Genomic DNA, 115,343 nt, shown 5'->3' on the forward strand with positions numbered 1-115,343 from the left:
GGTGTGGCGGCTGCGCAAGGAGCTGGCCGGCTCAGGGGCGTTGGGTGACATCGGCGCGCACATCATCGATACCGCGCAGTTCATCACCGGGCAGCGTTTGACGCAGGTCTCAGGGCTGACCGAGACGTTCGTCACCCAGCGGCCGCTGGCCGAGGCCTCGGCCGGCCTGTCGGCCGCGGCGGGTGGCGGTTCGGGGGTGGAGATGGGTGACGTCGACGTCGACGACGCGGCGTTGTTCATCGGCCGTCTCAGCGGTGGCGCGCTGGCGTCGTTCGAGGCCAGCCGCTTCGCGACCGGGCGTAAGAACGCGTTGCGGATCGAGGTGAACGGTTCCGCGGCGAGTTTGGCGTTCGATTTCGAGGCGATGAACGAGCTGTGGTTCCACGATCACGCGTTGCCGGCCGAGGAGGCGGGTTTCCGCCGGGTGCTGGTCACCGAGGCCGGGCACCCGTACGCGGGAGCGTGGTGGCCCCCGGGCCACGGCCTGGGGTATGAGCACACCTTCACCCACGAGGTGAAGGACTTCGTCGAGGCGATCACCTCCGGTGTCGCCCCGGCTCCGTCGTTCGACGACGGGTTGAACGTCCAGCGCGTGCTGGCCGCGGTCGAGCGCAGCGCCGCCGACCAGAGCCGGATGACGGCGATCGAGGAGGTATGACGGAGCCTGCCACCCATCGGGTGCACACCCGGTGAGCGGGCCCCGTCACCCGCGTGACGGGCGCGCGAACCGAGTTCGCCCGCCCGTCACGCGGCCGACGACGGTTCTCAGTCCAGGACGACGATCTGGCGCAGGACCTCGCCGCCCCTGAGCGCCGCCACGGCGTCGTTGAGGTCGGCCAGCCTGATGCGGGAGCTGATCATGCTCTCCAGGTCGAGCTTGCCCGCCTTGTAGAGCCCGGCGAAGAACGGGAAGTCGCGCCGGACGTCCGAGCCGCCGTACAGCGAGCTGAGGATGTTCTTGCCCTCGAACAGCAGGTTGAAGGCGCTCAGCGGGACGTTGTCGTCCATCGCGCCCGCGCCCACCACGATCGTGTCGCCACCCCGGCGGGTCGCCTGCCAGGCCGTCATGATGGCGGCGGACTTGCCGACGGCCTCGAAACCGTAGTCGAACCCGGCGCCGCCGGTGAGCGTGCCGACCGCGTCCATGAGCTGGTCGGGTGTGATGGCGTGGGTCGCGCCGACCTTCTTGGCGAGGGCGTGCTTGGACTCCAGGGGGTCGATCGCGAGGATCGTGGTGGCGCCGGAGATGCGGGCGCCCTGGATCACCGACAGGCCGATACCGCCCGCGCCGACCACGGCGACGGTCGAGCCCGCCCTCACCTTGGCCGTGTTCAGCGCCGCGCCGACGCCGGTGGTGATCCCGCAGCCGATCAGGGCCGCGGCCTCGAACGGCACGTCGGAATCGACCTTGATCGCCCCCTGCCAGGGCACGACGATCTCCTCGGACCAGGTGCCGCACCCGGCCATGCCGAACGCCGGGGTGTCGCCGCCGTAACGGAAGCGGGCGTTGACGAAGCTGTCCATCACGTACGTCATGCACAGGAAAGGCTGGTTCACCAGGCAGTTCGCACAGCTGCCGCAGGCCGGGGTCCAGTTGACGATGACGTGGTCGCCGGGTTGTACCGAGGTCACGTGGTCACCGACCTCGACGACCTCTCCCGCCCCCTCGTGGCCGGGGACGACCGGCAACGGCATGGGCAGCACGCCGCTGATCACCGACAGGTCCGAATGGCAGACGCCGGTGGCCCTGATCTTGACGCGGACATCCGTCGGGCCCATCGGCGCGAGGGTGAGGTCATCGCGGATGTCGAGCTTGTCGTCGCCGACGGCATGCAGAAGCGCACCACGCATGGGGGGTCCTCCTAGTTCTCCTCAAGGGAGAGTGCGGCTTTGGGACAGGACCGGACCGCGTGCCGGACGCGGTCCAGCATCTCCGGCGGCGGCTCAGGCAGCAGCACGTGCAGCTGGTCGTCGTCGTCGAGCTCGAAGACCTCCGGGGCGAGTCCCATGCAGATCGCATTGGCCTCACAGACCAGATAGTCGACTTTGATTTTCATACGGGCCTCCTAACCGGGAATGGCGAGCTTACGGTGATCCCAGGAGATCACTCGACTCGGCTCGACCACGAAGGCGACCCTTTTACGGCCGGTGTAGGCCACGTACTCGGTGAGTGACTCCTCCGCGTCGGGCATCCCGGCCATCCGTCTGGTCACGTCCATGCCGATGCCGAGGACGCCCTCAAGGTCGTCGATCCTGCGCGCCACCCCGTAGACGAGGACACCGCGCAGGTCGGAGTATTCGTCTCCGGCCTCGATCAGGCAGCTCACCCGGGCGTCGCGCTGGATGTTGAGCGTCTTCTGCGCCTTGCCGTAGGTCCAGAACGAGATCTTGCCCTCGGCCAGCCCGTAGAACATGGTCACCATGTGCGGTGTTCCGTCGGGGTTGATCGTGCCGAGTTGCAGCTTCCGAGACTCGGCGATGAAAGCCGTCACCTCGTCGTCGGTCATCACGATGCGGGCGCGCTGGTTCACGGTGCAAAGTAGAACATGTTCCACAAGGTCGGGCAAGGGCGGTCGGAATGTTGTTCGGTCTCGGTAGTCTGCTGCGATGAGCATCGCCACCATGCCGGCCGACCTGCTGTACGTCGCCCAGCGCGCCAAGGGTTTCATGCCACCCGAGGAAGGAGTCGCGCTGTTCGAGACCGCCGCCGAGTACGGCCCGCGGGGTCCGATCTGCGAGATCGGCAGCTACTGCGGGAAGTCCGCCGTCTACCTCGGGGCGGGGGCCCGGCAGGCGGGGTCCGTCGTCTTCACCGTGGACCACCACCGGGGTTCCGAGGAGATCCAGCCGGGCTGGGCCCACCACGACCCCACGCTGATGGACCTCCGCTTCGGCAAGATGGACTCGCTGCCCACCTTCCGCACCACCATCGCCTCCGCGGGGCTGGAGGACGAGGTCGTCGCGATCGTCGGCAGCTCCGAGCGCGTCGCCGCGCTGTGGAACACACCGCTCGCGATGCTCTTCATCGACGGCGGCCACTCCGAGGATCCGGTGACCAAGGACTACGAGGGGTGGGCCCCGCACGTCATGCCGGGCGGCGCCCTGGTCTTTCACGACATCTACCCCGACCCGGCCCAGGGCGGGCAGGCTCCGTACCGCGTCCACCAGCGGGCCCTCGCCTCCGGTGCGTTCAGGGAGGTCCGGCAGGAGGGCTCGCTGCGGGTGCTCGAACGGGTCGGATCCGGCATCGGCTGACGGAAAGCGTCGCGTGGAGGCGTGCCGCGAGCGTGCGGCGGAGGTGGGGGGGTAGGGCCGCGTGCAGACCCCGGCCCGCGCCGACGATCACCAGGGCGAAGAACAGCCCGGAGACGACATGAAACTGGAGCAGCAGCCCGTAGACCGTCGCCGTGGCGAGGCCGAACACGACCTGCTCACGCGGCCTGGCGGGGGAGGTGCCCGGCTCGACGATCACGTATCCGGCGTAGAGGGCGAAGGCCGTCCCGGTCATCGGCAGCAGCGCGCTCACCGTCGACACGTCGGTCAGCGCGCCCCTGACCAGCGCCTGCAGGGCGAAACCGCCCGTCCAGCCCACGAGCAGCGGCAGCCTCCCCGCGAGCCTGGCGTTCACCGCCGTGCCCCAGGCGAGTACGGCGAGTGGCACGACCAGGTCGAACGGCCCCGAGACCCACGCGGTGAACTGGTACGCCGGAGCGAGGCCGACCCACGGGAACAACAGCAGCACGGCGACGATCCCGAAGGCCGCCGGGTTCAGGAACGGGCTCCCCGGCACGTCCTCGGTCCTTCGCCCCTGCTCCGGGGTCTCCGGTGCTTTCACGCGGGAGACGTCCGGTGCCTTCATGCGGAAGACGTACGTGCCGCCAACGCCGATGAGGACGGCGAGTGCGATCGGCATCAGGTGCCCGTTGCCGTACAGCAGCATCGCGCAGAGCAGGCCGCACACGTAGGACGGCAGGAGGAGGCCGACGACCCGGGCGCGGGGCACGCCGAGATAGCGGGGCGGGCGTCGCCACGACCACGCCTCCACCGTCTCCAGCACGAGTTCGGCGGTCACGCCGGTGAGCACGCCGACCACCGGTGCCAGGCAGGACTGTTCGAACCCGAGCACGGTGTGCCCGAGCACAGTGATCAGGGTGAGGGACGCCGCCAGCCGCCGGAACGCCCTCTCTCGCCTCGGGTCGGCGTTCATGGCCGCCGGATTTTCGAGGCGTGGCCGTCGGGATTCGATGCCGGCTCTCGCCTCGGGTCGGCGTTCATGGCCGCCGGATCTCCGAGGCGCGGTCGTCGGCGAGCAGGATCTGATGCCAGCCGGGCTCCAGGGACACGGACGTGGTCCGTGTGCCGCCGCAGGCGTTTCTCCAGGAGATCTCGACGGGGACGACGGGGTCCGGCAGGTCGTCGCCGAGGCCGAAGAGCAACTCGGGTGCGGAGACGCCGTTGTGGCCGTTGGCGGGGTAGAGCTGCCTGCTACGCGTGACCCCGCCGGGCAGGCGCACCGTGGCGACGGCGCCGATGGCGGGCCGCGTCGGCCCGGGGTGTGCCGCTCCGGCCCATGCCTGTCCGGGATGTTCCGGTTGGGATGGCACTCGGGCTCGCGCCTCGCCGAGCGTCTCTTGCCCGGGCCGCACGTGTCCGGGCCGCGGCCGCCCCTCTGGGTGTGCCGCTCCGGCCATACCGGCCATGCCGCAGGCACCGGCGGGGAGGCGGAGCCGCAGGCCCACGAACGGGGCCGTCGGCCCGTGGTTGCTGTAGAGCACCGACGCGGACCACTGGTTGGCGACCGCGAAGTCCAGCCGCCCGTCGTCGTCGACGTCGCCCACGGCGAAGGCCCGGCTGACCGCACCCTCACCGTCCCCGCCGTCCCCGCCGGCGCCGTCGACCCCGGCTCGCCGCGCCACGTCCACGTAGCGGCCGTCCGGTCCCCTGATGAAGAAGGTGTTGGTCTCGCGTCCCGACAGGTCGTCCCCGACCTTCAGATCCGGCCACAGCGAAGGGCGGGAGAGGAACAGGTCGTTGGCCGACTCCGCCTCCCGCAGCCGCGCCCACCGGTCGACCTCACCCCTGGCGAACCCGGTCGCGTGCATGATCTCGTCGATGCCGTCGTTGTCGAAATCGGCGGCCTTGACGTCCCAGGACCAGCCGCTGCGGCTCAGTCCCAGTTCCTCGCCGAGGTCGTCGTACGGCGCGTGACCCTCGTGGAGCCCTCCTCGCCGTGACACGAAGGCGAAGTCGCCCTCGCGCGGCGCGGGGTCCCCGCTGAGGTTGCTCACCAGGATGTCCGGCCTGCCGTCGGCGTTGAGGTCGGTGAAGGCCACCCCCATCCCCCGGAAGGAGTCGCGGCCGAGGACCCGCGAGGAGGGAGTGGCCAGGTGTCGGGTGCCCCTCGCCTCGGTGAACCGGACCCTGCCGGGCGCAGACTCGTTGACCAGCAGGTGGTCGGGACCGAAGTCGTTGGCCACGTACAGTTCGGGCCGTCCGTCGCCGTCCAGGTCCTGGGTGCCCAGCGCGAGGGTCCAGCCCCGGCCCTCGCCCGCGACCTCGTCGAACACCCCCTTCGCCTCGGTGAACAGCGCGGGTCCCGTCGCCCGGTAGAGCCGGTCGCCGCCCCCGTTGGCCGCGGCGGACGGCGAGTCGGGCATCACGGCGTCGTCGCTGTCGCCTTGGTCGTCGCTGTCGTCGCTGTCGTCGCGGTCGGCCTGGTCGCCGCTGTCGCCGCCCAGCACCCTGACGCCGTCGGGGAAGTAGTTGCCGAAGACGAGGTCGAGACGGCCGTCCCCGTCGAAGTCTCCGGCCGTGGCGGCGCTGGTGTTCCAGATCTCCGGCTCGGCGGTGAGCGAACGGTGGCGGAAGGCCGCACCGGACGGGGGCTCGCCGGGGACGCGCAGGAACAGGGAGGGGGAGCGGCCCCAGTAGTAGACGACCAGGTCCTCCCAGCCGTCCTGGTCGAGATCGGCGGGCAGGCATCCCGTCGGTGCCTCGTGCCGTCCGCGCTCGGGGGGGACCAGCGTGAACGGCCGGTAACGGCGCGAGGTCCCCGGCGCGGGCCTCACGGTCACCGTGTCGCGGCGGGGATCGACCAGGCACAGGTCGTCGGCGACGACTCCGCCGTCCACGTCGAACAGGGCCACCCCGGCGCCCAGCGACGACGCCGGGCTTCCGAGGCGCGCGTACCCCGGCGCGACCGGCCGCAGGAGACGGTCACCGGCCCGCGAGGGAGGGCTCAGCGGTCTCGCATGGAAGGAGAAGGTGGCGGACGCCTCCACCGCCGAGGTGTCCGGCAGGGCGGTCAGCCTCCACCCGGCGGTCGCGGACACCAGGGCGAGGAATCCCGCCGCGCATCTGCGAACCCCACCGCCCCTCCGAGTCACGGACCCGAACGTAGTGAGCCGCATTCAGCCCTTCAAGCACCGCGTTTCTGGTTCCGTGCAAAGAAACCGCCGGGGGTTCAGCTCCTGGAGCGGGCGTGGCTGCAGCCGCACGCGGCGGTGGGACGGTCGGTCACGTACCCGCCCGCGTCGCGGAAGATGCCCGAGGCGGGGGTGTGCCCGTCCAGCGCGTCGGCGGCGAGCACGACCGCGGCCGCGGTGTAGGCCGAGCGCTCGTGCGGGAAGTGCTTGCCGTTCACGAACTGCCAGCCGGTCCAGTACGAGCCGTCCTCGTGCCGCAGGTGCTGCATGTCGGAGAAGAGCCGCAGCGCCCGTCCCCGGTCGCCCAGGGCGTCGAGGGCGAGCACCAGCTCGCACGTCTCCGCGCCGGTCACCCACGGCTGGTCGGAGACGCAGCGGATGCCGAGACCCGCCTCCACGAACGTGTCCCACTCCTCGGCGAGCCGTGTCTCCGCGGCCTGGCCGCGCACCGCGCCGCCCAGGATCGGGTAGTACCAGTCCATCGAGAAGCGGCTCTTGTCGGCGAACGCCTCGGGGTGGGCGGCCAGCACGTGGCCGAGCTGGTCGGCGGCGAGCTCCCAGTCGGGCTGTGGGTCACCCAGGTGCTCGCCGAGCAGCACACCGCAGCGCAGACTCTGGTGGATGGAGGCGCAACCGGTCAGCAGGGCGTACGCGGCGGGCCTGCCGTCGGCCGCGCGCTCCCAGACGATCTCACCTCGGGTGGTCTGCAGGCCGACCACGAAGTCCAGCGCCGTCCGGACGACCGGCCACATCCGCCGGGCGAAGTCCTCGTCTCCGGTCACCAGGAGTTCGTGCCAGACGCCGACCGCGACGTACGCGGCGTGGTTGGACTCCCCGCCCTGCTCGACGGCCTCGCCGCCGACGAGTTTCATCGGCCAGGAACCGTCGGCCCGCTGTGTGCGGACGAGCCAGTCGTACCCTCGGCGGACCGGGCCGGTCAGCCCCGCCACGCTCATCGCCATCAGGCACTCGATGTGGTTCCAGGCGTCCACGTGTCCCTCGGGCCACGGGACGCCGCCGTCGGCCTCCTGCACCGCCGCGATGCTCCGGGCGGTGAGGACGACCTCTTCCCACTCCATGCAGCCGCTCACTGCCTCTCCTTCGGAGGTCACGCGGGCTTGCGGACGTAGAGCACCACGCTTTTGCCGATGAGCGGGTTGAGCACGGCCTCGGCGATCCTGGTGGCGGCGGGGCGCTTCATGATGTCCCAGACCAGCAGCTCGTGGTACGCCTTGGCCAGCGGGTGGTCGTTGTTGTCGACGCCGACCGCGCACTTGATCCACCAGTAGGGCGCGTGCAGGCCGTGGGCGTGGTGGTGCGGGCCGATGACGAAGCCCGTCGACTTGAGCTTCGCGCTCAGCTCGGCGAGCGTGTAGATGCGGACGTGCCCGCCGGGAGCGGTGTGGTACGCCTCGTCGAGTGCCCAGCAGATGCGTTCGGGCAGGAAGCTCGGCACGGTGACGGCCGCCTGGCCGCCCGGCTTGAGCACCCGGAAGATCTCGCGCATCGCGGCCATGTCGTCGGGGATGTGCTCCAGCACCTCCGCGGCGATCACCCGGTCGAAGCCGCCGTCCTCGAACGGCATGTCGAGCGCGTCGCCGGTCACGGTCTCCGCCGTCGCCCCCGGCGGCACCTCCCCGGCCTTGTCCATCGCGGAGAACATGCTCGCCACGTCCTCCAGCTCCTTGGCGTCCATGTCGAAGGCCACCACGTCGGCGCCGCGCCGCAGCACTTCGAAGGCGTGCCGTCCGCCGCCACAGCCCAGGTCCAGGACTCGGGTCCCCGGGCCCACGGGCAACCGGTCGAAGTCGACAGTCAGCACTCGCCGCTCCTTGTGAGAGGTGGTCGTTTCAGGGTGTCGCTCACTTCGGTTGTTTCAGGGTGTCGCTCACTTCGCCCGGCGGGCCTGGATGGCCTCGTGGTAGGCCTCCACGGTCCGTTGGGCGACGACGTTCCAGGTGAAGCGCTCCATGACCCGGTCGTAGCCCTTCTTGCCGACCGCGGCACGCTCCTCGGGGGAGTCGTGCAGGCGGCGCAGCACCGCGGCGAGCTCCTCGGGGTCGCCGGGGGCCACCTGTATGGCGGCGTCGCCGACGACCTCGGGCAGCGCCCCGGTGCGGCTCGCGACGAGCGGGGTGCCGCAGGCCATGTGCTCGACGGCCGGCAGCGAGAAGCCCTCGTACAGGGAGGGGACGACCGAGATCTCCGAGGTGGCGATCAGCTCGCCCAGCTCGGCGTCGGAGATGCCGTGCACGAATTTGACCCGGTCCTGCAGCGCCAGCTCGCCGACGAGCTTCTCGGTCGGGCCGCCGGGGGTGGGCCTGCTCACCACGGTCAGGTTGACGTCGCGTTCGGTGGCGAGCTTCGCCACGGCTCTCAGCAGGGTCGCGACGCCCTTCATCGGGGAGTCGGCGCTCGCGACCGCGACGATGGACCCGGGTCGCTTGGGAATCTCCGGGCGCGGGTGGAAGTAGCGGGTGTCGACGCCCAGCGGGATGAGCCGCATGTTCTTCTGCGGCACGTTGAAGTCGCGGTGGATGTCGGCGAGGGACGACTCGCTCACGGTGAGGATCGGGCTGAGCCGGGGCGCGACCTTGGCCTGCATCCGCACGAAGCCGTACCAGCGCCGCATCGGGAGCTTCTTGCGCAGCGTCGCGGCCTTGATCTCGATGCGCCGGTCCACGCTGATCGGGTGGTGGATGGTCCCGACCACGGGGAACAGCTTCTGGATGCCGAGCACGCCGTAGCCGAGGGTCTGGTTGTCCTGCACGACGTCGAAGTCGCCGACGCGCTTCTTCAGCTCGCGGTACGCCCGCAGGCTGAAGGTGAGCGGCTCGGGGAACCCGGCGGTCCACATGGTGCCGACTTCGAGCAGGTCGATCCAGTCGCGGTACTCGCTCAGCCCGGGGGTGCGAAAGGGGTCCTCGTCGCGGTACAGGTCAAGGCTGGGGATCTTGGTGAGGACGACGCCCTCGTCGAGCTCCGGGTAGGGCTGGCCGGAGAAGACCTCCACACTGTGCCCGAGTGCGACCAGCTCGCGACTGAGATGACGCAGGTAGACGCCCTGCCCACCGCAGGTCGGTTTGCTGCGGTACGACAGCAGCGCGACCCGCAGTGATTCAGCACCCGGCACGGCAACCCCCTTCTCAACCTGTCCGAAAAGGGGACAGGTACCGTGAAAGATGACCTTTGTCCTCGGACCCTACCATTCACGAACCCTGTTGTACCTGATGTGGAATTGTCCCTAGATCGCGCTTCACGGCGTGCGAACTGGGAAGTTAGCCTTATCGAGCGTGATTCGGTGTAACGCGTTCTAGGTGTGTTGTGCCTCAGGGGGATGGTGCCTGCCGGGTGCTCTGCGGGTACATTCGCCATCAAACGGCACAAGACCCGGCATAGGTTGCCGCCCCCGCAAGCGAGGAGGACGCGTTGGCCAGGCGCGCGCTGATCACCGGTATCACCGGGCAGGACGGTTCCTATCTGGCAGAGTGCCTGCTCGGTCAGGGCTACGAGGTCTCCGGTCTTGTCCGCGGGCAGGCCAACCCCCGGGTCCCACGTTTCCGCAAGCTCCTGCAGGACGTCCAGCTCGTCCGGGGAGACCTGCTTGACCAGGGTTCGCTGATCTCCGTTGTCGAGAAGGTCCAGCCCGACGAGGTCTACAACCTGGGCGCGATCTCGTTCGTCCCCATGTCGTGGGAGCAGGCCGAACTCACCGCCGAGGTGACCGGCATGGGCGTGCTGCGCATGCTTGAGGCGATCCGGGTCTGCTCGGGCATCTCCTCCTCGCGCACGGCGGCGGGATCGGGCCAGATCCGCTTCTATCAGGCGTCCTCCTCGGAGATGTTCGGCCAGGTCCGCGAGACCCCGCAGACCGAGATCACCCCCTTCCACCCCCGCTCGCCGTACGGTGTGGCCAAGGCGTACGGGCACTTCCTGACGCAGAACTACCGCGAGTCGTACGGCATGTACGCGGTGTCGGGGATCCTGTTCAACCACGAGTCCCCGCGCAGGGGGGCCGAGTTCGTCACCAGGAAGGTGTCGCTCGGCGTGGCCAGGATCAAACTCGGCCTCGCCTCCGAGCTGCGCCTGGGCAACATGGAGGCGCGCCGCGACTGGGGATTCGCCGGAGACTACGTCCGCGCGATGCACCTGATGCTCCAGGCGGACACGCCCGAGGACTATGTGATCGGCACCGGCCGCACCCAGACCGTCCGCGACCTCGTGCAGGCGGCCTTCACCGCCGCCGGGCTCGACTGGGAGCGGTACGTCGTCACCGACCAGACCCTGCACCGCCCGGCCGAGGTCGACCTGCTGTGCGCGGACCCGAAGAAGGCCCGCGTCCAGCTCGGCTGGGAGCCCACGGTCGGCTTCGAGGAACTCGTGGCGATGATGGTCGAGTCGGACATCAAGCTGCTCTCCGAGGGCGGCGACCCCGACCAGGACTCCTCCTGGCCCTGACCTTCACCTCTCTCGGCGGTCCGAACGCACCTCCCTGATCGGTCCGAACTGCCCCGATCCTCACCCCTGGGCGGTCCGAACGCACTTCCCCGCGAGGTCCGAGCGGTCCGAGCCTCACCCCGAGCGGTCCGAACGATCCCGAGCCGGCCTTGCCGGGGCCGGTGACTCTTTCCGGCCTCCCGGTCCTGAGTCGGTCCGGGCATTCAATAGACGAGTCGTAGCGTCTCGTCTTGACAGCGTGTGCGACAGGGGGAATGCTGTGTCATAAGCGAGACGATACGTCTCGTCGCATGTGGCGATTCCACCGATCCCACGCCAAAGGTCTCGACGGACCCCCCGACGGCATCCCGGCAGAATTCCAACAGAGGAGAAACCATGCCCCGACGCGCGCACATCGCGATGGTCAGCATCCCCGCGCCGGGCCACGTGAACCCGAGCATCGCAGTGATCAGGGAGCTGGTGGCGCGGGGGCACCGGGTGACCTACGCCAACGACCCCTCCTTCGCCGACGTGATCACCGGTGCCGGGGCCGAACTCGTCCCGTACACCTCGACCCTGCCCATGGGAGACAGCGCCGAGTGGCCGGAGGACACGGTCGCGCAGCTCGACGTCTTCCTCGGCGACGCGATCTCGATGCTGCCGCAGCTCCGCGCCGCGTACGACAACGACCGGCCCGACCTGTTCCTCTACGACATCGGTGGCTACACCGCCCGGGTGCTCGCGGAGAACTGGGACATCCCCCTGATGCAGCTCTCGCCGACCTACGTGGCCTGGGAGGGCTACCGGGAGGAGATGGCGCCGATGGTCGAGGAGCTGAAGAAGGCTCCGGGCGGGGCCGAGCACTACCGGCGGTTCGACGAGTGGCTGCACGACAACGGCATCCGCGACACCGACTCCCACGACTTCGGGGGCCGTCCGCCACGGGCGCTCGCGCTCATCCCGAAGGTCATGCAGCCCAACGCCGACCGGGTCGACCCCGCCAGGATCACCTTCACCGGGCCCTGCTTCGCCACCCGTGCCCACCAGGAGCCCTGGGTCCGGCCCGAGGAGGCGGAGAAGGTGCTGCTCGTCTCCCTGGGTTCGGCCTTCACCAACCTGCCGGACTTCTACCGCTCCTGCCTGGCCGCTTTCGGGGACCTGCCCGGCTGGCACGTCGTCCTGCAGGTCGGGAGGTTCGTGGACCGGGCGGAACTCGGTGCGATCCCCGCCAACGTCGAGGTGCACTCCTGGGTCTCGCAGCTCTCGATCCTGGAGCGGGCCGACGCGTTCGTCACCCACGCGGGCATGGGCGGCAGCCAGGAGGGCCTGTACTGCGGCGTCCCGATGATCGCCGTCCCGCAGGCCGCCGACCAGTTCGGCAACGCCGACAGGCTCGTGGAACTCGGGGTCGGCCGCCGGATCGACACCGAGGACGCCACCCCGGAGGCGTTGCGCGCCGCCCTGCTCGACCTCACCTCCGACCCGGAGGTGGCGGCTCGGCTGGCGAAGCTCAGGAACGAGGTCCGGGGCGAGGGCGGCACCGTCCGCGCGGCCGACCTGATAGAGGAAATGCTTTGACCTCCTCCTCGGCCTGAAGGGCCGGGGATTCTCCCGCCGCGTCGCGGTTGAGCGGCGCGGGGTTTGACGCGTAGCCCCTCAGGCCGGCGGAGCGGCGGTGCGGTCCGCGAGGCGTTCGTGGCGTTGCTTGGCCGCCTGAGGGGTGGCGAGGCCGAGACCGAACGCGATCTCCTGCCAGGTGAGGCCGCAGCCCCGCGCCATGAGGAGGAGCGAGGCCTCAAGCTCGTCCATCTCCGCGCGGGCCCTGGGCAGAAGGGTGAGGGCGGCGGTGATGTCGGCGTGGTCCACCTCCGGCTCGCCCTCCTCGCGGTGGGCACTGCCGCTCAGCAGGAACGTAACGAGCCTGACGGCCTCGTGGGCTCCGAGGACCGTGGGGTGGACCTGCCGGAGGCGCTGGGATTCGTCGGTCGCGTGGCGCTCGGCGATGCGCGAGAGGGAGGCGTACTCGCGGTGCGTCCGGGTCAGGGCCGGATCGGGAGCGGTGAAGGGGTCGGATGATCCGTCGTGATGAGCGGGCATGCGACCAGGATGATCCAGTGCACAGCCTGTTGTCAACAATTTGAATTCAACAGAATGTTTAAAGGATGGGGGTGACGCCGCTACGGCGACCCGTCGACCGGCGCGGAAAGGCGCACGGGAGACATGGGCGGTAGACACAGGAGGACGCGCTGGGAAACGGTGGGACACGGGGAGATTCGCCCGGTTTTTAGTGGCCCCACCGCGAGTCGGATGCATCGGTGGCACCACCGTGAGTCACTGGTGTGAGCCGGATTCTCCGGTGCCTCCGACATGGGAGGGCGCCCCTCCCATGTCGTGTCCGGTGTCGCCCGACCTCAGCCGACGGTGACCGGCAGGTCCTTGATGCCGTTGATGAAGTTGGACCGCAGGCGACGGGCCTCGCCCGCCTGCTCCAGGTTGGGCAGCCGCTCGGCCAGCACCTCGAACAGGACCCGCAGCTCCAGCTTGGCGAGATGGTTGCCCAGGCAGAAGTGCGCGCCGCCGCCGCCGAAGCCGATGTGCGGGTTGGGGTCGCGGCCGATGTCGAAGACGCCGGGGTCGGCGAACACCTCCTCGTCCCGGTTGGCGGAGCTGTAGAAGATCACGACCTTGTCGTCCTCCTTCACCTCCTGCCCGCCGATCATCGTGTCGGCGGTGGCCGTACGGCGGAAGAGGTTCACCGGGGCGACCCAGCGGACGATCTCGTCGGCCGCGGTGCGGGCGAGGGAGCGGTCGGCGACGAGGCGCCGCCACTGCTCGGGGTTCTCGAAGAAGGCGAGCATGCCGCCCGAGGCGGCGTTGCGGGTGGTCTCGTTGCCCGCCACCACGAGCAGCAGCACGAACAGGTCGAACTCCTCCTCGGTGAGGGTCTCCCCGGCGGCGTCGGGCATGATCAGCTTGGTGACGATGTCCTCGCGGGGCTGGGCGCGTCGCTCGGCGGCGAGGGTGTTGGCGTAGGCGTAGACCTCCATCGCCGCGTTCGTGCCCTCTTCGGGGTCGGCCGCGTAGTCGGGGTCCTCGGCCCCGATCATCTGGTTGGACCAGTTGAAGATCTTGTCGCGATCCGCGACGGGGGCGCCGAGCAGCTCGCAGATCACGTACAGCGGGAGCGGGGCGGCGATGTCCCTGACGAAGTCGACCGAGCCGCGCCCCTTGGCCTCGTCCACCAGTTCGTGGCAGATGTCGCGGATGTGCCCCTCCAGGGCGTTCATCATGCGCGGGGTGAAGCCCCGGTTGACCAGGGAGCGCCGCCGGGTGTGCTCCGGTGGGTCCTGGTTGAGCATCATCAGCCGCTGGAGGGCCCTCTGGTCCTCGGGGATCTCGTTGAAGAGCGCGAGCTTCCTGCTCGACGAGAACAGGTCGGAGCGGCGGGAGACGTGCACCACGTCGGTGTGCTTGGTGACCGCCCAGAAGCCCGGCCAGCCTCGCTCGGCGTCGCCGGGGTGCGCGTAGACCGGCGCGTTCGCCCGCAGCCAGGCCAGCTGTTCGTAAGGCGCGCCGTTCTGCCAGTAGAAATCCTGGTCGACCAGATCGATATCCAATGGTCCTCCTGCGAACCGGTCGGCGCTTTCGTGACACGGTTCATATCGGCGCGATTTCGGGGGTGCGGTCAGCGGCGTACCCTCACGCGTTCGCCGAGAATCCATCGCGAACGTGGCGATCGCGGGACTTTTTGGAGCTCCCGCCTTTCGCTCCGGGCACGCCGAGTTACCGAGTGCCTGAGCGGGCGCTCGGCGATTCTTCTTTCTGGAACGTGTTCTATTACGGTAAGGGGGCCCCGTCAAGTCGGGGCCCGTACGGCGACCGCGATCAGGGGGCGGCGAGCTTGACGATCGTGTAGGACCCGCCGGCTTCGGCGTCGACGGTGACGACGTCACCGTCGCGACGCGGGGTGACGATCCCGCCGCGCTCGTCCTCGACGTGGTGGCGGCCATCGATCATGGCGGCGCGGACCCTGAGGGGACCGGATTTCCCGGCGTGCACGGTGACCCTGTCGGCGTCGCCGTCCCTCCACGAGACGTCCACGGTCACGTCGCCCCGGGCGCGCAGGCCGGTGACCGAACCGGTGGGCCAGGCGGACGGCAGCGCGGGCAGTACGTGGATCGTGCCGTGCACGCTCTGCAGCAGCATCTCGGCCATGCCGGAGGTGGCGCCGAGGTTGCCGTCGATCTGGAACGGCGGGTGGGTGTCCCACAGGTTGTCCAGAGTGGAGCCCCTGAGCTGCTCGCCGAGCATCCTGTGCGCATGGTCGCCGTCCAGCAGGCGAGCCCAGAAATTGATCTTCCACGCCTTGCTCCAGCCGGTGCCGCCGTCGCCCCGCGCGGTGAGCGAGATCCTGGCCGCCTCGGCCTCCGGGGTGCCGGCGATGATCTGCCGTCCGGGATGCAGCGCGAACAGGTGGGAGACGTGCCGATGGGTGTTACCCGGATCGTCGAGGTCCTCCTTCCACTCCTGGAGCTGTCCCCAGGACCCGATCCGGATCCCCGGGTCGAGCATGGCCAGCGCGGCCGTCACCTCGGCCTGGAAGGCCGTGTCGGCCCCGAGCGTCCTCGCCGCCTCCAGGGTGTCGGTCAGCAGTTGAAAGACGATCTGCTGGGACATCGAGGCGCCCGCCGTGAAGTCGCCCTGCTCAGGAGAGTAGCTGGGGGAGACCACCAGCCCGCCGTCACGCGGGTCGGCGTGGAGGGTGTCCAGCCAGAACTCGGCCGCGCCCTTCATCACCGGGTACGCGGTCTCGCGCAGGTAGTCGATGTCGCCGCAGAAACGGTAGTGGTCGTACATCCGCAGGGTGAGCCACGCCGCCGCCTCGGGGAACCAGAACGCGGTGGCCCAGTCGTGCACGCCGGTGAAGCCGAACGGGTTGGTCTCGTTGTGCACCACCCAGCCGCGCGCCCCGAACATCTCCCGCGCGGTCCTCGCGCCGGGGGCGACCAGCGACCGGATGTAGCGGTCGTACGGCTCGGTCGTCTCGGCGAGGTTGGTCTGCTCGGCGAGCCAGTAGTTCATCTGCAGGTTGATGTTGACGTGGTAGTCGGCCGCCCAGGGGGGATCGGTGGAGTCGTTCCACACGCCCTGCAGGTTCGCCGGGAGCGCCCCTGCCCTGGAGGAGGCGATCAGCAGGTAGCGGCCGTAGGCGAAGAACATCGCCTCCAGCGCCCGGTCGTCGGCCGAGGTGCCGCCGGTGTAGGCCGCGCGCAACCTGTCGGTCGGGACGGCCGGGGTCCTCTGCCCGAGGTCGAGCCCGACCCGGTCGAACAGCCTGCGGTGGTCGGCCCGGTGCTCGGCCCTGAGCTCCTCGTACGATCTGCGGGAGGCCTCGTCGACCGCCCCGGTCACCCTGGCGTGCGGGTCGGCGCTCCGGTAGGCGGGGTGGACGTCGGAGTAGTCGGTGCCCGCCGACAGGACGAACACCGCGCTGTCCGCGCCCGTGACGGTGATCTCGTCGACGCCGTCGACGCGGGTGCCGCCCCGCGTGACCACCTGTACCTGCGCCTCGAACCTCATGCCGTTGTCGGCGAGTACGCCCCTGACGGTGAGGCGACCCTCGGAGACCGAGACCTGTCTGTCGTCCCTGTCGTCGCGGGGCGAGGAGGTACGCAGCGTGAAGAAGACCTCGCCGCCCCTGTCGGCGGAGAGCCGGCCGACGACGACGTCGCCGGGGTGGCTGGCGAAGTACTCGCGGGAGTGGGTCACCCCGCTCGCGGTGTAGCCGACCCTGGCGACCGCCTCACGCAGGTCCAACTCCCTGCGATAACCGGTGACGGTGTCCTCGGGCGTCTCGGTGTCCGGGGGGATCCCGGGGCCGCCGTGCATGTCCAGCCAGAGGTCCCCGAAGGTCTGGTAGGCGCCGAAGCCGCTCCTGGGTTGCCCGAGCCTGGCCGCCACCGCCTCGGGGGACATCGCGCCGTCGCGGTCGATCCGTGCCCTGACCTCGGCGATCGCGTTCGGCCTGGGGGAGGCCCAGTTGCCGAAGTCGTAGCCGTTCGCCCCGGGGCCGCCGGTCCACAGTGACTTCTCGTTGAACTGGATCCGCTCGCGGCCGACGCCGCCGAACACCATGGCACCCAGCGCGCCGTTACCGATCGGTAACGCCTGGGTCTCCCAGTCGGCGGCCGGCCTGTCGTACCAGAGCGTCAAGTCATCGGGTGTATCCGAGGACGTCATGTTCGAACCCTTCCATCTGCGGTTACCTCTCGATGGTGGAGGAGACGTTTCGATCTGTGAGGGGTTGACATCGAGGTTCGGTGTCGTTCAACATCACGAGACAAGACATCCGATGTATCGATAAAGGACGCGGCGTGAAGCTACTGCGAGTGGGACCGGTGGGCCAGGAGCGACCGGCCATTCTGGACGAGGCCGGTAACCTCCGTGCAATCTCGGAAGCCGAGATCGACGGGGCTTTCTTCGCTTCGGGGGGCGTGGCTCGGGTCCGCGAGGCGCTGGAGCGGGACGAGCTTCCCGTGCTGGACGCCGAAGGACTGCGGATCGGCGCCCCGATCGCGCGGCCCGGGAAGATCGTGTGCATCGGCCTCAACTACATCGACCACGCGACGGAGACGAACGCCGCCACCCCGGCCGAGCCGATCGTCTTCATGAAGGCGCCCAACACGATCGTCGGGCCCAACGACGAGGTGCTCATCCCCAGGGACAGTGTGAAGACCGACTGGGAGGTCGAGCTGGCCGTCGTCATCGGCGAGACGGCCCGCTACGTCGAGACGCACGAGGAGGCGCTGTCCAAGGTCGCGGGCTACGCCATCTCCAACGACGTCTCCGAGCGCGAGTTCCAGCTGGAGCGCGGCGGCCAGTGGGACAAGGGCAAGTCCTGCGAGACCTTCAACCCGCTCGGTCCCTGGCTGGTCACCCCCGACGAGATCCCCGACCCGCAGGCCCTGGGGCTGCGCCTGTGGGTGGACGGGGAGCGGTTCCAGAACGGCGACACCAAGAACATGATCTTCACCGTGGCGGAGGTGATCCGCTACCTCAGCCGGTTCATGGTCCTCGAACCCGGTGACCTGATCAACACCGGCACCCCGGCGGGCGTCGCGCTCGGCCTGCCCGGCACGCCGTACCTGCGCGCGGGACAGGTCGTGGAGCTGGAGGTCGACGGACTCGGGCGCCAGCGGCAGACCATGGGACAGGCGTGAGCGACGAAACGGTACGGAGGTCTCTCAATGGGTGAGTTCGACGGCATGCGCGCCCTGGTCACCGGCGGCGGATCCGGCATCGGGCTGGCCACCGCCACCCTGCTGGCCGAACGGGGGGCGAGGGTGGCCTCCCTCGACATCAACGCCTCCGGTGGCCCGTTCGTCGAGGTGAGGGCCGACGTCACCGACGAGGAGGCGGTCCGTGCGGCCGTCGCCGAGGCCGTCGAACGACTCGGTGGCCTGGACATCCTGGTGAACAACGCCGGGATCGGCGCCGCCGGGACGATCGAGGACAACCCCTACGAGGAGTGGGCCAGGGTCATGGACGTCAACGTCCTGGGCATCGTCCGGGTCACCCGGGCGAGCCTGCCGCACCTGCGCCGCTCGGAGCACGCCGTGATCGTCAACACCTGCTCGATCGCGGCGACGGCGGGACTTCCCCAGCGGGCGCTCTACAGCGCCTCCAAGGGGGCGATCCAGTCGTTGACGCTGGCGATGGCGGCCGACCACGTGCGCGAGGGCATCCGGGTCAACTGCGTCAACCCGGGCACCGCCGACACCCCCTGGGTGCAGCGCCTGCTGGATGCGGCGCAGGACCCGGAGGCCGAGCGGGCGGCGCTGGAGGCCCGCCAGCCGATGGGCCGCCTGGTGAGCGCTCCGGAGGTCGCCGCGGCGATCGCCTACCTCGCGAGCCCGCTCGCGGCGGCCACCACCGGCACGATCCTGGCCGTGGACGGCGGGATGCAGGGGCTCAGGCTCCGGCCGAAGTCGTGACCGGGATCCCGGCTGGATCGCAGAAACGGAACGGAGCAGGCGGTGCGGGTTAGCAGGTACGGCTTCGGTGCGGCCCCGATCGGGAACCTGTTCTCGGAGGTCGGTGAGGACGTGGCGCGCGCGGCGGTGGACGCGGCCTACGAGGCGGGGGTCCGCCTGTTCGACACCGCGCCCCACTACGGGCTCGGCCTGTCGGAACGACGGCTCGGCGCCGCCCTGGCGGAAAGGCCCCGCGACTCCTACACCCTGTCCACCAAGGTCGGACGTCTGATCGTGCCGGCTGTCGGCGAAGGCCCCTTCGGCCGGGACGACCAGGGCTTCGACGTCCCCGGGGACATGCGCCGGGTGTGGGACTTCTCCCGCGACGGGATCCTGCGGTCGCTGGAGGAGAGCCTGGAGCGACTCGGCCTCGACGCGGTCGACATCGCCCTGATCCACGACCCGGACGACCACTGGGAGCAGGCGGTCTCCGAGGCGTACCCGGCCCTCGCCGAACTACGTGACCAGGGCGTCGTGAAGGCCGTCGGGGTCGGCATGAACCAGACGGGGATGCTCGCCGCGTTCGTCCGCGAGACCGGCGTCGACACGGTCATGCTCGCCGGGCGCTACACCCTCCTCGACCAGTCGGGGGAGGAGGAGCTGCTGCCCCTGTGCGTCGAGCGCGGCGTCTCGGTGCTCGCCGCCGGGGTCTTCAACAGCGGACTGCTCGCCACCCACGACCCGTCGGGCACCTACGACTACGCCCCCGCCCCCGGACCGCTCCTGGAGCGGGCCCGCCGCATCGCCGCCGTCTGCGAACGTCATGACGTCACCCTCCCCCAGGCGGCCCTCGCCTTCCCTCTGCGCCACCCGGCCGTCGCGAGCGTCGTGATCGGCGTCCGCTCCGCCGCCGAGGTCACCCGCAACGCGGAACTGGCCGCCGCCCCCGTCCCCGAAGCCCTCTGGACCGACCTCGCCGCCGAAGGTCTCATCTCCTGAGCCGCCCGGTCTCCGTTGAATTTCGCGGGACCGTCGCGCCCGGTGTCGATTTCGTCGGACGCCGTTCGTGTGAAGGGTAGGAAGGCGGCCATAGTGCCGCACCGATCCAGGAGGCGCGATGAAACAGTATCTGCTCAGCATCTATCAGCCCGACGGAGACGTTCCCGCGCCCGACGTGATGGAACCGATCGTACGGAACCTGGGCGCACTGGAAGAGGAGATGCGGGCCGCCGGCGTCTGGGTCTTCTCCGCCGGACTGCACCCCCCGGACACGGCGACCGTGATCCGCGTCAAGGACGGTGACACGCTCATGACCGACGGCCCGTACACCGAGGGCAAGGAACACCTCGGCGGGTTCACGATCATCAGGGCGCCGGACCTCGACGAGGCGCTCGAATGGGGACGCAGGCTCGCCCTGGCGATCGGCCTTCTCCCCGTCGAGGTGCGGCCGTTCCAGGGTGGGGCGGGCGGCTGACGTCCAGGATGGAGGGCGTTCCCGCCTCGAAGATCGACCGTGTGTTCCGTGCGGAGTACGGGCGCGCGGTCGCGGTCCTGGTCCGCCTCCTCGGTGACATCGACCTCGCCGAGGAGGCGGTCCAGGACGCCTTCACCGTGGCGGTACGGCTGTGGCCCTCCACCGGCCTGCCGCCGAACCCGGCGGGGTGGATCATCACGACCGCCCGCAACAGGGCGATCGACCGGTTCCGGCGGGAGACGACCCGCCAGGACCGCCATGCCCAGGCGGCCCTGCTGTACGCCGGCGACGAGCCATTGGAGGAGGGCGCGGTGCGCGACGACCGGCTCCGTCTGATCTTCACCTGCTGTCATCCCGCGCTCTCGGCCAACGCCAGGGTCGCGCTGACGCTGCGGCTCCTGGGCGGGCTCACCACCGCCGAGATCGCCCGGTCCTTCCTGGTCCCCGAGGCGACCATGGCCCAGCGGATCGTCCGGGCGAAGAACAAGATCCGCGACGCGGGGATCCCGTACCGGGTCCCGGCCGAGGCCGATCTCCCGGACCGGCTCAGGTCCGTCCTGGCCGTGATCTACCTCATCTTCAACGAGGGGCACACGGCGAGCTCGGGCGAGCGGCTGGTGCGCGAGGAGCTCTGCGCGGAGGCCGTCCGGCTGGGAAGGCTCCTGGCCGAGCTCATGCCCGACGAACCCGAGGTCATGGGGCTGCTCGGGCTCATGCTGCTCGTCGAGTCCCGCCGGGCCGCCCGCACCACGCCGGACGGCGACCTGGTGCTGCTGGCGGACCAGGACCGGAGCCGGTGGGATCGCGACCTGATCACCGAGGGCCAGGCCATCGTCCGCCGCTGCCTGCGGCGCGACCGGCCGGGCCCGTACCAGATCCAGGCCGCGATCAACGCCGTGCACAGCGACGCGCCGACCGCGGCCCTCACCGACTGGTGGCAGATCCTGGCGCTGTACGACCGGCTTCTGGCTCTCGTCCCCAACCCGGTCGTGGCACTCAACCGCGCCGTCGCGGTGGCCGAGGTCGACGGGCCGCAGGCGGCGCTCACCCTGGTCGAGGGCCTCGACCTTGATGACTACCACCCGTTCCACGCCGTCCGCGCCGACCTGCTCAGGCGTCTGGGCCGCACCACCGAGGCGGCGCGGGCCTACGAAGCGGCGATCGCCCTCACCCACAACGAGACCGAGCGCGATTTCCTGCGGCGCAGCCGCGAGGCACTCGCCTGAGTCCGGCGCCTGTTCGTGCTCGTCCAGGTTTGTGCTTGTCCAGGTTCGTGCCTGTCCGAGTCAGGCGTTTGTCGTGCTTCGCCTGCTCTGCCTGTCCCGGTCAACCTGTACCGGTGCGATGGGGGGCCACCGAAGCGCGCGAGACGGCCGCGGGGATCGTCAGGTGAGGGTCTTGCGGAGCCACTCCTCGACCCCGGCGATGTGGACCGTGGCCCAGGCCCGCGCCACCTCCGGCTGGCGGGTGGCGATGGCGTCGCAGATCGCGGCGTGCTGCTCCAGGGTTTTCTCCTGGGCGTTCTCCTGGGTGAGGCCCCGCCAGATCCTGGCCTTGGTGGTGGGGCCGGAGAGACTCTCGATGAGGGAGCACAGCACCGTGTTGCCGGAGCCCGCCGCGATGCGCTGGTGGAACTCCAGGTCGTTGGACACCATCTGCTCGACGCTCGGATTGGGAGGCAGCCCGTCGAGGATCTTGCGCAGCTCGGTGACGTCGGACTCGGACATGTGCTCCGCGGCCATCGCGGTCGCCGCGGGCTCCAGGATCCGCCGCACCTGGAAGAACTGCAGCACGGTGTCGTCCTGGTGGAAGTCGACCACGAACGACATCGCGTCGAGCAGGAGCCTGGGCTCCAGGCTGGTCACGTACGTGCCGTCGCCCTGGCGCACGTCCAGCACCTTGATCAGGGCCAGGGCCCTGACGGCCTCGCGCAGGGAGTTGCGTGACAGGCCGAGCCGATCGGCGAGGTCGGACTCCTTGGGCAGTTTGCTGCCCGGGGCGAGATCGCCAGACAGGATCATCTCTTTGATCTTGTCGATAGCGGCGTCGGTGACCGCCACTCCGCACCGTCCTCAGGTCGTGCCAGACATCCGATGTCTATGAGTGTATGGCGAACCGCACCGGATCCACCCCCGTCACGCGGCTGACGATTCCGCGTACCTCCAGCGTGCGCAGGTGGGCCGCGGCCTCCCCGGCGGCCATCCCGCGCAGTACGGCGGGGAAGTCCTTCCAGGGGCGGTTCCAGGTCATGCGTTCGGCGATCTCCCAGATGGTCAGGGGCTCCTTCTCCTCGGCGAGCAGGGCGGCGAGCCGTCGGAGCTTCTCCTCGTGGTGGATGTGGATCTCCGTCGCCCGAGCCGCCGTGTCCTGAAATATCCATTCATGGGCGGGCAGGGCCTCAAGCTGTCCCATCCCCTTCACCTTCTCCAGCGACTCCAGGAAGTCGCTGAGCGGATCCACGTCCGCACGGTCGTACGGGTAGATCCCGATGTGCGGCGTGATCGCCGGCAGTACGTGGTCCCCGGTGAAGATCCGGTCGGCGTCCTCCAGGTGCAGGCAGATGTGGCCGGGAGTGTGGCCGGGCGTCCAGATCGTCCGGAGCCTGCGCCCCGGCAGGTCGATCAGGTCGCCGTCGGTGAGAACGCGGTCGGGGAGCGCGGGCGGCTGCGGCCGGTTCCCCCTCACCTCCTCCACCTCGACGGCTCCCGCTCCCGCCCGGCGCAGCATGTCGGCCTGGAAGTCGCGCTGCGCGTCGCCCTCGAACTGCCGCATGAAGCCGATCAACGCGGCGTCGGCCTCGTGCATCGCGATCCACGCGCCGGATTCCTCCCTCACCTGGCCGGCCAGCCCGGCGTGGTCGGGGTGGAAGTGGGTCACGACCACCCCGCGCACGTCGCGGACGTCGATGCCGACCGCCCCCAGCCCGTCGCGCAGCGCCAGCCACGCCTCGGGGGCGTTCCAGCCCGCGTCGACCAGGACGGGACCCGCCGGGGACTCGATCGCGTAGACCAGCGTGTAGCCGAGCGGGTTGCCGGGGATCGGGACGGGCACGCTCCACACCCCGCCACCGGTGTCGAACGGACGCTGCTCGCTGTACGGCCTGCGGCGGGATTTCAACGCTGGTGCTCCTTGTACGACCTGCGGGGGCAACGGGGGTGCTCCCCACCGGCGCCACGCGGGGCGCCTCGGGTTGGCGGCGCCTCTCAGGGACGCCTCGGGTGAGTGGCGCCATGGGGAGACGCCTCAGGGTATCGGCGCCGCTCAGAGGCGCTCCAGGATGGTCGCGGTCGCGAGCGCCCCGCCCGCGCACATCGACACCAGCGCGGTCGAGGAGTCGGACCGCTCAAGCTCGTGCAGGGCGGTGGTGATCAGTCGGGAACCGGTCGCTCCGACCGGATGGCCGAGCGCTATGGCGCCGCCGTTGACATTGACCCGTTCCATGTCTGGCTTGTGCACCGATGACCAGGATAAGACCACCGAGGCGAAAGCCTCGTTCACCTCGAACCTGTCGATGTCAGCCGTGCTCATCCCGGTCGAGGACAGGACCTTGGCGGTCGCGTCCACGGGTCCGTCCAGGTGGTAGTACGGCTCGGAGCCGACGAGCGCCTGGGCGAGGACGCGGGCCCGGGGCCGCAGGCCGTGCCGGGCGGCGGCCTCCTCGCTCATGAGCAGCACCGCCGCCGCGCCGTCGGAGATCTGCGAGGAGGTGCCCGCCGTGTGCAGGCCGCCCTCGCCCATGACGGGCCTGAGCCCGGCGAGCCCTTCGACGGTGGTCTCACGCAGCCCCTGGTCCCTGTCGACGACGCGGGTCTCACCGGTGGGCGCACCTTCACGGTCGAGGACCGGCGCGGTCACCGCGACGACCTCCCGGTCGAAGCGGCCCCGGGCCCACGCCTCCGCGGCGAGGCGCTGGGACCTGGCGCCGAACCGGTCGAGCGACTCGCGGGTGAGCCCGCGCCGCCGCGCGATCCGTTCCGCGGCGGTGAACTGGTCGGGCAGGTCGAGGTCCCAGTCGTCGGGCCGGGGGGCGGCGGGCAGCACGTTGGAGCCGAGCGGCGCCCGGCTCATCACCTCGACGCCGCAGGCCACGCCGACGTCGATCACCCCGGCCTGGATGAGCGCCGCGACCAGGTGCACCGCCTGCTGCGAGGAGCCGCACTGCGCGTCGATCGTGGTCACGCCCGTCTGGTACGGCAGCCCGGCGTAGAGCCAGGCGTGCCGTCCGACGTGGCCGCCCTGCTCTCCGGCCTGCGTGACACACCCGGCGAAAACCTGTTCCACGGCGGCGGGGTCGATGCCCGACCTGCCGATCAGACCGGTGAGCGCGGCGGCGAGGACCGCCTGCGGCTTCAGCCCGGCGAGCCATCCGTTGCGCCTGCCGATCGGGGTTCTCACTGCCTCGACGATCACCGCACCCATAACGATCTCCTCGCCATCCGGCTGGGAGCTCGCGCGCACCGGACGGCCGTCCTCGCCGATCCGCCCGCCCGCGCGTCACTCCAGAACGTCGCTCTAGTCGCCTTCGGTAGCGACTGTAACGGGTTCTAATTTCAGGTGGAAGGCGGGGTGGGGTTTCTCGCGGAACGCCTCTCAGCCGGAGGCGGAGGGCTGGAAGTCGGCGAACAGGCGTCCGGCGGCGATCTCGATGCGGCGCTGGATCTGCTCGTACGTGCGCCGGCCCCTGAGCATCTCCATGAGTTCGTGCACCCAGACGCTGGACAGTGAGCCCGCGAGGGCGAACTGCTCCTCGGTGGCGGTCTCGGCGGTGAGGTCGGCTCCGGCGACGCGGAGCAGCAACCCCGCCATGCGGTCGCCGAACGGTATGTCGACATCGGCCATGATCAGTGAGCGGATGAGCGCGTCGGCGAGCTCGGGCTCGCGCATCAGGCCCCGGGTGGCGCGCATCAGCACGTCGACGGCCCGCCCCGAAGCCGTCGTGGCGCTGGGCGGGCGGCGCTCGATGCTGGTCTCCAGCAGGTCGATCTCCTCGCCGACGACGGCGACGACGAGATCCATCTTGGAGGGGAAGTATCGGTAGAGCGTTCCGAGCGCGACCCCCGCGCGCTCGGCGACGGTCCGCATCTGCATCGCCTCGACGCCACCTCGTGAGGCGAGGGCGGCGGCGGCCTGGACGATGCGCTTGCGCCGCTGGTGCTGGCTCCTGGTGCGGACGCTCGTGGGCGCCGACTCACTCTGCATGCCGGGTGCCCCCTCGGTGATGGCCGGATCGGCGCCGCTCGGGGCGTGCCTGCCGGTCCGGCGCGGGGTGACCGGCGTGTCGGTGGTCACATGCGAGATACGCATGAGAACACGTTATCTGATTTAGGGATACTCCGATGGGTTACTCGCCGGTCACAAAGATGGCCCGCGCTTACATGGCATATGCGGTGCGGCGGTTATGCGGTGACTTGTTGCCATAGGCCGACTATGGACACAGAATAGAATCTGTTCTACTTTCCGGAAGGGTGACGCGGCCGACAGAAACCCTGGAGCGCCAGTGGACTTCAATCTCGACGAGACACAGACCGACCTGCGCGAACTCGCGGTCGACCTCCTCGGCAGGGAGGTGACCCCGGCCAGACTCGAAGCCCACGAGAAGGGGGACGCGCCCTACGACGCCGCACTGTGGCGCTCCCTCGCCCAGGCGGGGCTGCTCGGCGCCTGCCTGCCGGAGGAGGCCGGAGGCGCGGGGCTCGGGCCGGTGGAGATGGCGGTCGTCCTGCGGGAGATCGGCGCCCACGTGGCCCCGGTCCCCGCCGAGCAGAGCCTGGTCGCGGCGCAGGTGATCACCAGGTACGGCTCTGTGGAGCAGCGTGAGGCCCTCGCCCCGCTGGCCGACGGCGATATCTCTCTGGCAGTCGCCCCCTCCGAGCCGGGTCGTGACTTCGGCGATCTGGGCGCCCCGCCGCTCACGACCGCCCGCGAGGACGGCGCCGGATGGGTGCTGGACGGTGCGAAGGGCACGACGCCGTACGCCGCCCAGGCCGCGAGGATCCTCGTCCCCGCCGCCACCGGGGTCGGGGTCGGCCTGTTCCTGGTCGACCCCGCCGAGGCGGACCTGCGGCCGGTGCCGACCTCCACCGGCGAGCCCGCCGCCACGCTCGTCCTGGAGGGCACCCCCGGCGAGCCCGTCGGGGCGCGGGACGGTGCGGCGGCCGGTGGCCTGCGAAGACTCGCGCTGGCCGGGAACATCGCCGTCACCTCCGGGGTGCTGGCCGGCGCGCTCGCGCTCACCACCGAGTACATCAGGACCCGCAAGCAGTTCGGCCGGGCGCTGGCCGAGTTCCAGGCGGTCACCGTGCAGATCGCCGACGTCTACATCGCGGGGCGGGCGCTGGACGTGGCCGTGTGGTCCGGGGCGTGGCGGCTCGCCGAGGGAGCGGACGAGGAGGCCGAGGCCGACCTGGCCGTCGGCGCACTCACCGCGACCGACCAGGCGCTGCGGGCGCTCTACACCTGCCAGCACCTGCACGGCGGTATCGGGGTGGACGTGACCTATCCGCTGCACCGCTACTTCGCCTGGGGCAAGCACCACGCCCACCTGCTGGGCGGGGTGGAGGCCCGGCTCGACACGATCGGAGCGCTCGTCTGATGCTGATCGACCTCACCCCCGACCAGAAGAGGCTCCGCGACGAACTGCGCGAGTACTTCCGGTCCTGCCTCACCGCGGAGGAACGCGCGCGGATCTCCGCCGACCCGTTCGGCCACGCCTACATGGAGCACTGCCGCGCCCTCGGCCGCGACGGCAGGCTCGGACTCGGCTGGCCCAAGGAGTACGGCGGCGGCGGGTACGGCCCGCTGGAGCAGCAGATCTTCGCCAACGAGATCGCCCGCGCCGAGGTGCCGTATCCGATCATCACCGTGCAGACCGTCGGCCCGACCCTCATGCAGTACGGGACGGCGGCGCAGAAGGAGTTCTTCCTGCCGCGCATCCTGGCCGGGGAGTGTCACTTCGCGATCGGCTACAGCGAGCCGGGGGCGGGCACCGACCTCGCCTCGTTGCGTACCAGCGCGGTCCGCGACGGCGACCACTACGTGGTGAACGGGCAGAAGATCTTCACCTCGGGCGGCCACTACTCCCACTACATCTGGCTCGCCGCCCGCACCGACCCGGACGCGAAGAAGCACCGCGGGATCACGATGATGATCGTCGACTGCTCCGACCCCGGCTACTCGTGGACCCCGATCGTCACCATGGACGGGAACCACCACACCAACTCCACCTACTACTCCGACGTACGGGTGCCGGTGGACATGGTCGTCGGGGAGGAGAACAAGGGCTGGGACCTGATCGTCAACCAGCTCAACCACGAGCGGGTCACGCTCGGCCCGGCGGGCAACATCGCCCACACCTACGACCGGTTCCTCGCCTGGGCCCGCCGTACCGGCACGATCGAGGAACCCGCGGTACGCAGGGCGCTCGGCCAGGTGTACGCCTACTTCAGGACCAACGAGCTGCTGAACTGGCAGGTCGCGGCCAACATGGACCTCGGCTGGCTGGGCGCCCCCGACGCCTCGGCCACCAAGGTGTACGGCTCGGAGCGGTTGCAGGACGTCGGCAGGATCGTCGGCGAGGTCCTGGCACGCTTCGGCGACCCGTCCGACCCGGAGACGGCGGACCTGATGAGGCGGGTGGACCGTGGCGCGAAGGGCGCGCTCGTGCTCACCTTCGGCGGCGGCGTCAACGAGGTCCAGCGCGAGCTCATCGCGATGCTCGGCCTGAGCCTGCCGAGGCCGCCCCGATGACCGGGACGCCACCGGGACCCCCGGCACCCGAACCCGCCTCCCTGCACGAACGGCTCACCGCCCTGGCGGAGCGGCAGATCGCCGAGGGGGAGGTGCTCGGTGTCGCGGAGGCGGACCCGGTGAACCTCCCGATGATCCGGCACTGGACCGACGCCATCGGCGACACCAACCCGCTCTACACCGACCCCGAGGCCGCCGCGGCGGGAGTGCACGGGGGGATCGTGGCCCCACCGGCGATGATCCAGGTCTGGACGATGCCCGGCGTGGCCGGCAACAGGAGAAAACGGGCGGGTACCCCGATCGACGCGGTTCTCGCGATGCTGGACGAGAACGGCTACACCGGGGTGGTCGCCACCAACTGCGAGCAGACCTACCATCGCTACGTGAGGCTCGGCGAGTCCCTGGTTCCGGCCACCCGGTTGACCGGCATCACCGGCCCGAAGCGGACGGCGCTCGGCGAGGGCTACTTCGTCACCTGGAACATCACCTGGTACGCCGACGGCGAGGCCGTGGCCGACATGCTGTTCCGGGTGCTGAAGTTCCGGCCCTGGCAACCGGCCGGAGGGCCGGGTGAGAACACGCACACCACGGGCGAGGACGGAGCCGCGCTCCCCCGCCCGCCGTATCCGCTGAGACCCGCGGTCAACGCCGACACCGCCTTCTTCTGGGAGGGGGTCACGGCGGGCGAGCTGCGGATCCAGAAGTGCGCCGACTGCGGCGAGCTCCGCCACCCGCCGGGACCGGTCTGCCCGTCGTGCCGTTCGACCGCCCGCACGTTCGTGACGGCGAGCGGCGAGGGGGAGGTCTACAGCTACGTCGTCCACCACAACCCGCAGGTCCCGGGGCTTCGGACGCCTTTCGTGGTCGCCGTGGTGGAACTACCGGAAGGCGTGCGGATCGTGGGCAACGTGGTGGACTGCGCCGCTTCGCGGGTGGGTATCGGTATGCCGGTGCGCCTGACGTACCGCCGGATGGACGACGAGCTGATCCTGCCCATGTGGGTCCCCCTGGAGGCGTGATGCGGACACTTACCGACGACGAGGTGCGGGTCGGAGCTCCGCTTCCCGAGCTCGCGATCGACCTGAGCCCCACCGTGGTCGTGTCGACCGCACTCGCGACCATGGACTTCACCCCCGTCCACCACGACGTCGAGGTCGCGCGGGCGCAGGGGTCGAAGGACATCTTCCTCAACATCCTGACCACCATGGGTCTCGTCGAGCGCTACGTCACCGACTGGACGGGACCCGAGGCCGTCATCCGTGGCATCAACGTCAAGCTCGGCGTCCCCGCGTACGCGGGCGACCGGCTGGCCTTCACCGGCAGCGTGGTCGCCCGCGAGGACGGCGAGTTCACCGTCGAGGTCCGGGGCGGGGTCAGCCTCGGCGCCCACGTCTCGGGCACCGTCAGGTTCGTCCTCCCCGCCCGCTGACCGCGCCCCGGCGGCTGCCGAGAGCGGAGACCGGGGAGGCGGGACCAGCCGAAACGGCGAGAACGGCCCTGAACGACGGGAACGGCCGGGAACGGCAGAAACGACGGGAACGGCGGGAACGACGGGAACGGCGGGAACGACGGGAACGGCGGGAACGGCGGGAACGGCGGGAACGACGGAAACGGCGAAAACACAGAAAGGCCCTCACCACCGTGGTCTCCTTCTCAGGGAGTACGGCCGTCGCCGGGATCGGCGCGACCGAGTTCTCCAAGCGGTCAGGCAGGTCCGAGCTCCAGCTCGCCGCCGAGGCGGTGTTCGCGGCGCTCGACGACGCGGGCCTCGCGCCCTCGGACGTGGACGGCCTCGTCACCTACACCCAGGACGCCAACCAGGAGATCGCCGTGGCCCGCGAGGTGGGCATCGGCGACCTGTCGTTCTTCTCCCGCGTCCACTACGGCGGCGGCGCGGCGTGCGGGACCGTGCTGCACGCGGCGATGGCAGTCGCCACCGGGGTCGCCGAGACCGTGGTCTGCTACCGGGCGTTCAACGAGCGCTCGGGGAACAGGTACGGCCAGCCCGACGCCCGCGTCGCCGGCGAGCCCTCGTCGCAGGGCCTGGAGATGAGCTGGCATGTGCCGTACGGGCTGATGACCCCCGCGGCCTGGGTCGCGATGTTCGCCCGGCGCTACATGCACACGTACGGCGCCACCTCCGAGGACTTCGGCCGGGTGGCGGTCGCGATGCGCAGGCACGCCGCCACCAACCCCGCCGCGTGGTTCCACGGCCGCCCGATCACCCTGGAGGAGCACCAGGCGTCCAAGTGGATCGTGGAGCCGCTGCACCTGCTCGACTGCTGCCAGGAGAGCGACGGCGCGGTGGCGCTGGTGGTCACCTCCGCCGAGCGGGCGAGGGACCTGCGCGAGGCGCCCGCAGTGATCACCGCCGCCGCCCAGGGGTCCGGCGCCGACCAGATGATGATGACCAGCTACTACCGCGACGACATGACCGGCCTGCCGGAGATGGGGGTGGTCGGCCGCCAGCTCTGGAAGCAGTCGGGGCTCGGGCCCTCGGACGTGCAGACGGCGATCCTGTACGACCACTTCACCCCGTTCGTCCTCACCCAGCTGGAGGAGCTGGGCTTCTGCGGGCGCGGCGAGGCCCGCGACTACGTGGCCGGGGGCGGCATCGAGATCGACGGCCGCCTCCCGGTCAACCCGCACGGCGGCCAGCTCGGAGAGGCGTACATCCACGGCATGAACGGGATCGCCGAGGCCGTCAGGCAGATCAGGGGCACCTCGGCGAACCAGGTCGCCGGGGTGCGGAACGTGCTGGTCACCGCGGGCACGGGGGTGCCGACCAGCGGGCTCGTCCTGTCGTCGGTGTGACCTGAGGTCCTGCGGAGAGGTCGGGATGACCTGAGGTCCTGTGGAGAGACCGGTGTGACCTGAGGTCCTGCGGAGAGGGCCGAGGCCGGGCGCGGACCGGTGCCGGCCTCGGCCGCCCGGCGTTCCGTGTCCTGTTCCCGCCTCCCGCCTCCGGGCTCTCGGTTCCCGGTGTCCCGGTTTCGGTGAGGCGATCTGGTGCCCCTCGGTGGTGTTCGCCGTCCCACGGAGGCGTTCGTGCGCTCCTCTGACCAGCAGGAAGTTAATAATTCTTGACATCGTGTCTGCTCTGTTTTACGTTTCATCATGTCTACTTTGTTTTACATGGGGAGCGGGCATGTCAACGGAAGAGAAACGGGTGTGGGTCTACGCCGTGGTCGCGATCGGCGTGCTCGCGGTCTACGCCACGATCATCCTCGGTAGGGTCCGGGAGGTCGGCGTCGCCGAGGTCGACTACGTATGGCCGATGATCACGGCCATCGGCGCCGCGATGGTCGCGAACATGGTCGGCAACATGTTCGCCGGGACCGCCCCGCGCGGTGAGGTGGAGAAGGACGAGCGCGACGACGACATCCACCGGCACGGCATGCGAGCCGAGTTCTACGTCCTCGCCATCGGAGTCGTGGGGGCCCTCGGCCTGACGATGGCGGAGTTCGAGCACTTCTGGATCGCCCACGCGCTCTACCTGGCGTTCGTCCTCTCGGCCCTCTCCTCGTCGGCCGTGAAGATCGTCGCGTACCGCCGGGGGTTCTGAGCATGGTCAAGCCCACCAAGATCACCAACGCGATCCGCTCCCTGCGGTTCGCCAACGGGGAGATGACGCAGGCGGAGCTGGCGGAACGCGTCGGCGTGACCCGCCAGACCGTGATCGCCATAGAACAGGGGCGCTACTCGCCCTCGCTGGAGATGGCCTTCAGGATCGCCCGCGTGTTCGGCGTCCCGCTCGACGAGGTCTTCCAGTATCCGGACACCGACTCGCCGAAGGGGACGTAAAACGATGAAGACCATGAAGACGATGAAGGCAGTGGCCAGAGACGACTACTGCTCGCCCGACGCGCTGCGACTCGGCGACGTCGACCGACCGGTCGCGGGGGAGGGCGAGGTGCTGGTACGCGTCCACGCGGCCGGCCTCGACCACGGCGTCTGGCACGTCACGACGGGCCTGCCCTACGTCGTCCGCGCCGCGGGCTTCGGGCTGCTCAAGCCGAAGAACCGCCTTCTCGGCATGGACGTCGCCGGCCGCGTCGAGGCGGTCGGCGAGGGTGTGACCCGGTTCGGGGTCGGTGACGAGGTGTTCGGCACCTGCGAGGGGGCCTTCGCCGAGTACGCGTGCGCCAGGCAGGACAGGCTGGTTCCCAAACCCGCGAACATCACCTTCGAGCAGGCCGCGGCGACTCCCGGCTCCGCCTACGCGGCCCTGCAGGGGCTTCGCGGCGGAGGAGAGGTGAAGCCGGGGTCGAAGGTGCTGGTCATCGGCGCGGGCGGCGGCGTCGGGACGTTCGCGGTGCAGCTGGCCAAGGCGTTCGGCGCCGACGTCACCGGGGTGTGCGGCACGGCGAAGACGGAGCTGGTCCGGTCGATCGGCGCGGACGAGGTCGTCGACCACACCCGTGAGGACTTCGCGGACGGGAGGCGCCGCTACGACCTCATCCTCGACACGGGGGGCAACCGCTCGCTGTCCCACCTGCGGCGTGCCCTCACCCCTCGGGGAACGCTCGTCATCGTCGGCGGCGAGCGGAAGGGGCGGTGGTTGCAGGGCACCGACCGCCAGCTCCGGGCGATGCTGCTCTCGCCGTTCGTGGCGCAGAAGCTGTGCGCGCTGATGTTGCGGGAGAGCGAGGAGGACCTCCGGTTTCTGGGGAAGGCCGTCGAGGAGGGCAAGGTCACGCCGGTCGTCGACCGGACGTACCCGCTGGGCGAGCTTCCCGAGGCCATCCGGTATCTCCGAGGTGGTCACCCGAAAGGCAAGGTCGTCATCACCGTGTGAGGCGCGGAGGAGGGCGGGGCGGGGAGACGAGGAGAGCGGGTCGGGGAGACGACGTGAGAAGGGCGCGGCCGGGGGGCCGCGCCCTTCGTGTCACGCGTCGGGAGTCGGGGAACTCAGCAGCTCAGGTTGCCACCGGGGGTGGTGCCGAGGATCTGCACGAAGCGCTGGTAGGTGTTGATCCGGCTCTGTACCTGCGCCGGGTTCCTGCCGTTGCACTCCAGGCTGCCGTTGATGCTGCGGATCGTCTCGCCGAAGCCGCGGCCGTTGACCATCGCGTTGTGCGGTGTCATCGTGCCGGGACCGTTCTGGGTGTTCCAGTACCACAGGGCGGTCTTCCAGGCCACCGACGCGTCGTTCTGCACGAGGTACGGGTTGCCGAGCAGGTTGATGCCGAGCGCGTCGCCCGCCGCCTTGTAGTTGAAGTTCCAGCTCAGCTGGATCGGCCCGCGCCCGTAGTAGGCCGACTGGCCCGCGGGGCAGCCGTACGACCGGCTCGTGTCGCAGTAGTGCGAGTAGTTCGCGGTGTTCTGCTCGACGATGTGAACCAGGCCGCCGGTCTCGTGGCTGGCGTTGGCGAGGAAGGCGGCAGCCTCCTGCTTCCTGACGGTGTCACTGCCGGTCTTCGCGAAACCCGGGTAGGCGCTCAGCGCCGCGGTGAGGCCGCTGTAGGTGTAGAACGAGTTCCGGTTCGGGAACATCTGGTTGAACTGGGCCTGGCTCACGACGAAGCCCGAGGTGGGCGGGTTCGTGGGAGGGGTGGTGGGCGTCGTGCCGCAGGTGTACGGCTCCCAGTACCAGGTGCTGATCACCGGGTCGTAGCCGGGGTTCTCGTTCTTGGCGCGGTAGAACCGGCCGTTGGTGTATTTGACGATGCTTCCGGCGGCGTACCAGGTGCCCGCCACCCAGTTCGGGTGGTTGCAGTTGCCCGAGGGGGGAGGCGTCGTACCGCCGCCGCCGCAGGCGCCCTGGTCGGCCCACACGTCGGCGGTGCCGGGGGTCTCGTTCTGGGTCCACCACTTCGCCGACCAGTTGCGGCCGTTGTGGGAGGCGGTCATGCCGCCGGTGTAGACCGCCGAGGACTTCCACGCGGCGACGCAGGCCGGGGCGGCCACTGAGGACACTGCGGAGGCGGAGGCCGCGGGGAGGGCGACCGCCAGCACGCCCGTGACCGCCAGGGCGGCGAGGGCGGCCATGATTCGCTGTCTCAACACTTGATCACTCCTTCGTGCGGTGGGGGCCGCGGAGGTTCGAGGCGCCGCGCGACCGGGGCGCGAGCGGCTCACCCGAGAACCTTGCAGGCCCGGTCAGGGCGAGTAAGGAGGGGGTGCGCCGCATGATCGCTCCCGTGGGGGGAAACCGGGGGTGTGGGACGTCCGGACGGTCGGACTCCCGTGCGATGACGATCCGCGCCATCGAGGTTCGCGCAGCTCTTGGTTCGGGTCGAACGGTTGTCGGGGGCCTTCGAGGCACCCGCCTTAAGTTTCTCTTAAGAAACTTTCCTAAGAGTTTCCGTGATACTAGTCCTGACAGGTCGCTGTCACAACCCGATGACGCTTGATTGCCGTTGCCGTGGGACGAATGCGCCCCGAATCCGATATAGCCCGCGTCCGGTTAATTCACATCAGTGGTGTAAGTCCGGTTAGACGATAGATGTAACTTTTATAGGCGTTTCGGATGTCATCATGTGCGTCATGTTGGAATCCCTCGGGCTCGATCCAATGGAGGAGCGCGTCTACCGGTTCCTGGTGGCCACGGCGGAGGCGGACATCACCGACCTCATAGGAAACCTGGGCATCGACGCCCAGACGGTCGAGACGATACTGATATCCATGCGGGTCAGAGGGCTGATCAGGACGATCGGTCCCGGCAGGCGGCGGTTCGCCGCCGTGGCCCCCGACATCGTGCTGGGCTCGCAACTCCTGCGCCACCAGCAGGCGATCGACTGGGCGCGGCGCGAGGTGGACCAGCTCTCCGAGGAGTACCGCGACAGCGTCCGCCGCCGCGACGCCGGTCGGCTGGTCGAGGTCCTGCCGAACCGCGCCGCGCTCCAGGAGCGCCTCGACCACCTGCAGGAGACCGCCCGCCACGAGGTCCTCCACTTCTGCCGGGACCACGAGACCGTACTGCCCTCGGAGGAGAACCACGCCGAGTTCGCCGCGCTGCGCCGCGGGGTCGAGTACCGGGTGATCTACGAGAAGTCCCTGCTGGCGGAGGAGGGGATGCCGGCCGACATCGCGTACGGGGTGAAGCTGGGCGAGCAGGCCAGGGTCATGTCGTGGCTGCCGGTGCGGCTGACGATCGTCGACCACGAGACCGCCGTACTGCCCCTGGTCCAGGTGGACGGGATCTCCGAGCAGACGGCGGCACTGATCCGGGGCGGCCAGCTGCTGGAGGCGCTGATCGCCCTCTTCGAGTGCTACTGGGAACGGGCGACCCTGCTGCGGATCGCCGAGGACGGAGCGCTCACCGAGAGGACGACGCGCTGCCCGCTCGGCCCCGACGACCTCTACCTGGTCTCGCTGCTGGTCGGCGGCGCGTCGGACACGTCGATCGCCACCCAGCTGGGGGTGAGCCAGCGGACCGTGCAGCGGCGCGTCTCGAACATCCTGGACGTCACCGGCGCACGGACGCGCACGCAGCTGGCCTGGCGTGCCGCCACCGAACACTGGCTCTGAGCGAGAAGGGCTGACGGGAGTCCGCGAAGCGTCAACCCCCGCGCGCCGCTCAACCGTGATGCGACGGGAGAGACTCCGGCCTTCGGACCGGGGAGGAGTTCACGGAGTGGTCATCATCGGCACCGCGAAGAAGACAATCATCGCGATCGTCACCGCGATGACGAAACCGATCACTTCCCAGGCCCAGTCGTGGTGGGCCGCGCTCTTCGTCGCCTTGTGACTGCGCGGTGCCCGGCCGCTCCTGCGTTCGAGGGACGCGGCCCGGTCGGCAAGAGAGGATGCCGCCTCGTCCGCGCCGGTCTCCGCGCGTGTCGGGGGCATCGGAGGTATCGCCGCGAACCCGTTCCCCGGCATGGTCGTCGCCGCGTCGTCCCGCGTGGTGTCGGCCCGCGCCGCCTCGTACGACGTCAGAGTGTGGTTCGGAGGTGCGGAGGGCAGGGGGGCGTCGTCGGTCTGCTGGTCCTCGCGCATGACCCAGCGGGGCAGGCGCAGCTGGGCGCGACCGGCGGAGGTGCGGAGATGGTCGGTCCGGGGGGTCCAGTCGGGAAGCGAGAAGTGGGAGCGGTCGTCGTCGCCGGCGAGCGCGTGCCGCCCGCCTCCTCGCGCAGGAGGCATGGAAGAAGGAGTGGCCTCTCGAACGGAAGAGGGATCGGCTCCTCGGGCCGGAGAAGGACCGGCTTCTCGTACGGACGATGAATCGGCTTCTCGTACGGACGATGAATCGGCTTCTCGTACGGACGATGAATCGGCTTCTCGCGCGGGCGATGAAGAGGAGGACCGGCGCTCGCGGTCGGCGAGGGCGTCGAGCTGGTCGGTCTGCAGGGGCCAGCCGGGCAGGGGAGGTGTGTCGTCCAGCACGTCCCCGAGGGGGCCGCCCAGCACGTCGCCGGGACCGTCGTCCAGCACGTCGCCGTGGTTACCGCGGTTTCCGTGGGGCGGGAGGCCGGTGAGCGGCGTGGCCTCCGGCCTCCGAGGAGACTCGACGAGCGGAGCCCGCAGGGTCTCGGCGGAGGGCATCCTGAGGGATTCCGCGGAGGGTGCCGGAGCCGCCTCGGTGCTCTTGCTGCTCCCGGTGAACGGCGCGCGGGGGGTCCTCGGGGGAAAGAGCAGAGAGATCTCGGCGAACGAGAGCTGGGGTGTCTCAAGGTAGGGAGCCCCGAGCGGAGGGCGGGAGATCTCAGCGTGCGGAGCCCGAGCCGAGGGCGGAGCCGGGGTCTGGGGTGCCTCGGGGTGCGGAGCCCGGGAAGCCTCGGCGAACGAGGGCTGGGAGGTCTCGGCGTGCGGAGCCTGGGACGTCCCCGAGTGTGGAGCCTGAGGCGTCTCGGGGGGAGAGGTCTCGGTGCGGGGGGCCGCGGCGACGAGCCTGTCGGTGTGGGCGCGGGCTGCCCGCGCCTCGGGGCTGAGCGGGCGGAAGAGATCTCCCCGCGCGGGAGGCTCGTCCAGCACGTCCCCGGAAACCGGTGCCGGAGGCGCCGCCCGGCGCGGCCGGGGACGCTGGAGGCGGCGGCGAGGCCGCAGAGCCGCGGTGTCCAGGGCGGTGAGCACGGAATCGCCGAGCCTGAGCATCGGCTCCGTGGTGGCCTCGTGCGTGGAGACGGCGTCGGGATCCCGCGGCGCGAAGGGATCGGGGAAGCGGTCCTCCGCCATGTGGTCCGGCACGGGGAAGGCCGAGGCATCGATCGGGGGACCGGTCTGCGCGAGCGGCAGCGGCCACGCGGGCGTCGTCGGCCACAGCTGCCTGAACAGCGGCGACGTCGACAGTCCGGCGGAGGCGGCGGGCGGCGCCTTCGGCCCGAGCACGGCGGCGCGCAGTCTCGCCGGGGGAGTCGCCCAGGGGGCGAGGTTGAGAACGTCGCGGACCGGGGCGACGGCGAGGGCGCCGAACACCTCCGTCATGTGCTCGGGAACCTTGGCCGAGGCGAGGGCGCGGCCCAGCGACTGGGCGAAGCGGCGGCAGGCGCTCACCGTCAGTTCGTCGGCGGTGTCGACGGCCACGTCGAGCACCCAGGACAGCTCGGAGGCGTCCATCTCGCACACGCCCGAGAGATACAGCACCTCACGCTGGTGCGTGCGCAGGTCGCTCAGGACGCGGTCGACGAGGGCGGCGGCCGGGTCGAGGCCGATGGCGGGGGGCGAGTAGACGATGTCGCGCAAAAAGATCTCGCGGCGGGCGAGCGCGTACAGCGCGGCGCGCGGCGGTTCCGTGTCCGAGACACCCGAGAGGACGGCCACCAGGACGTCGGAAGCCGAGTCCGCGTCGCCCAACTGGTCGTGGGAGTAGGCGAACAGCCCTGCTGCGTGGCGGTCGTAGAGCTCGGCGATCAGTTCGACGCGCGAGCGTTGACCGAGGAGCGGTTGGGTCACTGGACCGGTTCCTCTGGTGTTTCGGCGAGCGTGATGGAGGGGTGGGGCGGCTGTGAGGCTTGGGACATATGGTGCCAGAGGGATGGACTCCGGCAATGTGGGTAATCATGTCAAGTCATGGGCACCTCCCGCACTACTCAATGCCCTTTTGTTGAGAAATACACTTGTGGATCTCCTCCGGAGCTGGTTGGGAAAAGCCTGGAAGACAGATCGGAGAAGAGGGGCATAGGCTGACCTGTGCTGGATCATGGGGACGGTTGTGGCAGGGGAGCCGTAACCCTGCGAAAACAAGAGGTTGCGCATGATCACATTCAACGGTGTCACCAAGCGCTACGCCGACGGGACCGTCGCCGTGGACAACCTGAGCCTTGAGGTGCCGACCGGGGAGATAACCGTCTTCGTCGGTCCCTCGGGATGCGGTAAGACGACATCCCTCCGCATGATCAACAGAATGATCGACGCCTCGGAGGGACAGATCCTCCTCGACGGCGTCGACGTCAAGACCATCGACCCGCCGACCCTGCGCAGGGGCATCGGCTACGTCATCCAGCAGGCCGGGCTCTTCCCGCACCGCAAGATCGTCGACAACGTGGCGACGGTGCCCCTGCTGCTCGGCTGGGACAAGAAGAAGGCGCGCGACCGCGCGATGGAGCTGCTCGAACGGGTCGGGCTCGACCCCAAGATGGCCGGCCGCTACCCCTTCCAGCTCTCCGGCGGGCAGCAGCAGCGCGTCGGCGTGGCCCGCGCGCTCGCCGCCGACCCGCCCGTACTGCTGATGGACGAGCCGTTCAGCGCGGTCGACCCGATCGTCCGTACGAGCCTGCAGGAGGAGCTCCTGCGGCTCCAGGCCGAGCTGAACAAGACCATCGTGTTTGTCACCCACGACATCGACGAGGCCGTCAAGCTCGGTGACCGGGTGGCCGTGCTCCGCGTCGGGGGCCACCTCGCCCAGCTCGACGACCCCGCGACGCTGCTGGCCAGGCCCGCCGACGACTTCGTCCGCGAGTTCCTGGGCCGCGACCGGGGCATCCGGCGGCTGTCGTTCGTCTCGGACGAGGGAGTGCGCCTCCGCACCGACCTGCTCGTCCCCGCCTCCACGGACACCGCCACGGCGCGTGCCACCGGCGAGCCGTGGCTCGCCGTGGTGGACGGGGAGAACCGGCCGCTGGGCTGGGCCGCCGTCAAGGACCTGCCCGAGTCGGGCACCCTCGCCGACGCCGAACTCGCGCCGTACGGGACCTTCGTCAGCGGACGAGACTCGCTGCGCGCCGCGCTGGACGCGACGCTGCTGTCCCCGTCGGGCAGCGCGGTCGCGGTGGACGAGACGGGCAAGGCCGTGGGCGCCGCCACCCGCGAGTCGCTGGACGAGGCGCTGGCCACGGTGGCGAGCAGCATCGGCGGCCCGTCGCGAGCCGCCGCCGCTCCCGCAGGAGGCGGCAGCGGTGTCGCGGGCGGCGCAGCCGAGGTCACGGAAAGCGGCGACACCGCCGCTCCCGCAGGGGGCGTCGATGGATGAGGAGCCCCTGGTCCGCTGGGACTGGATCGGGCGCAACTGGCCCACGATCCAGGGCCTGCTCGAAGACCACATCGTGATGGCGCTGGTGCCTATCCTCGTAGGGCTGATCATCGCGCTCCCGCTCGGGCTGGCAGGAGTCCGCTGGCGCTGGCTCTACCAGCCGACCGTCGGCGTGATGAACGTGATCTACTCGCTGCCCTCGCTCGCCGTCTTCATCGTGCTCATCCCGATCACCGGCCTCGCCACGCGGATGACCGTGATGGTCCCGCTCACCTTCTACGCCATGGCGGTGCTGATCCCCGCGGTCGTCGACGGACTGCGCTCGGTCCCCGACCACGTGCGTCAGTCCGCGGTGGCGATGGGCTTCACCCCGCTGCGCAGGCTGCTCCAGGTCGAGCTGCCGATCGCGGTACCGGTCGTGCTCGCCGGGCTCAGGGTGGCCACGGTCGCGAGCGTCAGCCTGGTCAGCGTCGGCGCGCTGGTCGGCAGGGGCGGGCTCGGCTACCTGTTCATCGACGGCTGGCAGCGGCAGTTCTACACCCCGATCGTCGTCGGCATCGTGCTGGTCGTAGTGCTCGCGGGGATCGCCGACCTGCTGCTCATCCTGGCGCAGCGCCTGCTCACCCCGTGGTCGAGGGCGAGGGGGTCGGCGTGAAACGGTTGATCGTGTCTCGTACGGGCCGTGCGGCTCGGCCGATCGGGTCGTGCACGTCGTTGATGTCGCGGGTAAGGGGTGCCGCGTGAACTGGCTGCTCGACTTCTTCGGCGACCCGGCCAACTGGTCGGGACCCGACGGGATCCCCAACAGGCTGCTCGAACACCTGGAGTTCGCCGGTCTCTCGCTGCTCCTCGCCATGCTGATCGCGCTGCCGCTGGGGCTGCTGATCGGCCACACCGGCAGGGGCGCCCTGTTCGTCATCCTCACCGCCAACGCGGCCCGCGCTCTGCCGACGCTCGGCCTGCTCGTCCTCATCGTCCTGTTCCTGGGCGTCGGCACGAGCCTGCCGGTGCTCATCCCGCTGGTGGCGCTGGCCGTGCCGCCCATCCTGGTCAACACCTACGAGGGCATCCGAGGGGTCGACCCCGACCTGCGCGACGCCGCGTACGGCATGGGCCTGCGGGGCGGACAGGTCCTGGGCCGGGTGCTGGTGCCGGTCGCGCTGCCGCTCATCCTGCTGGGTCTGCGCCTGGCGGCGATCCAGGTGGTGGCGACCGCGACGGTGGCCGCGTACGTAGGCTTGGGCGGCCTCGGCCGTTTCATCATCGACGGCCTCGCGACCAAGAATTTCCCGAGCACGATCGGCGGAGCGGTTCTCGTAGCACTGCTCGCGTTGATCGTTCAGCTCGGGTTCACCCTGGTACAGCGCGCAACGGTCTCCCCGGGGGTGAGCGAGCGCCAGGCCATCAGATAGTCTTCATTACCCCCCGTTTTGGAAGGGAATAGCACCATGAAGCGCCTGATCAGCACCGCGGCGATCCTCCTGTCCGCGGCGCTCACACTTACCGGATGCGGTGGCGGAGATCCGCTCACCAGTGCCTCCCCGGCCCCCGCCGAGTCCGGGTCCGCCGCCGCGCCCGCGGAAGGGGGGAAGGTCGTCATCGGGTCGGCCAACTTCCCGGAGAACGTCCTGCTCGGTGAGATCTACTCCCAGGCCCTGGCGGCGAAGGGTGTCGAGGTCGAGGAGAAGTTCAACATCGGCAGCCGCGAGGTCCTGTACGACCAGATCAAGAGCGGCGGCCTCACCATCCTGCCGGAGTACATCGGCTCCCTGCTCGCCTTCGTCGACAACACGACCACGGCGAAGTCGAAGGACGACGTCGTCGCCGGTCTCAAGGAGAAGCTCCCCGCCGAGCTTGAGGTCCTCACCCCCGCACCGGCCGAGGACAACAACTCGCTGACCGTCACCAAGGAGACCGCCACCAAGGACGGCCTCACCACGATCGAGGACCTGGTCAAGGTCGCCAAGAACTACTCGGTGGGCGGCCCGCCGGAGTTCCAGACCCGCCAGGAGAAGAACTTCAAGGACACCTACGGCCTGGAGTTCAAGGAGTGGAAGAAGACCGGCGACGCCACCGCCGACGCCATCAAGGACGGCACCGTCCAGGTCGGCAACGTCTTCACCACCGACCCGAAGATCATCGTGAACGACCTGGTCTCCCTTGAGGACAACAAGAGCGCCTTCGCCGCGGAGAACATCGCCCCCCTGGTCAACAAGGCCGGCGTGAACGACACGGTGCGGACGACCCTCGACGCGGTCTCCGCCAAGCTCGACACCGCCGGCCTGGTCGCGCTGATGAAGCGCGTCGCGGTCGACAAGGACGACGCCGAGGCGGTCGCCAAGGACTGGCTCACCCAGAACGGCCTGCTCTAACGATCCATCTCTCCGAACCGGCTCCGGACGTCTCGTCCGGGGCCGGTTCGTTTTCGTGTTCTGTGTTCGCGGGGGCGGCAATCGTGGCCGCGTGGTGTCCGGTCGATGCGCTGGGGATTCACCCGCGAGAACGCGAGCAGGAGAGTCGATGACGAACTTTCCCAGATGGAGCGACATCCGCGCGGACATCGTCGCGAACTCCGGCGGTGAAGAAGCCGTAGCCGAGGCGAGGCGTCGTGCTCAGGGGTTACCCGTCGGTCGAGTGGAGCTCGAACCAGACGACGGTTCCTGTGGGGTCGCGGTGGAATCCCCAGCGGGTGGCGAGGTCGTTGACGAGCAGGAGTCCTCGGCCGCCGGTGGCCTCCGGGCTGGGTTTTCCCGTGCAGGGGATCTCCGAGGCGCCGGGGTCCTGGACGGTGATGAGCACTCCGTGGGGGAGGAAGGCCACCGTGACGACGAACTCCCGTGACCGCTTGGCCGTCCCCGCGTCGTACTCGTGCGGTCTTGTGTCGTACGGTCCGGTGGCGATGGCTTCGGTATCGGCCGGTCGGGCGTCGAGTGATCCGTTGGAGTGTTCGACGGCGTTGGTGGCGAGTTCGCTGGTGAGGAGCATGGCGTCGTCGCGGAGCGGGTGGTCGTTGCCGAAGAGTTCGGCGACGAAGGCGCGGGCGGGTCTGACCTGCTCGGGGGTGGCGGCGAACCGTTGAGAGATGACGGGGGTGTGGCCAAGGGACGCCGGCCAGCCGGGGATCCGTCCCAGGTGCGGTGATCGTACGGCATCGGCGGTCGTCGTGGTGCGAAGGCGGTCAGCGAGTACGCCGACGAGCACGGACAGAAACTGCGCTGCCATCTTGCCCACCTCCCTTGCCCTCGCTCCTGTCGAACCGGGAGTTTGCAGTGACTCCGCTGTCCTGGCTGCTCTCCTTGCTGGGGCCTTCAGCCTGCGGCGCGTGAGTGTCTGCGCCGAGGATGAGAGATGCCGACTGCTCAGGGATGAGGTGGGCGCGGAAGCCCTCGATGTGCTGTATCCGTGCGGCCAGTTCAGTAGAGGTGTCGGCTTCGAGCAGGCCGACGCGCTGTCGGCACCAGGTGGGAGGCAGGGCCCACCAGCATCTGGTGGTCTTGCCGTACCAAAGACACCAGCCGGTGAACCGCAGTGCCAGCGCGCGGGGCACTCGGCCGTACTCATCGCAGGCGGTTCCCTCCTCCCGGGCAGACTCGATGGCTCGGCGGGGATTCATGGTGATCACTGGCGGGGAGTCGCCCGGCATATCTGCTCCAGGTGAGATCGAGTAACTCTATGTAATTGCCTTCCAAGAGAACCGCAGGTGAGTGACCATGGAAGGAGCCTCACAGGGGCCCGTATCGAGGGGCCGCCCTGGAGCCGAGTCAGTCGCTGGGGGCCGCTTCCTGGCCTACAGATGGTGCGCGAAAGGAGCCAGGGAGTGGAAGGTCTGACGATCGAGGAACTGATCAAGCAGTCCCGGCAGGCCAAGGGCCTCACTCAGGCGAGTCTCGCCGACCGGCTCGCCCGGGTGTCCGGGCAGGCCACGATCACTCGCAACGAAGTCTCCCGCTGGGAGCGCGGCAAGCGGCTGCCTTTGGCCTGGTTGCCGTGGCTGAGCATCGTGCTCGATCTGCCCCTGGCGATGCTCGACCAGGCGGTTGTCCTGTCCCGTGCCAAGCGACTGGGTATCACCCCGCCGAGCGTTAACGATGATCGCCTGACGCTGTTCAGTGACGGCTGGACGCGAGAGAGCAACGAGGCGATGGCCGCCGGGCTGGCCGCCGAGAGCGAGGCCCTGTCGGAGGAGTCCGCGCTTCGTGTCGCCCACGAGTGGCTGATCGTGGAGGCGCCGCAGCTCCACGAGATCCGCTCGGGACGTCGTGTCGGTCATTCACTGATCGACAGGATCGAGACCAGGGTCGATCATCTGCGCCACCTCGACGACTACGTGGGGGGTACGGATCTGCATGCGCTCGTCTCCGGTGAGCTGGAGGCGACCGTCACGGTCGTCAGGGAGGCCGCCTACCGCGAGGATGTGGGCCGCCGTCTACTGAAAGCGGTGGGAGAGCTCTGCCAGCTCGCGGGATGGGTGACCTCTGACGCCGGACTCTACGATCGCGCCCGTACCTACTACGTCAAAGGCATCCAGGCCGCGCACGTCGCCGGAGACGAGCCGACGGCGGCCAATCTGCTGTCCTCGCTGAGCTACCAGATGGCCAACGTGGGAGACCCCAGGCAAGCGGCCACGGTGGCTCGTACGGCGGTCAAGGGCGCCGAGCGATCAAGCACCCCGCTCACGCGCGCTCTGCTGCTGGAACGAGTGGCCTGGGCACACGCCAAAGCGGGAGATTCAGCGATCACCGAGCGGGCACTCGGTGAGGTCGACCGGGTGTTCGAGCAGCACGGGGACGGCGACGAGGACCCCAAATGGGTCTACTGGCTGGACCGAGGCGAAGTCGACGTGATGGCCGGCCGATGCTTCACCGAACTCGGCCGCCCACTCAAGGCCGAACCGCTGCTCACCCAGGGCCTCGACACCTACGACGCCACGCGCGCCCGAGAATTCTCGCTCTACCTGAGCTGGCTCGCCGACGCCTACGCCCAGGCGCGCGAGATCGAACGGGCCACAGAGGCCGCTGCGAAGTCGTTGAACCTCGCGGTCAAGGTCAACTCAGCCCGCATCACCGCCCGCATAGAGGCCATCCGCTCCCGCCTCCACCCCTTCGCGGACACCGCCGCAGTCCGAAGGTTCGAAGACCTTTATCGGTCGACGATGGAAGCGATCTGAAGTAGATAGCACAACTCCGAGGTAGAGCAGACAACCAGAGGGTGAATGATCGTGAGCTTCGAGCGAGTTGACTGGCCCACTGACACCGTGGCGATGGGACTGCAGAGCGGCTAGATAAGACAGGCAATCGCTGCGTTAATCGCTTCTTCGAGTGTTCCGCATTCAGTGCGCGATTCAGGGCTTCCAGAAATTTCGACCTGATAGCCAATTGTTGACAGAGGGGCAATCCAAATCTCATTCGGTGACCTCGAAAAAGGGCTTTCGGTGAGGCGTAACATTCCGTGGCTTACATATGGAAATCTGGTTCGTAGCTCTTCTCTTGAGTGAACTGCTCGTAAAAGATTTCCGATGTTCGTATAACTTCGATCTTTTAGGAGTAAGTCCCACTGAACGGGAACGGGGTTCCCTTGCTCGTAGGCTTCGGCCAGCTTCTCGTAGCCCATGAACGGGAATTCCTCACGCAACTCTTTCAGGGTGGATCCGTTTTGCCAAGCGAAAATCACTTTGATCACTTTTGAGAGGTCTTCCGTTCCACCGCTGGCCCAAACGTGGGTGTCACTGGCGATTTTTATAGAAAAAATTCGTTTTTCAACTCCCAGTAGGACTGAAATGACTCCTCGGTTTGAGTCAACCTTTGCGGAAGTGTATCGGCCGGAATTTGGTTGCGTGTGAACATGGGGGATGTCGACGCGGATCTCTTCTGACAACCTTTTTATCGCTAGCGCTAGTCCTCCTTTTGCCACAAGGTCTGGATAAAGGTTTACATTTAACGCGTCGGCCGGTCCAAAATCTGGAATTTCGCGCCCTGCTGGCATTGCTGAATAACCTCACATCTCCAGTGAATCTTTAAGGTGTTAAAATATGATCAATAAAATCAAGGCGACTGAATTATTTTCCCGGGGTTCAGCAGGGGAGGTCGCGCAGCCTTCCAAAGGAATCCCAGTCGGGCTCGGGAACGTTGACGACATCTCCGGAATCATCGTAAAAGCGAACGGAGTCCCATGTCCTACGTTCATTGGCAACGGCTCGCGCGATCCATCCCATCTCTTCTTCGGTAGCATAAGGGGATATGTTCTTGTCGCGCCTCAGGCCCCTCATTGCCATTTCAGTGAAGTCGCCGCTAAATCCTCTCGTGTTGACGTGTAGAACTATTTTTCCATTTACTATTGCCTTCTGAACGGGTGCTTGCCACTCGGTGGGGCCGAGATCCAAGAAGTGTTGGAGGCCCCTGTCGTTTGCAAATTTCTCCGTTCCATGAATTCGGTATCCAAGAGCAACATCGAACGGATCATCGTTGTGAGCAAGGATAGCTTGGTTGCCTGCTACAACATGATAAGTGTGCAGGCCGTCGACGGTGAGGTTGTGGACGCGTTGGGGGGCGGTCCACTTCTTGACGGCGGTGAGCTGGATGTAGGTGCCGGCGCTGGTTCGTAGGAGCATGCCGGGCTGGAGTTCGCCTGCCTTGACCCACTTGCGGAGGTCAGGGACCCAGAACGGGTGGCCATCTGTGGCGACTACCGTTCCGGATTTTCCGGTCGCTGCGTCTGTGGTGATGGTGAGACGGACCAGACGCTTCTCGCCGTCGCCGGTGATCAGGTGGCTGACGCGCCTGGCGGCGGTCAGTCCTGTTGCCGCGTCAGCGGCTACCACCCAGTCGCCTATCTTGACGTCCTCGATCGGCTTGGTGGTGCCGTCGGCCATCAGGACCTTGGTGCCAGGTACGAAGCTGTTGCCGGAAGGGCAGAAGGTCGGCGGGGCTGGCGGAGTCTCGGGGTAGCTGTCGCTGCCGTTATCTGTGGGGAAGTTCTGCGAGCGAGCGGTTCCGTTGCCGATGTCCTTGTCCGAGCCGGGTACACATCCAAACACCGATGTGGAATATACAAAGCCGACGTATTTGCCGCAGGAGTCTTTTCCGCATCTCTCGGGATCCCACTGCTCGCATGAAGTCCCGCCTCCGCCTCCTCCGCCGCGCCCGCCGTCGCCTTGAATTTCGGTTCCAACGTGACCGGTATAGCTGTAAATGCATGGTCCGAGATATGTGCAGTAGTAGTCTTTTTCTTCTTGAGGGGTACGCTGATAGATGGGGTTCTCAGCGTTGTTAGGGTCGTTTATGAATTCTGGGCTGTTTGGATCGAAGTCAGGCTTGTACGGCTCCGGTTTCTTGGTCGGCGGTTGAGGCGAAACTCTGGGGGGTGCGGTTCCCGTATTGTTTCTAATGGTAACGCTCTGTGTGCTGCTTGTGGCGGTAGCGATGTACCTGCCTCCGCCATTCCTGTTAATGTCGGGGTTGGAGCCCTTTCCTGGGTCGGGGTTAGAGCCTCTTCCTGAATTGGGATTAGCGCCTGTGCTGGTGCCTTTGCCTGTAGTGGGACTAGGGGCCGTGGTGGGACTTTTGTTTGTATTGGGCATGGGAAAGACTGGAAGAGGAATAGGGATGATAGGAGGTTTAGGGGCTGGAGGTGCAACTACAGGCCCTCTTCCACCTCCCGTTATTGGGGGTAGGACGGGGTAATGACCTGATGGGTCCACGCTAACCAAAGGACTTGCGTTGCCATAGGTGTAGCGATTGGCTTGAACCGATGGTTGGGGATTGAGAGTCCAGTCGTCGCGGGAGGTGAAGGCGCCGGTGCCGGGCTGGTACCAGCGGGCGTGCATGTTGACCTTGCCGGTGTCGGGGTCGGTGTACTCGCCCTGGTAGCCGAGGCCGCGCGGGGTGCCTGAGCGGTGGATGGGCTTGCCGAAGGGGTCATAGGCGACCGAGTCGACCAGCGCGGTGCCGGAGAAGGTGCCCACCACATCGCCGTGCAGGTCGGTCATCGTGGCAAGTGCGGGGGCAGCGCCTTCTTGCAGGCTGAGCAGCCCTCCGAAGGGGTCGCGACCGTACTTGGCCAAGGTGGCGTTGGCGCCGTCGGCAACGGTGGCGATGTCGTTCTCCAGGCCGGAGTAGACGAACCGCCGCTGCTCAGCACCCTTGGTGCGTGAGGTCACCCGGCCCAGGGCGTCGTAGCCGTAGCCGGCCTCTCCGTCGGAGACGAGCCGGTCGAAGGCGTCGAAGGTCAGGTTGCGGGTGGTTCCGGCCTTGGTCTCGGTGGCGGTGGTGCCGCGAGGGGTGTACGTGTAGTCGGTCCCGGCGCCAGAGATCAGTCGGTTGCGCTGGTCGTAGACGAAGGTGTCGCTTCCGGCGCCGGTGCGGTTGCCGGACTCGTCCCAGGTGTAGGAAGTGGTGGCGCCACCAGGCGCGGTCCAGGAGGTCAGCCGCCCGGCGTGGTCGTAGCCATAGGTGTTGACTCCCGCCCCGGCGGTGCCGGTGGTGGTTTTGCTGGTGAGGTTGTCGTCCTTGTCCCATCCGTAGGCGATCTTCGCCAGTTCGGTGCCGGAGCTGTTCTTCACCGAGTGTGAGGTGAGCCGGTTGACGGTGTCGTAGCCGTAGGTCTGGGTGCTCACCGGAGAGGCAGAGGTCTTGGTGGTGAGCCGGTCGGCGTTGTCGTAGCCGTAGGTCCAGGTGCGGCCGGTGACCGGGTCGCTCGCGGTCTTGAGCCGGTCGGCGGCATCCCAGGTGTAGGTCGCCGTCCCGGTCGGGTCGACGCGCTGGGTGGGGTTGCCCGAGGCGTCGTAGGCGTAGGTGGCGACCTGGTTGGCGGCTTTGGACACCTTGGTCAGCAGGCTGCGGTCGTTGTACTCCAAGGTGTAGTCGCCCACCGCGGTCAATCGGTCCGCGCTGTCATAGGTGAAGTTACGCGCCGGGGTGGCCACCGAGGCGCCGCTGCCGGTCTGCGTGGTGAGCCGGTCGAGATGGTCGAAGGTGCGGTCGATGCGCACCCCGCCGGGCTGCAGGGTCGCGGTGGCGTTCCCGGCGGCGTCGTAAAGGCTGGTCCAGGTCCGATCAGCCGCGTTCGGGTAGGCGGTGGTGGCCGGTTCGATGACCGACTCGACCAGGCCAAGGGTGTTGTAGCTGGTCCAGGTGGCATTGCCGCGACCATCGGTGATGCGGGTGTGCGCGCTGGTGGCGTCGTAGCCGAACGTCGAGGTGATCGAGGTTCCCGTAGCGACCGGTTCGATCAGTGAGGTCATCCGGCTCGCGGCGTCAAAGGTGCGGCGGGTGATGCGCCCCTCACCGGAGGTGGTGCTGGTCGGGTTACCAGCCAGGTCGTAGCCGAACCCGAAGGTACGCACCACCGCGTTGCTGCTGTTGAGATCCTTGGCGGCGATCTGGCGGCCGGCCAGGTCGTATTCGGCCTCGGTGGCGTTGTTCAGCGGGTCGGTGACCTTGGTGGTGCGGCCCAGGATGTCGTAGCCGAAGGTGGAGGCGTGTGTCAGCGGGTCGCTGATCGAGGTGGGCTGCCCGGCGGCGTTGACGACGTAGTTGGTGGTCTTGTTGCCCGGAGCGACGGCTTTGGTGAGGTTCCCGGCAGTGTCGTAGGTCAGCGTGGTGGTGTGCGCTGCCGTGGTGGGCTTGCGTTCGATCCGTGTGGCGGTGATCTGACGGCCCAGGTCGTCATAAGTCGCCTCACTGCGGGCCCCGGTGGGATCGACCGTGGCCAACTCCTCGCCCAGCATGTCGTACTCCGACGTCCAGGCACCGCCAGGGCCGGACGGGCCGGGATCGGTCACCCTGACCGCGCGGCCCAGCGCGTCGTAGGTGGCGGTGGTGACGTAGTCGCGCTCGTTGGTGACGCTGGTCAGCTGACCGGCCGCGTCGTATCCGTAGCTGATCTTCGGGATCAGTGTGGCCCCGCCCGGCGGGGTGTAGGGGGCCGATGTGGTCGAGGTCAGGCGGCCTGCCTTGTCGAAGGCGGCGGTGCTGGTGCGGCCCTCGCCGTCCACCGCGTGGGTGGTCAGGCCGACGCTGTTGTAGCCGTAGCGCACCGTGGGTCGCCCGGCGGTCGCCGTTCCGTTCTTCTCGATCGTCACCTGCGGAGCCTTGGTCTCCACCAGTTGCCCGGCCAGGTCGTAGCGCAGCGTCGTGGTGAAATCCGCCGCGTTGGCGCCGGAGGCGTTACCGCGAGGGTCGGTTGTCGCGGTCAGCAGGCCACGGTCGTCGTAGGTGTGGGTAGCGACCAGGTCCTCAGCGCCGTTCTCCACGGTTCGCTGGGTCATCAGGCTCAGCGCGTTGTAGGTGTAGGTGGTGGATTCGGTGCGGGCACTGGCCGCGCCGGTGAAGGTCTCCTTGGTGATGTTGCCGACCGCGTCGTAGGTGTACGCGGTTTTCCGTTTGAGCGTGACGGGGTCGAACGTGCTGGAGGTCAGGCGGCCCGCCGCGTCGTAGACGTAGTCGGTGGTGACCTTTTCGCCGCCACTGTCTTGGCCGGCTGGGTCGTCGGTGACCTGCTTGACAAGGTTGCCGGCCGCGTCATACGTGTTGGCCTCCAACACCACATCGGTCGTAGTCGTCAACCCGTTGAGCCGCACATCGTCGCCGATGACCTCCGACAGACGGTTGTCGGTGAAGTAGGTGTAGAGGGTTTTGCGGCCCATCGCATCGACTCGCCCGCCCAGACGTCCCCCGTTGTCGTAGGAACGCGCCTCCAACACCACGTCCTGGGCCGGTTTCGGGGCCAGTGGACTGCCCGTCCAGTTTTTGATCGTTGTCGAGGCCAACTCGCCGCGCTTGGTGTAGCCGTAGGCGAAGACCGTGCCCAACTGATTGGTCGCCGACACCTGCGCTCCTGTGCTGTCCCACGTCGAACGAGCCATCCCACCCTCGGGGTCGGTGATCGTCTCTACCCGCCCTTTGGGGTCGTAGGTGTAGGTGGTCGTCCGCGTCGCATCACCGCCGGTCAGATCGGCCACCGTCTCGGTGAGCGTGTCACCGTCGGGGTTGTAGGTGTAGGTGGCCTTGGCGGTGTGGGTGACGTTGTTGACCTCGTTCTTCACTCCGGGAGCGGTTTGCGTGAGCAGCCGTCCGGTCCCGTCGTAGGTGAACGTCGTGGTGACACCGGTGGGATGAGCTGCCGATACCTCGGTTTGCGAGGTCACCCGGCCCAGCGCGTCATAGGCGAACTTCGTTATCAGTCCGGACGGGCTGGTCTGCTCGGCCAGGTCCCCGGTGGTGTTGTAACGGTAGGTGATCTCATTGTTCTTGGCGTCCTTCACCGACTTCGTCAGCCCCGCTGGGGTGGTGCCGCCGCCGATGGCGGGTTCGGTGCCGTCGGTGTAGGTGTACGTCGTCGAGCGGCCGGTGGGGAAGTCGGAAGTGGCCGGGGTGGTCTGCTTGGCCACTTCACCTTGGGGGGTGTACTCGATGGTGGTGGCGTAGGTGTTGTCGGTGGCGTTCGCTGAGCGGGCATCTCTGTATGTCACCGGACGGTCATTGCGCGGGTCGAACTCATTGGCGCTGTTGCGGTAGAGCGCCTGGTGGGTGGTCTGGCAGTTTCCCGCTGCCTTGCAGGTCTTGGTGGCGGTGACGTTGCCGCGCGCGTCGTTGACCTGCTCGATGACAACACCGTTCGGGTCGGTGACCTTGGTGAGGAATCCGCCGGTGTCGTACCCGTACCTGGTGATCTTGCCCAGCTGGTCGGTACGACTGACCAGACGGTAACCACGCCAGGCATCGTGGACGTAGCCGAGTGTGTTGTTGTTGGGGTCGGTGACCGTGATCGTTGAGGTGCCCGGTTCCGGCGCGTAGACCGGGGCACCGATCTTCCAGGTGCCGCCGTGCTGGTCGACGTGCGTGGTGATCCGGTCGGTGGCGGCGTCGTAGGTGTTGGCCGCCCAGGCTCGTCCCGATGGCAACGTGATGGTGGTGAGCTTGTGCGGGGTCTCGGCGCGGGCCGCGTGGTGGCGGCTGATCTCCTGAGCGGTCAGTGGCTTGTCGTAGAGGGCCACCTCGTCGAGTTGTCCCCTGAAGCTCTCACTGGTGGCCGGCCACCGCCAGCTGAGCATTCCTTTGCCGAACCGGGCCTGTTCCCGCCAATCGATGCCTCCTGACCCGGTCAGGGAGCCCACCAGTTGACCGTCCAGATACAGCCGATCGGTGGGACCGGACACGCTCAGCACCGCGTGGTGCCACTGCCCGTCGTTGACGACACCCGCCGAGGTGATCGGGGCCGCGTTATCACCGTAGAACGGCTGGGAGCGGGCACGTAGTTTGCCGTCGGTGCCCACATAGATCGCAGAGTCCGCAGGGGTCGGATCCTCCAGGCCCGCTGAGAACAGCACCCCGTGCAGGGTGGTCTTGAACCACACCTCCACCGAGAACTTGTCGGCGAGGCGGGCGACCGAGTTCAGCGGAAGCTCGACCGAACCGGAGGTCACGCTGATCGCGGTGTCGGTGGTGCCGGCCAGAGCTCCGGGCTGTCCCTTGGTCGCATTGACGTAGGTGGCGGGACCTGCCCCCCATCCGAGGTCGGCGGCCCAAGTCCCCGAGGTCTCGCCCAGCCGCCAGTATCCATAAGGCTCGGAGTCCAACACCGTCGAGCGGTAGGTCGAGCCGGTGCCGTACCCGTAGGTGGTGCAGTTCGGCGCGGCCACCGGAGCGCATGAGGCGACCAACCGATCGCCCTGATACTGGTAGGTCCATGTCAACGCCTGACCCCCCACCGGGTCGGTGGACACCTGCGTGACGTGCGCGCCCGTCCAGGTGAAATGCAATGCCCGACCGCCGGTGGCGGTCACGGTCGCCAGCTTTCCGTCGGTTCCGTAGACAAGGTCGCGGCTACGGCTGCGGGCGTCGGTGATCTTGGTGAGCCGCCCCTGGGCGTCGAAGTGGTAGGAGGTGGCGCTCTTGTCCATCAACCGCCAGCCGCCACCGCTGACGGTCGCCAAGGTGGCGTGCATTCCCGGCGGCGGCTGGAAGGTGCCGTCCCCGTTGGGGGCGAACCGCACCTGACGACCATCGGGATAGGTAGCCAGCAGTGATGAGGTCTCACCTCCGACCTCGGAGACGAGCTTCATGTCCCACAGTGTTGACCAGGCCGCGCCGAACATCCCATCGGCTCGCGGGTCCAGCGTGTTGTACGAGCGCACCACCGACAATGGCTCACCGGCCGTCGTGACCGAGGCGTCGGTGAAGGCCGTGGTGTAGTTCCCGGACAGTTGGTGAAACTCCTGGCCGTTCACTCCCCGCGCGGACAACTGTGAGGTGATCATCGGCTGCCGCACCCCGGTGGTGATGGACGACATCAACGACGTGTTCACTCCCAAGGTGCCGCGATCCTTCGCCGACACCTGCCACCAGTACTCCTTGCCCCACTTCAGCTTGCCTGCCGGAACCCGCCAGGTGTTGACATCACTCAGCCATCCCGACGTGGTGCACGTGCCCGACATCCCCGACCGGTCGCAGATTTCAAAGAAGTAATCAATGCCATAGACGCCGGCGTTGCTCTTGGCGTACGTCACCAGTAACGGCGTCAACGACCCGACCTGCGCCTCGTTCCACGGATGCACATCCACGATCGTCGGAATACATCCGTACTGGCAGTCCAGCGCCTGAGCCCGCGCAGCCTCAGAAGAGGCCGAACGCTTGTCGGCGTCGGTGCTCTTGCGGGTGGCGGCGGGCTGGGGCTCATCGACGAAGCGCCCCTCGGTTTGCAACGCCCTCTTGGGGCGTTCGTCCTCCTGTTTCGACGGCTTCACTTTCACCGTCGTCGTGGTGGCCGCCGTTTCTACCAGGGACGGAAAGCCCGCCGCAGAACCGGTCAACTGGTCAGGTGTGTCGGGAGGGCCGTGAAAGAGAGCGGGTGGTTGCACCGTCGCGGCGGACACCGGAAACGCCTGGAAGAGCAGCAGGCCCGGTAACGCCGTCACCAGCACGGCCACCGCCGTCCAGGTTCTCACGACTACCGAAAACGACCATGACAAACTCCGGCGCATACGCCGTCACCCTCCGAACAAGTCAGCGCGAGAGCCAATCGCTCCCGCGTTACCCCAGCCCGCCATCAGGCCCGAAGTGGGGCCGAGGTCGACGGTTCGGAGCGAGCTAACAGCAAACGATCAGAAATTACCCATAGAACCTTTATGTCCGCAATATGTGAGAGAGCAGCTAAATAGGACACGGATTTCGGGTTTGAAAGTGCGACATATCGGGGCCGCGTTCTCACGGTGACGTTCGGTTGTAGAGAAGGGTAAGCCGAAACGATCACGTAGGGAGAGGTGTCGGTGGCTCGTGGTTCACCTGGGGGCTTCGTCTCTGGGTTTTCTGAAGGCACGGTTCGCGAGCGGCGAGATATGGCGGCCTTCGCGACGGTTGCGAGGGGAGAGGAGGGCTCGAACTCGTGGTTTTGGGGCGGACCGAAGGTGGTGCTGGAGTGGTTGGAGGTGATTCCTCACGGGTTGAAAGCGGCGACGGGAAGGTCGTGGAGCGATGTGATTCGGAGCACAGCCCAAGGCTCATCGATCACGGCGGCCGGACCGGCTGCCGACCACCTGTCGGCGCACTTGTGGAGTCACCCAGGTGATGTCTCCTCAGCCCGGCTGGCCGTAGGAGCCCGCTTCGAGGGTCGCGCGCAGGGTGGCCAAGGTCGAGGTGATGAGGGCCAGGTCGTCAGGGGAAACCGTCGCGGTCAGCGAGATGAGTTCGCTTTCGACGGTGGGGCGGGAAGCGGCCAGCTGTTTCTCACCCTCGGGGGTGAGGCGGAGAACGGACGACCGGCGGTCCTGGGGGTGTGCGACTCGTAGGCACCAGCCTGAGGCCACCAGCCGGTCGACCGCCTTGCTCACGGCCCCCACGGTGATCGCCAGTTCGCCGACGATGTCGAGTACGCGGCATCCCGGCACGCGGTCGATGATCTCCAGAAACTCGAACTGTCCCAGCCCCAGCCCGTGTTCGGCGCGCAGCCGGGCGCTCACCGCGTTGTAGAGCCGGGTCTCGACGCGGACGAGGTCGGCGAAGATCGGAGTGATATGGCTCACAGTAACCTCCGATAGATTCCTGGGAATCATCTTCCTTGGAATCTGGTTGGGCTCAGGCAGATGGATTCCCGGGAATCCATTCTCACACCTCAACCCATGGAGGCCCGACATGTCCCAGCAGCAGCGCGACGCCCTGGACACCCTGCTCCGTTCCGCCCCTCGCAGCGAGACACGGCCCACCGTCGAGGAGCAGCGCAGCGGTTTCGTCGCAGCCCTCACCCGTCCGGCACCGGAGGGCGTCATCACCCGTAGGACCGTCCTGGGCGGGCGGCCGGCCCTGGAGCTGGAGCCGGCCAACGCCTCCGGTCGCGGGCGACTGCTCTACCTGCACGGCGGCGGCTATGTCGTCGGCTCACCGGACACCCATGCGGGGCTGGTCGGCGAACTGGCCCGCCGCGCCGGGCTGCGAGCGATGTCGGTGGACTACCGGCTGGCGCCCGAAGACCCTTTCCCCGCGGCCGTCGACGACGGGCTCGCGGCCTATCGCGAGCTGCTGGCGGCGGGTACCGACCCGCGCGACCTCGTCATGGCCGGTGACTCCGCCGGTGGCGGCTTGAGCATCGCCACGCTGCTCGCGGCCCGGGAGGCCGGGCTGCCGCAACCGGCCGCCGTGGTCGTCTTCTCTCCCTGGGTCGATCTCACTCTCGCCGGAGGAAGCATTCGTTCCAAGGAGGACGCCGACCCCATTTTCATCGAGGCCGACCTGCGCGCGTACGCCGATCTCTATGTCGGTGCAGGCGACCGGGCACATCACCTGGCCAGCCCGCTGTTCGGCGACCTCACCGGACTGCCGCCGCTACTCGTACAGGTCGGGGCGAACGAGGTGCTGCTCGACGACGCGATCCGGTTGGCCGGCCGCGCGGGCGCCGACGATGTCGAGGTCACGCTCGAAGTCGGGGCCGGCCTCCCGCACGTCTTCCAGCACCACTACGGCCGCCTCGATGAGGCGGACGCCGCACTCGACCGCGCCGCCCGCTTCCTCGCCGGCCACCTGAGGACCGACCACCTGGGCGCCGACCATCTCGAATCGGTTCACTGACGCGGATGACATAAGCGCCTCGACCCACTGTGAAGCGGCAGTAGGCCGGCGACCCGGGCCGCTCGCTACGGCGGCGGCCCGATCTCCGTGATCCTGGACGACCTGTCGGCGTACAGGAACCGGCGCATCCGCACCTGGGCGAGCCATCGAGCGCCCGGGGGTGCGGCTCGACGGCCGGTCAGGCGCCGAGCCGGTCGCGTACGCGGTCCGCGAACCAGTCGGGCCGTTGTAGCGGGATGCCGTGCCCGCAGTCCGCCACGATTTCCAGCTCGCTGCCCGGCAGGGCCTCGTGCAGCACACGGCCCGACTCCCGCATCAGGGCCCGTTCACGCCCACCGGCGAGGATCAGCACCTCGCGGGGGAAACGCGACCACGCGGGTGGCGGGGTGAAGCGCAGGTTCTCGCCGACCGCGGCGAGCAGGGTCTGCTTCGAGATGCTCGCGGACGTACGGACGTAGTCGTCGAGCAACGGGTCGGGGACGAACAGCTGCTTGGCCTGCAGCTTGGCGAACCACCGCTGCCGGGCGAGCCCAGCGGTGGCGCCGAGCAGGCCGAGGGTGAAGCCGGTGGCCGCGATGGGCTTGGCCTGCGCGCTGACCACGACCACCCGTTCCACGAGCTCGGGCCGGTGCGCGGCGAGCAGGACCGTCAGCTGCGCGCCCAGGGAGAACCCGACGACGGAGACGCGACCGCCCGCGTCGTGGAGGAGCTTCGTCAGGGCTTCGGCGGTCTGGGCATGGGAGTGATACGTCTCGTCCGCGCTGTGGTCGTGGCCGGGCAGGTCAGGGACGATCAGCCGGTGGTCGCGCGCGAGACGCTCACGCACCGGCTCCCACATCCAACCGGCGACACCGCCACCGTGCAGCAGGAGCACGGGCGGGGCGTCGGCAGGACCGTGTGTCTCGACATGCATGTGGGCCGCTCCCGTCGCGTCGGTCGATGACCATGATGCCAGGGGGTGGCCGTCCGGCCGACTCGGCGGTGATCAGATGCCCGCCCGGCGCTCTCATGCCGGGTGGCGGTCTCGTCTCCGGTCCATCCGGTGCCTCGTGGTCGGAGGAGGACAAGGCGCCGGGCCAAGCAGGCGCTCGGGTCCGGGATGATGGCCGGATGAACGAGTTCGTCGAGGCGATGGCCCAGGTGGTGACCGGGGTGACGATCGTCACCGTGAAGGACGATCGCGACGACGTGGGGGTGACGGTCTCCACCTTCACCTCGCTGTCGCTGGAACCTCGGCTGGTGATGGTGAGCCTGGACAGCACCGGATATCTCAACGAGCTGCTGCTCAGGCAGGACCGCTGGGCCGCGAGCGTGCTGTCGGCCGGGCAGAAGGCGATCGCGAGCCGGTTCGCCACGGCGGGCCGCCCGGGTGCCAGGTTGTTGCTCGCGGGTACGCCGCACCACCGGGGCGCGCTGAGCGAGGCCCTCGTGGTGGACGGTGGTGTCACCGCGCTGGAGGTCGAGACGGTCAAGGTGGTCCCGGCCGGGGATCACACGCTGTTCATCGCGAAGGTCCTCGGGGTCGAGTACGTCGACGCGTCCTTGCTGCCGCTGGCGCGCTACCGGAGCCGCTACCGCTGATCCCGCTCGCTCCTTTCTCACAGGTTCCGTACGCGTGAGAGCCGCCCCGTTCGGACGGGGCGGCTCTCACGGGGATGGACGAGGAAGATCAGCGGATCGTCCAGGTGCCCGGCAGGATGAGCGGGCCGTACGAGGGCAGGCCCAGCTCGCCGGCGAGGTGGGCGAGGGGGCCCCACGACTCCAGGCGGACCCTGGCCAGGGCGGCGGCCTTGTCCTCGCTGGACTCCGCGGGGCGCAGCCGCTCCAGGGGGTTGAGCTTGGGGTAGACGCGTACGGGGGCGTCGACGGCGAGGCCCGCCTTCTTGCGGGCGATGGCGAGGGCGTCCTCCAGGCCGCCGAGTTCGTCGACGAGGCCGCCTTCCAGGGCGTCGGCGCCGGTCCAGACCCGGCCCTTGGCCAGCTCGTGGGCGCGCTCACGCGACAGGCCGCGACCTTCGGCGACCTTGTTCACGAAGTCGTCGTAGACCCGGTCGAGCCAGGCGTTGATCCGCGCCCACTGCGCCTCGGAGAAGGCGTTGGTGGGGGAGAACATCCCGGAGTTGGCGCCCTCGCCGACGGTCTCGGAGGTGACGCCGATCTTCTCCAGCAGCCCGCCGATGACCGCCTTGCCGCCGAACACGCCGATGGAGCCGGTGAGCGTGCCCGGCTGGGCCACGATGACGTCGGCGGCCATCGAGACCATGTAGCCGCCGGAGGCGGCGAGGTCGCCCATCGAGATGATGATGGGCTTGCCCGCCTTGCGGGTGAGCACGACCTCGCGCCAGATGGCGTCGGAGGCGGTGTACGAGCCGCCGGGGCTGTCGACCCTGAAGACGACGGCCTTGACATGGTCGTCGTTGCGGGCCGCGCGCAGGGCGGCGCAGATGGTGTCGGAGCCCATCGCGCCACCGCCGCCCAGCGGGCTGCGACCGCTGCGGCCGAGCCGGATCGCGCCGTTGCCGCGGACGAGCGCGACGACCTGCTCGCCGGGGTGCGGGAGCTTCTTCGCGGACAACGACTTGGCGTAGCGGCCGACGTACAGCAGGAGCGCGCCGTCGCCGGCGGACTCCTTGACCTCGTCGTAGACCTCGTCGCGGTAGGCGAGCCGGTCGACGAGTCCCGCCTCGACGGCCTCGGCGCCGATGAACGGGCCCTGGTCGATCAGCTCGCGTACCTTGGCCGGCTCCAGGCCGCGCCCCTCGGCGATGCCCGCCACGACCTGTTCGGTGATCGACTCGGTGATGCGGCTCATCGACTCACGGTGGGCCTCGGTCATGTGGTCCTGGGTGAAGGTGTTGGCGGCCGTCTTGTACTCGTGCCGCTGGCCGATCTGGTACTCCACGCCGATCTTGCCCAGGGCACCCCGCAGGAAGCGCTGCTCCATCGCGACGCCGGTCAGCCCGACGTCACCGGAGGGCTGGAGGTAGACCCGCTCGAAGGCGCTGCCCAGGTAGTAGGGGACGGTGCCCCCGCCGATCTCGCCGAAGGTCTCGGCGAACGCGACGGTCAGTTTGCCCGAGGCCCGGAAGTGGATCACAGCCTGGCGGAGCTCCTGGACGATCGCGAGGCCCAGCGGCTGGGTGCCGATCTTGACGATCAGTGCCCTGACCCGGTCGTCCTTCCTGGCGCGCTTGAGCCCGGCCAGCACGTCGGTGAGGCTCGTCTTGCGCATCGCCATGATGGCGCTCAGCGGGTCGGCCGGAGGACTGCCGTCTGTCAGGCCCTCGGTGAGGTCGAGCTCAAGGATCAGGGGAGCGGTACGCCGCTGCTTGAACCGTTCGACACTATCGATGATCACCTTGGTCGCGTCCATGCCCTTCACCCTAAGCGACACATACCGGGCTTATGCGGCTCGTCGGGTTCTCGCCCGCTTTCTGGCATAAGACAGGACCGTGGAGCCCGAGGGGTCTGCGTGGCCTGCGGGTCCGCCGGTGTGGTCCACGGGTCTTCCGGTCCAGGTAGGCCCGCAGGTCCGGTGCCTGCGGGGCCTACCTGGATTGCCGGGGTCACGCTCGGCGGGCGTTCACCTGCTTCTTGAGCATCGTGGTGGACGCGGCGGGGGAGGAGCCCTTCAGGCGTGCCTTCTCGACCGAGGTGAGGACCGTCTTCAGCGTGGCCGTCTCCTTGATCTTCGCGGTGAAGTTCACGCCGCCGTTCGCCCAGTTCAGCCAGGCGGCGAGCAGCTCGCTCTCCAGCTTGGCCCGCGCCGTCTTCTTGGCGGGCTTGAGCACCTTGTACGCGCCGCCCAGGGTGGAGGCGGGCGTGACCTCGGAGAAGACCTTGCTCGCCTTGGCCACCAGGCCGAGGTAGCAGCTCACCGTCGCGTCCTTGATCTTGCCCTTGCCCCGGGTGACCTCAACCGCCCACTGCGCGGCGCTCAGCGTCTTGGTGGACTTGCCGCGCGTGCACACCGTGGGCGTCGCCGGCGGGGGGACGGTCACGGTCACGGTGACCGTCACCGTCGGCAGCGGGATCGGCGTCGGCACCGGGTCGTTCGGCGGCGCCGACGGAGGGGGACCGGAGCTGGGCTCGGGACTGGGTTCTGGGCTGGGTTCCGGGCCGGGGTCGTCGCTGGGAACCTCGGGGCCGGGGGGAGTGACGGGGTCACCCGGGGTGCCTCCGGCGATCGCGGCGTTCAGGTCGAGGCGGGGGGTGGTCACGCCGTCGTAGGTGACCTGCCGGCCCGCGGTCTTCAGCGCGGCCTCCAGCGCGTCCGGGGTGTTCGGGGCCTTCTGGGCCATCAGCGCCATGGCACCGGTGACGAACGGGGTGGACATCGAGGTCCCGCTGTAGACCTGGTGGCCGCCGCCCGGCACCGCGGACTCGATCTCCAGACCGGGGGCGAAGAGGTCGAGTACGGAGCCGTAGTTGGACCAGTGGGGGACGGTGTCGTCGTCGCCCGTCGCGCCGACCGTCACCGGGGCGGAGAAGCAGCCGGGAGCCCCGGCGCCGGGCACGCCCTCGTTGCCGGCCGCGGCCACGACGGCCACGCCCTTGGCGCGCAGGTCGTCGACGCGGCTCTTCATCGCCGCCAGGTCCGGCTCGGCGTCACAGCTTCCCTCGTACAGGCCGCCGCCGAGGCTGAGGTTCACCGCGGCGATGTTCCTGCCGCCGTCCTTGAGCTTCGCGACGTGCTCCAGGGCGAGCAGGAGCGTGGACTCGAACGCGCTCAGGCAGACCCCGCCCTCGTCGTCACAGTTGTTGAACCTGCTGAAGACCTGGATCGCCACGATGTCCGCCTCGGGCGCGACGGCGTGGGCGATCCCCGCCACGTGGGTGCCGTGGTCGCACAGGTTGACGCTCTCGTGGACGCAGGCGGAGGTGTTCGCGTCGGCGGATCCGGGGTCGTTCGTCTGCCCGTTGGGGCACAGGGACTGCGCGCCCTCGTCCGTGGCGGAGAAGCAGGCCTGCTCCACGACCTTGCCCCCGAAGTCGGGGTGGCCGGCGTCGATCCCGGTGTCGATGATCGCGATCGTCTGGCCCGCGCCCTTGGTGCCGGTGGCGTGCGCCTTGTCCGCGCCGATCACCTGCAGGCTCGTGGCGAGCGAGCCGGAACTCAGCGAGCCCAGCGAGGTGGGGGAGTAGACGCGGTCGCGGCGGATGGAGAGGACGCGCGGGTCCTCGGCCAGCTTCGCGAGCGACTCGCCGGTGCCCTCGACCACGATGAACGAGGTGTCCGCGGGTTCGAGGACGACCTCGGCGTCGGGCAGCTGCCGTGCCTCCCCGGCGACCGGGGCCGCCTCGGCGGGGGCCGCCAGCTCGACGATGACCCGGGCGCCGTCGGTGTCGGAGGCGAGTCCCTCCTCCAGTTTCGGCTGCGGGGGCGTCGCGTCGGCGGGGGGTGAGACCGGTGTGTCGGCGGGGGTCTCCTGACCACCCGCCCCCTCGGCTCCGTCGCCCATCTCCCCTGCTCCGGGCTCGGTTCCGGATCCGTCGCCCGGGGCCACGGGCGGGCTCTCGCTCGCGGAGACCGCTGGGGGCGCCGGTACGTCCTCGGCGAGGGCGGGTATGGCGGGCGAGAGGGTGAAGACCAACGCCATGGCCACGACAGCTCGAAGTCGCACGCGTCCTCCGGGGGGATCAAAAGGGCGTTTCGGAGTCTAAGCAGCCGTATGCGCCAAGTGAATACTTTGCCCCAGATTTGGAGGATCTTCGGAGAAAAGCTCGGCCCTCGCGGCGCGACGCGCACGGAGGGCCGAGTGGAAAAAGCTCGGCCCCCCGCGGCGTAGCGCGCACGGAGGGCCGAGTGGTCGAAATATTACTTGAGGCCGTTGGAGATCGCGGTGATGAGCTCACCGTTGGTGGTGTCGCCGCTGGTCTCCCAGAAGAACGCCCCGCCCAGACCCTGGTTCTTGGCGTAGGTCATCTTCCCGGTGATGGTGGAGGGGGTGTCGTAGCTCCACCAGTTGCCGTTGCAGAAGGCGTAGGCGGTGCCGCCGACGGTGCCGGTGGGCGGGCACTTGGTCTTGAGGACCTTGTAGTCCTCGATCCCGGCCTCGTAGGTGCCCTGGGCCGCGCCGGTGGCGGAGCCGCCGGGAGCCGCCTGGGTCACGCCGGTCCAGCCTCGGCCGTAGAAGCCGATGCCCAGCAGCAGCTTGCTCGCCGGGATGCCCTTGGCCTTGAACTTCTGGATCGCCGCGTCGGAGTTGAACCCGGCCTGCGGGATGCCGGTGTAGGAGGTGAGCGGCGAGTGCGGAGCCGTCGGGCCCTGCGGGTTGAACGCGCCGAAGTAGTCGTACGTCATCGGCATGAGCCAGTTCAGGTTGTTGATCGCGCCGGCGTAGTCGGCGGCGTCGATCTTGCCGCCGTTGGAGCCGTCGGCCGTGGTCGCCGCGGTGACGAGGGCGTTGGCGCCGAACTTGGTGCGCAGCGCGGAGATGATGTTCTTGAAGGCGTTCGGGCCGCTGCTGTCACAGGTCAGGCCACAGGCGTTGGGGTACTCCCAGTCGATGTCGATGCCGTCGAACACGTCGGCCCAGCGCGGGTCCTCGACCAGGTTGTAGCAGGAGTCGGCGAACGCGGCCGGGTTCTGCGCGGCCTGGGTGAAGCCGCCGGACCAGGTCCAGCCGCCGAAGGACCAGATGACCTTGATGTTCGGGTACGCCTTCTTCAGCTTGCGGAGCTGGTTGAAGCTGCCGCGCAGCGGCTGGTCCCAGGTGTCGGCGACGCCGTCGACGCTGTCGGCCGCGGTGTAGGCCTTCTCGTAGTCGGCGTAGGAGTCACCGATGGTGCACCGGCCGCCGGTGGTGTTGCCGAAGGCGTACAGGATGTGGGTGAGCTTCGACGCGGAGCCGTTCGTGACCAGGTTCTTCACGTGGAAGTTGCGGGCGTAGACGCCCCACTGGGTGAAGTATCCGACGATCTTCTTACCGCCGGGGGGAGGCGGGGTGGGGGTGACCGTCGGGGTCGGGGTCGGCGTGGGAGTGGGCGTGACCGTCGGGGTCGGGGTCGGGGTGGCGGTCGGCCCGGTGCCGTTGCAGGCGGCGCCGTTGAGCTTGCAGTTCAGCACGCTGGTGATCCCGCCGGGCGCGCCGTTGAAACCGAAGCTCGTCGAGGCGCCCGCGGCGAGCGCGCCGTTCCACGACTTGTTGACGAAGGTGTAGTGGTTGCCGCTCTTCGTCAGGTCGGCGTCCCAGGACGTGGTGATCGAGGTCCCGGCGGGGAGGTCGAACTCGACCTTCCAGCTGGTCAGCGCGCTGGTCCCGGCTTGCACGACGACCTTGCCCTCGAAGCCTGAGCCCCAGTTCGAGGTGGTCGTGTAGGTGGCGGTGGCGGGTGTGGCGGCCGTCGCGGTGCCGATCCCCAGGGGAACCAGCAGCGCCGCCGCCGCGATGAAGGAGCCGATGGTAATTCGTCGCAAGGGTCGCTCCAGGTCAGAGAGTGCCGAGTCCCCGTATTCATAGGAAAGTTTCCTATTAATTACCTGAGCGTAGGTTCTCGTACGCCGACGGTCAATGCCTTGTTCGTTGATATAAGGCCGATTTAAGGTTTTCGGCCGAACGAGCTGTGGTGAGGGTGCCGGAAGCATAGAGCGCGAAAACGGGCCGGTCGCGCGAATCGCGCGACCGGCCCGTTCTCACCTGGTCTGTTGGGCTCTGCGGAGGGGGAGTTCGGTCAGGCCGGTTCGGCCTCCCGGCGCTCCCCGGGTCCCTCGGACTCGGTGGTCTCGGCCGCCTCCCGTACGACCTCAAGCCGCTGCTCCCGCGCGACCTCCTGCTCCGCGGCCTCGACGATCTCCTCCGCGCGCTGGTCCGCGGCGGGTTCGAGCGCACCGGGGTGGCGCAGCCAGAGGGCGCCCAGCGGCGGGACGCGCATCGTGGCCGAGTACGGGAGACCGTGGCGCGGCTCCTCGGTGGCCTGGACGGCGCCGAGGTTGCCCACGCCGCTGCCCGCGTAGTCGTAGGCGTCGGTGTTGAGCACCTCCTCCCACTCGCCGGGGAAGGGCAGCCCGAGGCGGTAGTTCTCGTGCGGTGCGCCGGAGAAGTTGGCCACACACGCCACCACCGAGCCGTCCTCGGCGTGGCGCAGGAAGGAGAAGACGTTGCCCAGCGCGTCGTCGGCGTCGATCCAGCGGAAGCCGTCGGGGGAGGCGTCCACGCTCCACAGGGCCGGAGACTCCTTGTAGACCCGGTTCAGGTCGCGCACCAGCCGCTGCACCCCCTTGTGCCCGTCGAAGTCGAGCACCCACCAGTCGAGCCCGCGCTCCTCCGACCACTCGGAGCCCTGGCCGAACTCACCACCCATGAACAGCAGCTGCTTGCCCGGATGGGCCCACATGAAGGCGAACAGCGCCCGCAGGTTCGCGAACCGCTGCCACTCGTCGCCGGGCATCTTGCCGAGCAGCGACCCCTTGCCGTGCACCACCTCGTCGTGCGAGAGCGGCAGCACGAAGTTCTCCGAGTACGCGTACATCAGCGAGAACGTCATCTGGTGGTGGTGGTACTGGCGGAAGACCGGCTCGTGCCTGAGGTACGCGAGCGTGTCGTGCATCCAGCCCATGTTCCACTTGAACCCGAAACCGAGCCCGCCCAGGTGCACGGGGCGGGAGACGCCCGGCCAGGCGGTCGACTCCTCGGCGACGGTGACGATGCCCGGCGCCTCCCGGTAGGCGACCGCGTTCATCTCCTTGAGGAACGCGACCGCGTCGAGGTTCTCCCTGCCGCCGTACTCGTTGGGCGTCCACTCGCCCTCGCGCCGCGAGTAGTCGAGGTAGAGCATCGAGGCGACCGCGTCGACGCGCAGCCCGTCGATGTGGAACTCGCGCAGCCAGTACACGGCGTTGGCGACGAGGAAGTTGCGCACCTCCCTGCGACCGAAGTCGAAGATGTAGGTGCCCCACTCGGGGTGCTCGCCCCGCGCGGGGTCGGCGTGCTCGTACAGCGGGGTGCCGTCGAACCTGGCCAGCGCCCAGTCGTCCATCGGGAAGTGCGCGGGGACCCAGTCGACCAGCACCCCGATGCCCGCCTCGTGCAGGGCGTCGACGAGGTGGCGGAAGTCGTCGGGGGAGCCGAAACGCGACGTCGGGGCGTAGTAGGAGGTGACCTGGTAACCCCAGGAGCCGCCGAACGGATGCTCGGCCACCGGCATCAGCTCCACGTGCGTGAAGCCCATGTCCACCACGTAGTCGACCAGTTCGACGGCGAGCTCGCGGTAGGACAGGCCGGGGCGCCACGAGCCGAGGTGCACCTCGTAGACGCTCATCGCCTCCCGCAGGGCGTCACCCTCCGCGCGGCGCCGCATCCACTCGTCGTCCCGCCAGACGTACTCCGACTTCTCGATCACCGACGCGGTCGCGGGGGGCAGCTCGGTGCGCCGGGCCATCGGGTCGGCCTTGGCCCGCCAGACCCCGTCCACACCGAGGATGCTGAACTTGTAGCGGTCGCCGGGGCCGAGGCCGGGGACGAACAGCTCCCACACGCCCGACCCGCCGAGCGAGCGCATGGGGTACGCGGCGCCGTCCCAGTGGTTGAAGTCGCCGATGACCCGCACGCCGCGGGCGTTGGGCGCCCAGACGGCGAAGGCGGTGCCGTCCACGTCCTCGTGCCGCATCACCCGCGCGCCGAGGACCTCCCAGAGCCGCTCGTGGCGTCCCTCGCCGATGAGGTGCAGGTCCATCTCGCCCAGGGTGGGCCAGTGCCGGTAGGGATCGGTGGTCTCGTACGGCTCGGCGCCGGCGTAGGCGATCCGGAGGCGGTAGTCGGGGATCTTGTCGACTCCGGGCAGGGTGACCGCGAACACGCCGTGGGCGACGTGCTTCATGTCGTGGGACTTGCCGTCCACGAGCGCCTGGACCTGCTGCGCCATGGGGCGCAGCGTCCGGATCGTCACGCCCTCGGGACCCAGGTGCGACCCGAGGATCGAGTGCGGATCATGATGTGCTCCGCCCGCGAGCCGGTCCAGGTCCAAGTGCGCGCTCATGGCTTTACTCCCGTAGATCGATAGCCCCTACCTTGCCCTACTCGGGTGACCGAACCCATGCCCATGTCCGCTATCACCATGCGTATTGGGAAACGTGCGGAGCCAAAGGAGGGAAAAGTCACGATTGTCGGTCATGTGGGGGCCATCACAACGCTGTTCGCCGACCGTATCCGATCATCGGCGGCGGCGTCCCGGTTGAACCGGCCGATTCCAATGATCACGTCACCTAACACCACCCGGTGCCGCTCCGTGCGATCAAAAACTGCATAAAGCAGCAGAAAGTAGCAGTTCAGTGCGGGTTTTTGGCGGTGACGTCGCGGGGGGTGATGCGGAACCCCTGCCAGTGGCTCGGCATGGGGTCGGCGTCCTCGTCGCGGGGGACGTGGTGGTAGCCGACGTTGACCCACAGGACCGGATCGGTGAGCCGCTCCCCGTTGGTGTAGCGGTCGACGGACAGGGCGCACCCGGGAGACGGGTTGACCGTCGCGAGCCGCTCGCAGGAGCGGTAGTCGGTGACGTAGAGATCGGCCCGGGTGAAGGCCTCGTCGGCCGGACCCCGGTACTGGGCGGTGTCGGAGTTGTTGATCTCCCAGGAGACACGGTGCCCGTCGGCGTTGCGCACCTTCCTGTCGACCACCCGCCACCAGCGCATCGGCCTGCTGACGGCCTTGGTCTCCGTCCCGAACACCGTCCGCTGAATCTTGCGGGTCGCGGTGCCGGAGCCGCCGAAGTCGTACTGCTCCACGACGTCGTCCGCCCGGCCCGCCACGTCGAAGTCCAGGCGCCAGAAGATGTTGTGGGTGTGGTTCGCCTCGAACCCGGTGGCGCCCACCCCGATGGGCCAGCCGTGCTCGGGCGTGGTGGTGAACCCGGCGAGCGACCCCGTGGCCCCCACGCGCGGGGTGATCGCGCCGTCGTCGGAGAAGGCCCACTCGGCGAGGTAGGTGTACCAGCCGACCTGGAAGGCGGCGAAGACCACCAGGTCACGCCCCTGGGCCGTCATGTTCAGCTGATCGGGGACCGCCTTGAGGTACGCGTGGCCGCGCGCCCTCGTCGTCACGCAGACGAACTGCTCGCGGCGCTCGCCCAGCGGGCAGTCCGCGGCCCGCAGCGGGATGGCGGCATATCCCAGCGAGCCGATGTCGTGGTAGCGGGGCCTGCCCCTGTCGTACGGCACGTGGATCTGGGCGAGCGAGGTGCTGCGCAGCACGGTGATCGGCCGATGGCCTCTCGGGGTGTAGACGATCCCGGTCAGGGTGAGGCCCTCGACGTTGCGCATCTCCCAGCAGAGCTGCCAGCGTGCCCCGTTGGGCAGGGTCTTGTCGACGCGGTACGGCGCGTTGCAGGGGGCCGCCGCGGGCCGCGCGCCGGTCCCCGTCGCCGCCGGTGCCGTCGGCGGGCCGGAGGGCGGCGCCGCGCCGGAGGAGGTGAGCTGTGGCGGCAGCGGCGGTATTGGTGCTCTCGGCGCGGAGGGCGGTGCGGCGAGCCCTCCGGCGAGCAGGGCGCAGGAAAGGGTGAGGCGGAGGAACACGGATTACCACTCCAGGGTGTGGATCTTCTTGGCGGACAGGTCGACGACCATCCGGCTGGTGTCCAGCCAGGTGCCGTCGGGCAACCGGACGAACAGCCGCAGGCACCGGTGGACGTCGCACTCCTTGGCTGACCCGCGCTCGCCGTACGGGGTGAAGATCAGCCCGCGCAGCCCCAGCTCCGCCGCCGACCTCAGCGGTCCGCCCCCTGCCTTGGTGTACGCCTCGCGCACGGTCTTGCCGTATCCCGGGTGGGCGAGCAGGAGGGCGGCGGCCGTCGTCTCCTCCTCCTTCGACGGCGGTGGCTGCACCCCCCGCGCCACGGTCTCCCGTACGACCTTGCCCCGGCCGAGGTCGACGGTCCGCACGATGAGCCTGTCGCTGCCGTAGTCGTAGAGGTACGCGTCGGCGCGGCGCCGGTCGGAGGCGTCCTTGTCGTCGTCGCGCTCCACGTAGAGCAGCTTGATCCGGCCGGCGGCCATGTGTGATCTGGATCCCGCCGACGCGATCGTGGTGGCCTGCGCGACCTCCTGGCCGGTCAGCGGGTCTTCCCGCGCGGGCGCTCGCAGGGCGGCCCCCGCGGCCTGCGACCCCTGCTCGCCGGAGACGAACAGCGCCGCCCCGGCGACGACGGCCACCCCCGCCCCCGCGACCGCCATCACCATCAGTCTTCGCCCCATGAGCACCTTCTTTACTCACCGTTGACTTTTCCTTGCGAAGAGTAGCGATCGGTGAGTCTCTCGGCGGGTCCAAAGGCGTATTGCACTTTTGGTTTACGTTGTTGGTTTTTGTGGGCTTTCATCCACGTTCAGAGCCATGGCGGGCCACGTGGTCACGGAGTCGCGCGGCCACGAGGCGACGATGACGTCGATCGTCATCTCGTCGTCGCCCGGTGTGCCGGAGACCTCGATGGTCACGCCCGTCCACCTGCCCTCGGGCAGGTTCAGCGCCGGTGAGGTGTCCCTGCCGATCCTCGCGTTGCCCTGCGAGGGGTACAGGTCGTTCGCGTCGCCCCTGTTGCCCAGGCTGCCCGGCCTGGCGAGCTGGCGCAGGCCGTCGGCCTGCATCAGCTCGATCGCGAGGCGCCGTTCGTCGTCGACATTGGGAACGGCCTCGTCCACCACGTAGGCGGCGATGCCCTGGTCGGGCAGGAACTCGTCCTGCCCCCGCCGGCGGCGGTACTCCACGACGACGTACTGCGTGCTCGTCATCGTCCGGTCGTTGTGGACGACGACGAAGTCGCCGCCCTCGGCCGCCGGCCGCAGCGTGATGCCGCGGGTGGTCTCGGTGACCAGGCGCGGGGTGACCCAGTCGTGGAACATGCGCAGCATGCTGGTCGGGAAGACGGGCGTGACGCCCCCGTTGCCCCACGACCCCGCCGCCATCAGGCAGAAGTTGCCCAGCCCGTGCGACTTGACGCCGGTCTGAGCCCGGTCGGTGTCGTAGTAGTCGGCCCAGCGCGCGGCCAGGTGCCCCCACTCGTGGGCGCAGACGCCGACGTTGCAGTCTTCGGGAACGGTGAGGAAGGTGCTCACCTGGAGACCGGGCCCGACCGTGATCGGCTGCTCGCCGACGGTCCACTTCAGGCTCCAGATGAACTGCAGCCCGGCGGCGTCGGAGAAGGTCTCGGCGCCGGGACCCGCGTGCACGACGAAGAGCGCGGTGACCCGGTTCTCGCCGAGCGCGTCGTAGGAGGGGTCGAAGACGACGCCCGCCTCCAGGGCGGCGAGCACGGCGTCGCGCGCCATGCCCTGGGCGTTGCGCGGGAAGTTGCGCTCGTCCATCCCCGACTTGTCGTTGGCGTAGAAGGCGAGCGTCCGCGGCAGCCGGAACCAGCCGAACACCTCGCCCTGCACGTCGATGCCCCGCCCTTCCGGGCCGCCGTCGAAGCCGCTCACCTTCCGGTAGAAGTCGCGCATGCTGCCCGGCTGGGTGCCGAACAGCAGCCGTTCGAAGTGCGCCGCGTCGTGGGCGGGGTCGTGCGGCCGGTCGTCGAAGTCGACGGGCAGCACCAGGGTCCTGACGACGCCCCTGAGCTTCCTGGGCGGCCGGCTGATCAGGCTCGCGTCGGGGGCCTGTGGGGTGACGCTGCCGTCGTCCAGCCCCGCCGCGCGCGGTCCCCGACGCTCGGAGCGCCACACCGCGTAGTAGTCCTCGAACGTCAGGTGCTCGGGCAGGATCCCGGCGATCCTCAGCTCGTGGAAGCGTGCCTCCAGCCTGTCCAGCGCGTCTGGCGCCAGCGGAACGAGATGCATGGTGTCCCCCCATCGTCCGTTCTTGCGGCGAAGGTAGGGCTCGTGGGGGTTCGTGTCGTGAGTAGTCCCCTACTCAACCGGTGACATGTGCGACATCGGCTGCCTCCGGGTTCCGGAGGCAGCCGATGTCGTGTCCCCGAGGTCAGCTACAGGTCGAGCCGTTCAGGGTGAAGGAGCCGGGGGCGGCGTTGGTGCCGCTGTAGGCGCCGTTGAAGCCGATTCCGGCGGACTGCCCGGGGGTCAGGGTGCCGTTGTAGGAGGCGTTGTGGCCGGTCACGACCTGGCCGGACTGCGACCAGGTGGCGCTCCAGCCCTGGGTGACCTGCTGGTTGCCGGGGAAGGTGAACTTCAGCTCCCAGCCGTTGATCGTCGAGGTGCCGGTGTTGGTGACGGTCAGGTTGGCGGTGAAGCCGGTGTTCCAGCTGTTGGCGCTGTAGGTCACCCGGCAGGAGGCGCCGCCGGGCGTGGGGGTGGGCGTCGGGGTCGGGGTCGGAGTGGGCGTGGGCGTGGGCGTCGGGGTGGGGGTGGGCGTCGGGGTCGGGGTCGGGGTGTTCAGGCCGAAGAACTGGATCGCGGACTCGGCCATCCCGCCTTGGGGCAGGTTGTGCCCGACACCCGGCAGGCTGTAGGCCTCGACCTTGACGGTGCCCGTGGAGTCGGCGTAGCGGCTGCGGTTCCAGCCCTGCCGGGGGGTGTCGGTGGAGGTCGGCATCTGGCTCAGGCCGTGGACGTTGGTCCACTGCTTGACCGCCTCGCCCAGGTTCGGATAGCGCAGGGTGGAGTCCTCGGTGCCGTGCCACAGCTGGACGCGGGGCCGGGCGCCGGTGTATCCGGGATAGGCGGCCCGTACGAGGTTGCCCCACTCCTGGGGGGTCCTCACGATCGTGCCGTTGGCGCACTCGCTGTTCCATCCCGAGGAGCTGGCGAAGCAGCCGAAGGGCACTCCCATGAAGGCCGCCCCGGCCTTGAACACGTCCGGGTACAGGCCCAGCATGACCTCCGTCATCATCGCGCCTGAGGAGGCGCCGGTCACGTAGACCCGGGAGGGGTCGCCGTTGTGACGCTGCTGGACGTAGTTCACCATCGACATCAGCCCGACCGGGTCGCTCCCGCCGCCGCGCCTGAGCGCCTCGGAGGAGGAGACGTCGAAGCAGTTTCCGCTGCGGGTGGCCGACGGGTAGATCACGATGAACCCGTACTGGTCGGCGAGCGAGGCGAACTGCGTGCCGGAGTAGAAGGCTGGGCCGGAGCCGGTGCAGTAGTGCACCGCGAGCAGGATGGCGGGACGGGGCGCCACCCGGTCCGGGACGTAGAGGTGCATCCGCAGGTTGCTGGGGTTCGTCCCGAAGCCGGTGACCTCCACCAGGGAGGCGGAGGACGCGGGCGAGGTCGTGAGCGCGAAGCCGAGCAGGAGGGGAAGGACCGCGCACACCACTCGCAGGGCCGTCCTCATCCGACTCTTCCCCGGCCCCCGGTCGGTCCGGCGTGGAACATCGCTGTCGGACATCGTCGGTCTCCTTTCGGCCATGGCCGATCGCCGGAGCCCCCTGACCGTCGTGGCCCCGGCGTTCGACGTCTTACGCTTGTCGCCGAAAGTTAAATTTGTTAGCCGAAATTTTCAATCACAGAGTGGAGATGCGGGTTCGCGTCCGGCGTACGCTTTCCTTTCCATGGCGGTTTCCCGCAGGTGAGAAACACCTTTGGTGCCGAAAGCAGTACGGATGCCCCCGCCCCCTTCGATGAAAGTTTCCATCCTCCCGCCTTCCCAGGCACGTTCCGGGTGGCGTACGGAGGACTCGGACTCAACGGGGCGGTGCTCAGCCGGGCACGGATTTCCACGGGCTTCCGGCGACGAGCCCGCCGTCGACGCGGATGCTCGTCCCGGAGATGAAGGACCCCGCGTCCGAGGCGAGAAGCAGGCACGCCCCGACCAGTTCCGAGGGCATCCCCGGCCTGCGCAGGGGGCAGCGCTCCAGGATCCAGGAGGCGCGGTCGGCGTCCTCCCAGAGGGGCCGGGACAGCGAGGTCATCAGGAATCCGGGGGATATGCAGTTCGCCCTGATGTTGTATCGGGCCCATTCGATGCACATCGTCTTGGTCACCTGCGCCAGGGCGGCCTTGTTCGCGCCGTAGACGGAGACACCTTCGAGCCCGATCTCCGTGTTGATCGACGTGACGTTGATAATGGAGCCGCCCCCCGTCGCCCGCATGACGAGCATCGCCTCGCGGGCGAGGAAATACGCCGCCTTCAGATTCACATCGGAAATCTCGGTCCACAGTTCGGGGGTGACGTTCGCTATGGGCTCTCTGGTGTTGATGGCGGCGGCGTTCACCAGCACGTGGAGGGCGCCGAATTCCTTCTTCACCGCGTCCGCGAGATTCTCAGGGGCGCGTGGGTCCCGCAGATCGGCCGGCGCCACCGCGAATTCCGCCTTCCCCGCCTCCAGCAGGGATATGAGATCCGCGCAGCGTTCCACACTGACATCGCTGACGATGACACGTGCCCCCGCCGCGGCGAGCCCCGCGGTCAACCATCCTCCGACCCCGCCACCGGCTCCCGTGATCAGGGCGACTTTTCCGCTCATGTCGAACAGGCTGGCTGGAGCCATATCGTCCAGGCTCCATGAATTATTCTGATCGTGCGCCGACATCGTTGCGGAAAGGCCGTGATGACTGTTATACATGAATTGCCCATCGATTGGTGCCGTGGCTTCATGAGGTCAGCTCCAGAGGCGCAGGATATCCGACGTCTGCTCCCTCCCCAAGAATCCTGAAATGCTGACACGCCGCCCCTGTGTCGTCTCTTTCACCGCATGGAGTCGTGTTGACCTGATGATGACCAGGTCGCCGACGCCTGGCTTTATGGTGATGTCAGGCGAAGGCAGGCTTTCTGCATCGAAGCCATACGTCCCTGATATGGAGGGGATATTCCAAGATTTGACCCCTTCGAAGGTCAGGTCCCAGACATGTAGTTCTCCGCCGTCCTCCGGGGCCTCCAGATACAGGTTCACCCCGAACTGTTCCGTGAACCGGAACCTGCCGCGGAGGGTCGGGCCGGCCTCGCCGATGATGTCGAAGTGCGGCAAGGCGGACATTCCCGCCTCCCAGCTTCTCATCATTCCGAAGACAAGGGGCTGGTCATGATATTTCAGGAGACCCGCGCCACCCGGCCAGATCTCGTCGATCTCCGCCCTGAACACGTCCGCCGGATTCGCGAAGGGAAGAAACGCCTCCCTGAGCGAGCGCAGGACCGACCGGGACCGCCTCAGGTATTCCTCCGAGCCGTCGGCCTCACCGCTCACGGTCTCGGAGAAGGCCTTGACCTGACTTCTGTATATTCTCTGGAGCGAACTCTCCAGGACCGATGGGATCGCATTCAATCGGGCGTGTTCGCATATCCGGTCCGATACATAGGAAGGCACCTGCAGGGCCAGCACGGCCGGATCACTCAGGAGGTCTCCCAGGGATTGCTCCAGTGAGGGCGATCTGATCAACAAGTGGTCACCCCTTCTGTCGTAGCTCCGTCAACGCGGCGGAACCTCCGGCGAAGACGTAGCCGGTGTCCGACCCGACGGCGATCAGCGTCGCGCCGTGATCGACCTCTTTTCTCGCGGCGGCGGTGCTCGGGCAGAAGATGCCCAGGGGGACCCCGCTCTCCTCGCACGCGGTGCGGACGCGGTCGATCATCTCGGTGAGCAGGGGGTTGGCGAGGTCACCGAGGATCCCCATGCTGCCCGAGAGGTCGTACGGTCCGACGAAGACCGCGTCGATGCCTCGTACGTTCAGGATGTCGTGAATGTTCTCGACGCCCTCCGTGTCTTCTATCTGAGCGATCACGGCCACGCTCTCGCCCGAGGTCTCCAGATATCTCGCGAAACTCGTTCCGTAACCGTGAGCCCTCGCTATGCCGACGCTTCTCCTGCCCGCAGGGGGATATTTCGCTCGCTCCACGGTGATTCTGGCCTGCTGGGCGGTTGACACATGGGGAACGATGATTCCGTCGCAACCCGTGTCCAGCGCGTGTTTGATCCATGTCTCCGAGTCGTCGGGAACCCGGATCACGGCATATGACGCGGGCTGCAGCACCTCGATGATTCTCTGCGTACTCTTCAGATCGAGTATGGCTGAATGTTCGAGGTCAAGGAAGAACCAGGAAAACCCGGCTTTCTGGAGCAGCAGTGCCACCTCCGGGGAATCCAGAGTGATCAAAGTGCCCAGCAGGACGTCCTGTGAGTCCAGTCTGCTTCTGAGGTTGTTCACGAGTTGAGTGCCTTCTTGAGTGTCTGGTAGTGAACGCTGTGCTCAATGTCGGGATTGAGTTTGACCAATCGCTCCAGACCGGCTGCCCGGACCTGTTTTCCCTCGTTTATCTTCGGCGAGAAATGCCACAGCATGTTGAAGTAGTCGAGCATGATCTTCGCCAGCACCGGATCGGAGATCAGCACCGAATCCATCGATCCCGTCAGGTCGACCGGCGGGAATATGAAAACGTTCACCCGGCCCTCCTTGTAGGTGATGTGCAGGCTGAGTGGATGGGGCAGAGGGCCGATGTAGTCCTGGTCGAACACCGCGAAGGAGACCCGCCCGGTGGCGAGTAACTCGCAACTCCGCTCGGCGAGCCACAACGACTTCTGCAGGGTGTCCACACTGGCTATGCTGCGGAAGCTCTTGAGCGGGCTACGGCGACTTTTTATGCTGTTGTGAACCTCCGTGAAATACTTGTCCAGACCGGGATGTTCTCCCTTGGGCGGCGACAGGTTCAGGGTGCTGACGGTGGTGGCCCCGACGGTGATGCCGACCAGCTTCTCAAGAAACTCCTCGCTGGTGGTGAAGACCTCGATTCCCCTCGCCGGTTGCCTGAGCAGCCTCTCCTGCCTGTCGCGGATGTTTTCGAGGCGCCCGTAGACATACCCGATGAAGGTCGCCAAGGTGCCCAGGAGATATCCGGCCACGAGATCGAGTGGTACGGGTATCGGCCGGGGGAGAAACAGGTTTATGACTCCGACGGGCAGCGCAACGATCACAAATAGCCCTGACAGCCACATTGCGAGTTTCCCTGCCACGCGAGTCGCCTCGTCACTCAACGCGCCACCTGCTCGTGTCAGTGTCCGGCCGATCGTCTGGCGATCAGGTTACGCCCGCACCACGATCCTTTGTAGGCCTATATCGCGAGTGCCCGACGATGATTCGCGACATATCCAATGGATTTCAGTGATCGGTCACCTTTTTCTGACCGGAATGCATGGGCGTAAACAGATGTAAACAGGTGCGAGCGGACAGGGGTGCGGGCGGATGGATCACCAGGTGTTCCGGTAGATCTTTCAGGTGATGTCTCGCCTGAGTGGTGCCGCGACGGCGACGGCGGTGGCGATCAGGGCATAGGCGAGCAGTACGGCGGCGCCGACCGGCGCGGAGAGCAACACGGCGGCCGATGTATCGGTCTGGTCGGCGATGGCGTCGGCGAGGTAGGTGAATCCGGTCAGCGCGGCGGTCGCGCCACCGGGCAGGTAAGGGTAGGCCGCCTTGACGCCCGGGATGAGCATGAGGACGATCTCGATCATGTAGAGGTAGGCGCCGACGGTGACGAGTGCCGCCACCTGGTTGCGCAGGATCGCCCCCACCGCGGCTCCGAGCAGGGTGTAGAGGGCCATGGCCAGAGCGATACGGGCCAGGAGTGCCAGGACGGTGCTCGTGGGCAGGCCGAGTACGACACCCCTGAGCGCCGCCGCGGAGAAGAGGGCACCGGCGGCGGCGGTGCAGGCGATGAGACCGTAGGTGAGTCCGCTTCCGGTGTAGGTGAGGAGCTTGGCCACCAGCCAGGTCCATCGCCGGGGGGCGAACAGCGCCGTGGTGGTGATGGTCCGGTGCCGATGCTCGGCGGTCACCGCGGCCGTTCCGAGCAGCGCGGGGACGAACATGGTGAACCCGAGCAGGCCGAGCACGATGTGCACGCCTTCGGCCGTCTCCAGGCCCGGCATGGGCGGGGTGAAGTTCTCCGGCCCGACGAACGCGAGCATCCCGGTGAAGGCACCGCTGCCGAGAGCGGCCAGCAGCCCCCACAGCCATAGTCTGGTGCCGGTCAGGCGGCTCCATTCCGCCGCGATGAGAGCGATCATCAATGGTCTCCGGTGAGATCGAGGAAGGTCTGCTCAAGGGTGGGGCGTTCGGGGGTGATCTCGTGCAGGGCGATGCCGTGATCCGCCGCGACGGCCGCGACCTGCGCGGCGGTCATGTCGTGAATGCGCAGGGTGTCCGGTCCAAGGACCTCGGCGGGGACCGTGAGGTGACTTCTGAGCAGGTCCGCCCGCGGTGACCGGACAAGCACGGCCGCCTTGCCGTACAGCTCGGAGATGGGGCCCGCGGTGACCAGTCGTCCCTGACGTATCACCACGATGTGGTCGGCTGTCCGCTCGATCTCGCCGAGGACGTGGCTGGAGATCAGGATGGTGCGGCCCTCGGCGGCCAGGTCACGCAGGAAAGCGCGCAGCCAGGCGATGCCCTCCGGGTCGAGGCCGTTGCCCGGCTCGTCCAGCAGGAGCACACGGGGGTCACCGAGCAGAGCGGTGGCCAGGCTGAGACGCTGGCGCATGCCGGTGGAGAGGGTGCCGGTGGTGCGGTCGGCGAAGGCCGACACCCCGGTCACGTCGGCGACCCGCAGGGCGCGGGCTCTGCCATAACCGCCCATCCGGGAGTAGATCCGCAGGTGGTGCAGGGCCGTGTGGGCGGGGTGGAAGCCGGAGCCGTCCAGCACCGCGCCGACGGTCGCCGACGGCCTGGTCAGGTCGGCGTAGCGCTTTCCTTCGATGGTGGCGGTGCCCGAGGTGGGTGTGACCAGCCCCAGCATCATCCGCATGGTGGTGGTCTTGCCTGCGCCGTTCGGCCCGAGGAAGCCGGTCACCGTGCCGGGGGCGGTCCGGAAGGTGAGGTCGGTGACGGCGGACACCGGGCCGAACGCCTTGGTCAGGCCGCGTACCTCGATGCTCATCGCCGCACCCGCGTCAACCGGCGCCGGATCTCCTGGGCGTCCTGAGCGCCGAGGATCAGCTCGTCGACGCCCGCCACCCTGTGCTTCAGGACGACCCGCACGCCGGGAACGCCTCGGCGGGCGGCCACCAACCGCTTGACGCCGCCGAAGGACGTCCACGTGCCGACCTTGACGTAGCCGCTGACCACCAGCCCTGAGCGCAGCCCCTTGGCGGCGCCGAGCGGCCGGTCGAGGTGGTGCACGTCGGCGATCGCCTCCAGGGGCACGTCCACCTGGTCGGTCCTGACGAACGGTCGCGCCCACGAGGCGAAGCGCACGCTCAGCGTTCCTTCGTGAATCCGTATCTGGATCATGGTGCCTCCTCGACAAGTTGTATCTGTTCTATTAGTTGTATATCAGATAGTATGTCGATGTGCACCTCACCCTTGACCTGGACAGCGAGATCCCGATCTACCAGCAGATCAGGGACCGTGTGGTGGAGGCGATCGCCCGCCGGCAGGCGCGCGAAGGCGACCCCCTACCGTCGACGCGGCAGCTCGCCGCGGACTTCGGCATCAACTTCCATACTGTGAACAAGTCCTATGACCTGCTACGACAGCAGGGCGTCATCCGGATCAACCGCAAGAGCGGCGCGGTCATCCGCAGGGATGCCGACACCGGCCCGCCGGAGGCCGGATTCACCGAAGACTGGGAAGAGAGAATGCGAGTACTCCTGGCGGAAGCCACCGTTCACGGCCTGGACCGTGACGACGTGATCCGACGCTGCGAGGCGATCGTCGCCGGCTTCGGGACACGGCCATGACGCCTTTTCTCGCCGCGGACCTGGCCTTGATGATGTTGGCCACCTGCCTCATGCTGGTGCTGCCCGCGCTGGCGCGGTCGACGCTGCCGTTCGGGGTACGGGTGACCGCCGAGCGGGCGGGCGACCCGGCGATCGTCACTCAGCGGCGCACCTACACCCGCCTGGTCCTCGTGGGAGGCGCCGTCGCCGCGGCGGTCTCGATCCTCACAGGGTGGTCCGCGGCGGCACTCGGGGCACTGGTCGTCGCCGATCTGCTGTTGTACTACCGCGCGCATCTCAAGGTCCGCGCCGCCAAGAGCGGCGGAGGATGGGCGGGCGAGCGGCGTCAGGGCATCACCATGGACACGACCTTCCGCACAGATCCGGTCCGCGTGCCGTGGGCCTGGGGATCGCCCGCCCTCGCCGTCGTGCTGCTCACCGCGGGGATCGGCCGGTGGTCGTCCGGCACCCCGGCAGGATGGTTCGAACCCGTGCTGTTCCAGGCCGGGGCCACCCTGCTGGTCGTCGTCGTGATCCTGATCGTCCTGCGTGCCCGGCCCGACCTCGACGCGGCCCGGCCCAAGTCCTCGGCTCGCCGCTACCGCGTCTACCTGCGCGGCGTGGCCGCCTTGTCGCTGCTGTCCGCCGCCTGCCTCAATCTGAGCCTGCTCGTCTGGGCGTTGCGGCAGTGGGGGATCGTCGCGGACACGGTCGTGTGGCTGGTGGCGGGGGGCCTGCCGCTGGTCGCCGTGCTGGGCGGATGGCTGGTGTGGGAGACGAGGGTAGGCCAGGCGGGACACCGCCTGCCTGCCCTGCCCGGCGAGCAGGAGGAGGACACGGGGATGGCGCAGCGCGACGACGACCGGCACTGGTTCCTCGCGGGCACGATCTATGCCAACCGGCGCGACCCCGCCCTTCTCGTCCACGCTCGCCTGGGCTCCTCCAGCTGGACGCTCAACCTCGGACACCCCGTCGCCTGGCTGCTGCTCGGCCTTGTCGCCGTCGGCCTCGCCTGGCTCGCCGTGGCGGAGATCCCGTCCGTCGGCCTCACCTGGGAGCCTCTCAGGTGAGGTGGCCGGTCGGCACGATCGGGCTGAACCGTACGGGCAGGGCCTCCAGGCTGCGAACCCACAGCGAAGGGCGCCATCGCAGCGCGTCCGGTTTCACGGTGAGATAGACGTCGGGCAACCGGTCGAGAAGGACCTCCACGGTCGTCTTGGCGATGATCTCGGCGAGCTCGGGCGCGGGGAAGGGACAACCGTACTCGCCGTGGCCGAAGGACATGTGCGCACGGTTGGCGCCGGAGTCGGCATGGGCGGCCGGTCGCACCTGCGGATCGGCGTTGGCCGCGGTGACGCCGAGCACCAGCATGTCGCCCCGGCGAATGCGCCGCCCGCCCAGCTCGCAGTCCTGCACGGCCCAGCGTGAGGGCAGGTTCGGCGTGGGCGGGTCCTTCCACAGCACCTCGTTCAGCGCCTCGCCGACGCTGCTGCGGCCGCCCTGCAGGCTCATCGAGAAGTGGTCGTCCACCAGCATCAGCCGCAGGGCGCTGCCGATCCAGTTGGCTGTGCTGTCGTGGGAGGCGATCATCACGACGATCAGATCCATGACGATCTCCTCGTCGGTGAGCCGCGAGGGGTGTGCCAGTACGCGCGAGGTGATGTCGTGGCCCGGCAGGGTGCGCTTGTCGGCGATGAGCCGGCCTAGCTTGTCCAGAATTCGGGCAATCGCCGAGGGGGCCTCCTCACCTCCGCTCAACACGTAGTTGACGTCCTCGACCAGTTCCGGCAGGTCGGTCTCCGCCAGCCCGAACAGCCGGGTGATGACCTGAGCCGGGATCCGGTAGGCGTACCGGGAGATCAGGTCGGTCTCGCCGTCCCCGGCGAACTCGTCGATCGCGAGGTCGGCGATCTGCTCGCAGATCATGGCCAGCTCGGTGCGGTCGACGGCGTCCATCGCGTCACTGACGGCGCCGATCCGCCGCTGGTGCTCGGCCCCCTCGGAGTACATCACGGACGGCTGCCATGTCACCTGCGGGAGCGACGGCCAGTCCGGGGGGAGGTGATCCTTCAGGTTCCAGCGCCGGGAGTCGCGGCCGAACAACTGCGGCTGGCTGGCGACATGGTGCAGCTCGCGGTAACCGATCACGTACCAGACGGGGATGCCGTCGAGGAGAACGGGGACGACGGGGCCGTGCTCGCGGCGCATCTCCTGGAACAGCGCGGTCGGGTCGTCGCCGATCAGTGCCCCGTACAGGGGTACGGCATTGGCGTGGTCGGCGTATCCCTCCAGCAACTCCCGCCTCCGCTCGGGATTCTGCGATCCGGGCGAGGCGGCCGACGGGTCTGTGGAGTCGGGCAGGGGAGGGGAGTTCGTCACGGCATGCTCTCTCGGGCGGGCGACTGGTCGTAGGTGCGGGTGAGGTGCTCGATGAGCGTGATCAGCACGTGCTTGGCCGAGGACCGCTCTCTCGCGTCGCAGTCGATGAGCGGGACCTCGGGCGACAGTGCCAGCGCCTCGCGCACCGCATCCAGGGTGGGCCCGTCGGCGAAGCGGTTGACGGCGACGACGAACGGGGTCCGGTGGTGCTCCAGCCGGTCGATGGAGTACCAGGAGTCCTCCAGGCGGCGGGCGTCCACCAGGACGACCGCGCCCAGACTGCCGGCGAACAACTGGTCCCACACGAACCAGAACCGCTGCTGACCGGGCGCGCCGAACAGGTAGAGCACCTTGCTCGCGTTCAGCGTGATCCGGCCGAAGTCGAAGGCCACCGTGGTGGTCGACTTGTTCCGTACCTGGCTGGCGTCGTCGATGCCCACGCTCGCCTGGGTCATGACCTCCTCGGTGCTCAGCGGGCGGATCTCGCTCACCGAGCCGACCAAGGTCGTCTTTCCCGCCCCGAACCCGCCGACGACCACGATTTTCAGGGCGTCCGCGGCGGTGGTGCGTAGTGGCGTTCGCACGGCGGCCGCCATCTGGTCAGAGGTTGTGGAGTGCAACGAGCACCTGCCTCAGGATTTCTGGATCCGGTCGTCCGGCCTGTACGGCGGTCGACGGATGACGGACGGTGATGCGACCGGTGTCCAGCAGGTCGCATAGCAGGATCTTCACCACGCTGACCGGCAGTCGCAGTTCCGCCGAGATCTCCACCACCGCCGTCGGCCGCTGGGCCATCCGCAGGATCTTGATGTGCTCGGACTGCATACCGGGGGTGGGGGTGCACTCACTGACGATGAGGGAGACGGAGTCGAAGGTCTTCTCGTCGGCGCTGGTACGCCCTCCGGTGACCGTGTAGAGCCGGTCGGGGTCTTCGCGGTCGATGGCTCGCCGTGTCATCCGCGGTCGTCGCCACTCTGCGTTTGCCGCGGTGCCGCGGTGAGGTAGACCCCGATCTGCTCCACCAGTTCGTTCATGTTGTGCGCGATAAGCCCCACCTCGCCGTCCTCGTCGGCGACCACGGCCAGGTGGGCACCGTCCCCGGCCGGCACGATGAGCAGCAGTCCGCCGGCGAACTCCACCATCGCCTGCCCCGCTCCGATGCCGTCCCCGAACTCGGCGGAGGCGCTCAGCGAGAGGCTCTGGATCCCGGCGGCCAGGGCGGAGAGCTGGTCGGCCCCGTCCCGGCCGAGACCGGCGGTGAAGCTCATCTTCAGGCCGTCCCTGGTCAGCACCAGCACATGCCTGATCCCCGGGGTCTTCTTCTTGAGGTTCTCCAGTAGCCAGTCGAAGTCACGATCGGTGGTGTTCGAAGCGTCGGTTGTGCTCATAGAAACGACGGGGTGCCCCTTCGGCGCGGGCCCGGGAGGGACGGCCCCTGCCTCCTCATCTGTGAATCCAAAGATGTCCGGTGGTCGGCGGACACGTGTCAAGAGTCGCCCGGGGCCGGGGAAGGGGCCGGAGGGGACGTAGGCCCACGGCCGCCGGCCTGGCGGAACGCGGCGAACCTCGCAGCCGAGTCACGCCCCTCGCGCACGGGCTTGGCCGGCGACGCCTGCCGAGCCCTGGTCGCCTCGGCCAGCGTCTGCCCCCGGCGCCGCCTGGGCAGCAGATCTTCTGACTCGTCGGCCGGCCCCTCCTGCGCGGGTACGGCCGGTGCCGGCACGGTAGCCGACGCCGTGGCCTGCGCGGTGGTCCGCACGGCGGCCTGCGCAGTGGCCTGTACGGTGGCCCGCACGGGGCGGCGGATCAACGCCTCGGCGTCGGGCGGCACGGTGACCGGCAGGGGCTGCGTGATCAGCAGGCGCGGGATCAGCATCACGACCCCCATGCCACCGCGGGCGGACGACCGGAAGCTGACCGTCATCCCGTACTTGTCGACCAGGCGTCCCACGACCGCCAGGCCCAGCCGGGTACCGGACAGCGTCCGCATGTCGAGCGGCTCGGACACGATCCTGCCGGCGTGCTGCCGCTCGCGCGGGCGCATCCCCAGGCCACTGTCCTCGATCGTGATCACCACACCGGCGTCCTCCTCGTCCACGTACACGTGGACCTCGGTGCCGTGCGCCGAGAACGTGGCGGCGTTGTCCATCAACTCGGCCAGTGCGTGCATCACGCCCTCGGCCGCGTATCCCGCGACGGCGGCGGTGCTGGTGGAGTGCAGCCGGATGCGCCGGTAGCCGCCGATGCGGCCCATCGCGCCGCGCAGGACGCTCTCCATGACGATCGGCCGGGTCCATCGCCGCCCGGAACGGCCGCCGCTCAGCAGCGCGACGTTGTCCGCCAGCCGGCTCACCTGGGAGATGCGGTGGTCCAGGTCCAGCAGGTCGGCGAACACCTCCTCGTGCTCGCCGTACTGCTCCTCCAGCTCGCGCAGCCGGGCGAGCAGGCTGGTGGCCTGTGCCTGTACCCGGGCCGCAGCCCCGGCGCACGCCGCCATCACGGCGGTGCCCCTGCGCTCGCTCTCGGAGAGCTGCCGCGCCGTCTCGCGCAGCAGGTCGCGCAGCGGCTCGTGCTCCGGCTGGTGTATCTCGGCCAGCGCGGAGTTCACCGCCATCCGGTTCGTCTGGATCCGCCTGACCAGTTCCGGCAGCGTTTCGTCGATCAGCCGGGAGATCTCGTCCTCGGTCGTCTCTCGGGAGGCCTGGGCGACGGCGCGCTCGCGTTCGAGCAGTTCGAGCTCGTGCCCGGCCGAGCCGAGCAGGTGCCGCAGCGGGCCTTCCGGAGGCTGCGGCATCTGGGAGAGCGCGTCGGCGACCGAGGCGCCGTCGCGCACCTGACGTCCCAGCGAGGGCAGCGACTCCTCGGCCATTCGCAGCGTTTCCCGCTCCAGCCAGGTGAACCGCGCGCCGGCCCACTCGGCCTGCTCACGCAGCCGGCGACCGGTGCCGGCGTAGTGGACGGCGGCGGCGACGGCACCGGACAGCAGCAGGGCCGAGACCCCGCCGACGAGCGCCATCAGCCCTCTGGCCTCATAGGGGGCGGCGTATATCGCCCACAACCACGCGCAGGCCGTAATGACCATGGTGCCGAGAGCGGCGAGGACCACCAGTTCCCTCGGTGAAAACCTTTTCCGCGCCCGGTGGGGTACATCTACTGACATCGGCGTCCTCGGGGGTGGCGGCAGGGCATGACAAGGCCGCGTCGAACCTGCTGTTCCCTGTCGGGCGGGACGGCCATGCGGTGCCGTTTCAACAGCAGAGCGTGAACAGGCAGACACCGTAGCACCATGGCTACGGTCAAGAACAGACAGTCACTCTCGAACCATGTGTTTCAGTTTTAATCAACCAGTAGTCAACGCATCCATTGACTAATGCTCGCTATTAGGACATTTATGGACATATAGTGATGATTTTCCGGGTGGGTTCGCGGTGTGCGGCCCTGTCGTCCCGATGGGCCGGAAGAGGATCGTCCGGCCGCGCTCGCCGCGGCATTCGACGTCGTACTTACGGTGGTGCTCGGTGAACAGACCCGTGACCAGATCGTCATCACCGCCGACGGTCGGAACACCCGTTGCCGCAACATCTCAACCGCTGGAGACGGAGAAACGGTGCCGCTGGTTCAAGATGGCGCGGGCTCCGTCGAAGTCCGCCAGGCGGGCGGCCAGGGTGCGCTCGGCGAGTCGTGCGGGCAGGGCGGTGTTGAACTTCAGGCCCTCCAGCGCTCCGGGGTCGGGTTCCGGCAGGCACAGTCCCTCGGCCGAGTCCCGCAGGGCGGAGGTCCAGCTTTCCTTGGATACGTCTGTCCGAAGGCGCAACCAGGCGTCGGTTACCTGCTGCTTGGGGTCGGCCACCGAGGCGAGCGTGCTCCGCAGGGTCAGGTTGGCGCGATACCCGGCCCAGGTCCACCAGCGCACGTCGTCCCCGCGCACGATGACCGAACCGCCGGGGTGGACGACGTCCAGATGCCGCTCCCGCGCGCCGGCCAGCGCGTCGACGGCGCGATGGGTCAGCCGTACGGGAGGGGTCGCGCCCAGGAGCACTTCCCGGATGGCCTGCATGAGCTGGAAGGACGTCCCCCGTGGAAGGCCGCCCGACTGCCATCGGGCGCGCCCGCCGTGCTCCGCCGCATCGACGAAGCAACGGCGGCGTCTCCAGTCGATCCAGGTGACCTGCCAGCTCCGGCCGGCGAGCAGGAGCAGCCGGGGTCCCTCGCGGTGGTCGCAGAGCAGCGACGGGTCGACGCGGCCGATCTCGGCACGGCCGTGCAGGACCGTGAACTGCGGTGACGCCGTGAAAACGGTGGTGAGTTCCATGAAATGGCGGTGCCCGAACGCCTTTTCCGCGGCCGGACCGATGAAGAGCATGCCGCCGTCGGTGTCGACGAACCCCGCCGAGACGAGGTGCCGCAGGATCGGTGCCGCCTCGGCGCCGAAGGGTTCGAGGCCCGGCCACCACTCGGGCCAGGTACGGTCTCCGATCCGATACTCCTGCAGGCACAGGGCGAGGAACTGCTGCGCGACGATGTGCCTAGGTTCGGGCGGAGGCGTGACCGGCTCGACCCAGTGTCGTCCCCAGAGGCGGAGCAGTCCCGAGGCCCGGAGCAGTCCCTGCTCGTCGAGGGCGAGGAAGAGGCAGTTGCGCGTGGAGCCGGGGCGCCGCCCGGTACGGCCGACACGCTGAAGGAAGGAGGCCACGGTGGAGGGCGCGTCGATCTGGATGACCCGATCCAGGTCGCCGACGTCTATGCCCAGTTCGAGGGTGGAGGTGGCGACGATGACGCAGTCCCGGCCCTCGCCGAAGGCGTGCTCGGCCCGGCGGCGTTCCTCGACGGACAGCGAGGCATGGGAGAGGAACACCGTCACACCCAGCGTACGCAGCCGGGTGCCCAGTTCCTCGACGAGTTGCCGGGAGTCGCAGAAGACGAGCCTTTTCTCCCCTCGGTGCAGTGCGGCGATGACCTTGGCCGCGTTCGCGACGGAGCCCACGTGGTCGAGCTCGACATCACCCGGAGGCGGGCCGCCGGGGGAGCCTCCGAACGGATCGGCGAGGGAGGGAGAACCCCCGGGCGGGACGGAAAGGGAGTCGTGACAGGTCGGAGGGCTTGAGGACGGACCGAAAGAAGCGGACGGGTCGTGAGTGGGCGGGGACGGGGCGATCGAATCCGGAGAGTTCCCGGACGGTTCGCCGGATGGCGAGATGACCTCTCCCGTACGGTTCCCGCGGCTCGATCCCTGGAGCCAGGCCAGCAACTCGGTGGGGTTGCCGACCGTCGCGGACAGACCGACACGCTGGATCGGACGTCCCGCGATGCGGGTGAGTCGTTCGAGGACGCACAGCAGATGCCAGCCCCGGTCGTCACCTGCAAACGCGTGTACCTCGTCCACCACGACGGCCCTCAGCCCGGCGAAGATCACCGGGTGGTCCACCTTGGTGCTGACGAGCATCGACTCCAGGGACTCCGGCGTGGTGAGCAGGATGTCGGGCGGGTCGCGCAGGATCGCGGCCCGCCTGGACGAGGTGACGTCGCCGTGCCAGAGGGCGACCCGGCGCCCCAGCCATTCCGCGTACCGCTCCAGCCGGGGCAGCAGGTTGTTCAGCAGCGCCTTGATCGGGCACACGTAGAGGATCGAGATGCCTGTCCAGTGCTGCGCGGCCATCGCCGACAGCAGCGGGAACGCGGCCGCCTCGGTCTTGCCTCCCGCCGTCGGCGCGAGCAGCAGAGCGTCCTGCCCCGAGGCGAGCGGCCCCAGCGCCTGCTGCTGGAGGGGGCGCAGCGACGGCCACCCGAGCGTGTTGACGAGATGGTGCACCAGAGTGGGGTGCAGAGGCGCCGGGTCGCTCACGGCTCTGTTTCCATGTCGGTCGGCTCCGAGAGGGCCGAAGGGGGACGCACCGGATCGCTCACAGGTCCAGTTCCACACTGTCCGCCGACATCGCGTTCCGCTCCACCTCGGTCAGCTCCGAGGCGGCCAGGGTGAGCGCGTAGTGCCGCCGGGGGTCGAACTCCTCGAACTGGTCGACGCGGTCCATCACGTCGACGAGCTTGCGCAGGAACAGGCGCGGCGCGACCCCCACCCGGCCGCCCAGCTCTCCCGTCACCGCGCGGCCGAGGTCCGCCAGGTAGCCGTCGTCCACGACCGAGACGATCCGGCCGGGTACGGAGGCTCCGGCGGCGTAGAGGTCACGGACCCTGGTTCCCAGCTCGCCGAGGGAGCCGAGGGTGAAGCCGGGCAGCCGTATCTGGATGGCCCGGGGATTGTCGAAGCGCGGATCTCCGGTGAAGTCGGTGGCCAGCCGCTGAGCGAGGGGCGCCAGCCGTTGCGCGCCCTGCGGTCCCTCGAAGAAGGCGGGCGTCCCGGTGACCAGCAGGTAGAGGCCGGGAAAGCGGCCCGAGTGGACCTCGTCGATGAGCTGCCGCAGCGAGTTGAGCGCCTTGTCCCGGGCGTCGGACCGCACCCGCTGCAGGGTCTCGACCTCGTCCAGCACAAGCACCAGGCCGGGGTGACCTGAGTCGCGCAGCACGGTCAGCAGCCCCTGGACGAAGCCCAGCGCGCCGAAGTGGTCGAGATCGCCTCGGACACCGGCCGTGCGACGAGCAGCGGCGGCGACGTTCGGCTGGCCGCCCAGCCACGCCAGGATCGCGTCGGCGGTCGCCGCGTCCCCGGCGGCCGAGGCGCCCCGGTAGCCGCGCAGGGCCGCCGCGAAGGTGGGCGCCGACCGGCTCACCCCGGCCAGCCGCTCGGCGAGCAGGTCCTCGACCGCCTGCCCGAGCTCCGAGGGGTCGGCGCCCGCGGTGAGCGCGTCCTCTTCGAGCACGTAGAACCACGCGTCCACGACGGGCCGCAGGGCGCTGGGCGGGTAGCTCGCCGTGCAGAGGCGTTCGGTCAGTCGCCGGTAGACGGTTTCCAGCCGGTGCAGCGGGGTCTCGTTCTCGGAAACCTGGACCTCGGCCGTCGCCATACCCCTGCGCTTGGCCTGCTCGGCGAGCCAGCGGGTGAAGAAGGTCTTCCCCGAGCCGTACTCACCCCTGACCGCCTTGAAGACCGAGCCGCCGGAGGCCAGGGTGTCCAGCTCGTCGCCGACGGTGTCGCCGAACCGGCCGAGGCCGACCGCGAGCAGGTCGAGACCCGCCTGTGGCACGGCACCCTGCCGGAGCGCGTCGATCACCTCGCGCCGCCGGACGGCACTCACCGACACGTCTGCTGTCACGACGGCCGTCCTCTCACTTCCTCGGGTTTCCGAGCCCGAACTGCTCTCTCAGCAGATGTGCGTCGAGCCGGGCGCTCCGGCCATTGTCGGTGATGGAGAGCACCGGATAGTTGTCGACGTTGAGGATCCGCTGGAGCGTGGCGACGAACCCCGCCGCCCGCACGGTGTGTTCCCCCGCGCTCTGGGCCACGACGGGAAGGGGGAGCGGGCCGCCCGTGTCCAGCAGGGCGAGCAGCACGGCGTGGATCTTCGCCTTCTGCACCCTGCGCGGCGTCATCTGGTGTTGCGCCGCGAACAGTTCGGTCGCGAGCAGCTCGGTCACCAGGGTCTCGTTCGGGTTCGAGGCCGCGGGTTCGTCGACCGCGGCCGAGCCCGCCACCTCCTCGAAGTCCTGGAAGTCGTCGAACAGCGTCGGGCCCTGTGCGACCTGCGGGGCCTTCCTGCCCTTGGTACGGGGTCCGGCGGGGGCCTGCGGCACCGGGGACGGCGAGGGTGGCGGGGGTGGCGAGGGTGGCGAGGGTGCCGCCTCCAGCGACCACCATTCGGGACGCTGGTCGGGCAGGGCCCGCCACCCGTCGGGCACCGAGGAGCCGAGCGGGAGGAACGCGAGCAGCGGGACCGTGACCTCGGCCAGCGAGGCACCGCCGTGGTAACCGGCCTTACCGGGCAGGTAGCGAAGGTAGGGGTCCCAGAGCGCGACGAGACGCCCACCCGCCACCCTCGGACCGGCGAGCTCCACCTCGCCCTCGCCGACCGGCGCTCCGGCGTCGCGGTGGCGGGCCGAGCGGGGATCGGGGACGGTACGCAGCGTGCCGCCCCGCTCCAGTACGTGACCGTGGTCGCTGGTCAGGATGACCGCTCTGCCCTGGAGCCGGGCGTGGTGCAGCAGGGTACGCAGGATGCCGACGTCGGCCACCCCCCACGCGTCGTCGATCCGCCCCCTGCCCTTGTCCAGCGTGTCGTCGATCGTGTTCAGCACCACGCCGACATGTGTCGACACGTCCTCCAGCGCAGTGGTCAGCTCCTCTCCCAGGGACTCGCCCGCGGAGCCGGAGAGGCTGCCCTTGTGGAACAGCCGGACCTTCCGGCCCTTCCAGAACGGGTGGTTCTCGAATGCCTTGCGTTCCTCGGCGGCGTCCCCCGTGACGAGGCGGGCGGCGAACAGGCTGGCCCGGGAGACCCTGGTCATGGTGGGGATCGCCGCCACCACCGCGCGCCTGCGTGCCCGGCCTCCGGAGTCCGGAACCGGGTCGTACTCCTCCCAGTTCCGCTCGCGGAGCTCCTCGGCCAGTTCGGTGGCGACGGCGGCGCTCATCCCGTCCAGGACGACGAACAGCAGCGGACGGCCCCGGTCGGATCTGTCCGCGACGAGGGGCGCCACCACGCGCGGGAGCACGGTGTCGACGGTGAGCAGGTCACCGGGTCCCGTGGCGGTCCAGGCGGAGAGCTTCGCGGCGAACGCCCTGTTCAGCTCGTGTCCCCGGGTGCGGACGAGGTCGTGGAGTCTTCGGTACGCCTCCTTCAGAGGTCTGTGGTGCGGCTCACCGAGCCAGAGGTCGTCGCGGGCACGGTCGACCCAGCCCCACTCGTCGATCTGTGCCTGCACGGCCGGGCCGACGCCGCTGACCCGTTCGGCCGTGACATGTGGCCGCACCAGCCACTGGAGGAGTCGCTGAGCCATCTCGGCGCGGCGCACCCGGTGGCTCTCCGCCCTGGCGAGCACGTGCGTCCGCAGTCCCGCGACCGTGTCGGCCAGCACCGCCAGGCTTGGTGCGGAGCGCTTTTCGAGCGCCGCCGACAGCGCGGACGCGACGTCGTCGAGCCTGTCCTCGAAGCCGGAGCCGAGCAGGTCGCTGTGCCGGGCGGCGGCCCTGGCGCCGAACTGGACGACGAGGTCCTCGGCCCGTTCCAGGGTGGCGTGCGCCAGGCGTGCCTCGCCCGCGTCACCCCCGTCGCGGAGCAGCCAGGCCACGAAACGTTCGGCGGTGGCGGCGAAGGCGCGGATGCTCGCGTCCTCCACCGAGGGGTGCGGGCCACCGCGCGCGGACGTGTCCGCGCTCACGGCCGAGATGTAGGCGAGCGCGCCTCCCTGGGCACGCTGCGCGACGCCCTCCGCTGAGGGGTTCCAGAGCGCGCCGCAGACCAGGCCCAGCGCGAGGGCGTCGGCGGCGTGGCCGCCGTCCACGAGCTGGAACAGCACGTCGACGGTGCTGCCGGTGGTCTCACGAAGCCACGACCGCAGACCCTCGCGCTCGGTCTCCCGCAGGCCGCAGAACGCCTCCACCGCGGCGGGGTCCGAACTCCAGAGCAGCAGCGCGGCGGCGCTCAGCTCGTCGGCGCCGATGCCCAGCCGGTCGAGGCGGAGCCGCCGGGCCGCGAGCTGCCCGAGCGCGATCTCCCGGGTCAGCATGGCGCCGGTCAGTCGTGGCCACCCGCCGGGGGGCATCGCGTCGATCAGGGCCTCGGCAGCCCAGCCCTCCGCCACCAGCCGGGGGTCCGTCCGCTGGGCGCCGAAGCTCTCCTCGACCAGCCGCCAGGGCTCCACGACGAAGATCCGCTGCCGGATCACCCTGCTCAGCAGACCGACTCCGAGCGTGCTCTCCTCCGCGTCGGTGAGCACGACCAGCACAGAGCCGTCGTCGCCGTCGCCCTCGCCGCCGTCGCGATCCAGGTGGGCCGTGACCTGCTCCATGACCGCCAGGGGCGACACGCACGCGGCGATGCGTACGGTCCGGCCGTTCAGCGTGATCTCGTCCGCACCCGCCCAGTCGGGGGCGGCCCGGATGAGCAGCACCCGCTGGTCGCTCTTGGCGTACCTGCGCAGCAGCCGGGCGACCTCCTGCTCCAGAGCGGCGATCGTGATGGGCAGCGGCCGTGAGGCGACCGAGGCCGGGCTCACCGGCGGGGGACCGATCGCATGGAGATCTCGACGTCGGCGCCGGGATCCGCCTTCGCGAGGGCGCGCGCCTGGGTGAGCAGATCGGTGAGTCTCAGCTCCAGGTCGGGGTTCGCCTCCGCGAGGGTACGGGCGTCCGTGAGCAGCCGCGACAACCGCTCCTCCAGCCGCGAGACCGGCCCGCTGTAGATGACCTCCGGACGAGGGCCGGGCGGGGGGTTGGGGACGGGGCCGGGACCGACGGGGTCCGGGACGGGGTCACGGCGGCGGATCGCCTCGCGGATCAGGTCTCCCGCGGCCGAGCCCGCCCGGGCCAGCGCGGGGGCCAGCGGGAGGGTCAGCTCGTCGGCGAGAGCCGCCTGGCGCAGCTCGCCGACGATCAGCTCTGCCCTGGCACTGAACGGCTCGCCCAGGTCGGCGAGGTGGGCGAAGTTGTCCCAGCGGGCGGTACGCAGGGCGGTCACCACCGCCGCCGCGCTCTTGATGCTCTTGCCCACCCGCTGCGGGGCCTCGCCGACGTCGGCGGACGCGAGCTGCTCGATGATCTCCAGCTTGCCGTGTCGCGACCCCAGCCCGTCGAGCAGGTCGGCGGCCTGACGGGCGGTCCGCAGCCGCCCCTCCCTCGCGTCGAGGTCGAGTCCGAGCATGTCCCCGCGGTTCTCCAGCTCGGCCACCAGGGTGTGCGCCGCGTCGCGGTGGCGGCGCGCGTCGTCGGAGAGCTCGCGGGCGAAGAGCCCGGCCAGCCGTGCCCGGCGCGCGGCGGGAGGGTTCCGGCCGAAGATCTCCATCGCCCGCCGGCGCGCGGTCTCCCAGACCTTCTCGCCGGGCAGGCTCTCCTCGCGGAGCGCCATGTCGTCCCTGATCTGGGCGAGTTCCGGATTGACCGGGCCGCCGTGCTGGGTCCAGGACCGGTCGGTCTGCTCGGCGAAACAGGCGATGACCAGGTAGGCGACGAGCCGGTCCAGGCCACGCCGTTCCGGCCGGTCGATCCAGTCGAGCAGCACAGGGATCTTGAGGTCGCCGGTCACCCGGTCCTGTGCCGCGCACCGGTTGAAGTGGCCGCGCCAGTGCGAGCCGAGGACGAACGCGGCCTCGTGCATCTCGCCGAGCAGCAGCGGGTTGGCGATGCGGCGCATCGTGGCGCGATGCGGCTTGTCGACCTCCACCCGCCCGTCGGACGCCTCGACGGCCTTGCGGACGTAGTCGAGCACCAGCCTGGTGTCGGCCGCTTTGACCACGGCGGCGCCGCCGACGTGGTCGGGGTCGAAGTCGGGGTGGGCGGGGAACTGGCAGGTCAGCATCTGCCCGGCCAGGCCGGCCATCGCGTCCGCCAGGGACGCGCCGGAGGGCAGGCGGGGGTTCAGCTCCTCCGACAGCGAGAGCAGGTGGTCGTCGAAGCCGGTGACGACGTCGCCCTGCTGCTTGCCGGTCAGGCCGTACGCCTGCCGGAGTGTCTCGGCCAGCTTGTTCGAGAGCACGACGCCCTGGCCGGTGAGGGTCTGGCGGGCCCGGTGCCGGTCGGTGGGGTTGAGATCCTTGGCGACCTCGTCGAACCGCTTGCCGTGCAGGGCGTACTCGATCGTCACCAGCCTGCGCAGGTCCTGGGTGCGCTCGGCGGACAGGGAGGCGGGCACCCAGCAGAGCGTGCGGTCGCGGAAGCCGTTCGCGAACATGATCTGCACCCGGTTGCGGTCGTCGGCGGGGGTGTAGTCGCCCTCGTCGAACGGGTAGTCGACGATGACCCGCCAGCTCGTCGGGTCGGCCGGGTGGAAGGCGTCGTCCCTGAGGTCGTCGTGGTCGCGGATGTTGCCGAAGACGACCTCCACGGACCGCTTGCTGCCGCGCCATGCGAGGTCGAACCGGTCGCCGCCGTACTGCTCGGTCTCGGTCACGCCCAGCTCCCTGTACAGGAGCTTCATGATCAGGTTCTTCCTGGTGCCGGTGGTGTCGGCTCCCGCGTTGCGGGCGTTGTCCAGGATGGAGTCGATGTCGACGCCGACGAGTTCGAGGCCGACCCCCGGATCGTCGGCCTTGGCGAACTTGATCTCGTTGAACTGGCCGGCCCACTCCTCGACCTTGCGTGCCACCAGCCCGACCTCGCCACCGGAGATCGGACTGGTGACGCTGCCGTGGTTGAGGGCGGCGAGGCGGCTCGCGGTCAGGTTGTGCAGCGCGGGCACCGTCGGCGCGAGCGCGGAGAGCAGCAGCGTCTTGATCAGCCGGTCGTCGCCGGTGAACGCCCGCACCCGCCCGGCCAGCCGGGGCTCGGTTTCGGTGCCGCGCCGCACCCTGGCGATCTCGTCCTCGGTGAGGTCGCCGTAGCGGCCCAGTAGGTACGGGCGGAGCTTGGTGTCGTACAGCTTCTGCGCGGCCTCGAACTCGACCTTGAGCTTCTGGGTGAACGGCTCGTCGCCGCCCTCGGAGATCACGTCGTAGAGGTCGCCGAGCGGGATCAGGTCGCCCAGCCGCAGGTCGTCACGGCGGCGGATGAGGATCCGCCGCATCAGCTTCAGCGCCGTACGGGAGCGCTGGAGAGCGCTGGAGATGTGGACGAGGGTGTCCATGAAGGCGGGGCTGAAGGGATAGGTCCTGCGGAAGGCGTCGATGTCGGCGCCGGTGGCGTTGCCGGAGCCGAGCAGGGTGTCCCACACCTCGCGCCTGACCTTGCTGGTCTGGTCGAACGCGCGGGCCAGTGCGGCGGCGGCCGCGTCGTCCTTCGCGGTGAGCAGCCGCTGCTGGGCGATCACCGGCAGGTTGCGGTCCTCCAGCGTGATGGTGTCGAAACGGCTCTTGGCCAGGTCGAGGGTGTCCTGGAAGCCCAGTTCGACGGCGCCGACCACCTCCTCGCCGATCAGGTCGCGCAGGTCGCGCTGGCGGGCGATGAGGCTGATGACCGGGATCGGGCGGGTCGCGTCGCCGGACTCCACGAAGTTCGTGATCTTCTGTACCTCGCGGGACACGAATTTCGGATCGCCCACCGAGTTGGTGAGCCAGAGGACGAGCTCGTCGAGAAAGAGGATGAGCGCGTCGTAGCCGAGGTCCTTGGCGTGCCTGCTGATCTCCAGCAGACCCCGGTCCAGGGAGACGAACCCCTCAGCGTCCTCCTTGGCGTTGGTGAAGAACCCCGTGTTCCAGGTCTGCAGCAGCTCGTTCACCAGCTTGCGCCGGAGCTCGTCCTCGGCGGTGAGCACGATCGGATGCTCGTCGTGGCCGTCGGAGGCGTCGACGTGGGACCCGGCGAAGGCGGAGTCGAGCTGCTCGGAGGTCCAGGACGGCCTGGGGTCGCCCCACTCGTCGACCTCGTCGCCACCGGGGAGCCCCTGGATGAACGCCTCGTCGCCGATCCGCGCCCGCAGGTGGGCCGCCTGCGCCAGCAGGGCGTCGGTGCGGTGTACGGAGGGGATGGGCGCGCCGGGTTCGAGGGAGCGAACGTAGTCGACGTAGCGTCCCAGCACCCGGTGCTCCAGCGACTTGGCGTCGAGCAGGTGGAACGGTACAAGCAGGAAGCGCCTGCCGATCAGCCAGTCGTGCTTGGCCAGCAGCCCGGCGAACTCCACCCGCTCACGCGCGGTCTTCTCTCCGCGCAGCAGCGCGTGCAGCACGGCCATGAAGTGGGATTTACCGGCGCCGAACGACCCGTGCAGGTAGGCGGCCTTCGAGCTGTGCCCGGTGACCGCCGCCTTGATCAGCCCGAGAGCTCGATCGAAGTTCGCGACCAGGTCCTCGGTGATGACGTAGTCGCGAAGCGTCGACTCGGCGTCGGTCACCCCTTCGGCGAGTTTGAGCACGAAATCGCTGTCGCTCATCCCCTCGGGAATGTCGATGAACTCCCGAAGCAACGGCGGCTGGTGTGGCGTTGTCATGTCCCTCACTTGTTTTGACCTGCGACAGGCGATTTCTTGAACTCATTAAGGTATCCGTGGGATGACGCCGCGGGGAAGGTCATTCGCTGGAGTGTTATGTCCGGTTGCCGGTAACTCCCAGAGAGCGGGTGATATCGTGCGCCTAGTCAGAATCGTCGCCGGGTGTGCACCTCACAACTATCCGGAGCAGGGACTTTGTCGCTGTAGTGCGGTTTGTGAACTTTCGCGTACTGACGGGCCGGTGGTGTCATATGCGAAGATTTCCGGCGGAACTCCTGGAGGCCGCAGCCGCCGGAGAGGTCGTGCCCGTCGTCGGTGACGGGCTGAACACGGGGCGACCCAGGGGGCCGGCCACTCCTGAGCAGATGGTGACGGCACTCGCCCGCAGGCTCGGTGGCGATGCGCCTCGGCATCTCACCCACCGCGACCTTCCGATCCTCGCCTCGCAATACGAGGCGCTGCGCGGGCGACATGCCTTGGGCCGGCTGATTCGAGAGGAACTGGGGGTCACGAACCCACAAGTCGGTGAGGAACTCGTACTCGCCGCGAAACTGGCTACAGAGGCACTTATATCCACAAGTGTCTCGTATAGCGCTGAAATGGCGTTGAGTGCAGCCGGTCGCAATCAGCACACCGTGATCGCCGATCCCGTCAACGCCGCCTACGCGACAGACGATCACCGTCCCTGGCTCATCAAACTCGCCGGTTGCGTCTCCCAGCCGGATTCACTCGTCGTCAGTCAGGACCGGCTGATGTGGCTTTCGACGGCGATCGACCAGGTCGGCATCATCGTGCGAGGAATCCTGGTGACCAAGACGCTGCTCTTCGTCGGATACCGCCTGGACGATCCCTTTCTGGAAATGGTCCACACCCTGCTGCAGACCTCGCCGACATACTCCCGGCGTCGGTACATCCTGGCCGAGGAGGAATCGGAGGCGTCGGCCGCGGTGTGGCGCCACCGCGGGTACGACCTCGTCTCAGGTCCGGTGCGCCGGTCACTGGCGCGGTTGGCGCAGGAGGGAGCCCCGCGTGGACGCTCGCTCCGGGTACAGACCGCTGAGCAGCCCCGGACACGGACGAAACCGTTCAAGTTCCTCGACTACTTCACGGAAGGGGACGCCGAGGTCTTCTTCGGGCGCGACGCGGATTCCGCGCTCATCGCGGCGATGGTCGCGAGCAGCCCTTTCGTGCTCATCACCGGTGTGTCCGGTGTCGGGAAGACCTCGCTGATAAACGCGGGCCTGGTGCCGAGGTTGCACGCCCAGGGGTTCGACACCTACACCGTCCGGGCACTCCAGCATCCGGCGACGGAGATCCTCTCCGCCATACGCCCTCGGGGTGACGACTCCTCGGAGGGAAAGAACCTGTACGGCGAGCTGCGAGCGGTGCTTCGCGACCGGCCGACGGTCGTCGTCATCGACCAGTTCGAGGAGTTCTTCATCCGGGTGGGCCCGGACTCACGCGCGGAGTTCGCCCGGCAGCTCGACGAATGCCTCACCGGTGACCTGCTCGACCTCCGCGTGGTCGTGGTCATCAGGGAGGACTTCCTGCACTGCCTGCTGGAACTCGAACCACCCATGGACGCCGTTTTCAAGAATCGCTACTGGGTGCGGCGGCTGTCCCACGCCCAGGCCACGGAGTTTCTCTCGGCCACGGAGCGGCGTTTCGGCATAGGGACGGAGGCCGACCTGCTCGACCGGCTTCTCCGTGACCTGGACGACGGTGGGGTCGATCCGGCGCATCTCCAGATCGTCTGCCACATGCTCCACCGGGCCGGTTCTCCGGATTCCGGCGTGCTCCGGCTCGCCACCTACGAACGGCTGGGCGGAACCCCGGGGATTCTCGCCGAATACCTCGACCACACGCTGGAGGATCTCGATCCTGACCGCAGGGAGACGGCGAAGGCCGTGCTGAAGTGCATGGTTTCGGCCGACAAGACCAAGACGGCGATGACCGCCAAGGAGATCGAACGCGACACCATGACGCGTCGCCTCGGCATCTCCGCCGAGACCTTGCAGGACGCCCTGCAGGAGCTCACGAAAAGGCGTGTCGTCCGGCCGATCCACGGACGTGACCGGCTGTACGAACTGGCCCACGACATCCTGGCCGGCAAGATCTGGGCCTGGATCGAGCCCGAGGACGTGGAGCGGAAATACGCCCGGCAGATCCTGAATCAGTCGGTGATGGACTTCGACCGGTTGGGAGTCCTGCCGGGCCAGATCCAGTGGACCACGATCGAGAGACATCGGGAGGAGCTCGACCTCACACCCGGCCAGGCACGGCTGATGCTGCTGGCCGCTCTCGACCGTGATGAGGACGTCGGCTGGTGGGCCGAGAGGGCCGTCACCTCCGGCCTCGACATCTGGCAGGAGTTTCACCGGATCGTGGCGGCCCCCGATCCCGGGCTTCAGCTGGCCGTGCTGCACTGGCTGTCCGGAACGCCGGCCCCCGCAGGACACGAACTTCTGAAGCGCGCCCTGAACAGTGACTATCCGGCGACCCGCCGTACCGCCGCCAGGATGCTCGCCACGGAGGAGCATCCACCGCCGGTGGTCGACATGTTCGTCACGATAGCGGGCGGGGAGTTCGTGTTCGGTACGGACGACGGTAGATTCGAGCATTCTCGGCCGGAATATCGTGCCTATGTATCGCCTTTCGCCATCCAGCGCTTTCCCGTCACCAATCTCGAATATTTCCAATTCATCCGGGCCACCGGGCTCCGCTCGCCGGAACACTGGCGCGGTGAGGCGCCGCCGAAACGCATCACGGAGCATCCGGTGACCCAGGTGAGCTGGCACGAGGCAAATTCCTACTGTCGCTGGTACAGGGGTGAATCCGGAATTTCCGTCCGGCTTCCGACCGCGGCGGAGTGGGAGATGGCGGCAGGTTGGGATCCCGTTGGCAAGGTGAAACGACTATGGTCGTGGGGCGACGACCATGACCCGAAGAAAGGAAACACGCGAATCGGAGGCCCCGGACACACCACTCCGATCGGGCAATACTCCCCGGCGGGTGGTGACAGTCCCTACGGGGTCGCCGATATGTGTGGAAACACCTTCGACTGGGTGCAGGACTGGTGGGCGCCGCAGCATGACATCGACCGGACACACAATCCGGCCGGTCCGGAGCAGGGAGAGCACAAATGTGCCCGCGGTGGCTCGTGGGCGGGCTCCGCGGAAGGGGCCAGCGCGGTCAGCAATAAATACTCCCTCGCCCCGGAGACCCGTAACGAATACGTGGGATTCCGCATGGCGTATTCCCTTTGAAAACCGAGGGCGATCGTCCGGAATCAGCCTAGCGTGAACTGGGAGGCCACTCATGGCGCATGCAATGGAGACGGGCACTGTCGTCATCGATGAGAACAGGATCAGGCTCCTGGCCCGAACTCTCGGGCGGCTACCGCTGGCCGCGGACTTCTCCGCGCAGCTGACCCCGCGGGTGGAGGTCGAGGACGAGACCGCCTTTCTGGCGTATCTATGGGCGTCCGCCATATGCCACGCCACGAAGGGCGGCCTGGCGGGATATTTCTCGGGACACTACTACAAGGGCTGGGACTTTCTGCTCAGGGCCTTCACCCGGCAGGCGGCCGAGAGCCCGGGAACGCTGAGCCCCGAGGCGATGGAGGACATCACGGAGGCCGGGCTCACGGCCATCCTCGTCGAGCATGCGGAAAAGGCGGAGGTCAAGCTCGCCGACCTGTCCCGACGTGCGGAGATACTCCGCACCACCTCATCGGAATTGCTGCGTGCCTTCGAGGGCAGCGTGAGTCTCCTGCTTGAGGAGGCCGAGCACACCGTCGGCGGTGACAGCGGCGTCTACGCCCTGTTGGCGCGGCTGTCCGCCTTCCGGGATCCCCTGCACAAAAAGAGCAGTGCCTTCCTGATGACCGTTCACTTCTCCGGCCGATGGAAGATAGCGGATCAGCACAATATTCTGCCGATGATCGACTACCACCGGATGCGAATCCTGCTCCGTACGGGCTGCATCACGGTTCTGGACGACGACATCGCCCGTCGGCTCCGCGACCAGCAAACGGTGAGCCCCGCCGTGGAAACGGTCGTCCGGGAGGTTTCGATGCGGGTGTGCAGCGAGTTGCCGGGGCTCGCGGGTATGCCCATGTTTGATTTCGACGTGCTGCTGTGGGCACACGCTCGCAGCTGCTGCAGGAACGCCCCGCTCTGCGTGAGCCGACAGGTCGAGAACGACTCCTTTCACTCCTACCTGGCGTTCCCCACCCCGAATCGGTGTGTCTTCGAGAGCTGGTGTCCGGGAAAGTCGGACGCGCGATCTCGTGATCTCTGGGAACCGGTGGTGGCCACCGAAAACTATTGAGCGGCCTGTGGCCGGAGATGACTCTCACGTTCGCCAAGGAATCCCTTCCGTTTTTCTCCGGTTACCGGTCTCCATACGCCCTTGACGCCACACAGCCCGCGGGCGACGATTGATGTTCAGGAGCCCTGAGCGGAGAATCGGTTGTGGCATAGAGATCAACTGCGCGAAATCTCATCGGCCGTCACTCCGTCGCTCCACAATTTCACCTACACCTACCCTCCTCCCTATTTCGCTCGCAAACTGAGCACCCCGGGGGGCCTTGACCGCCGTGTCCTCGGTGAGTTCGCCGACTTCAGCATGTACCTGCATATTCCCTTCTGCCGGATCAACTGCAATTTCTGTAGCCTGCACAGGAGTCTCCTTCGTGACGACGAGGAACTGGAGAGCTACCTTTCGGCGCTGCTCAGGGAATTGGGCGAGTTCGGTGACCACCTCGGGACTCTGGGGTCTCCGCGGATGTCCGCCCTCTACATCGGAGGCGGGACGCCGAGTGTTCTGCGGGTCGAGCAGCTGAACAGGCTCCTTGACCGGGTCGCCGCGTTCGCGCCGCGGGGCGTACCGGTGGAGGCCACGATCGAGTGCGCCCCCGACACCGGTCGTGATGCCGCCTACTGGACCTCGTTCCTGGGGGCGCTCGCCACACGGCCCCGCCTGCCCATTACCAGGATCAGCGTCGGCGTACAGGCGTGGAGAGACCACGCGCTGCGAAGAATGGGACGCGGTAGCACGAAGCAGGCGGTCATCGAGCTGCTGAGGGCCGCGGACGGCCTTCTTCCCAGTTACAACGTCGACTTCATCCTGGGCTACCCGCGGGAGGAGTGCACGGTGGCGGGCCAGGCCATGGAGATCCTGGAGGCTGTCCACGACCTTCGAGAGCTGGGGTTCTCACTTCCGAGTGTGAGCGTCTACCAGCTGTGGGACGTGGAGGAGATCCCCGTGCTGCGGCGCAGGCAGTATGAGATGCCGAGTGCCGACGCGGTGATCGAAGCACTCTGGACGATCCAGCAGGGGCTTTACGGCATGGGCTACGTTCCGGGGGCGGGGACCACGTTCGTCCGCGGCGAGGAGCACCGGCACCGCTGGACGGTGCACAGGTGCAGGGAGTTTCGCCACCTGGGCTTCGGTTCGGGCAGTTACTCCTTCCTGCCGGGTGGGTTCGTCCAGCGCGGACGGGACGTCGACGGCTACAAACGGGTGTTGTCGGCACCTCACGTCTCCTGGACGGAGATCGACGATCGGTTGAACACGGTGTTCCGGCTGACGGCCGAGGATGTCGAGATCCGCCGGATCATCGTGGGGCTTCGCTCGGGGACGCCCGTGCCCCTGGTGGAAGCGGGTGCCGTGGAGAGCCTCCGGCTCGGGGAGCTTCGGGACAAGACGCGCCGTCTCTGCCGGTCAGGAGTGCTGGAGGAGCGGACGGGCATGATCGCGCTTTCCGAGGACGCCTTCATGCTGACCAACGCCGTGTCCGCGTTCCTTCACCCCGCGGACGTGCCACGAAACTCCGCGGCGTTCGCCCTATGACGGCAGCCCGGTCGCCCTGGCGAGTTCGGCGGCAAACTCCTTCGCGTCCCGGTCGATGACGTCGAGCCGCTGTTCGCGCCAGACGCTCACGGCCGTCGCGGCAGGGCGCAGTTGAATCGCGTAGGCGCGCCGCTGCAGCGGGCCGAAGCGGCGGCCGAGCGTGTAGTAAAGCCGCTTGAAATCGGGGTCGTTCAGTCCGTAGCCCAGGAACAGCAGCGTCTTCGTGGCGAAGTAGCCGTTGAGCACCGATGCGATTCCCGGCTGGGCGGAGAACAGGTCGTAGTAGTCGCGATCGGTGACTACGATCGTGTCCGGCCGGGTCAGCGTCCCGTGGATCTTCAGCACCGGGACCGATCCGGAACGAACGAAGGGCAGCTCGCTGTCGGTGACGACCACGCTGTGCGCGATGCCCAGTGAGCTGAGCGACTGCTCGATGAAATGATCCCAGTTCGTCGAGACGAAGGCGGCGAACGGCTGCCCGCACAGCGTGCGATGCGTGCCGGTGGGGGCGGCCGGCACATGCTCGACACGATCGAGAAGAAACGACAGGAGAGCGTGTCTTCCCCGCAGGGCGGAGTAGGTGGTGGAAACCTCCGTCAGATCATCGGGGTTGCCGTCGAAATCGTCCAGGCGGGAGGCGAGGGCGCGTGCCAGCTGGGATCCGGTGGGCAGGCCGCCGAGGGCGGAAAGTCCCGCACCACAGAAAGCGACCACATCCCCGCTCTGGACCGATTCGACGAGTTCCAACGGGATGGGCGGGATCACGGCCCAAGTTTAGCCAGCCGCCCCTTCGAGCAGACGGCCCTTCAACGACCGGTGAACACATCGTTGTGGAGGCGGTCGTGCACGATCGACGCGGCCGTGACGTCCGGCGCCCCCCACCGTGTCGCACCGTCACGCGTCCGGATGGAAGAGGACGGACGGGAGTCGAGCGCTCCGGGCACGGGAACGGCCTGCGGGGCACGACGCTCGGCGAAGAATCGCAGCGCGACGTCCAGATCGTCGAAGAAACCGTCGATGAAGGTGAGCTCGCCCGACTCTCGTTTGGCGATGAGCGCCGCCGGATGCTCATAACCCACCCAGTCGACCTCTGCCGGATCTATTTCGTCCCGACGTGGACTCTCGTTCGTCTCGCCCATGAACAGATATCGGTAACGGTCGTACGGATTGATTCCCCGGTGCAGCACGTGAAGGCTGCGCAGTGAGACCCCGAGCTCTTCGCGGGTCTCCCGGTGTGCGGCCTGGTGAGGGGTTTCTCCGGAGACCACCGCACCGCAGACATGGTCGATGTCCCCCGGATTCACATCCTTGGACAGGGAGCGTCGATGAATGAGTATCTGGCCGATTCCGTTGAATATGACCACGATGACAATCGAGAGATAAAGACCTTCGTAACGACCGGCGTCCTGGCGCGGAACTGCTCGCTTGACCACGTGCCCTTCGCCATTTACAAGATCAACCGTTTCGGTCATCGGCCGATGATACATCATGGCCTCGTTGTGCGAGATCAAACGCTGTCGCGTTTATTGGTTGATAGGTAGAAATGTCTTGTGTGTCGATCGGTATTCGTCCGCCTCTCCGCCCAGGCGTACGTGACCGCGATCGGCCCGGGCGGGTCGGCGGCCGGGCAGACATAGGTCGTTCGGGCTCGGGGCTGCGCTCTCAGCGGTCGCCGACGGAGAGACGCCAGCGGGCCCAGACGGTTTTCCCTGGACGGTCGGGGAGGGGAATGACGCCGGTGTCGTGGGCCAGAGCCCTGACGATGGCCAGCCCGCGGCCGTGCAGGGACTCGGGGTCCAGGGTGAGGTGGCGGGGCTGTCCGGGGCCCCGGTCGGTGACCTGGACCTGGAACTCGTCGGCGTCGGCCCACAGGGAGAGCCGGACCACGGGCTCGCCGTGGACGATCGCGTTGGCGAGCAGCTCGCCGACCACCAGGACGGCGTCGTCGACGAGGTGGTGCAGCGCCCAGGCGGCGAGGGTCTCGCTCGCCATGGCGCGGGCCTTGCCGACGATCGGCAGGTCGTGCGGCAGGTCCCAGTAGACGGTGCGCGGGTCGTCCACGGGTCGTCGGTCGGCTGACATCCGCGGGTCGTACGGGAACGGGTCGTACGGGAGGTGTGGCGTGTCCGGGGTCTCGGGCATGGTCTCTCCTCGGGATGGCGGTGTCGTGTCTTCGGCCTCGCGCATCAGGGCGCGTAGCTCGTCGGCGGTGCGGGCCCGCACGATCAGGGGTTCGGCGGCGGGCCAGCCGGCGACGGCGTGGAAGTCCCGGGTGCCGGTGCCGTACCAGACGATCCAGGCGGGCTCGATCTGGTCGAGTTGCTCGGCGGCGGCGCGTTCTGCCGGGTCCCAGGACCGGGAGCCGACCTGCTCGGAGGCGGTCCCGCGCCGGTGCCTCCCGCTCTGCCGGGGCTGGGGCTCGCGGTCGTTCATGCCATCGCCCCCTGCCGGTACGGGGCGTGCTTGCCGGGGGTACGGGGACCCGGCGGCCGTCCCCGCCGGTACGGCACGGGGGTCGCCACCCCGGACTGCTCCGGCCGCCGGTGCCGGCCGGGGGAGACCTCCGGGAGCCGCACCGGGGAAACGGCGGAAGGCGTGGGGCCGGGGATCGCGCGGATGGGCGTCGCGACCGGCGGGTGGCCGGAGAGGCCGAGGCGGCGGCGGACGGTCATCCGGGCGTGGACCTGGGCGGGGGTGGGCTGCTCCCAGTGGTGGTGGGCGCGGTGCGGGAGGCTGGCGGCCTCGTGCGCGTACGGGGGATGACCGCACCAGCGGCAACCGAGCGGCATCGGCGGCCGGTCCGCGTGCCAACGGACCCTGATGGGGCGGGGATTTCCTCTAGGGTGATGCATCAGATCGGACCTCCGGTGTCCGGTCGAGGGGCTCGTCCCGGCCTGCGATGCCGTGGCGGGTCCCGCTTTCGTTTCTGGGGTGAGGACTGTGTTTCCGGGCCGGAGCGGTGCTGCCCCGGCGTTCATCTCTGCGTCAGGCGACTTCCGGCTGTCCGGTCAGGACTTGCCGAGTGGTGACAGGTCTGTATCCGGCGGATGCGTGAACTACCTGTCGATGTCGCATGATCCGGCACCTCGGCGTCATTTCTCGTCTTCTTTTCCGGACATAGCCCGTTATTTTGGCGACAGGTTTGCCGAGGTCTTTTGGTGCATGTGGTAAGAGCGCTTATCGGACGGTTTTCTCGCGCCTTCCGTCCCTTCACAGAGTGCCCTCGACCGGCTACGTTGGGTATCGAAACTCCCTACACACCTCCAGGACACTTTGTAGTGGACTGTGTTTTTTTGTGTTGGCGGAGTAGCGCCCCCACAGGACGGAGCTGAAATGTCCGCTTTCTATGAACCCGACCCTTCTGTAAAGCCTCTGGTCCTTCTGGGGGCCGAACTTCGTAAACACCGGAGGAGAACCGGCATCTCCATAGAGCGCCTGGCGGAGGTCATTCCTTTCAGTGCGAGCCTGATCGGCTTCACCGAGCGAGGGCAGCGCAGGGCAGGTCGGAGCTTCATGGAGCACTACGACAAGGCCGTGGGCGCGGGCGGGGAGCTCGTCCGGCTCTGGGAGCACGTCACCCGCTCGGCGAGCCCTCGGTGGTTCCGGGGCTGGCTGGACATCGAACAGGAAGCGCATTCCCTGCACACCTGGGAACCGCTCCTCGTTCCGGGTCTGCTGCAGACCGAGGAATACGCGCGAGCGGTTATCCGGAGCGAGCCCGGCATAACCGACAAGCAAACAGAGAAGGCTGTCATGGCCCGCATGAAGCGGCAGGAGATCTTTGCTCGCGACACCCCGCCGCTGTTCCGTGCGGTGCTGGACGAAGGCGTTTTGCACCGCCTGGTCGGCAGCAAGGAAATCATGCGTCGGCAACTCGAACGCCTCGTGGAGGCGGTAGAGTCCCCACGAATCGGCATCCAGATCATCCCCTTGAAGCTGGGGGTGATGACAGGACTTCTCGGCGGTTTTGCTATCGCACAGCTTCTGGGAAGCCCAGATAGCGCCTACATTGAGTCCATAATTCACGGAAACGTGACAAGTCGCCCCGAAGACATCGAAGCTATCCATAGCAAGTACGACACTCTGCGAGCCGAGGCGCAACCTCAGCACATGTCCATCGAGTTGATCAGAGAGGCGGAGAAACTGTGGACCTGAGTGATGAGCTGGAGACCGCCGCCTGGCGTAAGGCCACCAAGAGCGGAGCCAATCAGGGCAACTGCCTTGAGGTGGCTCCGTTGTCGGGTGGTCGGGTGGGCCTGCGGGATACGGAGGCACCGGAGCGGGCGCCGTTCGTGGTGAGTGCGAGCGTGTGGGACGCGTTCGTGGACGGGGCCAAGAAGGGCGAGTTCGACTTCTGATCCTCGCTCCCTGACGTAGGGGAAGCTCCCGGTCGTTGCTGGGAGCTTCCCCGTGCACCGTTATCCGCAGTGGAGAGGCGAAGAGACCGTGAACCTGAGTGATGAGCTGAAGAGCGCGGCCTGGCGTAAGGCGAGCAAGAGCGGATCTGACCAGGGGAATTGCCTGGAGGTGGCTCCGTTGTCGGGTGGTCGGGTGGGCCTGCGGGATACCGAGGCCCCCGAGCGGGCGCCGTTCGTGGTGAGTGCGAGCGTGTGGGACGCGTTCGTGGACGGGGCCAAGAAGGGCGAGTTCGACTTCTAGCTACACCTGTGGAACATGGGAGGGCTCTCGGCTGTGGCCGACGTACGAGAGGAACCGGTGTCTCATTTCCCGTGAGCCTGGTCAGGGCTGCTTGCGAGGGCGGGTCGTCTTCGGGGGGCGCCAGGTGGTGAGGTCGTCGTCGCCGAGGTGCAGGCGGTCGCGGGTCTGGGTGAGGAAGCCTTCGTAGATGTCGGCAGGGCTGGCGCCGTAGACGTAGTCGAACTCGTCGTGCCACTGGCGCACCCAGGGCAGCACCTCGCGAAGCCCGGCAAGCAGCGGGGTCAGCCGGTCGGCGCCCCAGCCGTGGTTCTGCTCCCGGTCGACGATGACCGTGGCGAGAGCCTGAGCCTGCTCCTTGTGGTCCCAGCCGGCCCAGCCGAGCACCAGGTCGTCGTCGCGGCACGCGTGCGGGTAGGAGATGAACCGCTCCTTCGGCACGTCGAGCTTGCCGCGGTTACGCCAGTACGAGACCTTGAGGAAGTCACCCGAACCGTACTTCGGCGGCACCGGGATCGCGTCCCGGATCCTCTTCACCTCCGCCTCGGCCCTGGCCTGCTCGGCCTTGAGCCTGGCCCACTCGGCGGTGGCCCGCTCCCGCTCCGTCTCGCTCGCGACCCCGCTCGCCTCGCGCTCCGCTCCCTCGCCCGCCCTTTCGTCCGCTGCCCGCTCGCGCTCGGTTTTCTCGATCTCGTCGATGACCTTGCGCTGCTCCTCGGCCGCCTGCCTCGCCGCGTCCGCGACGGCCTGGGCCGCGTCCTCCCGGCGCTGCCGATCCCAGACGTCCTCCCAGTCGGCGCGCTTGCTCAGGCCGGAGTCCTTGTAACGGAGCTGCGCGAGGTAGGGAACGTGCTCGTCGGCGACCAGCTCGGCGACCACCTTCTCCAGGTCCTTGCCGGGGGCGTACAGCTCGGCGACCGAGACGAAGTCCACATCGGGCCGGAGCAGGTCGGCGAGCTGCGCGGTGCTGAGCATTCGAGGCTGCTCCATCCCGTCCAGGTAGTGGAACCAGAGCTCTCGCGCCTCACACCGATCCAGCAGCCAGTTGCGCAAGGCTTTCGCCTGGAGGGAGTCCCATCCCTCGGTGGCCCAGCGGCGCTTGCACTCGGGCCGCTCGATCAGCCCGATGTTCCGATACGTCTCGATCAACGCGATCCGCTTCTCCACCACGGCCTTGTACTCGGCCGACCAGTGCTCGGGCAACTCGGTGATCGGCGTCGAACCATGCCGCACGAACCACTGCGTCTCTGCTTCCCCCCGCGCCATCTTCCGAGCCAGCACGATCTCAAAGGCACGTTCCCCGAGCTTCAATTCCGGCACGACCTCCGCCGGAGCGGTCATCTCGTCATCCAGCAACCCGTAGAGCGAGTAGACCTTCCAGTCCAACTCCTCCTGGGAAGCGATCATCTGTGCTCGAATTGAATGCCATTCCTCGCGTGCGAGCTTTAGCTGCTCCCGAGTTGGTGTTTTTGTCACCACCTTCTCTGGACTTACTGAAGAAAGTTGTTGAGCTAAGACATCCAGTCCTCGCCCGTGTTCCACTGGGGGCATAGGTGGAATCGGGAATTCTTCCAGTTTTGTTCCCGTAAACTCAAACCGGCTTTCCCAGGCTTCGTCCTGCACGCCCCTTCCAATGCCACTCCCGCCTTTGGGTTGGCTTATCTGCTTAAGCCAGAAACACGCTGTTGAGCTGTTTAAGACTCCGAGTAGTTCGAAATACTCTTCATCTGAAGCTTTTGTTGGTAATTTAATTACAGGTGCGGTTCGATTGAAAAGTCGACCTAATCGATCAAAGGCGAAATGGTTGTGAGTGGAAACAAAAGCGAAGGTGATCCCGTAGGGTGTTGTCAGCTTGCTGGAGTAGTTTTCCAGATGGCTTGTCCAGGGGCGCCCTTGGTCATGCATTGACTTGCCGAAGATGACTCGCCTCGACAAGAGCGTGCGAGCTGGCCAGAGGCTGCGTGTGCTAAGGGGATGGGAGGGAGGGACGCTGACCTTGTTGGCCGAGTCGAGATAGGGATTTCGGACTTTGACCGCGTCGAAGATAACGAAGTCGCGGACGGTGTCTCCTACAACAAGATCTCTGACATAGTCGCTCTCGCGGAGCCTTCGGGCGGTGGCTTCGTCACGGAGAAAATAAATTTCGTCTTCGCCGGTTGCGGTTGAGCGGCCTACGCTTGTCGCTACGTCCGAGATTTTTCGCCTACTGGCAGATTCGATTAATTCCTGAAGTTCGACTGCGCCGCCTCCCCCCAGATTCCAAGGGTATTGAGCGAGGTCTTTCCTGTTCGCGTCTGTAGTGCTTAGCCACTTTGACTCTGATTTTGGGTTGCCGATTTGAGTGATGATGGCTTGCCATACTTTGCCTTCGGCAGGAATTGGAGGGGGGCCGGGTTCCCCACTGATGCCCATGACCATATGGATGGTTTCAGAGCGCTTCCACCTTCGGCTGCGGCCGAATAGAATTACGGTTGGGGTGCCATGGCCTGGGATATATGCGCCTGATGTGTCGATGACATGGGTGAGTTCAGCCTGGTGGGCAAAAAACTCTTCGATTAGTTTACGGCCAAATTCTCGCTTCATGAATGAGTTGGCTGTTATCTGGCCGACGTAACCGGCGCCTCTGCCGTCGTTCTCCGCGGACAGCGCCAACTCGAAGAAGCGTTGAGCGAACGGCACCGAGAGTGCATACTGGCCTGCGCAAGCTTTATAGAGATCGCGGTACAACTCGTTTAGCTTTTTGTCCTTGACCGTGATGTAAGGCGGATTGCCCACGACCACGTGGTAGCTGCCCGGCCGCAGGATGCCCGGGAAATTCTGGACATCCTCGGTGGCGTAAGCGAAGTCGGCCAGTTCGTCTCTCGGGAGGTCGGCGACCTCTTCCTCGTAGGTCTGCGAGAAAAGGTCACCCTGTTCGTTGGTGGCCGCGAAGAGCCTGCCCTGTTCGCTGACCCCGTGCAGGATCGCGGCGTCGGACTCCATGGTGGGCAGCGCGAGCTGGCGGGCCTTGATCAACGAGTCGCCGATGGCGAGGTTCAGCGGGAACTCGTAGTTTCTCGCCTCGGCCAAAGTGGTGAAGCCCGAGGCCCGCAGCGCCGCGATGAAGAGCCGGAAGCGGGCCACCGCGATGGCGAACGGGTTGAGGTCCACCCCGTGGACCGCCTTCAGCGCCAGCCGCACCAGTTCGCGCCTGTCCCGCATCGGCGCGTGCCGGGTCCACTCGTCCAGCAGTCGGTGGAAGGCGCCCAGCACGAAGTGACCGGACCCGCAGGTGGGGTCGATCATCCGGATCTCGTCGTGGCCGAACTCGGCGATCGCGGGGGTGAGCGTGTAGTCGAGGATGAACTCCTCGACGAACTCCGGCGTCTGCAGCAGCGCGTACGTCTTGCGGGCCGCCTCGGACAGGTCCTGGTAGAGGTCGCCGAGGAAGCGGGTGTCCCAGTCCTCGACGGCGAAGGAGTGGACGAGCACCCCGTCCTCGCCGCGCCGTCGCCAGAAGCCGATCAGCTCCTTGGCCGCGTCGTGCGAGATCGGGATCTGGTAGAGCGGGTTGTGCCTGCGGTCGAAGAGCAGCGCGCCGGCCTGGGAGTCCGCGATCTCGGCGAACGCGGCGAGCAGCCAGCCCCGGTCGGTCTCGGCCGGGTTGACCCGGAAGAACTCCTCCTGCGCCTCCTCGGCGAGGACCATCCGCTCGGGCGAGGGACCGGCGAGGTAGGGCGAGGTCAGCAGCCCGTTGTCCTCGCAGAACCGGACGAAGACCGTGCCGAGCACCCAGGCCGCCGCGGCCTGGGTGACCCGCTCGTCCCGCCACGCGGTCCAGGTCGCCGCCGTACGGCCCAGCCGGAACGCGAGCCGGTACTCGGCGTCCAGCCGGTCACGGACCCTCCTCGCCGTGCCGTCGCCGGTGCCGACGATCTCCGAGGCGGTCTCCACCTGGTCCCGCAGGTCCTTCTCCAGCTCCCTGACCTGCTTCTGCAGGTCGGCCAGCAGTGCCTTGCGGTCGATCACGACGCTCTCGCTCCACTTCGGTGCTGGTTGGCCACCCAGGCGTCGGGCAGCTTGATCCACTCGTTCGGCAGCTGGGCCGGGGTCAGCGCCCCGTCCAGGTTCGGCGAACGGTTCGGGTCGGTCATCGGGCAGAGCAGCCAGACCGGCGACCCACCGGCCCGCGCCCGGCCGGCGAGGCGCCGGATCACCCCCAGCCCGTCGTACCTGGCGGCGGCCGCGGCGTCGTGCAGCAACAGCGGGCCCACGGCGCGCCCGGAGCCAGGGTGCCCAGGACCGGTGTGCCCGGTCTCCCGGCGCCCGGAGTCCGGATCCGAGCTCCGCGGATGCGGGGTGTCGGGGAACGGGGTGTCCGGCAACAGCGCGTCCAGGCGCGGAGCGACCAGTTCCCAGGCGTCGCGGGCGTACTCGGCGAGCTTGAGCGCGCCCCTGCTGCCCGGCTCGGCCAGGTCGGCACCGAGCACGGTCTGCCACGTCGGCAGCGGCCGGGGATCGATCAGCTCGTGCAGTGCCGCGACGAAGAGGCCGGTCACGTTCACCGGCAGGGCGGCGAAGCGGCCGATCAGCTCACGGCGGCCCCGCTCGTACCCGGTCAGGCCCACGGTCAGCGCGCGGAAGCCGCCCTGTCCGGCCGAGGTGAGCCGCTCCTCGGTGCGGAGCGCCTCGGCCAGTTCGGGAGTGGCCGCCGTCCAGCGCGACGCCCCGGTACGGGTGGACCGGCGCCGGATGACCGTGCCGGAGACCGAGTCCGGCGACTGCGGCGGGACGTACCGGCCGTCCCGCCAGCGGATGTCGAAACCGGCGTCGCGGAGCAGCGTGTCCAGGCGCGGATGGCCGGGAAGCGGGGCGAGCGCGGGGAAACGGGCCCGCACCCGTTCGCGTACCTGCTCGGGTCTGAGCCCCGTGGGATGCCCGTCGCCCCCGCCGAGCGGTATCACGCCCGCCTGGGTGAGCCGGAGCGCCCGCACCGGGTCCAGGTCGCGCGGATAGATCTCCAGCCGGGAGGTGGCCGCGGCCCGCAGCGAGGCCGCGGCGGCGAGCTGGACCAGGCGGCGGTCCTCCAGCAGCGGGGCCTGGCCGGGAACGGGTACCGCCCGCAGCTCGCGAAGGACCGCCGCCGAGATCGGCAGCACCTCCTGGGCGGCCAGCCGGTCGGCCGCCTCGCCCAGCGCGTCGGCGTAGTCGAGCAGTGCCGTGGCCGCCGGGGTGTCGGGGGAGTCGTCCGCCCCGACCTCCAGCGCCACCATCAGCCGGTCACCCGCCCGTTCGCCCTGCCGGTCACCGCGGCGGTCACCGCTGTGGTCACCGTGGCGGTCGTCGTGGCGGCGGAGCAGCAGCCGGGGCTCCTCGGGCTCCTTCACGACCGGGTCGATCTCCACCGCCGCCCGTACGGCGGCCAGGGCGAGCGCCCGGCGCAGCGCCGGATCGGTGCGGCTGGAACCCCGGGCGGCGAGGACCGCCTCGGCCAGCTCGGCCACCGCCATCACCCGGCCGCTCTGGGCGAGAAGCTCCAGCACCTCGTCCCGGACGCTGCGGATCACCGGTTCCGTGTACCACCGGTCGCGTTGCCGGGTGAGCATCTGGGCGACCCGGCCCCTCGTCACCGAGACCGCCGTGGCCACCGCCTCCTGACGCGGCCACGGCGGAAGGCCGGGCAGCGCACCGGTGGAGTCGGGCAGCCCCAGCAGCAGCCGGATGGCCTCCACCTCGCCCGCGTTGCGGCCGTTCTTGTGCCGTTCGGGGACGAGCAGGGCGGCGACGGTGTCCAGGCCGATCCGGCTGAGCACCACCTCGTCGTCGCCGTCCAGCGCGGCGGCCTCCTCGCGGGCGGCGACCCGCTCGCCGGTGGTGATCGGCTCGCTCTCGTCGAGCCGGGTCCGCCAGTCACGGATCCGGCGCTGGAGCTCCTGGCGGGTCTTGGCGCCGAGACCGGGGAGGGTGAACAGGGTCTTGGAAGGGAGGCTCAGCAGGTCGCCGACCGTGGTGGCGCCCAGCCGGTGCGCCGTCGACACCGCGCGGGAGGTCAGCCCGGCGGTCTCCAGCACGGTCGCGCGGGTGGCGGCCAGCGCGGCGGCGTCCCGCGCCTCCTCCGCGGTGACCTCCTCGGCGGGCAGGTCGCCCGGGTGCCCGGAACCCACCGGCGGCACCGCGTCCGAGCGCCGGAACACCTGGAACCAGGCGTTGCGCATGTCCTTGAGCGACTCGAACCGCTGCCGTGCCTCGCGGTGCAGCGCCCGCAGGAAGAACTCGACCAGCCCCTCCCTGACGGACGGGTCGAACGCCTCGGCGGCCAGGGTGGGCGGGCCCTCGGTGTAACGGGGCTCGGTCGCGTTGTCGCCCCAGGCCGGCAGCTCACCGGAGGCCATCTGGTGCAGGGTAACCGCGAGCGCGTACCGCTCGGCGTGCGCGTCGTAGACGGTCCGCTTCGCCGTACCGAGGAAGGGGTCGAGGTAGTACGGGGTGCCCGCCTCGATCTCCCTGACCGAGATGCCGGCCAGCGAGAAGTCGAAGAGGACGAGCTGGCGGGTACGGTTCGGGCGGACCCTGATCGCGATGTTGTCCGGCTTGATGTCGCGGTGGGTGACGCCCTCGCCCTCCAGGAAGTCCAGCGCGCCGAACAGGTAGTCGCTGTAGGTCTCCAGCTCGTCGGGGGTGAGCGCGCCCTGCTCGCGGATCTTGCGGGCGACGGTGTGCTCGCCCGCGTGTTCCAGCACGATGCAGGTACGGTCGCCGATCCGGACCGGCTCGGGGCGGACCAGCTTGATGACGCGCGAGTCGTCGCGCAGGTCGCGCAGCACCGACGCCTCGTGGTCCAGCCTCGCCGCCTTCTCGTCCGACAGGGCGACCTTGAGCACCTCCAGCTTCTCGCTCCGCAGGTTCGTCACCAGCAGGGCACGGGAGGTGGAGCCGGTGCCGAGCCGCTTCTCCACCCGCCACTCGCCGCCGATCACGTCGCCCTGCCTGGCCTCCAGCGGATCGAGGTCGTCTCCCGGCTGCTCGTCGGCGGGGTGCACCGACTCGGGGGCGGTCGCCTCGTCCTCGACGACCTCCAACATCTCCAGGAACTCGGCCACGCTGGTCAGCCGCTGTACGGGCACCGGTGCGGTGGCGGCCTGGACCAGCTCGTCCATGAACCCGGTCACCGAGTCGGCGACCGTCGAGGGGCGCAGGCCGTTCTCCTTCGACAGCCGGGCCAGGAGGTCGGCCCGACGGTCGCTCGGGGGCAGGCCGGTGAGCAGCAGGTAGGACAGGGTGCCCAGGCCGAACACGTCGAGCGCCACCGGGTCTGGGCTCGGCGTGTTCAGCTCCGGGGCCAGGTACGCCTGGGCGGACGCCTCCATGTGCTGGCCGACATGGCTGCTGGAACTCATCCCCGGGGTCGAGCCGTCGGTGCCCTCACCCCGGGTGGCGGTCTGCCAGTCGCTGATCTGGAGCTGCGGGTTGAGCCAGCCCTGCTCCCGCGCGTCCCTGGGCGCGCGGCCCGGCGTGACCAGCACGCTGCGCGCCGACAGCGCCCGGTGATGCAGGTGCCGCCCGTGGGCGTACGACACCGCCTCGACGAGCTGGCGGATCAGGTTGAGCCGGGTGAGCAGGTCGAGGCGCGGGCCGTACTCGCCGATGTAGTGGTCCAGGCGCATGGCGCGCGGGTCGTGCCGGAAGATGAGCGCCGGGCCCATCTCGTGCTGCTCCAAGGTGTCGACCCGCACGATGCCCGGATGGCTGATGCCGTGCAGGGCCAGCACCTCGCGGCGGGCCGCCCGGCCCATGCTGGCCCGCATGTCCTCGTCGGCGTTGCGCTCGACCAGATAGATGCGGATGCGGCGTTTCTCGGCGTCGATGTCGCGGTGCGTGGCCAGGTGGTCTTCCCAGGTGGGCCCGGCGTCGAACGGGCGCGGCTCCAGCTCCCAGGCCCCCACCTGGAGGTGGGAGCGGCTCTTGGCGATCCCCACCTTGTGCAGCCAGCCGCCGAGCGGCCGGGAGATCTCCGGGGTGATGCGGCGGCGCTGGTCGCGGGGTGCCGCCGTGAGCAGGTCCGACAGGATCTTCGGTAGCCGGCCGTTCTCCGGCCCGTAGACCCCGGTGAGGTGCTGGTCGGGCAGCTCCACCTCCAGCGAGGGCACGGAGAGGAAGACGGCGGCGTGGATGTAGGGGATCCGCACCCGGTGTCCGGCGGCCTGCTGCAGCAGCGACTTGAGCTGCTTGGCCTTGGAGTCGGCCAGGTGCAGCGGATTGTCGAAATAGCGGGTGCGGCCGCCGGCCGTCTGCACCCAGTTGGCGCCGCTCGCGCCGAGCCGCCCGTGCAGGCTCTTGATCTCGATGAGGAAGAGCCCGGCGGGCGCGGCCACGAACAGGTCGACCTCGCGGACGTGCCCGGTGTTGGCGGTGAAGGTGAAGTTCGACCAGGCACGGTACGGCTCCGCGTCGGGCAGCCCCGAGCGGACGTGTTCCAGGGCCTCGCGCTCGTGCTGGTACTGGGAAGGCGTGATCGTGGTCCAACGGCCTTCTAGCACGTTAAGGATCTCCAAGGCAGTGGGGGTCTGCGTGGCTGTGCACCAGGGTAGATCGCGGACCCCGCCGAGCCGGGGGACTTCGATAACGGGCTGCTTACAGTGAGCCGACTCCCATCAGGTGGGGGTGGCGGCGGCGAGGCGGGTGGAGAGGGCGCGGATGCGGTCGACGAGCTCGGGCGGCTCGTGCACCTCGAAGCCGATGTCCATCAGCGCGACCCAGACGGCGAGCTCGTCGAGGTCGTTCGAGCCGCTGGACAACGTGCAGGACCGCTCGTCGATCGGCTCGATCGCCCCCATCGTGGCCGGCATGTGCTCGGCGACGACCTCGGCCGGAGCGTACATCGTGAAACGACCCTGGTACCGATAGGGCGCGCTGGAGATCGACCGGGACATGTAGGCCGCCAGGTCGGGGTCGGGCGGATCGCGAGGCACGAATCGCGGCCCGTTCGGCGTCCGCAGGCTCAGGCGGTCGATCCGATAGGTGCGCCAGCCGGCCCGGCCGGTGTCCCAGCCCAGCAGATACCAGTGCCGCCCCGAATGGACGAGCCGGTAGGGCTCGGCGGCGCGGACGCTCTCCTGCCTGTCGTGCGTCCGGTAGTCGAACCGCAGGGTCTCGTGGTCGCGGCAGGCGGCGGCGATCGCGCTCAGGGACGCCGGGTCCACCGCCGAACCCGCCCGTCCCATCGGCACGGTCATCGACCGCAGCGCGTGCACGCGCTGCCGGAGCCGGGACGGCAGCACCTGCTCCAGCTTGGCCAGCGCCCGCACGGAGGTCTCCTCGATCCCTGACACAGAGCTCCCGGCCGCCGTTCGCAGCCCCACCGCGACCGCCACCGCCTCGTCGTCGTCCAACAGGAGCGGCGGCAGGTCCGTGCCCGCGCCGAGCCGGTAGCCGGGCGCGCCCGCGGTGGCGTGCACGGGATAGCCCAGCTCGCGCAGCCGCCCGACGTCACGGCGTACGGTTCGCGTGGTCACGCCGAGCCGCTCCGCCAGTTCCGCGCCCGCCCACTCCCGATGGGTCTGCAGGAGCGAGAGCAGTCTGAGCAACCGGGCCGATGTCTCCAACATGCCCCCAGATTGCCGTACTCCTAGGACCGGTCCTGTCCTAACCCCTCCCTAGCGTGATCACCATGACGTTCACCACGGAGATCGCTCCGTTTCGCATCGATATCCCGCAGTCCGCGCTCGACGACCTGCACGACCGGCTGGCGCGCACCCTCTGGCCCGACGAGCTGCCCGGCGTCGGCTGGTCGTACGGCATCCCGGTCTCGTACGTGCGGGAACTGGCCGAGTACTGGCGCAGCGGGTACGACTGGCGAAAGCACGAGGCGGCGCTCAACGAGTACCCGCAGTTCACCACCGAGATCGACGGCCAGAACATCCACTTCCTGCACGTGCGGTCCCCCGAGCCGGACGCGCTGCCGCTCGTCCTCACCCACGGCTGGCCCGGCTCGATCGTCGAGTTCACGAAGGTGATCGGCCCGCTCACCGACCCCCGCGCACACGGCGGCGACCCCGCCGACGCCTTCCACGTCGTCGCCCCGTCCATACCCGGCTTCGCCTTCTCCGGCCCGACCCGCGAGACCGGCTGGGACCTGCACCGGGTCGCTCGCGCGTGGGCCGAGCTGATGAGCCGCCTCGGATACGAGCGCTACGGCGCCCAGGGCGGCGACAGTGGCTCGGTCGTCTCCCCGGAGCTCGGCCGCGTCGCTCCCGACCGGGTGGTCGGCGTGCACGTCAACGGCGCGCTCGGCTTCCCGACCTTCGACCCGGCCGAGATGGAGGGCCTCACCGAGACCGAGCAGGCCCGCATGATGATCTACGCCGACAACGACCGCTCCGGCTACGCGATCCTCCAGGCCACCCGGCCGCAGACCGTCGCCTTCGGCCTGCACGATTCCCCCGCCGCCCAGCTGGCCTGGATCGTGGAGAAGTTCAAGGAGTGGACCGACCCCGCGCACGACCTGCCTGAGGAGGCGGTCGACCGTGACCAGATGCTCACCGACGTGACGATCTACTGGCTGACCCGCACCGCCGCCTCGTCCGCCCGGCTCTACAAGGAGGGCTCGGCACAGTGGGGGACGCCGGTCGAGCGTTCGGAGATCGCGCACGGGGTCGCGGTCTTCCCCGGCGACGGCGGGATCCGGCGTGTCGCCGAACGCGAGCACAACGTGATCCACTGGTCGGAGTTCGACCGGGGCGGCCACTTCGCCGCGATGGAGGCCCCCGACCTGCTGGTCGACGACGTCCGGACGTTCTTCCGTAAGGTCCGCTGACGATACGGAATGTGTCCGGCCGCCGGTGCTCCGGGCGACGTCCGAAGGCTAGGAGCGGATACCGAGCAGGGCCTGGGCGAGGGCCACGGTGAGCAGTTCGGCATCGGTCAGTTTGGGTGGGCGGCCCAGACGGGCGGGGCCGCCGGGAGCGCCGAGCCAGTCATCGATCTTGACCTCGTCTAGCCGGCTCGGCGACCTCGTGCGCGCCGCCCTCGTCCTTGTCCACTTCGAGCATCGCCGGATCAATTGAAACTCACTGAGAAAACGTCACTGCGGGAACGTTCCTCCGGCCGAGTACGAGGAGACGTTCCACCGATCAACCGCCGGCACCGGCCTGGCGATCGAGACCCAAGCGATCCAGTCTCCAACTTTGCCGGGGCGGCCCAGTTCCAGACGAATGACCTGGCCTTATATAAGATGCAATGGTTTATGGAGCCTTGTTAGGGTGCCGGGATGCCTGCTCAACGCGTCTTGCTGCCACGGTCGACACCGGCCGCCTCGGGGATGTCATCCCGTTCGATCACCGCGTTGCTGGACCGGCTAGAGGCACGATCCGTCGAGTGTCACTCCATCATGGTCGTACGCCGCGGTCACGTCGTCGCCGAAGGCTGGTGGGCACCGTACTCGGCCGAGCGCCCGCACCTTCTCTACTCGCTGACCAAGTCGTTCACCTCGGTCGCCGTGGGGCTCGCGATCGCCGAC

90 protein-coding genes (1 of these 90 running past the window's edge) are annotated in these 115,343 nt (G+C 68.6%); 35 read left to right on the forward strand and 55 right to left on the reverse strand.

The annotated features are described in order from the left end of the window. Positions 1 to 658: Gfo/Idh/MocA family protein (locus ACIBH4_RS19680; protein WP_399172533.1), on the forward strand; the 658-nt coding region annotated here is incomplete at its 5' end. 107 nt (positions 659 to 765) lie between these two features. Here ACIBH4_RS19680 and ACIBH4_RS19685 read toward each other — a convergent pair. From ACIBH4_RS19685 to ACIBH4_RS19695, 3 genes are read right to left on the reverse strand one after another with little or no spacing between them, the layout of a single operon-like run. Next, positions 766 to 1,851, reverse strand: a complete 1,086-nt coding sequence (locus ACIBH4_RS19685; RefSeq protein ID WP_362507333.1) for a Zn-dependent alcohol dehydrogenase — start codon at positions 1,849 to 1,851, stop codon at positions 766 to 768. Positions 1,852 to 1,862: 11 nt separating this feature from the next. Continuing rightward, positions 1,863 to 2,057, reverse strand: a complete 195-nt coding sequence (locus ACIBH4_RS19690) for a ferredoxin (RefSeq protein ID WP_362507336.1) — start codon at positions 2,055 to 2,057, stop codon at positions 1,863 to 1,865. A gap of 9 nt (positions 2,058 to 2,066) precedes the next feature. Next, the gene (locus ACIBH4_RS19695) at positions 2,067 to 2,531 is read right to left on the reverse strand and encodes a pyridoxamine 5'-phosphate oxidase family protein (RefSeq protein ID WP_362769993.1); all 465 of its coding nucleotides are present in this window, start codon (positions 2,529 to 2,531) and stop codon (positions 2,067 to 2,069) included. 76 nt (positions 2,532 to 2,607) lie between these two features. Here ACIBH4_RS19695 and ACIBH4_RS19700 point away from each other — a divergent pair, with 76 nt between their 5' ends. Further along, complete coding sequence (locus ACIBH4_RS19700; RefSeq protein ID WP_362507342.1) at positions 2,608 to 3,255, forward strand: class I SAM-dependent methyltransferase; 648 nt, start codon at positions 2,608 to 2,610, stop codon at positions 3,253 to 3,255. Here ACIBH4_RS19700 and ACIBH4_RS19705 read toward each other — a convergent pair. From ACIBH4_RS19705 to ACIBH4_RS19725, 5 genes are all read right to left on the reverse strand, one after another. Then, positions 3,191 to 4,207 (reverse strand): enediyne biosynthesis protein UnbU, encoded by a 1,017-nt coding sequence (locus ACIBH4_RS19705; protein WP_362769995.1) that lies wholly within the window; start codon positions 4,205 to 4,207, stop codon positions 3,191 to 3,193. The genes ACIBH4_RS19700 and ACIBH4_RS19705 overlap by 65 nt on opposite strands. A 64-nt stretch (positions 4,208 to 4,271) precedes the next feature. Continuing rightward, entirely contained in the window at positions 4,272 to 6,386 is a 2,115-nt protein-coding gene (locus ACIBH4_RS19710; RefSeq protein WP_362769997.1) for a CRTAC1 family protein, read from the reverse strand. A gap of 77 nt (positions 6,387 to 6,463) precedes the next feature. Next, positions 6,464 to 7,504 carry a prenyltransferase gene (locus ACIBH4_RS19715; protein ID WP_362770008.1) on the reverse strand — a complete coding sequence of 347 codons (1,041 nt, stop codon included), beginning with the start codon at positions 7,502 to 7,504 and terminating at the stop codon, positions 6,464 to 6,466. Positions 7,505 to 7,533: 29 nt separating this feature from the next. Next, entirely contained in the window at positions 7,534 to 8,247 is a 714-nt protein-coding gene (locus ACIBH4_RS19720) for a methyltransferase domain-containing protein (RefSeq protein ID WP_362507354.1), read from the reverse strand. A gap of 66 nt (positions 8,248 to 8,313) precedes the next feature. Continuing rightward, entirely contained in the window at positions 8,314 to 9,558 is a 1,245-nt protein-coding gene (locus ACIBH4_RS19725; protein WP_362507356.1) for a glycosyltransferase family 4 protein, read from the reverse strand. Between the two features lie 296 nt (positions 9,559 to 9,854). Here ACIBH4_RS19725 and ACIBH4_RS19730 point away from each other — a divergent pair, with 296 nt between their 5' ends. Beyond that, positions 9,855 to 10,883: a GDP-mannose 4,6-dehydratase gene (locus tag ACIBH4_RS19730; protein ID WP_362507358.1), complete on the forward strand. Its 1,029-nt coding sequence runs from the start codon at positions 9,855 to 9,857 to the stop codon at positions 10,881 to 10,883. 375 nt (positions 10,884 to 11,258) lie between these two features. Next, a complete protein-coding gene (locus ACIBH4_RS19735; protein WP_362507361.1) occupies positions 11,259 to 12,440 on the forward strand; it encodes a macrolide family glycosyltransferase in 1,182 nt (393 codons plus the stop codon). 78 nt (positions 12,441 to 12,518) lie between these two features. Here the strand turns inward: ACIBH4_RS19735 and ACIBH4_RS19740 are convergent, their stop codons facing one another. The 3 genes from ACIBH4_RS19740 to ACIBH4_RS19750 form a co-directional block, all read right to left on the reverse strand. Then, complete coding sequence (locus ACIBH4_RS19740; RefSeq protein WP_362769999.1) at positions 12,519 to 12,959, reverse strand: DNA-binding protein; 441 nt, start codon at positions 12,957 to 12,959, stop codon at positions 12,519 to 12,521. A 314-nt stretch (positions 12,960 to 13,273) separates the two neighbouring features. Then, positions 13,274 to 14,479, reverse strand: a complete 1,206-nt coding sequence (locus ACIBH4_RS19745; RefSeq protein ID WP_362507367.1) for a cytochrome P450 — start codon at positions 14,477 to 14,479, stop codon at positions 13,274 to 13,276. Between the two features lie 268 nt (positions 14,480 to 14,747). Continuing rightward, a complete protein-coding gene (locus ACIBH4_RS19750) occupies positions 14,748 to 17,075 on the reverse strand; it encodes a glycoside hydrolase family 95 protein (RefSeq protein WP_362770000.1) in 2,328 nt (775 codons plus the stop codon). 161 nt (positions 17,076 to 17,236) lie between these two features. Between ACIBH4_RS19750 and ACIBH4_RS19755 the strand changes: the two genes are divergently transcribed. From ACIBH4_RS19755 to ACIBH4_RS19775, 5 genes are all read left to right on the forward strand, one after another. Next, the gene (locus ACIBH4_RS19755; protein WP_362507373.1) at positions 17,237 to 18,082 is read left to right on the forward strand and encodes a fumarylacetoacetate hydrolase family protein; all 846 of its coding nucleotides are present in this window, start codon (positions 17,237 to 17,239) and stop codon (positions 18,080 to 18,082) included. Positions 18,083 to 18,109: 27 nt separating this feature from the next. Beyond that, positions 18,110 to 18,856, forward strand: a complete 747-nt coding sequence (locus tag ACIBH4_RS19760; protein WP_362507376.1) for an SDR family oxidoreductase — start codon at positions 18,110 to 18,112, stop codon at positions 18,854 to 18,856. A 42-nt stretch (positions 18,857 to 18,898) separates the two neighbouring features. Further along, on the forward strand, positions 18,899 to 19,834 hold the full coding sequence (locus tag ACIBH4_RS19765; RefSeq protein WP_362507379.1) for an aldo/keto reductase: 936 nt from the start codon (positions 18,899 to 18,901) through the stop codon (positions 19,832 to 19,834). Positions 19,835 to 19,952: 118 nt separating this feature from the next. Next, positions 19,953 to 20,309: a YciI family protein gene (locus ACIBH4_RS19770; RefSeq protein ID WP_362507382.1), complete on the forward strand. Its 357-nt coding sequence runs from the start codon at positions 19,953 to 19,955 to the stop codon at positions 20,307 to 20,309. A 41-nt stretch (positions 20,310 to 20,350) separates the two neighbouring features. Continuing rightward, complete coding sequence (locus ACIBH4_RS19775; protein ID WP_362507385.1) at positions 20,351 to 21,535, forward strand: RNA polymerase sigma factor; 1,185 nt, start codon at positions 20,351 to 20,353, stop codon at positions 21,533 to 21,535. Between the two features lie 159 nt (positions 21,536 to 21,694). Here the strand turns inward: ACIBH4_RS19775 and ACIBH4_RS19780 are convergent, their stop codons facing one another. From ACIBH4_RS19780 to ACIBH4_RS19795, 4 genes are all read right to left on the reverse strand, one after another. Further along, positions 21,695 to 22,369: a FadR/GntR family transcriptional regulator gene (locus tag ACIBH4_RS19780; protein WP_362507388.1), complete on the reverse strand. Its 675-nt coding sequence runs from the start codon at positions 22,367 to 22,369 to the stop codon at positions 21,695 to 21,697. A 37-nt stretch (positions 22,370 to 22,406) separates the two neighbouring features. Further along, a complete protein-coding gene (locus ACIBH4_RS19785; RefSeq protein ID WP_362507391.1) occupies positions 22,407 to 23,426 on the reverse strand; it encodes an MBL fold metallo-hydrolase in 1,020 nt (339 codons plus the stop codon). Between the two features lie 144 nt (positions 23,427 to 23,570). Then, positions 23,571 to 24,728, reverse strand: a complete 1,158-nt coding sequence (locus ACIBH4_RS19790; RefSeq protein WP_362770002.1) for a steroid 3-ketoacyl-CoA thiolase — start codon at positions 24,726 to 24,728, stop codon at positions 23,571 to 23,573. A 171-nt stretch (positions 24,729 to 24,899) separates the two neighbouring features. After that, a complete protein-coding gene (locus tag ACIBH4_RS19795) occupies positions 24,900 to 25,508 on the reverse strand; it encodes a TetR family transcriptional regulator (protein WP_362508246.1) in 609 nt (202 codons plus the stop codon). Positions 25,509 to 25,806: 298 nt separating this feature from the next. Between ACIBH4_RS19795 and ACIBH4_RS19800 the strand changes: the two genes are divergently transcribed. The 8 genes from ACIBH4_RS19800 to ACIBH4_RS19835 all read left to right on the forward strand — a co-directional run bounded on the left by ACIBH4_RS19800 (position 25,807) and on the right by ACIBH4_RS19835 (position 32,853). Then, positions 25,807 to 26,901 (forward strand): acyl-CoA dehydrogenase family protein, encoded by a 1,095-nt coding sequence (locus ACIBH4_RS19800; protein WP_362507397.1) that lies wholly within the window; start codon positions 25,807 to 25,809, stop codon positions 26,899 to 26,901. After that, positions 26,901 to 28,055, forward strand: a complete 1,155-nt coding sequence (locus ACIBH4_RS19805; RefSeq protein WP_362507400.1) for an acyl-CoA dehydrogenase family protein — start codon at positions 26,901 to 26,903, stop codon at positions 28,053 to 28,055. Before ACIBH4_RS19800 ends, ACIBH4_RS19805 begins: the two co-directional genes overlap by 1 nt. After that, positions 28,052 to 29,074 (forward strand): bifunctional MaoC family dehydratase N-terminal/OB-fold nucleic acid binding domain-containing protein, encoded by a 1,023-nt coding sequence (locus tag ACIBH4_RS19810; protein ID WP_362770004.1) that lies wholly within the window; start codon positions 28,052 to 28,054, stop codon positions 29,072 to 29,074. The genes ACIBH4_RS19805 and ACIBH4_RS19810 overlap by 4 nt, the downstream gene beginning before the upstream one ends. Then, positions 29,074 to 29,484: a MaoC/PaaZ C-terminal domain-containing protein gene (locus tag ACIBH4_RS19815; protein WP_362507406.1), complete on the forward strand. Its 411-nt coding sequence runs from the start codon at positions 29,074 to 29,076 to the stop codon at positions 29,482 to 29,484. Before ACIBH4_RS19810 ends, ACIBH4_RS19815 begins: the two co-directional genes overlap by 1 nt. Before the next feature lie 212 nt (positions 29,485 to 29,696). Next, the gene (locus tag ACIBH4_RS19820; RefSeq protein WP_362507409.1) at positions 29,697 to 30,869 is read left to right on the forward strand and encodes a lipid-transfer protein; all 1,173 of its coding nucleotides are present in this window, start codon (positions 29,697 to 29,699) and stop codon (positions 30,867 to 30,869) included. 334 nt (positions 30,870 to 31,203) lie between these two features. Next, positions 31,204 to 31,620, forward strand: coding sequence for a hypothetical protein (locus ACIBH4_RS19825; protein WP_362507412.1), 417 nt, complete (start codon positions 31,204 to 31,206; stop codon positions 31,618 to 31,620). A gap of 2 nt (positions 31,621 to 31,622) precedes the next feature. Continuing rightward, on the forward strand, positions 31,623 to 31,859 hold the full coding sequence (locus ACIBH4_RS19830; protein WP_362507415.1) for a helix-turn-helix transcriptional regulator: 237 nt from the start codon (positions 31,623 to 31,625) through the stop codon (positions 31,857 to 31,859). Positions 31,860 to 31,872: 13 nt separating this feature from the next. After that, positions 31,873 to 32,853: an NAD(P)-dependent alcohol dehydrogenase gene (locus ACIBH4_RS19835; protein ID WP_362770006.1), complete on the forward strand. Its 981-nt coding sequence runs from the start codon at positions 31,873 to 31,875 to the stop codon at positions 32,851 to 32,853. Positions 32,854 to 32,966: 113 nt separating this feature from the next. On the opposite strand, the gene ACIBH4_RS19840 is transcribed toward ACIBH4_RS19835, so the two are convergent. Further along, the gene (locus ACIBH4_RS19840) at positions 32,967 to 34,064 is read right to left on the reverse strand and encodes a glycoside hydrolase family 19 protein (protein WP_362507421.1); all 1,098 of its coding nucleotides are present in this window, start codon (positions 34,062 to 34,064) and stop codon (positions 32,967 to 32,969) included. Positions 34,065 to 34,544: 480 nt separating this feature from the next. On the opposite strand from ACIBH4_RS19840, the gene ACIBH4_RS19845 reads away from it, so the two are divergent. After that, a complete protein-coding gene (locus ACIBH4_RS19845) occupies positions 34,545 to 35,528 on the forward strand; it encodes a helix-turn-helix domain-containing protein (RefSeq protein WP_362766471.1) in 984 nt (327 codons plus the stop codon). 99 nt (positions 35,529 to 35,627) lie between these two features. On the opposite strand, the gene ACIBH4_RS19850 is transcribed toward ACIBH4_RS19845, so the two are convergent. After that, positions 35,628 to 37,892, reverse strand: coding sequence for a hypothetical protein (locus ACIBH4_RS19850; RefSeq protein ID WP_362766468.1), 2,265 nt, complete (start codon positions 37,890 to 37,892; stop codon positions 35,628 to 35,630). 301 nt (positions 37,893 to 38,193) lie between these two features. Here ACIBH4_RS19850 and ACIBH4_RS19855 point away from each other — a divergent pair, with 301 nt between their 5' ends. The 4 genes from ACIBH4_RS19855 (at position 38,194) to ACIBH4_RS19870 (ending at position 41,780) form a co-directional block, all read left to right on the forward strand. Next, positions 38,194 to 39,408: an ABC transporter ATP-binding protein gene (locus ACIBH4_RS19855; protein WP_362766465.1), complete on the forward strand. Its 1,215-nt coding sequence runs from the start codon at positions 38,194 to 38,196 to the stop codon at positions 39,406 to 39,408. Beyond that, positions 39,401 to 40,063: an ABC transporter permease gene (locus tag ACIBH4_RS19860; RefSeq protein ID WP_362766462.1), complete on the forward strand. Its 663-nt coding sequence runs from the start codon at positions 39,401 to 39,403 to the stop codon at positions 40,061 to 40,063. Before ACIBH4_RS19855 ends, ACIBH4_RS19860 begins: the two co-directional genes overlap by 8 nt. Before the next feature lie 85 nt (positions 40,064 to 40,148). Beyond that, a complete protein-coding gene (locus tag ACIBH4_RS19865) occupies positions 40,149 to 40,820 on the forward strand; it encodes an ABC transporter permease (RefSeq protein WP_350947516.1) in 672 nt (223 codons plus the stop codon). A gap of 36 nt (positions 40,821 to 40,856) precedes the next feature. Beyond that, positions 40,857 to 41,780 carry an ABC transporter substrate-binding protein gene (locus ACIBH4_RS19870; RefSeq protein ID WP_362766459.1) on the forward strand — a complete coding sequence of 308 codons (924 nt, stop codon included), beginning with the start codon at positions 40,857 to 40,859 and terminating at the stop codon, positions 41,778 to 41,780. A gap of 247 nt (positions 41,781 to 42,027) precedes the next feature. Here ACIBH4_RS19870 and ACIBH4_RS19875 read toward each other — a convergent pair whose 3' ends face one another. Next, positions 42,028 to 42,630, reverse strand: coding sequence for an ATP-binding protein (locus ACIBH4_RS19875; RefSeq protein WP_362766456.1), 603 nt, complete (start codon positions 42,628 to 42,630; stop codon positions 42,028 to 42,030). Positions 42,631 to 43,225: 595 nt separating this feature from the next. Between ACIBH4_RS19875 and ACIBH4_RS19880 the strand changes: the two genes are divergently transcribed. Beyond that, positions 43,226 to 44,575: a helix-turn-helix transcriptional regulator gene (locus tag ACIBH4_RS19880; protein ID WP_362766453.1), complete on the forward strand. Its 1,350-nt coding sequence runs from the start codon at positions 43,226 to 43,228 to the stop codon at positions 44,573 to 44,575. Between the two features lie 110 nt (positions 44,576 to 44,685). Here the strand turns inward: ACIBH4_RS19880 and ACIBH4_RS19885 are convergent, their stop codons facing one another. The 3 genes from ACIBH4_RS19885 to ACIBH4_RS19895 all read right to left on the reverse strand — a co-directional run bounded on the left by ACIBH4_RS19885 (position 44,686) and on the right by ACIBH4_RS19895 (position 54,424). Further along, a complete protein-coding gene (locus tag ACIBH4_RS19885; RefSeq protein WP_362766450.1) occupies positions 44,686 to 45,390 on the reverse strand; it encodes a DUF6193 family natural product biosynthesis protein in 705 nt (234 codons plus the stop codon). Between the two features lie 88 nt (positions 45,391 to 45,478). After that, positions 45,479 to 53,332 carry a LamG-like jellyroll fold domain-containing protein gene (locus ACIBH4_RS19890; RefSeq protein ID WP_362766447.1) on the reverse strand — a complete coding sequence of 2,618 codons (7,854 nt, stop codon included), beginning with the start codon at positions 53,330 to 53,332 and terminating at the stop codon, positions 45,479 to 45,481. A 645-nt stretch (positions 53,333 to 53,977) separates the two neighbouring features. Continuing rightward, entirely contained in the window at positions 53,978 to 54,424 is a 447-nt protein-coding gene (locus ACIBH4_RS19895; protein WP_362766445.1) for a MarR family winged helix-turn-helix transcriptional regulator, read from the reverse strand. Between the two features lie 109 nt (positions 54,425 to 54,533). Between ACIBH4_RS19895 and ACIBH4_RS19900 the strand changes: the two genes are divergently transcribed. Further along, on the forward strand, positions 54,534 to 55,463 hold the full coding sequence (locus ACIBH4_RS19900) for an alpha/beta hydrolase (protein ID WP_362766442.1): 930 nt from the start codon (positions 54,534 to 54,536) through the stop codon (positions 55,461 to 55,463). Between the two features lie 178 nt (positions 55,464 to 55,641). Here the strand turns inward: ACIBH4_RS19900 and ACIBH4_RS19905 are convergent, their stop codons facing one another. Then, positions 55,642 to 56,376 carry an alpha/beta hydrolase gene (locus ACIBH4_RS19905; protein ID WP_362766439.1) on the reverse strand — a complete coding sequence of 245 codons (735 nt, stop codon included), beginning with the start codon at positions 56,374 to 56,376 and terminating at the stop codon, positions 55,642 to 55,644. A gap of 197 nt (positions 56,377 to 56,573) precedes the next feature. On the opposite strand from ACIBH4_RS19905, the gene ACIBH4_RS19910 reads away from it, so the two are divergent. Further along, positions 56,574 to 57,044 (forward strand): flavin reductase family protein, encoded by a 471-nt coding sequence (locus ACIBH4_RS19910; protein ID WP_362766436.1) that lies wholly within the window; start codon positions 56,574 to 56,576, stop codon positions 57,042 to 57,044. 88 nt (positions 57,045 to 57,132) lie between these two features. On the opposite strand, the gene sppA is transcribed toward ACIBH4_RS19910, so the two are convergent. The 15 genes from sppA to ACIBH4_RS19985 form a co-directional block, all read right to left on the reverse strand. Beyond that, positions 57,133 to 58,836 carry a signal peptide peptidase SppA gene (gene sppA / locus ACIBH4_RS19915; protein WP_362507472.1) on the reverse strand — a complete coding sequence of 568 codons (1,704 nt, stop codon included), beginning with the start codon at positions 58,834 to 58,836 and terminating at the stop codon, positions 57,133 to 57,135. Between the two features lie 193 nt (positions 58,837 to 59,029). Beyond that, positions 59,030 to 61,087, reverse strand: coding sequence for a S8 family serine peptidase (locus tag ACIBH4_RS19920; protein WP_362766434.1), 2,058 nt, complete (start codon positions 61,085 to 61,087; stop codon positions 59,030 to 59,032). A gap of 194 nt (positions 61,088 to 61,281) precedes the next feature. Then, the gene (locus ACIBH4_RS19925) at positions 61,282 to 62,883 is read right to left on the reverse strand and encodes a glycosyl hydrolase family 18 protein (RefSeq protein ID WP_362507477.1); all 1,602 of its coding nucleotides are present in this window, start codon (positions 62,881 to 62,883) and stop codon (positions 61,282 to 61,284) included. Positions 62,884 to 63,137: 254 nt separating this feature from the next. Further along, the gene (gene glgB / locus ACIBH4_RS19930; protein ID WP_362507480.1) at positions 63,138 to 65,441 is read right to left on the reverse strand and encodes a 1,4-alpha-glucan branching protein GlgB; all 2,304 of its coding nucleotides are present in this window, start codon (positions 65,439 to 65,441) and stop codon (positions 63,138 to 63,140) included. Between the two features lie 289 nt (positions 65,442 to 65,730). Next, a complete protein-coding gene (locus ACIBH4_RS19935; RefSeq protein ID WP_362507483.1) occupies positions 65,731 to 66,972 on the reverse strand; it encodes a copper amine oxidase in 1,242 nt (413 codons plus the stop codon). Between the two features lie 3 nt (positions 66,973 to 66,975). After that, on the reverse strand, positions 66,976 to 67,650 hold the full coding sequence (locus ACIBH4_RS19940; RefSeq protein ID WP_362507486.1) for a hypothetical protein: 675 nt from the start codon (positions 67,648 to 67,650) through the stop codon (positions 66,976 to 66,978). Between the two features lie 93 nt (positions 67,651 to 67,743). Continuing rightward, on the reverse strand, positions 67,744 to 69,225 hold the full coding sequence (locus ACIBH4_RS19945) for a M6 family metalloprotease domain-containing protein (protein WP_362766431.1): 1,482 nt from the start codon (positions 69,223 to 69,225) through the stop codon (positions 67,744 to 67,746). Positions 69,226 to 69,367: 142 nt separating this feature from the next. Next, positions 69,368 to 70,678 (reverse strand): PHB depolymerase family esterase, encoded by a 1,311-nt coding sequence (locus ACIBH4_RS19950; protein ID WP_362766428.1) that lies wholly within the window; start codon positions 70,676 to 70,678, stop codon positions 69,368 to 69,370. Positions 70,679 to 71,042: 364 nt separating this feature from the next. Beyond that, positions 71,043 to 71,909 (reverse strand): SDR family oxidoreductase, encoded by an 867-nt coding sequence (locus tag ACIBH4_RS19955; RefSeq protein ID WP_362766425.1) that lies wholly within the window; start codon positions 71,907 to 71,909, stop codon positions 71,043 to 71,045. 36 nt (positions 71,910 to 71,945) lie between these two features. Next, a complete protein-coding gene (locus tag ACIBH4_RS19960; RefSeq protein WP_362507498.1) occupies positions 71,946 to 72,662 on the reverse strand; it encodes a 2OG-Fe(II) oxygenase in 717 nt (238 codons plus the stop codon). A 64-nt stretch (positions 72,663 to 72,726) separates the two neighbouring features. Continuing rightward, positions 72,727 to 73,485: an aldolase/citrate lyase family protein gene (locus tag ACIBH4_RS19965; protein ID WP_362507501.1), complete on the reverse strand. Its 759-nt coding sequence runs from the start codon at positions 73,483 to 73,485 to the stop codon at positions 72,727 to 72,729. After that, on the reverse strand, positions 73,482 to 74,309 hold the full coding sequence (locus tag ACIBH4_RS19970) for a hypothetical protein (protein ID WP_362507504.1): 828 nt from the start codon (positions 74,307 to 74,309) through the stop codon (positions 73,482 to 73,484). The genes ACIBH4_RS19965 and ACIBH4_RS19970 overlap by 4 nt, the downstream gene beginning before the upstream one ends. A 237-nt stretch (positions 74,310 to 74,546) precedes the next feature. Next, positions 74,547 to 75,341, reverse strand: coding sequence for an ABC transporter permease (locus ACIBH4_RS19975; protein WP_362507507.1), 795 nt, complete (start codon positions 75,339 to 75,341; stop codon positions 74,547 to 74,549). After that, positions 75,341 to 76,210: an ATP-binding cassette domain-containing protein gene (locus ACIBH4_RS19980; protein WP_362507510.1), complete on the reverse strand. Its 870-nt coding sequence runs from the start codon at positions 76,208 to 76,210 to the stop codon at positions 75,341 to 75,343. The genes ACIBH4_RS19975 and ACIBH4_RS19980 overlap by 1 nt, the downstream gene beginning before the upstream one ends. Continuing rightward, positions 76,207 to 76,563, reverse strand: a complete 357-nt coding sequence (locus tag ACIBH4_RS19985) for a hypothetical protein (RefSeq protein ID WP_362507513.1) — start codon at positions 76,561 to 76,563, stop codon at positions 76,207 to 76,209. The genes ACIBH4_RS19980 and ACIBH4_RS19985 overlap by 4 nt, the downstream gene beginning before the upstream one ends. A gap of 59 nt (positions 76,564 to 76,622) precedes the next feature. Here ACIBH4_RS19985 and ACIBH4_RS19990 point away from each other — a divergent pair, with 59 nt between their 5' ends. Together ACIBH4_RS19990 and ACIBH4_RS19995 are read left to right on the forward strand one after the other, a co-directional pair. Continuing rightward, positions 76,623 to 77,012: a GntR family transcriptional regulator gene (locus ACIBH4_RS19990; RefSeq protein WP_362507516.1), complete on the forward strand. Its 390-nt coding sequence runs from the start codon at positions 76,623 to 76,625 to the stop codon at positions 77,010 to 77,012. Beyond that, positions 77,009 to 78,061 carry a hypothetical protein gene (locus ACIBH4_RS19995; protein ID WP_362507519.1) on the forward strand — a complete coding sequence of 351 codons (1,053 nt, stop codon included), beginning with the start codon at positions 77,009 to 77,011 and terminating at the stop codon, positions 78,059 to 78,061. The genes ACIBH4_RS19990 and ACIBH4_RS19995 overlap by 4 nt, the downstream gene beginning before the upstream one ends. Here the strand turns inward: ACIBH4_RS19995 and ACIBH4_RS20000 are convergent. The 9 genes from ACIBH4_RS20000 to ACIBH4_RS20040 form a co-directional block, all read right to left on the reverse strand. Then, a complete protein-coding gene (locus tag ACIBH4_RS20000; RefSeq protein WP_362507522.1) occupies positions 78,054 to 79,370 on the reverse strand; it encodes a cytochrome P450 in 1,317 nt (438 codons plus the stop codon). The genes ACIBH4_RS19995 and ACIBH4_RS20000 overlap by 8 nt on opposite strands. Continuing rightward, complete coding sequence (locus ACIBH4_RS20005) at positions 79,367 to 79,966, reverse strand: ATP/GTP-binding protein (protein WP_362507525.1); 600 nt, start codon at positions 79,964 to 79,966, stop codon at positions 79,367 to 79,369. The genes ACIBH4_RS20000 and ACIBH4_RS20005 overlap by 4 nt, the downstream gene beginning before the upstream one ends. A gap of 4 nt (positions 79,967 to 79,970) precedes the next feature. Then, positions 79,971 to 80,327 carry a DUF742 domain-containing protein gene (locus tag ACIBH4_RS20010; RefSeq protein ID WP_362507528.1) on the reverse strand — a complete coding sequence of 119 codons (357 nt, stop codon included), beginning with the start codon at positions 80,325 to 80,327 and terminating at the stop codon, positions 79,971 to 79,973. Further along, the gene (locus tag ACIBH4_RS20015) at positions 80,324 to 80,758 is read right to left on the reverse strand and encodes a roadblock/LC7 domain-containing protein (protein WP_362507531.1); all 435 of its coding nucleotides are present in this window, start codon (positions 80,756 to 80,758) and stop codon (positions 80,324 to 80,326) included. Before ACIBH4_RS20015 ends, ACIBH4_RS20010 begins: the two co-directional genes overlap by 4 nt. Positions 80,759 to 80,856: 98 nt before the next feature. After that, the gene (locus tag ACIBH4_RS20020) at positions 80,857 to 82,476 is read right to left on the reverse strand and encodes an ATP-binding protein (protein WP_362507534.1); all 1,620 of its coding nucleotides are present in this window, start codon (positions 82,474 to 82,476) and stop codon (positions 80,857 to 80,859) included. A gap of 477 nt (positions 82,477 to 82,953) precedes the next feature. Further along, positions 82,954 to 85,212, reverse strand: coding sequence for a DEAD/DEAH box helicase (locus tag ACIBH4_RS20025; RefSeq protein WP_362507537.1), 2,259 nt, complete (start codon positions 85,210 to 85,212; stop codon positions 82,954 to 82,956). A 58-nt stretch (positions 85,213 to 85,270) separates the two neighbouring features. Beyond that, a complete protein-coding gene (gene brxD, locus ACIBH4_RS20030) occupies positions 85,271 to 86,578 on the reverse strand; it encodes a BREX system ATP-binding protein BrxD (RefSeq protein WP_362507540.1) in 1,308 nt (435 codons plus the stop codon). Positions 86,579 to 86,591: 13 nt separating this feature from the next. Further along, positions 86,592 to 89,477, reverse strand: a complete 2,886-nt coding sequence (gene pglZ / locus ACIBH4_RS20035) for a BREX-2 system phosphatase PglZ (protein ID WP_362507543.1) — start codon at positions 89,475 to 89,477, stop codon at positions 86,592 to 86,594. Further along, positions 89,474 to 93,337 (reverse strand): hypothetical protein, encoded by a 3,864-nt coding sequence (locus ACIBH4_RS20040; protein WP_362766422.1) that lies wholly within the window; start codon positions 93,335 to 93,337, stop codon positions 89,474 to 89,476. Before ACIBH4_RS20040 ends, pglZ begins: the two co-directional genes overlap by 4 nt. A gap of 599 nt (positions 93,338 to 93,936) precedes the next feature. Between ACIBH4_RS20040 and ACIBH4_RS20045 the strand changes: the two genes are divergently transcribed. Next, positions 93,937 to 96,603 (forward strand): SUMF1/EgtB/PvdO family nonheme iron enzyme, encoded by a 2,667-nt coding sequence (locus tag ACIBH4_RS20045; protein WP_362766418.1) that lies wholly within the window; start codon positions 93,937 to 93,939, stop codon positions 96,601 to 96,603. Positions 96,604 to 96,655: 52 nt separating this feature from the next. Further along, positions 96,656 to 97,669 (forward strand): queuosine salvage family protein, encoded by a 1,014-nt coding sequence (locus ACIBH4_RS20050; RefSeq protein ID WP_362507552.1) that lies wholly within the window; start codon positions 96,656 to 96,658, stop codon positions 97,667 to 97,669. A 171-nt stretch (positions 97,670 to 97,840) separates the two neighbouring features. Here ACIBH4_RS20050 and ACIBH4_RS20055 read toward each other — a convergent pair whose 3' ends face one another. After that, a complete protein-coding gene (locus tag ACIBH4_RS20055) occupies positions 97,841 to 98,101 on the reverse strand; it encodes a hypothetical protein (protein WP_362508279.1) in 261 nt (86 codons plus the stop codon). Here ACIBH4_RS20055 and ACIBH4_RS20060 point away from each other — a divergent pair. After that, positions 98,015 to 99,193, forward strand: coding sequence for a hypothetical protein (locus ACIBH4_RS20060; RefSeq protein WP_399172636.1), 1,179 nt, complete (start codon positions 98,015 to 98,017; stop codon positions 99,191 to 99,193). The two genes, ACIBH4_RS20055 and ACIBH4_RS20060, sit on opposite strands and share 87 nt — an antisense overlap. Here the strand turns inward: ACIBH4_RS20060 and ACIBH4_RS20065 are convergent. The 4 genes from ACIBH4_RS20065 to ACIBH4_RS20080 form a co-directional block, all read right to left on the reverse strand. After that, positions 99,188 to 99,958: an SIR2 family protein gene (locus tag ACIBH4_RS20065; RefSeq protein ID WP_362766415.1), complete on the reverse strand. Its 771-nt coding sequence runs from the start codon at positions 99,956 to 99,958 to the stop codon at positions 99,188 to 99,190. The genes ACIBH4_RS20060 and ACIBH4_RS20065 overlap by 6 nt on opposite strands. A 41-nt stretch (positions 99,959 to 99,999) precedes the next feature. Further along, positions 100,000 to 100,665, reverse strand: coding sequence for an NUDIX domain-containing protein (locus ACIBH4_RS20070; RefSeq protein ID WP_362766412.1), 666 nt, complete (start codon positions 100,663 to 100,665; stop codon positions 100,000 to 100,002). A 190-nt stretch (positions 100,666 to 100,855) separates the two neighbouring features. Then, positions 100,856 to 101,626 carry an ATP-binding protein gene (locus ACIBH4_RS20075; RefSeq protein WP_362766409.1) on the reverse strand — a complete coding sequence of 257 codons (771 nt, stop codon included), beginning with the start codon at positions 101,624 to 101,626 and terminating at the stop codon, positions 100,856 to 100,858. Then, complete coding sequence (locus tag ACIBH4_RS20080) at positions 101,623 to 102,045, reverse strand: hypothetical protein (protein ID WP_362766406.1); 423 nt, start codon at positions 102,043 to 102,045, stop codon at positions 101,623 to 101,625. The genes ACIBH4_RS20075 and ACIBH4_RS20080 overlap by 4 nt, the downstream gene beginning before the upstream one ends. A gap of 481 nt (positions 102,046 to 102,526) precedes the next feature. On the opposite strand from ACIBH4_RS20080, the gene ACIBH4_RS20085 reads away from it, so the two are divergent. The 3 genes from ACIBH4_RS20085 (at position 102,527) to ACIBH4_RS20095 (ending at position 103,852) form a co-directional block, all read left to right on the forward strand. Then, a complete protein-coding gene (locus ACIBH4_RS20085; protein ID WP_362766403.1) occupies positions 102,527 to 103,348 on the forward strand; it encodes a helix-turn-helix transcriptional regulator in 822 nt (273 codons plus the stop codon). Then, complete coding sequence (locus tag ACIBH4_RS20090; RefSeq protein WP_362766400.1) at positions 103,339 to 103,551, forward strand: DUF397 domain-containing protein; 213 nt, start codon at positions 103,339 to 103,341, stop codon at positions 103,549 to 103,551. The genes ACIBH4_RS20085 and ACIBH4_RS20090 overlap by 10 nt, the downstream gene beginning before the upstream one ends. 88 nt (positions 103,552 to 103,639) lie before the next feature. Then, positions 103,640 to 103,852, forward strand: coding sequence for a DUF397 domain-containing protein (locus ACIBH4_RS20095; RefSeq protein WP_362766397.1), 213 nt, complete (start codon positions 103,640 to 103,642; stop codon positions 103,850 to 103,852). A gap of 81 nt (positions 103,853 to 103,933) precedes the next feature. On the opposite strand, the gene pglX is transcribed toward ACIBH4_RS20095, so the two are convergent. The 3 genes from pglX to ACIBH4_RS20110 form a co-directional block, all read right to left on the reverse strand. Further along, positions 103,934 to 107,857, reverse strand: a complete 3,924-nt coding sequence (pglX, locus tag ACIBH4_RS20100; protein WP_362766394.1) for a BREX-2 system adenine-specific DNA-methyltransferase PglX — start codon at positions 107,855 to 107,857, stop codon at positions 103,934 to 103,936. Beyond that, complete coding sequence (pglW, locus tag ACIBH4_RS20105; protein WP_362766392.1) at positions 107,854 to 112,365, reverse strand: BREX system serine/threonine kinase PglW; 4,512 nt, start codon at positions 112,363 to 112,365, stop codon at positions 107,854 to 107,856. Before pglW ends, pglX begins: the two co-directional genes overlap by 4 nt. Before the next feature lie 114 nt (positions 112,366 to 112,479). Then, a complete protein-coding gene (locus ACIBH4_RS20110) occupies positions 112,480 to 113,433 on the reverse strand; it encodes a transcriptional regulator (protein ID WP_362507581.1) in 954 nt (317 codons plus the stop codon). Between the two features lie 62 nt (positions 113,434 to 113,495). Here ACIBH4_RS20110 and ACIBH4_RS20115 point away from each other — a divergent pair, with 62 nt between their 5' ends. Next, complete coding sequence (locus ACIBH4_RS20115) at positions 113,496 to 114,641, forward strand: epoxide hydrolase family protein (protein ID WP_362507584.1); 1,146 nt, start codon at positions 113,496 to 113,498, stop codon at positions 114,639 to 114,641. 48 nt (positions 114,642 to 114,689) lie between these two features. Here the strand turns inward: ACIBH4_RS20115 and ACIBH4_RS20120 are convergent, their stop codons facing one another. After that, positions 114,690 to 114,887 carry a hypothetical protein gene (locus tag ACIBH4_RS20120; RefSeq protein ID WP_362507587.1) on the reverse strand — a complete coding sequence of 66 codons (198 nt, stop codon included), beginning with the start codon at positions 114,885 to 114,887 and terminating at the stop codon, positions 114,690 to 114,692. Between the two features lie 282 nt (positions 114,888 to 115,169). Here ACIBH4_RS20120 and ACIBH4_RS20125 point away from each other — a divergent pair, with 282 nt between their 5' ends. Then, positions 115,170 to 115,343, forward strand: the start of a protein-coding gene (locus tag ACIBH4_RS20125) for a serine hydrolase domain-containing protein (RefSeq protein WP_399172562.1). Its footprint extends 1,182 nt past the window's final position; only the first 174 of its 1,356 coding nucleotides appear in the window; the start codon lies at positions 115,170 to 115,172; its stop codon lies off the right edge, out of view.

Origin of the sequence: Streptosporangium sp. NPDC050284 (assembly GCF_044459525.1) — a bacterium.
In the GTDB taxonomy this organism is placed as follows: Bacteria; Actinomycetota; Actinomycetes; order Streptosporangiales; family Streptosporangiaceae; genus Streptosporangium.

Bases quoted from the DNA above. Each gene is read 5' to 3' on its own strand.
- ACIBH4_RS19805 (WP_362507400.1), top strand. From the start codon at position 26,901: ATGCTGATCGACCTCACCCCCGACCAGAAGAGGCTCCGCGACGAACTG.
- ACIBH4_RS20045 (WP_362766418.1), top strand. From the start codon at position 93,937: ATGGCGTTGAGTGCAGCCGGTCGCAATCAGCACACCGTGATCGCCGAT.
- ACIBH4_RS19815 (WP_362507406.1), top strand. From the start codon at position 29,074: ATGCGGACACTTACCGACGACGAGGTGCGGGTCGGAGCTCCGCTTCCC.
- ACIBH4_RS20080 (WP_362766406.1), bottom strand. From the start codon at position 102,045: ATGCATCACCCTAGAGGAAATCCCCGCCCCATCAGGGTCCGTTGGCAC.
- ACIBH4_RS19790 (WP_362770002.1), bottom strand. From the start codon at position 24,728: ATGGGTGCGGTGATCGTCGAGGCAGTGAGAACCCCGATCGGCAGGCGC.
- ACIBH4_RS19860 (WP_362766462.1), top strand. From the start codon at position 39,401: ATGGATGAGGAGCCCCTGGTCCGCTGGGACTGGATCGGGCGCAACTGG.
- ACIBH4_RS19910 (WP_362766436.1), top strand. From the start codon at position 56,574: ATGAACGAGTTCGTCGAGGCGATGGCCCAGGTGGTGACCGGGGTGACG.
- ACIBH4_RS19835 (WP_362770006.1), top strand. From the start codon at position 31,873: ATGAAGACGATGAAGGCAGTGGCCAGAGACGACTACTGCTCGCCCGAC.
- sppA (WP_362507472.1), bottom strand. From the start codon at position 58,836: ATGGACGCGACCAAGGTGATCATCGATAGTGTCGAACGGTTCAAGCAG.
- ACIBH4_RS19760 (WP_362507376.1), top strand. From the start codon at position 18,110: ATGGGTGAGTTCGACGGCATGCGCGCCCTGGTCACCGGCGGCGGATCC.
- ACIBH4_RS19985 (WP_362507513.1), bottom strand. From the start codon at position 76,563: ATGATCCAGATACGGATTCACGAAGGAACGCTGAGCGTGCGCTTCGCC.
- ACIBH4_RS19685 (WP_362507333.1), bottom strand. From the start codon at position 1,851: ATGCGTGGTGCGCTTCTGCATGCCGTCGGCGACGACAAGCTCGACATC.
- ACIBH4_RS19975 (WP_362507507.1), bottom strand. From the start codon at position 75,341: ATGATCGCTCTCATCGCGGCGGAATGGAGCCGCCTGACCGGCACCAGA.
- ACIBH4_RS19770 (WP_362507382.1), top strand. From the start codon at position 19,953: ATGAAACAGTATCTGCTCAGCATCTATCAGCCCGACGGAGACGTTCCC.
- ACIBH4_RS20115 (WP_362507584.1), top strand. From the start codon at position 113,496: ATGACGTTCACCACGGAGATCGCTCCGTTTCGCATCGATATCCCGCAG.
- ACIBH4_RS19715 (WP_362770008.1), bottom strand. From the start codon at position 7,504: ATGGAGTGGGAAGAGGTCGTCCTCACCGCCCGGAGCATCGCGGCGGTG.
- ACIBH4_RS20070 (WP_362766412.1), bottom strand. From the start codon at position 100,665: ATGACCGAAACGGTTGATCTTGTAAATGGCGAAGGGCACGTGGTCAAG.
- ACIBH4_RS19845 (WP_362766471.1), top strand. From the start codon at position 34,545: ATGTTGGAATCCCTCGGGCTCGATCCAATGGAGGAGCGCGTCTACCGG.
- ACIBH4_RS19740 (WP_362769999.1), bottom strand. From the start codon at position 12,959: ATGCCCGCTCATCACGACGGATCATCCGACCCCTTCACCGCTCCCGAT.
- ACIBH4_RS20085 (WP_362766403.1), top strand. From the start codon at position 102,527: ATGTCCGCTTTCTATGAACCCGACCCTTCTGTAAAGCCTCTGGTCCTT.
- ACIBH4_RS20005 (WP_362507525.1), bottom strand. From the start codon at position 79,966: ATGGCGGCCGCCGTGCGAACGCCACTACGCACCACCGCCGCGGACGCC.
- ACIBH4_RS19905 (WP_362766439.1), bottom strand. From the start codon at position 56,376: ATGCATGTCGAGACACACGGTCCTGCCGACGCCCCGCCCGTGCTCCTG.
- ACIBH4_RS19830 (WP_362507415.1), top strand. From the start codon at position 31,623: ATGGTCAAGCCCACCAAGATCACCAACGCGATCCGCTCCCTGCGGTTC.
- ACIBH4_RS19870 (WP_362766459.1), top strand. From the start codon at position 40,857: ATGAAGCGCCTGATCAGCACCGCGGCGATCCTCCTGTCCGCGGCGCTC.
- ACIBH4_RS19825 (WP_362507412.1), top strand. From the start codon at position 31,204: ATGTCAACGGAAGAGAAACGGGTGTGGGTCTACGCCGTGGTCGCGATC.
- ACIBH4_RS19690 (WP_362507336.1), bottom strand. From the start codon at position 2,057: ATGAAAATCAAAGTCGACTATCTGGTCTGTGAGGCCAATGCGATCTGC.
- ACIBH4_RS19885 (WP_362766450.1), bottom strand. From the start codon at position 45,390: ATGCCAGCAGGGCGCGAAATTCCAGATTTTGGACCGGCCGACGCGTTA.
- ACIBH4_RS20040 (WP_362766422.1), bottom strand. From the start codon at position 93,337: ATGACAACGCCACACCAGCCGCCGTTGCTTCGGGAGTTCATCGACATT.
- ACIBH4_RS19795 (WP_362508246.1), bottom strand. From the start codon at position 25,508: ATGCAGAGTGAGTCGGCGCCCACGAGCGTCCGCACCAGGAGCCAGCAC.
- ACIBH4_RS19945 (WP_362766431.1), bottom strand. From the start codon at position 69,225: ATGCATCTCGTTCCGCTGGCGCCAGACGCGCTGGACAGGCTGGAGGCA.
- ACIBH4_RS19995 (WP_362507519.1), top strand. From the start codon at position 77,009: ATGACGCCTTTTCTCGCCGCGGACCTGGCCTTGATGATGTTGGCCACC.
- ACIBH4_RS19810 (WP_362770004.1), top strand. From the start codon at position 28,052: ATGACCGGGACGCCACCGGGACCCCCGGCACCCGAACCCGCCTCCCTG.
- ACIBH4_RS20050 (WP_362507552.1), top strand. From the start codon at position 96,656: ATGGCGCATGCAATGGAGACGGGCACTGTCGTCATCGATGAGAACAGG.
- ACIBH4_RS20110 (WP_362507581.1), bottom strand. From the start codon at position 113,433: ATGTTGGAGACATCGGCCCGGTTGCTCAGACTGCTCTCGCTCCTGCAG.
- ACIBH4_RS19735 (WP_362507361.1), top strand. From the start codon at position 11,259: ATGCCCCGACGCGCGCACATCGCGATGGTCAGCATCCCCGCGCCGGGC.
- ACIBH4_RS19950 (WP_362766428.1), bottom strand. From the start codon at position 70,678: ATGAGGACGGCCCTGCGAGTGGTGTGCGCGGTCCTTCCCCTCCTGCTC.
- ACIBH4_RS19955 (WP_362766425.1), bottom strand. From the start codon at position 71,909: ATGTATAACAGTCATCACGGCCTTTCCGCAACGATGTCGGCGCACGAT.
- ACIBH4_RS19855 (WP_362766465.1), top strand. From the start codon at position 38,194: ATGATCACATTCAACGGTGTCACCAAGCGCTACGCCGACGGGACCGTC.
- ACIBH4_RS20010 (WP_362507528.1), bottom strand. From the start codon at position 80,327: ATGACACGGCGAGCCATCGACCGCGAAGACCCCGACCGGCTCTACACG.
- ACIBH4_RS19705 (WP_362769995.1), bottom strand. From the start codon at position 4,207: ATGAACGCCGACCCGAGGCGAGAGAGGGCGTTCCGGCGGCTGGCGGCG.
- glgB (WP_362507480.1), bottom strand. From the start codon at position 65,441: ATGAGCGCGCACTTGGACCTGGACCGGCTCGCGGGCGGAGCACATCAT.
- ACIBH4_RS19900 (WP_362766442.1), top strand. From the start codon at position 54,534: ATGTCCCAGCAGCAGCGCGACGCCCTGGACACCCTGCTCCGTTCCGCC.
- ACIBH4_RS19875 (WP_362766456.1), bottom strand. From the start codon at position 42,630: ATGGCAGCGCAGTTTCTGTCCGTGCTCGTCGGCGTACTCGCTGACCGC.
- ACIBH4_RS19700 (WP_362507342.1), top strand. From the start codon at position 2,608: ATGAGCATCGCCACCATGCCGGCCGACCTGCTGTACGTCGCCCAGCGC.
- ACIBH4_RS20075 (WP_362766409.1), bottom strand. From the start codon at position 101,626: ATGAACGACCGCGAGCCCCAGCCCCGGCAGAGCGGGAGGCACCGGCGC.
- ACIBH4_RS19980 (WP_362507510.1), bottom strand. From the start codon at position 76,210: ATGAGCATCGAGGTACGCGGCCTGACCAAGGCGTTCGGCCCGGTGTCC.
- ACIBH4_RS19940 (WP_362507486.1), bottom strand. From the start codon at position 67,650: ATGGGGCGAAGACTGATGGTGATGGCGGTCGCGGGGGCGGGGGTGGCC.
- ACIBH4_RS20015 (WP_362507531.1), bottom strand. From the start codon at position 80,758: ATGAGCACAACCGACGCTTCGAACACCACCGATCGTGACTTCGACTGG.